The organism is Streptomyces sp. NPDC044106 (assembly GCF_056433985.1).
The window spans coordinates 57,672-169,771 of the sequence record NZ_JBWKFZ010000016.1; the positions used below are offsets into that span (position 1 = coordinate 57,672).

Annotated in this window: 105 protein-coding genes, 2 pseudogenes and 1 riboswitch (2 of these 108 cut by a window edge); of the genes and pseudogenes, 53 read left to right on the plus strand and 54 right to left on the minus strand. The window is 71.7% G+C overall.

Features of this window, described 5'->3' with window-relative positions:
• Window positions 1-165: the final stretch of an XdhC family protein gene (locus tag AC07DI_RS27835; RefSeq protein ID WP_478906724.1), read on the plus strand. 1,008 nt of this gene lie to the left of the window's left edge; only the last 165 of its 1,173 coding nucleotides appear in the window; the start codon falls outside the window, past its left edge; it ends in the stop codon at window positions 163-165.
• 75 nt (window positions 166-240) lie between these two features.
• Here the strand turns inward: AC07DI_RS27835 and AC07DI_RS27840 are convergent, their stop codons facing one another.
• A complete protein-coding gene (locus AC07DI_RS27840; RefSeq protein ID WP_384253074.1) occupies window positions 241-963 on the minus strand; it encodes a dienelactone hydrolase family protein in 723 nt (240 codons plus the stop codon).
• A gap of 233 nt (window positions 964-1,196) precedes the next feature.
• On the opposite strand from AC07DI_RS27840, the gene AC07DI_RS27845 reads away from it, so the two are divergent.
• On the plus strand, window positions 1,197-1,571 hold the full coding sequence (locus tag AC07DI_RS27845; protein ID WP_478906726.1) for a VOC family protein: 375 nt from the start codon (window positions 1,197-1,199) through the stop codon (window positions 1,569-1,571).
• A gap of 38 nt (window positions 1,572-1,609) precedes the next feature.
• Here AC07DI_RS27845 and AC07DI_RS27850 read toward each other — a convergent pair whose 3' ends face one another.
• Window positions 1,610-2,080 (minus strand): GNAT family N-acetyltransferase, encoded by a 471-nt coding sequence (locus tag AC07DI_RS27850; RefSeq protein ID WP_478906728.1) that lies wholly within the window; start codon window positions 2,078-2,080, stop codon window positions 1,610-1,612.
• A 185-nt stretch (window positions 2,081-2,265) separates the two neighbouring features.
• Here AC07DI_RS27850 and AC07DI_RS27855 point away from each other — a divergent pair, with 185 nt between their 5' ends.
• Window positions 2,266-3,162: an MEDS domain-containing protein gene (locus AC07DI_RS27855; protein WP_478906730.1), complete on the plus strand. Its 897-nt coding sequence runs from the start codon at window positions 2,266-2,268 to the stop codon at window positions 3,160-3,162.
• On the plus strand, window positions 3,159-4,139 hold the full coding sequence (locus AC07DI_RS27860; RefSeq protein ID WP_478906732.1) for an anti-sigma factor RsbA family regulatory protein: 981 nt from the start codon (window positions 3,159-3,161) through the stop codon (window positions 4,137-4,139). Before AC07DI_RS27855 ends, AC07DI_RS27860 begins: the two co-directional genes overlap by 4 nt.
• A 76-nt stretch (window positions 4,140-4,215) precedes the next feature.
• Here the strand turns inward: AC07DI_RS27860 and AC07DI_RS27865 are convergent, their stop codons facing one another.
• The 3 genes from AC07DI_RS27865 to AC07DI_RS27875 all read right to left on the minus strand — a co-directional run bounded on the left by AC07DI_RS27865 (window position 4,216) and on the right by AC07DI_RS27875 (window position 9,298).
• Window positions 4,216-5,766 (minus strand): FAD-dependent oxidoreductase, encoded by a 1,551-nt coding sequence (locus tag AC07DI_RS27865; RefSeq protein WP_478906734.1) that lies wholly within the window; start codon window positions 5,764-5,766, stop codon window positions 4,216-4,218.
• 129 nt (window positions 5,767-5,895) lie between these two features.
• Entirely contained in the window at window positions 5,896-7,920 is a 2,025-nt protein-coding gene (locus AC07DI_RS27870) for a CocE/NonD family hydrolase (protein ID WP_478906736.1), read from the minus strand.
• A 64-nt stretch (window positions 7,921-7,984) separates the two neighbouring features.
• Window positions 7,985-9,298, minus strand: coding sequence for an ATP-grasp domain-containing protein (locus AC07DI_RS27875; protein WP_478906738.1), 1,314 nt, complete (start codon window positions 9,296-9,298; stop codon window positions 7,985-7,987).
• Between the two features lie 171 nt (window positions 9,299-9,469).
• On the opposite strand from AC07DI_RS27875, the gene AC07DI_RS27880 reads away from it, so the two are divergent.
• The 6 genes from AC07DI_RS27880 (at window position 9,470) to AC07DI_RS27905 (ending at window position 15,238) form a co-directional block, all read left to right on the plus strand.
• On the plus strand, window positions 9,470-10,438 hold the full coding sequence (locus AC07DI_RS27880; protein ID WP_478906739.1) for a tellurite resistance/C4-dicarboxylate transporter family protein: 969 nt from the start codon (window positions 9,470-9,472) through the stop codon (window positions 10,436-10,438).
• A 671-nt stretch (window positions 10,439-11,109) separates the two neighbouring features.
• On the plus strand, window positions 11,110-11,607 hold the full coding sequence (locus AC07DI_RS27885) for a winged helix-turn-helix transcriptional regulator (RefSeq protein ID WP_478906741.1): 498 nt from the start codon (window positions 11,110-11,112) through the stop codon (window positions 11,605-11,607).
• A gap of 105 nt (window positions 11,608-11,712) precedes the next feature.
• Window positions 11,713-12,249 carry an SRPBCC family protein gene (locus tag AC07DI_RS27890; protein WP_478906743.1) on the plus strand — a complete coding sequence of 179 codons (537 nt, stop codon included), beginning with the start codon at window positions 11,713-11,715 and terminating at the stop codon, window positions 12,247-12,249.
• Window positions 12,249-13,301, plus strand: a complete 1,053-nt coding sequence (locus AC07DI_RS27895) for an LLM class flavin-dependent oxidoreductase (protein ID WP_478906745.1) — start codon at window positions 12,249-12,251, stop codon at window positions 13,299-13,301. Before AC07DI_RS27890 ends, AC07DI_RS27895 begins: the two co-directional genes overlap by 1 nt.
• Window positions 13,302-13,399: 98 nt before the next feature.
• Window positions 13,400-14,560, plus strand: a complete 1,161-nt coding sequence (locus AC07DI_RS27900; RefSeq protein WP_478906899.1) for an oxidoreductase — start codon at window positions 13,400-13,402, stop codon at window positions 14,558-14,560.
• 81 nt (window positions 14,561-14,641) lie between these two features.
• Window positions 14,642-15,238, plus strand: a complete 597-nt coding sequence (locus tag AC07DI_RS27905) for a CGNR zinc finger domain-containing protein (RefSeq protein ID WP_478906747.1) — start codon at window positions 14,642-14,644, stop codon at window positions 15,236-15,238.
• Window positions 15,239-15,280: 42 nt separating this feature from the next.
• On the opposite strand, the gene AC07DI_RS27910 is transcribed toward AC07DI_RS27905, so the two are convergent.
• The 3 genes from AC07DI_RS27910 to AC07DI_RS27920 all read right to left on the minus strand — a co-directional run bounded on the left by AC07DI_RS27910 (window position 15,281) and on the right by AC07DI_RS27920 (window position 16,863).
• Entirely contained in the window at window positions 15,281-15,721 is a 441-nt protein-coding gene (locus tag AC07DI_RS27910; RefSeq protein ID WP_478906749.1) for a nitroreductase family deazaflavin-dependent oxidoreductase, read from the minus strand.
• Window positions 15,722-15,828: 107 nt separating this feature from the next.
• On the minus strand, window positions 15,829-16,236 hold the full coding sequence (locus tag AC07DI_RS27915) for a CoA-binding protein (RefSeq protein ID WP_478906751.1): 408 nt from the start codon (window positions 16,234-16,236) through the stop codon (window positions 15,829-15,831).
• Between the two features lie 51 nt (window positions 16,237-16,287).
• Window positions 16,288-16,863 carry a TerD family protein gene (locus AC07DI_RS27920; RefSeq protein ID WP_384253034.1) on the minus strand — a complete coding sequence of 192 codons (576 nt, stop codon included), beginning with the start codon at window positions 16,861-16,863 and terminating at the stop codon, window positions 16,288-16,290.
• A 150-nt stretch (window positions 16,864-17,013) separates the two neighbouring features.
• Here AC07DI_RS27920 and AC07DI_RS27925 point away from each other — a divergent pair, with 150 nt between their 5' ends.
• Both AC07DI_RS27925 and AC07DI_RS27930 read left to right on the plus strand, forming a co-directional pair.
• Window positions 17,014-17,421 carry a BlaI/MecI/CopY family transcriptional regulator gene (locus tag AC07DI_RS27925; RefSeq protein ID WP_478906753.1) on the plus strand — a complete coding sequence of 136 codons (408 nt, stop codon included), beginning with the start codon at window positions 17,014-17,016 and terminating at the stop codon, window positions 17,419-17,421.
• Between the two features lie 23 nt (window positions 17,422-17,444).
• Entirely contained in the window at window positions 17,445-18,377 is a 933-nt protein-coding gene (locus tag AC07DI_RS27930; protein WP_478906755.1) for a M56 family metallopeptidase, read from the plus strand.
• Window positions 18,378-18,407: 30 nt separating this feature from the next.
• Here AC07DI_RS27930 and AC07DI_RS27935 read toward each other — a convergent pair whose 3' ends face one another.
• Entirely contained in the window at window positions 18,408-18,863 is a 456-nt protein-coding gene (locus tag AC07DI_RS27935) for a tellurite resistance TerB family protein (protein ID WP_384252997.1), read from the minus strand.
• 159 nt (window positions 18,864-19,022) lie between these two features.
• Here AC07DI_RS27935 and AC07DI_RS27940 point away from each other — a divergent pair, with 159 nt between their 5' ends.
• Window positions 19,023-19,682 carry a transcriptional regulator gene (locus AC07DI_RS27940; RefSeq protein ID WP_478906757.1) on the plus strand — a complete coding sequence of 220 codons (660 nt, stop codon included), beginning with the start codon at window positions 19,023-19,025 and terminating at the stop codon, window positions 19,680-19,682.
• Window positions 19,683-19,736: 54 nt separating this feature from the next.
• On the opposite strand, the gene AC07DI_RS27945 is transcribed toward AC07DI_RS27940, so the two are convergent.
• Window positions 19,737-20,414 carry a 4'-phosphopantetheinyl transferase family protein gene (locus tag AC07DI_RS27945; RefSeq protein ID WP_478906901.1) on the minus strand — a complete coding sequence of 226 codons (678 nt, stop codon included), beginning with the start codon at window positions 20,412-20,414 and terminating at the stop codon, window positions 19,737-19,739.
• Between the two features lie 160 nt (window positions 20,415-20,574).
• Here AC07DI_RS27945 and AC07DI_RS27950 point away from each other — a divergent pair, with 160 nt between their 5' ends.
• The 3 genes from AC07DI_RS27950 to AC07DI_RS27960 all read left to right on the plus strand — a co-directional run bounded on the left by AC07DI_RS27950 (window position 20,575) and on the right by AC07DI_RS27960 (window position 25,687).
• Window positions 20,575-21,201: a YigZ family protein gene (locus AC07DI_RS27950; protein ID WP_384252992.1), complete on the plus strand. Its 627-nt coding sequence runs from the start codon at window positions 20,575-20,577 to the stop codon at window positions 21,199-21,201.
• Between the two features lie 143 nt (window positions 21,202-21,344).
• On the plus strand, window positions 21,345-22,523 hold the full coding sequence (locus AC07DI_RS27955) for an exonuclease SbcCD subunit D (protein ID WP_478906760.1): 1,179 nt from the start codon (window positions 21,345-21,347) through the stop codon (window positions 22,521-22,523).
• On the plus strand, window positions 22,520-25,687 hold the full coding sequence (locus AC07DI_RS27960; protein WP_478906762.1) for an AAA family ATPase: 3,168 nt from the start codon (window positions 22,520-22,522) through the stop codon (window positions 25,685-25,687). Before AC07DI_RS27955 ends, AC07DI_RS27960 begins: the two co-directional genes overlap by 4 nt.
• 326 nt (window positions 25,688-26,013) lie before the next feature.
• Here the strand turns inward: AC07DI_RS27960 and AC07DI_RS27965 are convergent, their stop codons facing one another.
• A complete protein-coding gene (locus tag AC07DI_RS27965; protein WP_478906764.1) occupies window positions 26,014-26,451 on the minus strand; it encodes a hypothetical protein in 438 nt (145 codons plus the stop codon).
• Between the two features lie 16 nt (window positions 26,452-26,467).
• Window positions 26,468-27,220, minus strand: a complete 753-nt coding sequence (locus AC07DI_RS27970; RefSeq protein ID WP_478906766.1) for a peptidase inhibitor family I36 protein — start codon at window positions 27,218-27,220, stop codon at window positions 26,468-26,470.
• 416 nt (window positions 27,221-27,636) lie between these two features.
• Between AC07DI_RS27970 and AC07DI_RS27975 the strand changes: the two genes are divergently transcribed.
• The 4 genes and pseudogenes from AC07DI_RS27975 to AC07DI_RS27990 all read left to right on the plus strand — a co-directional run.
• Window positions 27,637-32,076, plus strand: coding sequence for a golvesin C-terminal-like domain-containing protein (locus tag AC07DI_RS27975; RefSeq protein WP_478906768.1), 4,440 nt, complete (start codon window positions 27,637-27,639; stop codon window positions 32,074-32,076).
• Window positions 32,077-32,193: 117 nt separating this feature from the next.
• A complete protein-coding gene (locus AC07DI_RS27980; protein WP_478906770.1) occupies window positions 32,194-32,382 on the plus strand; it encodes a hypothetical protein in 189 nt (62 codons plus the stop codon).
• Window positions 32,383-32,499: 117 nt separating this feature from the next.
• Window positions 32,500-32,628 (plus strand): hypothetical protein, encoded by a 129-nt coding sequence (locus AC07DI_RS27985; protein WP_384252975.1) that lies wholly within the window; start codon window positions 32,500-32,502, stop codon window positions 32,626-32,628.
• Between the two features lie 159 nt (window positions 32,629-32,787).
• A pseudogene (locus AC07DI_RS27990) lies at window positions 32,788-32,892 on the plus strand (SbcC/MukB-like Walker B domain-containing protein); the annotation flags it as partial.
• A gap of 90 nt (window positions 32,893-32,982) precedes the next feature.
• Here the strand turns inward: AC07DI_RS27990 and AC07DI_RS27995 are convergent.
• Both AC07DI_RS27995 and AC07DI_RS28000 read right to left on the minus strand, forming a co-directional pair.
• Window positions 32,983-33,351: an STAS domain-containing protein gene (locus AC07DI_RS27995; protein WP_478906772.1), complete on the minus strand. Its 369-nt coding sequence runs from the start codon at window positions 33,349-33,351 to the stop codon at window positions 32,983-32,985.
• Window positions 33,348-34,742: a PP2C family protein-serine/threonine phosphatase gene (locus tag AC07DI_RS28000; RefSeq protein ID WP_478906774.1), complete on the minus strand. Its 1,395-nt coding sequence runs from the start codon at window positions 34,740-34,742 to the stop codon at window positions 33,348-33,350. The genes AC07DI_RS27995 and AC07DI_RS28000 overlap by 4 nt, the downstream gene beginning before the upstream one ends.
• A gap of 383 nt (window positions 34,743-35,125) precedes the next feature.
• Between AC07DI_RS28000 and AC07DI_RS28005 the strand changes: the two genes are divergently transcribed.
• The gene (locus tag AC07DI_RS28005; protein WP_478906776.1) at window positions 35,126-35,566 is read left to right on the plus strand and encodes an ATP-binding protein; all 441 of its coding nucleotides are present in this window, start codon (window positions 35,126-35,128) and stop codon (window positions 35,564-35,566) included.
• 192 nt (window positions 35,567-35,758) lie between these two features.
• Here the strand turns inward: AC07DI_RS28005 and AC07DI_RS28010 are convergent, their stop codons facing one another.
• Window positions 35,759-36,241, minus strand: a complete 483-nt coding sequence (locus tag AC07DI_RS28010; protein WP_478906778.1) for a hypothetical protein — start codon at window positions 36,239-36,241, stop codon at window positions 35,759-35,761.
• 320 nt (window positions 36,242-36,561) lie between these two features.
• Here AC07DI_RS28010 and AC07DI_RS28015 point away from each other — a divergent pair, with 320 nt between their 5' ends.
• Window positions 36,562-37,962 (plus strand): serine/threonine-protein kinase, encoded by a 1,401-nt coding sequence (locus AC07DI_RS28015; RefSeq protein ID WP_478906780.1) that lies wholly within the window; start codon window positions 36,562-36,564, stop codon window positions 37,960-37,962.
• Between the two features lie 111 nt (window positions 37,963-38,073).
• Here the strand turns inward: AC07DI_RS28015 and AC07DI_RS28020 are convergent, their stop codons facing one another.
• A complete protein-coding gene (locus tag AC07DI_RS28020) occupies window positions 38,074-38,520 on the minus strand; it encodes an Lrp/AsnC family transcriptional regulator (RefSeq protein WP_384252960.1) in 447 nt (148 codons plus the stop codon).
• Between the two features lie 103 nt (window positions 38,521-38,623).
• Window positions 38,624-39,361, minus strand: coding sequence for a S1 family peptidase (locus AC07DI_RS28025; RefSeq protein WP_384252957.1), 738 nt, complete (start codon window positions 39,359-39,361; stop codon window positions 38,624-38,626).
• A 486-nt stretch (window positions 39,362-39,847) separates the two neighbouring features.
• Here AC07DI_RS28025 and AC07DI_RS28030 point away from each other — a divergent pair, with 486 nt between their 5' ends.
• Window positions 39,848-40,336 (plus strand): rhodanese-like domain-containing protein, encoded by a 489-nt coding sequence (locus tag AC07DI_RS28030; protein ID WP_478906783.1) that lies wholly within the window; start codon window positions 39,848-39,850, stop codon window positions 40,334-40,336.
• Window positions 40,337-40,474: 138 nt separating this feature from the next.
• On the opposite strand, the gene AC07DI_RS28035 is transcribed toward AC07DI_RS28030, so the two are convergent.
• Together AC07DI_RS28035 and AC07DI_RS28040 are read right to left on the minus strand one after the other, a co-directional pair.
• Entirely contained in the window at window positions 40,475-42,193 is a 1,719-nt protein-coding gene (locus AC07DI_RS28035; RefSeq protein WP_478906784.1) for a DUF885 domain-containing protein, read from the minus strand.
• A 35-nt stretch (window positions 42,194-42,228) separates the two neighbouring features.
• The gene (locus tag AC07DI_RS28040; RefSeq protein WP_478906786.1) at window positions 42,229-42,741 is read right to left on the minus strand and encodes an Lrp/AsnC family transcriptional regulator; all 513 of its coding nucleotides are present in this window, start codon (window positions 42,739-42,741) and stop codon (window positions 42,229-42,231) included.
• Between the two features lie 60 nt (window positions 42,742-42,801).
• Between AC07DI_RS28040 and AC07DI_RS28045 the strand changes: the two genes are divergently transcribed.
• Window positions 42,802-44,079 (plus strand): trans-sulfuration enzyme family protein, encoded by a 1,278-nt coding sequence (locus tag AC07DI_RS28045; RefSeq protein WP_478906788.1) that lies wholly within the window; start codon window positions 42,802-42,804, stop codon window positions 44,077-44,079.
• Here AC07DI_RS28045 and AC07DI_RS28050 read toward each other — a convergent pair.
• Both AC07DI_RS28050 and AC07DI_RS28055 read right to left on the minus strand, forming a co-directional pair.
• On the minus strand, window positions 44,012-45,499 hold the full coding sequence (locus AC07DI_RS28050) for an N-acetyltransferase family protein (protein ID WP_478906790.1): 1,488 nt from the start codon (window positions 45,497-45,499) through the stop codon (window positions 44,012-44,014). The genes AC07DI_RS28045 and AC07DI_RS28050 overlap by 68 nt on opposite strands.
• A gap of 177 nt (window positions 45,500-45,676) precedes the next feature.
• Window positions 45,677-47,257 carry an alkaline phosphatase D family protein gene (locus AC07DI_RS28055; protein ID WP_478906792.1) on the minus strand — a complete coding sequence of 527 codons (1,581 nt, stop codon included), beginning with the start codon at window positions 47,255-47,257 and terminating at the stop codon, window positions 45,677-45,679.
• Between the two features lie 284 nt (window positions 47,258-47,541).
• Here AC07DI_RS28055 and AC07DI_RS28060 point away from each other — a divergent pair, with 284 nt between their 5' ends.
• Window positions 47,542-47,952 (plus strand): VOC family protein, encoded by a 411-nt coding sequence (locus AC07DI_RS28060; RefSeq protein ID WP_478906794.1) that lies wholly within the window; start codon window positions 47,542-47,544, stop codon window positions 47,950-47,952.
• Here the strand turns inward: AC07DI_RS28060 and pdxR are convergent.
• Window positions 47,910-49,409, minus strand: a complete 1,500-nt coding sequence (pdxR, locus tag AC07DI_RS28065; protein ID WP_478906796.1) for a MocR-like pyridoxine biosynthesis transcription factor PdxR — start codon at window positions 49,407-49,409, stop codon at window positions 47,910-47,912. The two genes, AC07DI_RS28060 and pdxR, sit on opposite strands and share 43 nt — an antisense overlap.
• 140 nt (window positions 49,410-49,549) lie before the next feature.
• Here pdxR and AC07DI_RS28070 point away from each other — a divergent pair.
• Window positions 49,550-50,386: pseudogene (locus AC07DI_RS28070) on the plus strand (DMT family transporter); the annotation flags it as partial.
• Window positions 50,387-50,425: 39 nt separating this feature from the next.
• On the opposite strand, the gene AC07DI_RS28075 reads toward AC07DI_RS28070, so the two are convergent.
• Window positions 50,426-51,256 (minus strand): alpha/beta fold hydrolase, encoded by an 831-nt coding sequence (locus AC07DI_RS28075; RefSeq protein ID WP_478906798.1) that lies wholly within the window; start codon window positions 51,254-51,256, stop codon window positions 50,426-50,428.
• Between the two features lie 147 nt (window positions 51,257-51,403).
• Between AC07DI_RS28075 and sigJ the strand changes: the two genes are divergently transcribed.
• Both sigJ and AC07DI_RS28085 read left to right on the plus strand, forming a co-directional pair.
• Entirely contained in the window at window positions 51,404-52,294 is an 891-nt protein-coding gene (gene sigJ / locus AC07DI_RS28080) for an RNA polymerase sigma factor SigJ (protein WP_478906800.1), read from the plus strand.
• Between the two features lie 308 nt (window positions 52,295-52,602).
• Window positions 52,603-53,349 (plus strand): GntR family transcriptional regulator, encoded by a 747-nt coding sequence (locus AC07DI_RS28085; RefSeq protein ID WP_384252928.1) that lies wholly within the window; start codon window positions 52,603-52,605, stop codon window positions 53,347-53,349.
• A gap of 101 nt (window positions 53,350-53,450) precedes the next feature.
• On the opposite strand, the gene AC07DI_RS28090 is transcribed toward AC07DI_RS28085, so the two are convergent.
• The 3 genes from AC07DI_RS28090 to AC07DI_RS28100 all read right to left on the minus strand — a co-directional run bounded on the left by AC07DI_RS28090 (window position 53,451) and on the right by AC07DI_RS28100 (window position 56,597).
• Window positions 53,451-54,608, minus strand: coding sequence for an ROK family transcriptional regulator (locus AC07DI_RS28090; protein ID WP_384252925.1), 1,158 nt, complete (start codon window positions 54,606-54,608; stop codon window positions 53,451-53,453).
• A 97-nt stretch (window positions 54,609-54,705) separates the two neighbouring features.
• Complete coding sequence (locus AC07DI_RS28095; protein WP_478906803.1) at window positions 54,706-55,368, minus strand: response regulator transcription factor; 663 nt, start codon at window positions 55,366-55,368, stop codon at window positions 54,706-54,708.
• Window positions 55,369-55,382: 14 nt separating this feature from the next.
• A complete protein-coding gene (locus AC07DI_RS28100) occupies window positions 55,383-56,597 on the minus strand; it encodes a sensor histidine kinase (RefSeq protein WP_478906805.1) in 1,215 nt (404 codons plus the stop codon).
• A gap of 130 nt (window positions 56,598-56,727) precedes the next feature.
• Between AC07DI_RS28100 and AC07DI_RS28105 the strand changes: the two genes are divergently transcribed.
• The 3 genes from AC07DI_RS28105 to AC07DI_RS28115 are packed head-to-tail and all read left to right on the plus strand — an operon-like array spanning window position 56,728 to window position 58,922.
• Window positions 56,728-57,660 carry an ABC transporter ATP-binding protein gene (locus AC07DI_RS28105; RefSeq protein ID WP_478906807.1) on the plus strand — a complete coding sequence of 311 codons (933 nt, stop codon included), beginning with the start codon at window positions 56,728-56,730 and terminating at the stop codon, window positions 57,658-57,660.
• Window positions 57,661-57,662: 2 nt separating this feature from the next.
• Window positions 57,663-58,412 carry an ABC transporter permease gene (locus tag AC07DI_RS28110; protein ID WP_478906810.1) on the plus strand — a complete coding sequence of 250 codons (750 nt, stop codon included), beginning with the start codon at window positions 57,663-57,665 and terminating at the stop codon, window positions 58,410-58,412.
• A 60-nt stretch (window positions 58,413-58,472) separates the two neighbouring features.
• On the plus strand, window positions 58,473-58,922 hold the full coding sequence (locus AC07DI_RS28115; RefSeq protein ID WP_478906812.1) for a hypothetical protein: 450 nt from the start codon (window positions 58,473-58,475) through the stop codon (window positions 58,920-58,922).
• 42 nt (window positions 58,923-58,964) lie between these two features.
• On the opposite strand, the gene AC07DI_RS28120 is transcribed toward AC07DI_RS28115, so the two are convergent.
• From AC07DI_RS28120 to AC07DI_RS28140, 5 genes are all read right to left on the minus strand, one after another.
• Window positions 58,965-60,017: an enoyl-CoA hydratase/isomerase family protein gene (locus AC07DI_RS28120; protein WP_478906813.1), complete on the minus strand. Its 1,053-nt coding sequence runs from the start codon at window positions 60,015-60,017 to the stop codon at window positions 58,965-58,967.
• Window positions 60,018-60,034: 17 nt separating this feature from the next.
• A complete protein-coding gene (meaB, locus tag AC07DI_RS28125) occupies window positions 60,035-61,042 on the minus strand; it encodes a methylmalonyl Co-A mutase-associated GTPase MeaB (RefSeq protein WP_384252904.1) in 1,008 nt (335 codons plus the stop codon).
• 18 nt (window positions 61,043-61,060) lie between these two features.
• The gene (scpA, locus tag AC07DI_RS28130) at window positions 61,061-63,262 is read right to left on the minus strand and encodes a methylmalonyl-CoA mutase (RefSeq protein ID WP_384252902.1); all 2,202 of its coding nucleotides are present in this window, start codon (window positions 63,260-63,262) and stop codon (window positions 61,061-61,063) included.
• Entirely contained in the window at window positions 63,262-65,109 is a 1,848-nt protein-coding gene (locus tag AC07DI_RS28135; protein WP_478906815.1) for a methylmalonyl-CoA mutase family protein, read from the minus strand. The genes scpA and AC07DI_RS28135 overlap by 1 nt, the downstream gene beginning before the upstream one ends.
• 151 nt (window positions 65,110-65,260) lie before the next feature.
• Window positions 65,261-66,049, minus strand: a complete 789-nt coding sequence (locus AC07DI_RS28140; RefSeq protein WP_478906817.1) for a GNAT family N-acetyltransferase — start codon at window positions 66,047-66,049, stop codon at window positions 65,261-65,263.
• Between the two features lie 451 nt (window positions 66,050-66,500).
• Between AC07DI_RS28140 and AC07DI_RS28145 the strand changes: the two genes are divergently transcribed.
• Entirely contained in the window at window positions 66,501-66,878 is a 378-nt protein-coding gene (locus AC07DI_RS28145; RefSeq protein ID WP_384252894.1) for an SAV_915 family protein, read from the plus strand.
• Window positions 66,879-66,903: 25 nt separating this feature from the next.
• The gene (gene lysA / locus AC07DI_RS28150) at window positions 66,904-68,382 is read left to right on the plus strand and encodes a diaminopimelate decarboxylase (protein WP_478906819.1); all 1,479 of its coding nucleotides are present in this window, start codon (window positions 66,904-66,906) and stop codon (window positions 68,380-68,382) included.
• A 299-nt stretch (window positions 68,383-68,681) separates the two neighbouring features.
• On the opposite strand, the gene purB is transcribed toward lysA, so the two are convergent.
• Together purB and AC07DI_RS28160 are read right to left on the minus strand one after the other, a co-directional pair.
• Entirely contained in the window at window positions 68,682-70,124 is a 1,443-nt protein-coding gene (purB, locus tag AC07DI_RS28155; RefSeq protein WP_478906821.1) for an adenylosuccinate lyase, read from the minus strand.
• A gap of 98 nt (window positions 70,125-70,222) precedes the next feature.
• Entirely contained in the window at window positions 70,223-71,002 is a 780-nt protein-coding gene (locus AC07DI_RS28160) for an SGNH/GDSL hydrolase family protein (protein WP_384252887.1), read from the minus strand.
• Between the two features lie 159 nt (window positions 71,003-71,161).
• Between AC07DI_RS28160 and AC07DI_RS28165 the strand changes: the two genes are divergently transcribed.
• Window positions 71,162-71,416, plus strand: coding sequence for a holin (locus tag AC07DI_RS28165; protein ID WP_478906823.1), 255 nt, complete (start codon window positions 71,162-71,164; stop codon window positions 71,414-71,416).
• Window positions 71,417-71,437: 21 nt separating this feature from the next.
• On the opposite strand, the gene AC07DI_RS28170 is transcribed toward AC07DI_RS28165, so the two are convergent.
• The 5 genes from AC07DI_RS28170 to AC07DI_RS28190 all read right to left on the minus strand — a co-directional run bounded on the left by AC07DI_RS28170 (window position 71,438) and on the right by AC07DI_RS28190 (window position 78,110).
• Window positions 71,438-72,451: a hemolysin family protein gene (locus AC07DI_RS28170; protein WP_384252882.1), complete on the minus strand. Its 1,014-nt coding sequence runs from the start codon at window positions 72,449-72,451 to the stop codon at window positions 71,438-71,440.
• A complete protein-coding gene (locus AC07DI_RS28175; protein WP_478906825.1) occupies window positions 72,448-73,782 on the minus strand; it encodes a hemolysin family protein in 1,335 nt (444 codons plus the stop codon). The genes AC07DI_RS28170 and AC07DI_RS28175 overlap by 4 nt, the downstream gene beginning before the upstream one ends.
• Before the next feature lie 280 nt (window positions 73,783-74,062).
• Complete coding sequence (locus AC07DI_RS28180; protein WP_478906827.1) at window positions 74,063-74,488, minus strand: GNAT family N-acetyltransferase; 426 nt, start codon at window positions 74,486-74,488, stop codon at window positions 74,063-74,065.
• A 114-nt stretch (window positions 74,489-74,602) separates the two neighbouring features.
• Window positions 74,603-77,167, minus strand: a complete 2,565-nt coding sequence (locus AC07DI_RS28185; protein ID WP_478906829.1) for an ABC transporter permease — start codon at window positions 77,165-77,167, stop codon at window positions 74,603-74,605.
• A 13-nt stretch (window positions 77,168-77,180) separates the two neighbouring features.
• The gene (locus tag AC07DI_RS28190; RefSeq protein ID WP_478906831.1) at window positions 77,181-78,110 is read right to left on the minus strand and encodes an ABC transporter ATP-binding protein; all 930 of its coding nucleotides are present in this window, start codon (window positions 78,108-78,110) and stop codon (window positions 77,181-77,183) included.
• A 164-nt stretch (window positions 78,111-78,274) separates the two neighbouring features.
• Between AC07DI_RS28190 and AC07DI_RS28195 the strand changes: the two genes are divergently transcribed.
• Both AC07DI_RS28195 and AC07DI_RS28200 read left to right on the plus strand, forming a co-directional pair.
• Window positions 78,275-78,523 (plus strand): antitoxin, encoded by a 249-nt coding sequence (locus AC07DI_RS28195; protein ID WP_384252870.1) that lies wholly within the window; start codon window positions 78,275-78,277, stop codon window positions 78,521-78,523.
• 4 nt (window positions 78,524-78,527) lie between these two features.
• On the plus strand, window positions 78,528-78,899 hold the full coding sequence (locus tag AC07DI_RS28200) for a fic family toxin-antitoxin system, toxin component (protein ID WP_384252868.1): 372 nt from the start codon (window positions 78,528-78,530) through the stop codon (window positions 78,897-78,899).
• A 72-nt stretch (window positions 78,900-78,971) separates the two neighbouring features.
• Here the strand turns inward: AC07DI_RS28200 and AC07DI_RS28205 are convergent, their stop codons facing one another.
• On the minus strand, window positions 78,972-79,646 hold the full coding sequence (locus AC07DI_RS28205) for a class I SAM-dependent methyltransferase (protein WP_478906833.1): 675 nt from the start codon (window positions 79,644-79,646) through the stop codon (window positions 78,972-78,974).
• A 116-nt stretch (window positions 79,647-79,762) separates the two neighbouring features.
• Here AC07DI_RS28205 and AC07DI_RS28210 point away from each other — a divergent pair, with 116 nt between their 5' ends.
• Complete coding sequence (locus tag AC07DI_RS28210; protein ID WP_478906834.1) at window positions 79,763-80,518, plus strand: DUF1838 family protein; 756 nt, start codon at window positions 79,763-79,765, stop codon at window positions 80,516-80,518.
• Here AC07DI_RS28210 and bioD read toward each other — a convergent pair.
• Genes bioD through bioB form a run of 3 tightly spaced genes read right to left on the minus strand, consistent with a single transcriptional unit; the run spans window position 80,502 to window position 83,781 of the window.
• Window positions 80,502-81,281: a dethiobiotin synthase gene (gene bioD, locus AC07DI_RS28215; RefSeq protein WP_478906836.1), complete on the minus strand. Its 780-nt coding sequence runs from the start codon at window positions 81,279-81,281 to the stop codon at window positions 80,502-80,504. The genes AC07DI_RS28210 and bioD overlap by 17 nt on opposite strands.
• Window positions 81,282-81,284: 3 nt before the next feature.
• Complete coding sequence (locus AC07DI_RS28220; RefSeq protein ID WP_478906837.1) at window positions 81,285-82,565, minus strand: adenosylmethionine--8-amino-7-oxononanoate transaminase; 1,281 nt, start codon at window positions 82,563-82,565, stop codon at window positions 81,285-81,287.
• Window positions 82,558-83,781, minus strand: a complete 1,224-nt coding sequence (bioB, locus tag AC07DI_RS28225; protein ID WP_478906839.1) for a biotin synthase BioB — start codon at window positions 83,779-83,781, stop codon at window positions 82,558-82,560. Before bioB ends, AC07DI_RS28220 begins: the two co-directional genes overlap by 8 nt.
• 159 nt (window positions 83,782-83,940) lie before the next feature.
• Between bioB and AC07DI_RS28230 the strand changes: the two genes are divergently transcribed.
• Entirely contained in the window at window positions 83,941-85,119 is a 1,179-nt protein-coding gene (locus AC07DI_RS28230) for an 8-amino-7-oxononanoate synthase (protein WP_478906903.1), read from the plus strand.
• Between the two features lie 31 nt (window positions 85,120-85,150).
• Here the strand turns inward: AC07DI_RS28230 and AC07DI_RS28235 are convergent, their stop codons facing one another.
• Window positions 85,151-85,375, minus strand: coding sequence for a DUF397 domain-containing protein (locus AC07DI_RS28235; RefSeq protein WP_384252855.1), 225 nt, complete (start codon window positions 85,373-85,375; stop codon window positions 85,151-85,153).
• Window positions 85,376-85,384: 9 nt separating this feature from the next.
• Window positions 85,385-86,248: a helix-turn-helix domain-containing protein gene (locus tag AC07DI_RS28240; protein ID WP_478906841.1), complete on the minus strand. Its 864-nt coding sequence runs from the start codon at window positions 86,246-86,248 to the stop codon at window positions 85,385-85,387.
• A gap of 273 nt (window positions 86,249-86,521) precedes the next feature.
• Between AC07DI_RS28240 and AC07DI_RS28245 the strand changes: the two genes are divergently transcribed.
• Window positions 86,522-86,974 (plus strand): ATP-binding protein, encoded by a 453-nt coding sequence (locus tag AC07DI_RS28245; RefSeq protein WP_384252850.1) that lies wholly within the window; start codon window positions 86,522-86,524, stop codon window positions 86,972-86,974.
• Between the two features lie 68 nt (window positions 86,975-87,042).
• Here AC07DI_RS28245 and AC07DI_RS28250 read toward each other — a convergent pair whose 3' ends face one another.
• From AC07DI_RS28250 to AC07DI_RS28265, 4 genes are all read right to left on the minus strand, one after another.
• A complete protein-coding gene (locus tag AC07DI_RS28250; RefSeq protein WP_478906844.1) occupies window positions 87,043-87,615 on the minus strand; it encodes a DUF6328 family protein in 573 nt (190 codons plus the stop codon).
• Window positions 87,616-87,702: 87 nt separating this feature from the next.
• Entirely contained in the window at window positions 87,703-88,176 is a 474-nt protein-coding gene (locus AC07DI_RS28255) for a C40 family peptidase (protein ID WP_478906846.1), read from the minus strand.
• Window positions 88,177-88,179: 3 nt separating this feature from the next.
• Window positions 88,180-88,344, minus strand: a riboswitch (cyclic di-AMP (ydaO/yuaA leader).
• Between the two features lie 370 nt (window positions 88,345-88,714).
• On the minus strand, window positions 88,715-89,023 hold the full coding sequence (locus tag AC07DI_RS28260; RefSeq protein ID WP_384252843.1) for a hypothetical protein: 309 nt from the start codon (window positions 89,021-89,023) through the stop codon (window positions 88,715-88,717).
• A gap of 7 nt (window positions 89,024-89,030) precedes the next feature.
• Window positions 89,031-89,666 (minus strand): ATP-dependent Clp protease proteolytic subunit, encoded by a 636-nt coding sequence (locus AC07DI_RS28265; RefSeq protein ID WP_384252841.1) that lies wholly within the window; start codon window positions 89,664-89,666, stop codon window positions 89,031-89,033.
• Between the two features lie 122 nt (window positions 89,667-89,788).
• Here AC07DI_RS28265 and AC07DI_RS28270 point away from each other — a divergent pair, with 122 nt between their 5' ends.
• The 10 genes from AC07DI_RS28270 (at window position 89,789) to AC07DI_RS28315 (ending at window position 97,277) form a co-directional block, all read left to right on the plus strand.
• Window positions 89,789-90,067 (plus strand): type II toxin-antitoxin system Phd/YefM family antitoxin, encoded by a 279-nt coding sequence (locus AC07DI_RS28270; protein ID WP_478906848.1) that lies wholly within the window; start codon window positions 89,789-89,791, stop codon window positions 90,065-90,067.
• A gap of 57 nt (window positions 90,068-90,124) precedes the next feature.
• Window positions 90,125-90,526 carry an SMI1/KNR4 family protein gene (locus tag AC07DI_RS28275; RefSeq protein ID WP_478906850.1) on the plus strand — a complete coding sequence of 134 codons (402 nt, stop codon included), beginning with the start codon at window positions 90,125-90,127 and terminating at the stop codon, window positions 90,524-90,526.
• A 294-nt stretch (window positions 90,527-90,820) separates the two neighbouring features.
• Entirely contained in the window at window positions 90,821-91,123 is a 303-nt protein-coding gene (locus AC07DI_RS28280) for an urease subunit gamma (protein ID WP_384252836.1), read from the plus strand.
• Between the two features lie 49 nt (window positions 91,124-91,172).
• A complete protein-coding gene (locus AC07DI_RS28285) occupies window positions 91,173-91,484 on the plus strand; it encodes an urease subunit beta (protein ID WP_478906904.1) in 312 nt (103 codons plus the stop codon).
• Complete coding sequence (locus tag AC07DI_RS28290) at window positions 91,477-93,198, plus strand: urease subunit alpha (RefSeq protein WP_478906852.1); 1,722 nt, start codon at window positions 91,477-91,479, stop codon at window positions 93,196-93,198. Before AC07DI_RS28285 ends, AC07DI_RS28290 begins: the two co-directional genes overlap by 8 nt.
• Before the next feature lie 30 nt (window positions 93,199-93,228).
• The gene (locus AC07DI_RS28295; RefSeq protein ID WP_478906854.1) at window positions 93,229-93,903 is read left to right on the plus strand and encodes an urease accessory protein UreF; all 675 of its coding nucleotides are present in this window, start codon (window positions 93,229-93,231) and stop codon (window positions 93,901-93,903) included.
• Between the two features lie 127 nt (window positions 93,904-94,030).
• Entirely contained in the window at window positions 94,031-94,714 is a 684-nt protein-coding gene (gene ureG / locus AC07DI_RS28300) for an urease accessory protein UreG (protein ID WP_384252829.1), read from the plus strand.
• 86 nt (window positions 94,715-94,800) lie between these two features.
• Window positions 94,801-95,568, plus strand: a complete 768-nt coding sequence (locus AC07DI_RS28305; protein WP_478906856.1) for an urease accessory protein UreD — start codon at window positions 94,801-94,803, stop codon at window positions 95,566-95,568.
• Between the two features lie 94 nt (window positions 95,569-95,662).
• Window positions 95,663-96,607: an MBL fold metallo-hydrolase gene (locus tag AC07DI_RS28310; RefSeq protein ID WP_384252824.1), complete on the plus strand. Its 945-nt coding sequence runs from the start codon at window positions 95,663-95,665 to the stop codon at window positions 96,605-96,607.
• Window positions 96,608-96,707: 100 nt separating this feature from the next.
• Entirely contained in the window at window positions 96,708-97,277 is a 570-nt protein-coding gene (locus tag AC07DI_RS28315; protein ID WP_389611547.1) for an MmyB family transcriptional regulator, read from the plus strand.
• Between the two features lie 28 nt (window positions 97,278-97,305).
• On the opposite strand, the gene AC07DI_RS28320 is transcribed toward AC07DI_RS28315, so the two are convergent.
• The 3 genes from AC07DI_RS28320 to AC07DI_RS28330 all read right to left on the minus strand — a co-directional run bounded on the left by AC07DI_RS28320 (window position 97,306) and on the right by AC07DI_RS28330 (window position 99,847).
• Window positions 97,306-98,385, minus strand: a complete 1,080-nt coding sequence (locus AC07DI_RS28320; protein WP_478906858.1) for an FUSC family protein — start codon at window positions 98,383-98,385, stop codon at window positions 97,306-97,308.
• A 285-nt stretch (window positions 98,386-98,670) separates the two neighbouring features.
• Window positions 98,671-99,534 carry a SigB/SigF/SigG family RNA polymerase sigma factor gene (locus tag AC07DI_RS28325; protein WP_384252815.1) on the minus strand — a complete coding sequence of 288 codons (864 nt, stop codon included), beginning with the start codon at window positions 99,532-99,534 and terminating at the stop codon, window positions 98,671-98,673.
• 136 nt (window positions 99,535-99,670) lie between these two features.
• Window positions 99,671-99,847: a hypothetical protein gene (locus tag AC07DI_RS28330; RefSeq protein ID WP_384252812.1), complete on the minus strand. Its 177-nt coding sequence runs from the start codon at window positions 99,845-99,847 to the stop codon at window positions 99,671-99,673.
• A 197-nt stretch (window positions 99,848-100,044) separates the two neighbouring features.
• Here AC07DI_RS28330 and AC07DI_RS28335 point away from each other — a divergent pair, with 197 nt between their 5' ends.
• A complete protein-coding gene (locus AC07DI_RS28335) occupies window positions 100,045-104,019 on the plus strand; it encodes a hypothetical protein (protein WP_478906860.1) in 3,975 nt (1,324 codons plus the stop codon).
• Window positions 104,020-104,080: 61 nt separating this feature from the next.
• Here the strand turns inward: AC07DI_RS28335 and AC07DI_RS28340 are convergent, their stop codons facing one another.
• Window positions 104,081-105,409 (minus strand): amidohydrolase family protein, encoded by a 1,329-nt coding sequence (locus AC07DI_RS28340; protein WP_478906906.1) that lies wholly within the window; start codon window positions 105,407-105,409, stop codon window positions 104,081-104,083.
• Between the two features lie 698 nt (window positions 105,410-106,107).
• On the opposite strand from AC07DI_RS28340, the gene AC07DI_RS28345 reads away from it, so the two are divergent.
• The 3 genes from AC07DI_RS28345 (at window position 106,108) to AC07DI_RS28355 (ending at window position 109,197) form a co-directional block, all read left to right on the plus strand.
• Window positions 106,108-106,890, plus strand: coding sequence for a GntR family transcriptional regulator (locus AC07DI_RS28345; protein ID WP_478906862.1), 783 nt, complete (start codon window positions 106,108-106,110; stop codon window positions 106,888-106,890).
• Window positions 106,887-108,482: an MFS transporter gene (locus AC07DI_RS28350; RefSeq protein ID WP_478906864.1), complete on the plus strand. Its 1,596-nt coding sequence runs from the start codon at window positions 106,887-106,889 to the stop codon at window positions 108,480-108,482. The genes AC07DI_RS28345 and AC07DI_RS28350 overlap by 4 nt, the downstream gene beginning before the upstream one ends.
• A gap of 103 nt (window positions 108,483-108,585) precedes the next feature.
• Window positions 108,586-109,197 carry an SUKH-4 family immunity protein gene (locus tag AC07DI_RS28355; RefSeq protein WP_478906866.1) on the plus strand — a complete coding sequence of 204 codons (612 nt, stop codon included), beginning with the start codon at window positions 108,586-108,588 and terminating at the stop codon, window positions 109,195-109,197.
• A gap of 74 nt (window positions 109,198-109,271) precedes the next feature.
• Here AC07DI_RS28355 and AC07DI_RS28360 read toward each other — a convergent pair whose 3' ends face one another.
• Entirely contained in the window at window positions 109,272-111,587 is a 2,316-nt protein-coding gene (locus tag AC07DI_RS28360; protein ID WP_478906868.1) for a glycosyl hydrolase family 18 protein, read from the minus strand.
• 282 nt (window positions 111,588-111,869) lie between these two features.
• Window positions 111,870-112,100, minus strand: the final stretch of a protein-coding gene (locus AC07DI_RS28365; protein WP_478906870.1) for an isopenicillin N synthase family dioxygenase. Its footprint extends 813 nt past the window's final position; 231 of the gene's 1,044 nt are visible here — the last part of the coding sequence; the start codon falls outside the window, past its right edge — the gene reads right to left on this strand; it ends in the stop codon at window positions 111,870-111,872.

The following is a 112,100-nucleotide window of genomic DNA, read 5'->3' on the forward strand; positions in this document are numbered from 1 at the left end:
GGCCTCGACCTCGGGGCCCGCACGCCCGAGGAGACCGCCCTGTCCATCGCGGCGGAGATCGTCGCGACGCGCCAGGGCGGCACAGGCCACCCGTTGACCGGGGCACGGACGCCGATCCACCACGACAGGCCCGGCAACGCGTCGCGGGCCAGAGCGGTGGCCTGACGGTGCCCCGGCCCTGAAGTGGGGCCGGGACACCGCCTACCGCCTACCGTCCGCCGCCGGTGGGCCGGTCCGGTCTCACTTCAGGTGCCGGTCCAGGAACCGGCACCCGTCCTCCAGCTCGAACTCCGGGGTGCCGGTGTGGCCGCCCAGATTGGCGTGCAGCGTCTTCTGCTCGCTGCCGAAGGCGTCGAACAGGTCCAGGGCCCGCTGCCGGGGGTTCCCCTCGTCGTCCCACTGCAGCAGGAACAGCAGCGGAATGGTGACCTGGCGGGCCTCCTCGCGCTGGGCAAGGGGAACGTACCCTCCGGCGAAGAAGCCCGCCGCCGCGATGCGCGGCTCTGTGACCGCCAGGCGGATGCCGAGGGCGGTCCACCCTCCGGAGTACCCGACCGGCCCGCTGATCCCGGGCAGTTCGAGCAGGGCGTCCAGAGTGGTCCGCCATTCCGGGACCGCGTTCTCGACCAGCGGGCCGATCAGGGACTCGAAGATCTCGTCGACCGGCTCGCCGGCCCGCATCGCCCGCCGGAGGTCCGCACGGGCTTGCTCGGCGGCGGGGGAACGCGGACGGTCACCGCACCCGGCGGCGTCGATGGTGGCCACCGCGTACCCGCGCGCCGCCGTGTACCTGGCCCTGGCCACCAGTCGGGGCTCCGCCTTGGGCAGACCGTTGTTGTGGGCCATCAGGACCAGCGGGGCAGGTGCGCGTCCGGGCGTCCACAGGGTGCCGGGGATCTCGCCGAGGGTGAATTCGCGCTCTACGACGCCGTCGTCGAGGCGCTTTTCGGAAGTGAAGTGCATGGTCGTGCCTTTCGGGAGTGCTCACAGCGGCGCTCCCGGACGACCTGCCGTCCGACCGTGACCCCGGAGGGGAGCACCCATGTCGATTCTGCGTTCACGGGTACCACCTCCTCGTTGTCTCGCACGGCCTGGGAAAAAGTAGCAGTGGCCGCCGCGGCCCGCCAACGGGTTTTCGCGAAGGCCCGGACCGGAGCGATACGAGCGCCGGCCGCACGTCCCTGAAAGGAACAGTCATGCAGATCAACGCCCTCATCCTCGACGCCAAGGACCCCGAGCGGCTCGCCGCGTTCTGGTCCGAGCTGCTCGGCAGGCCGATCGTCGGCCGCACCGGACCGTACGTATGGCTCCGCCGTGAGAACGGCCTCGGCATGGGGATCCAGCGGAACGACGCGCCCGATCCCGGCAAGAACCGCATGCACTTCGACCTCGAATCGCCCGATCCCGCCGCCGAGCAACGGCGGGTGGAGACGCTCGGCGGACGCAGGCTTCAGGGGTACGACGACGGCGGGTTCCTGGTGATGGCCGACCCCGAGGGCAACGAGTTCTGCATCATCCCCGAGGGGCCCTTCGAACTCGACGGCGAAGGGCGTGCGGACTACCTCGGCTGACACCTGACAGGGGGCGCGGAGCGTACGGCGTCGGCCGCTCAGACCAGCTCCAGCGCCCCCACCGTCTGACCCCCGCTGGTCTCCCCGGTCGGCCGGAAGCCGAGCGCCAGGTAGAAGCCCTCCGGGCCGTCGCTCCCCGGATGCCAGGTGGTCGTCAGGCGCGTGCCGCCCCGGCGCCGGATCTCGGTGGCCACGGACTCCACCGCGAAGCGCCCGCAGCCCCGCCCCTGCTTCTCGGCCGCGACGTTGAGGCGCCAGAGACCGGAGCGGAAGTCCGTGCCCTGGCCGGTCCCGCTCCACTCGATGTCGAAGAAGGCCATGAGGAAGCCGACGACCTCGTCCCCGTCACAGATGAGCCGGGGCCACGCGACACCGGGATGGACGTACGCCTCGGCCAGCGACTTCACCACCGGTGCCACCAAATGTTCCTGGTCGGGGCGGACCCGCAGGCCGATCGCGGACTCGAAGTTTCCGGGAGTGATTTCCCGCAGACACAGTGACGTAGACATGCCCGCAGCCTACGAAGCGCCGCAAATGGTTTTCCGCCGACCGAAAACCGCCGTGCTCCTCCCCGCACCGGCCTGTCGCCGCTCCCCAACTCCGTTCCGCAGGGCCCCGCGTATGCGTACCGTGTAATCGTCCAGCCACAACGGGTAGCGATGCGGCGGACGTTGTGCGGAGGGGGTACGTGAGGATGGACGCGGCGCCTGCCCTGCGGGCCGTGGGGCAGATGCGGCCGGGGGATCATCTCTTCCTCGGCTACCACACGGACGAGGAACGCGCGGCGGTGCTCGGCGCGTTCCTCGTGGACGGCCTGGCCTGCGGCCAGCGTGGACTGCTCCTGACGTCGGAAGGGGCGTCCTCAAAAGCTCTGCTCGGGGCTCTGCGGCGCGAGGGGTGCGACGTGGCGGGCGCACTGGCCGCGGGCAGACTGAAGGCGCGCTCCCGGCCGGACGCCGCCGGGGGAGGAGCGCGGGGCGTCGCAGAACTGGTGCGCCACGAGACACGGGAGGCATTGGCCGACGGCTTCCTGGGGCTGCGGATCGCCTGCGAGGTGACGCCGGACCCCGGCGCGGGCCGGACCGAGGGGATCCGCGAGACCGAGCGGCTGCTCGACTCGGTCTTCGCGACGCTGCCCGCGCTCGGCCTGTGCCTGTACGACCACCGCCTCGTCGACCCCGGCCAACTGGCCGCGCTCGACGCCCTGCACCACGGCCAAGCGGTCGCCGACGACGTCTGGCAGGACGAACTGCTCCGCATCACAAGGACGTTCACGCCCCCGGGCCTCGCCCTGTGCGGCGAGATCGACGACAGCAACGTCACCGCGGTGGCCCGCGCCCTGCGCGCCGAGACCGAGCGCGCCACCGAGCGGCCGGACGACCCGCACCGCACCCGGCTCGACCTCCGCGGCCTCACCTTCATCGACGTGTGCGCGCTACGGCTGCTGGTCTTCACCGGGTTCGGCCTGTACGCGATGGGCGGCGCCCTGGTCCTGGACGGCGTCGCCCCGCATGTGCGCAGGATCATGCGGGTCACCGGCTGGGACCGCGTCCCCGGCCTGGACATGGGAAAGGGACGCGAGGATTCATGACACGCACCGGCTTCGTCCACCAGGCGCTGTGCTACGCCTCGGACGACGAGTTCCTGTCCGGCACGGTCGGCTTCGTCCGGGACGGTCTCACGGCGGGCGACGCGGTGCTCGCCGTCGTCGGCCGGGACAACATCACGCTGCTGCGGGACGCGCTCGGCAGGGCCGCAGGGGAGGTCGACTTCGTCGACGCCCTGGACTGGTACCACTTCCCGTCGCGCACCCTGGGCCGGTACAACGACTACTGCGCGGACCACGACGAGGGCGGCGCCCGGCGTGTCCGCGTCATCGGCGAGCCGGTCTGGACGGGGCGCACGGCCGTCGAGACCAGGGAGTGGCAGCGGTACGAGTCGCTGATCAACGTGGCGTTCGCGGACTCGGACCACTGGATCGTGTGCCCCTACGACGCCCGCGCCCTCCCCGACGACGTGCTCACCGCTGCCCGCCGCACTCACCCCGAGGTGGCATCCGGCCCCGGTGGCCCGGTCACCGAGGGCGCGTACACGGACCCGGCCGACTTCTACGCCGCGTGCGACGAACTCGCGCGCGCCGCACCCGGCGTGGCCGAACCGTCCGGACCGGCCCGAGCGGTCCCCTTCGCCCGGGGCGAGTCGGTGGCGGTCCGGCTGGCCGTCGCCGAGTACGCCCGGCGCTGCCGGGTCGCCGAGGACCGCGCCCGCGACATGGTCGCCGCCGTGCACGAGGCCGTGGTGAACGCCGTCCGCTTCGGTGGCGGCCGGGGCGTGCTGCGGCTGTGGTGCGACTCCGACTGGATCGTCTGCGAGGTGACCGACGCCGGGAGCGGGCGGCCCGCCGTTCCGGCGCCGGACGCGGCCTACCTGGGGCACCTCCCGCCCGATCCGCGCGCCGCGAGGGGCCATGGCCTGTGGGCCGCACGCCAGTTGAGCGACCTGCTCACCGAACGGCTGGGCGCGGAAGGCACGGTGGTACGGATGCACTTCCGGCGCCGAGAGCACTGACCGGCAACATGTGCACCGCCGCCACACCGCTCGCGCCGCGCCGCCGCGGTGCCGGAGACTTCGCGCGGCAGGATCCTCATGACCCGGGCAGCTCCCTGGGCTCCAGCGGACGGGTCGCCGGGCCCTGCAGAACCGAGCCGTCGGTGGCGAAGCGGGAGCCGTGGCAGGGGCACTCCCACGTCGTCTCCGCCTCGTTGAAGGCGACCAGGCAGCCCAGGTGGGTGCAGCGTGCGGAGACGGCATGCAGCGCGCCGCTCTCGTCCCTGTGCACCGCGCAGCGGCGCCCCTCGACGCGCACCACCGCACCGGACCCCGTGGGGATCTCGTCGACGGAGTCGACATGGGTGGTGCGGAGCCGGTCACCGATGAAGTGCTTCGCGACGTCGGCCTGCTGACGGAGCAGCGCGGGGGCCTCCCGCACGGTGCTCCACAGCCGGCGCGGGTCGTACAGCTCCGTCCAGGGGGACGTCTCCCCGCCGATCAGCCGGGTGAGCAGCTGCCCGGCCAGCACCCCGCCGCTCATGCCCCAGCCGCCGAACCCGGTCGCCACATAGGTGTGCCGGGCGCCGGGGTGGAAGGCGCCGATCATCGGCACGCCGTCGGTGACGTCGTTGTCCTGCGCCGCCCACCGGTAGGCCGTCTCCCCGACCTCGAAGCGCTCACGCATCCAGGCGTCGAGGGCGGTGAAACCGGCGGCGGCGTCGCCCGTCCCCGGGGTGAAGCTGTCGCCCGTGACGATGAGGAGCCGCCCGCCGTCGCCACCGTAGGGCGCGGTGCGCACCGAGCGCTTCCCCTCGTCCTGCGTGATGTACATGCCGCCCGGGTCGCCGCCCGCGGCCAGGGGCGCGGCGACGACGAGTTCACGCCGGGGGGAGAGGCGGGCGAACAGCAGGGCACGGTCGAAGACCGGGTAATGCGTGGCGACGACGACGGACCGTGCGGTGACCGTGCGCCCTGACTCGGTGGTCACCGTGCAGGGTGAGCCCTCGTGCAGGCCGGTCACCCGGGTCCGCTCGTGGATGACGCCGCCGCGTGCGCAGAGGTCGTCGGCGAGCGCGAGCAGGTAGGCGCGGGGATGGAACTGCGCCTGGTCCTCCACGCGCACCGCGCCCGCCACGGGGAAGGGCAAGCCGGTCTCGTCCGTGTACACGGCGGGCAGGCCCGCCTCCCTGGCCGCGGCGGCCTCGGCCCGCAACTGGCCGGTCTCGGAGGCCCGGACGGTGTAGGTGTAGGCGGGCGCGCGCTCAAGGTCGCAGTCGATGCCGAGCTCGGCGCAGACCGCCGCCACGTGCTCCACCGCCTGCTGCTGGGACTCGGCGTAGAGCCGGGCCACCTCGGGGCCGCGGGTGCGGCGCAGCCGCTCGTACACGAGGGAGTGCAGCGCGGTCACCTTGGCGGTGGTGTGGCCGGTGACGCCGGCGGCGATCCGGTCGGCCTCCAGGACGGCGACCGACCGGCCGCCGCGGGCCAGCTCCCACGCCGTGCTGAGCCCCGCGACGCCGCCGCCCACCACGGCGACGTCGACCTCGATGTCGTCGGTCAGGGGCGGGTGGGCCGACGCCGCGGCGGTCTCCATCCAGTACGACTCGGGGCGGCCCGGCAGCGGTCCGGGCTTCTGTGCGCTCATGCGTGCTCCGTGACGGTGGACATGACGGTCTCCATGGTCTTGGCATGGTCTCGGCATCCGGTGGGGGCGAGTCTCCCCCGGGGCGCGCGGCAAACCCGGCCGCCGCGCCGCCGCACGGGGGCGGGCGGGTCACAGCCAGTCACGCGGCAGGGTCTCGTTCCACGTACGGGAGAAGACCCGGCGCCCGCCCTCGTAGCCGTCGAGTGTCGCGTCGACGAAGAAGTTGTCCTCGTCGCACGTCAGCACCGTGCGGGTGCGCACGCTCACCTCCCAGTCACCGCGCTGGAACCGCATTGTCCAGTCCGTCTCACCGCCCACCGAGGTGAAGTCGTCGCCGGTCGCGGTGTACCGCTCGTAGGCCCGGCAGCCGACGTCGAGCCCGATCTCCTCGTAGCGCACGGTGCCGCGGTCCTTGACGATCTCCAGCGCCCAGTCGTATCCGATGAGGTCGCGCTTGACCTCCCATTTCTGCTCCGGCTGGGTGATCCGGGTGGTGGCGAGCGGCCGGGTGCCCTCGGGCTCGTCGAAGGGCCGCTGCGGCACGCCGTCCGGCGCCGAGGCCGGGCGCACCGGCAGCCGCAGCGCGCTGGTCCCCTCGTACACGCTGAGCAGCACGGGCCGGGGCGGGGGCCAGGCCAGCGGCCAGTAGGAGGTGGACAGGGAGAGCCGGATGCGGTGGCCCGGCGGGAACGACTGGGCGACGCCGTTGAGCTGGAGGGTCGCCCGGTAGCGGCGGCCCGGTTCGAGGGGTTCGGGCTCGCCGGTGCCGTCCCTGCGGGTCAGGTTGAGCACGCCGTAGGTGACGCGGGTGGCGCTGCCGTCGGGGGCGATGTCGGAGATGCGGGCCGCGACCGTGGCCACCGGCTCACTGACCGACAGATCGAGTTCCACGGCGGGGGAGCCGAGGATCTCGACGGTCTCCGTCAGCTCCGGCGAGTCGAAGACCAGTGACCCGCCGTCCTCCTCGCGCTGGTCGTAGGGCAGGTCGGGCGGCGCGTTGTACGACGCCCACTTCCCGGCGAACTGGCCGACGGACAGCGGGGACTGCACGGTCATGGCCTCGCCCTGCGGCGCGTCGCCCGCCATGACGATGCGGTGCGGCGCCAGCGGATGGCTGACCTGCTCGATGTGCGGCGAGGGCCACTCCGGCTCGCCGACCCAGCGCCCGGGGCGCTCCTCGTACGCGGTGGAGGGCGGCACGCTCTCCTGCATCCAGGCCCGCAGCATCGGGCCCTCCATCACGCCGTTCTCCTCGCCCTTGAGCCAGTGGTCCCACCAGCGCACGACTTCCTGGAGGTAGCCGATGGCGGGGCCGGGCTCGCCCAGGTGCGGATACTTGTGCGACCAGGGGCCGATCAGACCCTTGCGGGGCACGTCGAGGTTGCCCAGCAGCCGGGTCACGGCGTTGGAGTAGCCGTCCGCCCAGCCGCTGGAGGCGAGGACGGGGCACCGCACGTCCCGGTAGTTCTCGCAGACCGAGGCGTGCCGCCAGTACGCGTCGCGGCGCTGGTGGCGCAGCCACTCCAGGACCCACGGCTTGGCGTGGTCGAGCCGCTCCTGCCACATGTCGCGCCAGCGGTCGCCGACCACCGTCGGATCCGGCGGACAGGTGGCGTAGGCGAACATGGTGCCCGCCTCGGCGAGGTTGTCCGACAGCATGGCGCCGCCCATGTAGTGCATGTCGTCGGCGTAGCGGTCGTCGGTGAACGAGGAGATGACCACGGCGCGCAGGCTCGGCGGCCTGCGGGCCGCCACCTGGAGGGCGGCGAACGCGCCCCAGGAGATGCCCATCATGCCGGTGGCGCCGTCGCACCAGGGCTGCTCCGCCAGCCAGGCGAGCACTTCCTCTGCGTCGGTCTGCTCCTGCTCCACGTACTCGTCGGTGAGCACGCCCTCGGACTCGCCGGTCCCGCGCAGGTCCACGCGGACGCACGCGTACCCGTGCCCCGCGATGTAGGGGTGGTGCATCGAGTCGCGCTCGGAACTCAGATCGCGTTTGCGGTACGGGATGTACTCCAGGACGGCCGGCACCGGGTCGTCGTCCGAGGACGTGGGACGCCAGATGCGGGCCGAGAGCCGGATACCGTCGGACATGGGGATGACGACGTGTTCTTCTTCTTTCGTCGCGTACGGGAGATGGTCCACGTAGCGCATGGAGCGGTGCCGTCCTCTCGGTTGCTTCCCCGCCGGGCAGGCGGGTTCCGTTTCCGTCCTTCGGTCAGTCGTTGGTGACGTCGCGGCCGCCGGGCTCGGTGTCGTCGAAGTCGAGTCCGAGCGCGGCCACGCACTGGTCGTACTTGCGGCGCAGGTCCTCTTCACTGTCGCCGCCGGTGTCGACGTGCGCCAGCTCGAAGCTGTAGCTGTCCTGGTGGGTGGCTTCGGACAGCTTCCGGCCCTCCTCGACACCTACCTCGATGCGCACCCCGGGGATCTCGCGCTCGATCCGGTCGATCTCCTCGCGCGAGGGCACGCTGTGCGCCACGCCGTCGGCGAACCACCGGTAGTACCACTTGGCCGACGCCTCGTACGGCCCCTCGCGGTAGGGCAGCGCGGGGTCCTCGTCGAAGGCGAGGCTGACCATGCAGTGGTGGTTGGGGACGCCGTCGACGTACGCGAAGAGCTCCGCGTGCGCCTGCGAGTGCCGGGGATTGATCTCCAGGAGATTCACGGCGTCGGTGCTCGGATCGTAGAAGTACTCGATGCTGAACGTCGCCGCGTCCATGCCGATCTGCCGTATCACCCGCTTCGACACGTCGCGAAGGCGCTGCTGCACCGGCTCCGGCAGGGCCGACGGGTACTGGTGGCGCAGGAAGCACGAGGAGTCCGGGTAGTTGATGGAGTCGAGGACGCCGTAGACGACGACCGCGCCCCGGTGGACGTACCCCTCCACGGCGACCTGGACGCCCGAGAGCGCCTCCTCCGCGAGACACACCTCACCGCCGACGCCCTCCATCTCGGGAGGCAGGTCCACCTGCTTGAGGATGTACTCGAAGGGGCGGCCGACCCGGCTGATCCCCTCCTTGATGCGGGCGACGGCCTCGCGGAACTCCTCCTGGTTCTTGACGCTGTAGGCCAGCTCGGAGGAATACGACAGCGCGGGCTTGAGCCACATCGGGAAGCGCACGCCCTCCGGCGGACGCGGATCGTCCGTGTCGAGATCGACCCGGCCGAAGCGCGGGTGCTCGTCGATGACCTTCTGCTGCTCCAGCCTGCTCCAGTACTTGTGCTCGCACTTCACGACCGATTCCAGGCTGGTGTGGTGCGTGCCGTACCGGTCGCCCAGGATCGCCACGAGCGTGCTGACGGGGAAGTCCCAGTAGCCGACGATCGCGTCGATGCTGCCGTCGAAGGCGTCGAGGATCCCCTGCGCCTTCTCCAGGAGCGCCGGTACCGAGACCTCACCGCCCTGCAGCTCCTCGACGGTGAGCAGCTGGTGGAAGCGGTACTCCTCGGCGCGGGGTATCTCGCCCAGGGCCGGCAGATTGGCGTCGTCCAGACCGATCACGAAGATGTTCTTGCGATGTGCAGCCACAATGCTCCTTCAGCTCGTCGTCGCGGCCGTGTACCCGCAGGTCGAACAGGCACACGTCCACGGAATCGGAGGCGGAGCGGACGGCGGGACCGACGGCGGGGCCATCCCTCGCGGCACGCGGTCGGCACCGCTCGACCGGCGGGCCCGGGCCCGGTCGCCGATGCTGGGGCCATGACCCAGGGCCCCGGAACGCCAACGACGCGTGAGGCGTGCTTCGCCGCCTGGTGGACGGCGCTGCCGCCGGCGGCCGGATCCGCGGTGATGGCCACCGGGATCATCTCCGTCGGCCTGTACCTCCTCGGACACGAGACGCTCTCGCGCGCGGCGCTGGCACTGGCCGCGGTCGCCTGGCTCGGCCTCGCCGCGGACTTCGCCCTCCGGCTGGTGGACCAGCGTGCCCGCTGGCGGACGGAGGCGGACACTCCAGCAGCGCTCACCGCGGTCGCGGCGACCTGCGTGCTCGGCACCCGCCTGGCCCTCCTCGGCCCGGCGCCACTCGCCCTGCCCTTTTTGCTGGTCGCGGCCGTCCTCTGGCTGGTCCTGCTGCCCGCCGTGGTACGTCACTGGGGGCACCGCATGCCGGGCGCGGTCTTCGTCGTCGGCGTCGCCACTCAGGGGATCGCGGTCCTGTCCGCCACCCTCGCCGCCGTGCTGCCCGCACGCCCGCTCTTCCCCGTCGCGCTCGTGTTCCTCTGCCTGGGGCTCGTGCTGTACGTGGCGGCCCTCGCCCGGTTCGACCTCGCGAACGTCCGCACAGGGGCGGGCGACCAGTGGGTGGCGGGCGGCGTCCTCGCGATCTCCGCGCTCGCCGGTGCGAAGCTCGTCGCCGCGCCGCAGTCCGCCGGCGCCTGGCACGACGTGCTGCGCACGGTGACGCTGATCCTGCTCGCCCTGGATCTCGCCTGGTACGTGGTCCTGCTCGTCGCAGAGGCGCGCTGGCCCCGGCCGCGCTACGACGTGCGGCGCTGGGCCACGGTCTTCCCGATGGGCATGACGGCGGTCGCCGCTCTCTCGACGAGCGCCGCGGCCGAGGTGCCCTGGCTGCGGGAGCTCGGCCGGGTACTCCTGTGGGTCGCGGTGGCGGTCTGGCTGTGGGTGTGCGTGGGTGCGGTCAGGTCGGCGACGGGCCGGGCGAGGTGAGGACCGGCGCAGGCCGCCTGCACCTCGAACAGCTTGCTCGCGGTCCGGGCCTCGGACCGGCAGCCGTCGCGGATTGCGGCCCTCGTACGCTGCCACCAGCGTGTCAGGAGCGGTCGATCGCGGTGGGATGATCGCGCGGTGAGTGATGCGAGAGGGTTGGCCGCGGAGGCCGTTGAGTCACATGTTCGGGCGTTCTTCGAAGGGCACTCCGTGGAGGTCGTCGACTGCGACCTCGGGCCGGACCGGCGAGAGGTGGCGCCGGGTCTGGCAGCCCCGTAACGACAGCCGAGATCGAGTTCCGCAGGCGTCACGGGAATGAGGCGCTGGAGCAGCTCTTCGATGAGGCGGAGATCATCATCACCGATCCTTTCAGGGCGTCGGTTGCCTGAGAGCCTGTGTCATGTCCCCGGTCGGATCAGTGGGCGTCGTCTGGTGCGTGCGATCGCAAGGCGCCGGGAAGTCCTCGTAGCGGAGCTACTAGGGCTTTTCGGCAACGCGGCGAGCGTGCGTGCCAGGCGGCGACCACCCGGCCGGGGATATGACACAGGCTCTGAGTTCCCGCAGCCTCGGGGCGGGGCCTGCGGGACGAGCGCCCGTGGCTCCGCTCCTTCCTGCTGGGTCTCAAGGTGAGACCCTCGAAAACCGGCGCCGTCACTCCGTATCCTTGCGTCATGAGGCGGACTTCCTTTGCGAACTGGCCGTGCTCCATCGCCCGCACGATGGACCTGCTCGGCGACTGGTGGACCCCACTCGTCCTGCGCGAGGCGTTCTACGGCATCAAGCGCTTCGACGCCTTCCAGCGGGAGCTCGGCATCGCGAGGAACACCCTCACCGACCGGCTGCGCAGGCTCGTCGACGAGGGACTCCTGGAGAAGCGGGCGTACCAGCGGGATCCGGTGCGCCACGACTACGTCCTGACGGAGAAGGGCCGCGACTTCTTCGGGGTCCTCGCCGCCATGAACAGCTGGGGCGATCGCTGGCTGAGCGGCGAGGAGGGCGCCCCGGTCGTCTTCCACCACGACCGCTGCGGCCACGACAGCCACGCCGAGGTCGTGTGTGCCGACTGCAAGGAACCGATGACGGCCGCGAACACGAGCCCCCGCCTCGGCCCCGGCTACCCGCCCCGGCTCGCCGAGCGCCCGGACGTCCGGGCGCGGTTCAACCGCTGACGGTACGAAAAAGGCCCGCCGCATGAGCGGCGCACGTCGACTCTTGACGAGTGAGTCTATCTACGCAACTCTCGTGGTCACAGCCAACATGAAGGGCGGTCGACCATGGAGTGGACAGGCGCGCGTTACGCGGACGGGCCGACGGTGGAGGTGCGCGAACGGATCGCCGCTTCGCCGGAACGGGTGTGGGAACTGGTCTCCGACATCGGCCTGATGCCCGCGCTGAGCGGCGAGTTGCGGTCGGTCGCCTGGCTGGACGGGGCGACGGGGCCCGCGCTCGGTGCGCGGTTCACCGGGCGCAGCCGCCACGAGTCGCTGGGGGAGTGGGAGACCACGTCGTACGTCGTGGCGTGCGAGGCGCCGCGGGTGTTCGCCTGGGCGGTCGGCGACGCCGAACGGCCCAGCGCGCTCTGGCGGTTCGGCCTGGAAGCCCTGGAGGACGGCGGCACGCTCCTGACGCAGTGGATGCGGCTCGGCCCCGGCCGCTCCGGTCTCTCCCTCGCGATCGAGCGGATGCCGGAGAAGGAGCAGAAGATCGTGTTCGTACGGCTGCGGGAGTTCGAGCGGAACATGGCCGCCACGGTCGACGCGGTCAAGGCGCTGGCCGAGGGCGCCGCAACCGTGGAAGGGGTGCGCGCGTGATGCGTACGTCGACGACAGTCGAGGCGTCCGGGGCGAACTGGGGGGAGACCGTCGACTTCGTCACCGAGGCCGAGAAGCTCGGCATGGACATCTGCTGGGTGGCGGAGGCCTGGGGCTCCGAGGCGCCGTCCCCGCTCGGATACCTCGCGGCCCGCACCGAACGGATGCTGCTGGGCTCCGGCATCATCCAGCTCGCCACCCGCAGCCCCGTCGCCATCGCCCGGGCGGCCCTCACGCTCTCGCAGCTCTCCGAAGGCCGCTTCCTCCTGGGCCTCGGCCCCTCGGGGCCGCAGGTCATCGAAGGACTGCACGGCGTGCCGTTCGCGCGCCCGCTGGCCCGGATGCGGGAGACCGTGGAGATCGTCCGGCAGGCCGCTTCGGGGGAGAAGATCGCGTACGAGGGGCGGGAGTTCACCGTGCCGCTGCCGGGCGGCGAAGCCCGGCCCATGCGCCTGTCGCTGCGCGCCGAACACGACCTGCCGATCTACCTCGCGACCCTCTCCCCGAAGATGCTCCGCCTGACAGGAGAGGTGGCGGACGGCTGGCTCGGCACCAGCTTCGTGCCGGAAGGGGCCAAGGAGGCGTACTTCGACCATCTGGACGAGGGCCTCGCGGCGTCCGGCCGCACCCGGGCCGACCTCGACATCTGCCAGGGCGCCGAGGTGGCGTTCGCGGACGACGAGGACGCCCTGCGCACGATGGTCGCCGGACGGAAGAAGGAACTCGCCTTCAGCCTCGGCGGGATGGGCTCCGCCACGACCAACTTCTACAACAGCGCCTACAGCAGGCAGGGCTGGGCCGACGTTGCCGCCGAGGTCCGTGAGCGCTGGCAGGCGGGCGACCGTGACGGCGCGGCCCGCCTCGTCACCGACGAGATGGTCCTCGCGACCACGCTGATCGGCACCGAGGAGATGGTGCGCGAGCGGCTGCGGGTCTGGCGCGCCGCCGGCGTGGACACGGTGCGCTTCTATCCGGCGGGCGACACGCTCGACGCGCGGCTCACCACGCTGGGCCGGGCGATCGACCTCGTACGCGAGCTGGATCGCGAGTGATCCGGTTCACCCTCGCCGACAGAGGCAAAAGGGTTACGCTTCTTTCATAGTTCTCGTACTCAAGAGCGGAGGAACCTGCCGTGGAGACTGTGGAGACCGTGGAGCCCGGGCGGCACCCTTCCGGAGATGCCCGGAGCGTCGTCCGGGACGAAGAGGCGTCGCGCGCCGCACGCCTGCTGGGCCGGCCCTTCACCCTCGGCGCCCTGACGCTGCGCAACCGCATCGCGATGGCCGCCGTGACCCGGCGCTTCTCCCCGGACGGCGTGCCCGGCGAGGACGTCGCCGCGTACTACGCGCGGCGCGCGGCCGGGGGCGCCGGCTTGATCGTCACGGAGGGGACGTACGTACGGCGGGACGCGGCCGCCGCGTACGACCGCGTGCCGCACTTCCACGGCGAGCGGGCGCTGGCCGGCTGGGCGCGGGTGGTCGAGCGGGTGCATGGGGCGGGCGGCCGGATCATGCCGCAGCTCTGGCACACCGGGGTCCTGCGGACCGGCTCGGGCCCGCGGCGCGGCGTTCCCGCGGAGGGTCCTTCCGGCATCGACCTCGACGGGCGCGCGCACGGCAGAGCCATGACCCTGGACGACATCGACGCGGTCGTCCGCGCCTTCGCCGAGGCGGCGGCCGACGCCGAGCGCATCGGCTTCGACGGCGTCGAACTGCACGGCGCCCACGGCTACTTGATCGACGACTTCCTGTGGCGCGGCACCAACACCCGCACCGACGCCTACGGCGGCGACCCCGCCTCCCGCGCCCGGTTCGCCGCCGAGATCGTCGCCGCGGTACGGACCGCGGTCTCACCCGGCTTCCCGGTCCTGTTCCGTCTCTCGCAGTGGAAGACCGACCAATACGACGCGCGGATCGCCGAACACCCGCGGGAGCTTGAGGAGTTGCTCACCCCGCTGGCCGCGGCGGGAGTGGACGCCTTCCACGCCTCGACTCGCCGCTACTGGCTCCCGGAGTTCGAGGGCAGTGCCCTGAACCTCGCGGGCTGGACGAAGAGGCTCACCGGCAAGCCCTCGGTAACCGTCGGCTCGGTCGGCCTCGACCAGCAGTTCGCGGGCGCCCCCGGGCGTACGCAGCGGTCCGCGGTCACCGGCATCGCCCCGCTCCTCGACCGTCTGGAGCGGGACGAGTTCGACCTCGTCGCCGTCGCCCGTGCGCTGGTCGCCGACCCCGAATGGCCCGCGAAGGCCCTCAGTGGCCGTCTCGACGAAGCGGTTGCCTACGACGCCGCGCTGCTGAGCGCCCTGGTGTGAGCCGGGGCTCCCCGCGGTGAGGGCGTCCGTCGGCGTGAAAGAGTGAAGGGTGCCCGCACGTATTCCGGAGAGTGATCCACGATGACCTGGTCGGCGACCGCGAGGTACCGCCTGGAGTCCGCGCCCGGCGGCCTCGGACTCGTCCAGGACCTGCTCAACACGGTCTCCGCGGGGGCGCCCCCGCACCCCGACCTGCTCGACGACGAGGCGGACGCGCGGAACTGGGTGGACCAGGCAGTGGCGGAGTGGGCGGCCGTCACCGGAAGGCAGGCGCCGCAGGTGGCGCTGGACGCCGAGGGGCTCCGTGAACTCCGCGCCGTGCGTGAGGGGCTGTTGAGGGCCACCTCACGGGCGGCACGGGGCGAGGCCGGAGCCCCGCCGCGGGAGCCGGTCCCTGAGCACTCCGCCGGGGCGGCGCTGCGACTCTGCGAGGACGGTGTCGTACGCCTCGAACCCCGCGGCAGCGGCCTGCGCCACCTTGTCGCGCTGCTCCTCGCGGAGGTGTACGAAGGGCAGCGGGCGGACACCGCGCGGCGCCTGAAGCCCTGCCGCAACCCGCTCTGCCGCGTCACCTTCTTCGACCGGTCCCGCAACAACAGCGGCGTCTGGCACGACGTCAAGACCTGCGGCAACGCGGCCAACCTGCGGGCCTACCGCGCCCGGCAGCGGGAGCGATAGGCCCAGAAGTCAGACGCGACCCGGATCAGGACGCGACCCGAATCAGGACTCGACCGGGGTCAGGACGAAGAGCGGGATCTCGCGGGACGTCTTCTTCTGGTACTCGGCGTACTCCGGCCACGCCGCGACCGCACGCTCCCACCAGATCTCCCGCTCCTCGCCGGAGGCGACCCGCGCGCGGTAGTCCTTCTTCACCGGGCCGTCCTGCAGCTCCACATGCGGATGGGCCACCAGGTTGTGGTACCAGGACGGGTTCGCGGGGTCGCCGCCCTTCGACGCCACCACGGCATACTCCCCGTCGTGCTCGACGCGCATCAGGGGGTTCTTGCGGAGCTTGCCGCTCTTGGCGCCCACCGACGTCAGCAGGACGACCGGCTTGCCCTGCATGGTCGTCCCCTGCGTCCCGCCGGAGCGCTCGTACTCGTCGACCTGCTTGCTCGCCCAGTCCCACGTACCGGGCTCGTACTCACCAGTCAGAGGCATACCTCTCCCAACGACGGACCGGCACGGATTGTTTCCTGCCGGTGGCGGACTCACGGATGCGCTTCCGACGTTACGTGAGCGTGCGGTTCCTGATCGCGGGACAGGCTCTAACCCAGCCGCGGGATCTCGATGGCCGGGCAGCGGTCCATGACCATGTCCAGGCCTGCCGCCCGGGTCCTGTCGTACGCCGCCTCGTCGACCACACCGAGCTGGAACCACACCGCACGGGCGCCCGCGGCGACCGCCTCGTCGGCGACCTGGCCCGCCAGTGCGCTGTTGACGAACACGTCCACCACATCGACCGGAAACGGCACGGCGGACAGGGACGGATATCCCTGTTCGCCGTGGACCGTCTCGGCCTTGGGATGGACCGGCACGACGCGCTTGCCGAAGCGCCGCAGGACGTCCGCGACACCGTAGGCGGCCCGGTCCCGGTTGTTCGACAGGCCCACCAAGGCCCAGGTGTCGCCGAACTCCGTCAGGATCCTGCGCACCGTTTCCTGGTCGCCGTACATGACCTGCCTCCTTCGGGGTCGCGGCCGGATGCCGTCAGAGCCGCACGCGCGTCAGACGTTCACGCCGAAGTCCGTCGCGATGCCGCGCAGCCCACTGGCGTAACCCTGGCCGACCGCGCGGAATTTCCACTCCGTCCCGTGCCGGTAGAGCTCGCCGAAGACCATGGCGGTCTCCGTCGAGGCGTCCTCGGAGAGGTCGTAGCGCGCGATCTCCGCGCCGTCCGCCTGGTTCACCACGCGGATGAACGCGTTGCGGACCTGGCCGAAGCTCTGGCCGCGGTTCTCGGCGTCATGGATCGAGACCGGGAAGACGATCTTCGAGATCTCGGCGGGCACCTGCGCGAGGTTCACCTTGACGGCCTCGTCGTCGCCCTCGCCCTCACCGGTGAGGTTGTCACCGGTGTGCTCGACCGAGCCGTCGGGGCTTGTCAGGTTGTTGTAGAAGACGAAGTGCTGGTCGGAGACGACCTTGCCCGAGGCGTCGCAGAGCAGCGCGCTGGCGTCGAGGTCGTAGTCGGTGCCGGTCGTGGTGCGCACATCCCATCCCAGGCCGACCAGTACGGCGGTGAGGCCGGGGGCCTCCTTGCTGAGCGAGACGTTGCCGCCCTTGGCCAGGGAAACTCCCACGATGTCCTCCTGAGGTCCGAGTTCTGGATACTGGCGTTCTGGCTCCCCGAAATCTACAGGAATGTAGAAGTGGGCCGTGCGGCGGTGCCCCGTTACGATAAGGCGCTCCCCGCCCGTCGTGGAGCACACAGAGCTGGAGGATTTGCGGGCATGACGCACCACGACGAGCGCGACGAGCGGCCGCCGCGGCTGCGCCGGCGCGCACAGGGCGAGCTGGAGTCGCAGGTGCTCGCCGCGCTGCACGCCGCGCGCGGACCCGTCAGCGCCGCCTGGGTGCAGCAGCGGATCGGCGGAGACCTCGCGTACACGACCGTCATGACGATCCTCACCCGCCTCCTCGCGAAGGACGTGGTCACCCGCGAGCGCGCGGGACGGTCCTTCGCCTGGCTGCCCGCTTCGGACGAGGCCGGACTCGCGGCCTTCCGGATGCGCAAGGTGCTCGACGGCGAGAGCGACCGCGAGGCCGTGCTGGCCAGCTTCGTCACCACGCTCACGCCCGACGACGAGCAGCTCCTGCGTGAGCTGCTCGGGCAGGCGGGCGCAGAGGCCGACGACTGACGCCCGATAGGGGTTCTTCGCTGATGGGCGTCTTCGTCTTCCTGCCGCTCGTGCTGCCGCTGACCGCGTGGCCGATCGCGCGCCTCGCCGAGCAGCACCTCCACCCGCGCACCGCGACCAGGCTGCTCACCGCCGTCGCCGGCGTGATGGCCCTGTGCAGCACGCTCTGCCTGGCGCTCCTGATGGTCGTCGGCACCGCCCAGCTGCCCGGCAACCCGCTGCCCGACGGCTGGTCCGATCCCGAGGTGCGCGCGGCAGTCCCCTACGACGAGGTCGCGGGGAGAGCCGCGATCCCCGCCCTGCTCGCGGTCTGCGCGGCGTGCGCGCACACGCTCTGGCGCCACGCGCGCGTACGGGTGCGGGGGCGCCGCGCCCTCGAAGGGCTGCCGGGCACCTCGGTGGCGGTCCTCGCCGACGAGGCGTCGTACGCCTACGCCCTGCCCTCGCGGACCGGCGGCCGCGTCGTGGTCACCACCGGCATGCTGGCCCGGCTCGCTGCCCCGGAGCGCCGCGCGCTCTTCGCCCACGAGCGGGCCCATCTGTCCGCCCGGCACCACCGGCACCTGATCGTCACGCAGTTGGCGGCCCGCGCCAATCCCTTCCTGCGGCCCCTGCGCACCTCCGTCGCGTACGCGGCGGAGCGCTGGGCGGACGAGTCGGCGGCCCGCGCGGTGCGGGACCGGCGGGTCGTCGCCCGCGCGATCGGCAAGGCGGCCCTGGTCTCCCGGGGCGTGCCCGCGCCGACGCTCGCCGGACTCGCGGCGCCCGGGCCCGTCCCGCGGCGCGTCGCGGCGCTCCTCGCCCCGGCGCCCGCGGCCCGGACCCGTCCGTCCGTGTTCACGGCGGTCGGACTCGCCCTGTGGTCGGCGGCCTTCGGCACCGCCGTCTCCGCGATGTCCTCGGCGAACGCCGCCGTCACGATGGTCATCATCCTCCGCGCGGCCACACCGCTCTGAGCGGGTGGCCGCGGGGCCGGTGGGCGCGCCCTACAGGTCGAACTCGTGCGGCGGCAGGTCGAGCGCGAAGCACGCCTCCCGCACGACCCCCTGCTCGTCCTTGTCGAAGTCGCCGTCCGCGCCGCCGATGACGATGCCGATCTGAATGACCGCGCGGGCCTCCGCGGGCTTCTTCTTCGCCTTCGCCACCTCCTGGAGGACGCTCACCTTGCCGAAGGCGAAATCGGCGGTCAGCTTGTCCACGTACTCGTCGAAGCGGCGGCGCAGATCGTCCGCGGGGAAGTTCTGCAGGACCTCGTTCGTGCCGATGAGCTGGGCCACGCGCTGGCGCTCGGACGGGTCCACGGTGCCGTCGGCGGCAGCCACCAGGGCGCACATCGCCATGCTCGCGTCGCGGAAGGCGCCGCTCTTGAGGTCGTTCTTCTTCGCCATCAGCTGGGTCTGCATCGTCGATGCGGATTCCTTGACGCGGTCCCACAGAGCCATGGGGAACTCCATAAACGTATCGATGTGTCAGGGGTGTCGGGCGGGGGGCCGGTACGCTGCGCGCAGGTCCGGACCCCGCCCGTTTCTACAGCAGAGTAGAAACTAGCAGCCCGGCCGAATGGTTCCCGCCCAGTTCCCGCCCAGCGGAAGGTGCGTGCGATGACGCCGACGGCACATGAACTCCTGCGGTCCGCGGCCGACCGCCTCGCCCCGGACCCCGGCACGAACCCACTGGTCCCGCGCATCGCCGACGGCTCGGCCCCGGTGCGGACGATCGCCCTCCTCGCGCTGGAGCAACGGCACGTCATCCCCGCCGACCGGCGTTCCTTCCAGCACCTGTCCCGGCGCGCGGCCGAATCCAAGGACCTGGAGTCCGCCGCCTTCTTCGACACCCTCGCCGACGGTGAGAGCCTCGCGGCGGAACGGCTCACCCCGTTGCTCGACGCCTGCGCGGTGGGCGCGGACGAGGCGGCGACGTACGCGCCCCGGGCGGGTTGCCAGGCATACCCGGCGTATGTGGCATGGCTCGCCCTGAACGGCGAACCGGTCGACGTCGTCCTCGCGCTCACCGCGAACTTCGCCGTGTGGGGCCGCAGTTGCGAGACCATCGCCCGCGCGCTGCGCGAGCGCTACGACTTCGCCGACGAGGCCTGCGGCTTCTTCGACCTCTTCGCGGAACCGGCGCCCGACCTGGACCGGCAGGCGCTCGCCGCGGTGCAGGCGGGCCTCGACCGCAACCGCGTGACGACGGCGCACCTGCGCTTCGGCCGGCTGCTGGGACGCTACGAGGAGATGTTCTGGGAGACACTCGCGGCCTGACCTCGCCGTGTGCGCTGCCTCTGGGGCAGGCCTCCGCGGTCCCTCCCGGCGCCCCTACCCGACCGGCAGCGCGGAAGGCACCGGCAGGACGATGGCCGTGGCGGCGATTTTGTCGCGTACGGTCCACCGACCGGAGAACCCCCGCAGTCCGACGCCCCCGACCACGGGCCCCTCGACCAGGAGCCGTGCGGTGAACGTCCCGTCCGGGGTCAGTTCCACATGGGCGTCCTCGAAGCCGAGCCAGCGGCCGGTCAGCGGGAACCACGTCTTGTAGACGGACTCCTTGGCGCTGAACAGCAGCCTGTCCCAGGGCGTGGCGGGGTGCCTGACGCCGAGCGCGGCGAGTGCCGCACGCTCCGTCTCGTCGGCCACCAGGTTCAGGACCTCGGGGTCCCGCAGCGGCTCGCCCGGCTCCGCGTCGATGCCGACCGAGGTCACCTCACCCGCGCGGGCCACGACCGCCGCGCGGTACCCGGCACAGTGCGTCATGCTGCCGACGACACCGGCGGGCCAGCCCGGCGCCCCGCGCTGGCCCGGCAGGATCGGCGCGGGCGGCACACCGATTCGGGCGAGCGCGGTGCGGGCGCAGTGCCGCACGGTGGTGAACTCGTTGCGCCGCTTGGCCACCGCGTTCGCCACGACTGCCTGCTCCTCGGGGAAGAGGACCGCGTCGGCCGGATCGTCGTGCGTTTCGACGACGGTGACGGGCAGACCGGCGAGCAGGGTGGCCAAGGGCCCGGCGGAGCCCCGGCCTTGGCGCGGGGGCAGCGAAGGAGACGTCACGAGAGATCACGGTACCGGGCGGCTCGCGCAGGCGTGCCCGCTGTGGCCTACGCCACCCCACCGGCCTCCCGCGTGCGGCCCGCCGCCGACGAGCGCCTACGCTGGCGTGATGCAGGACGAGTACCGCACAGTGGCCCGCGAGGGCGTGCACGAGACCGAGATCAACCGCTCGCGCTTCCTGTGCGCCCTCGCGCCCGCGGCCACCGAGCGGGAGGCCCAGGACTTCGTCGCACGCGTCCGCAAGGAGCACCCGACCGCCAGCCACAACTGCTACGCCTACGTCATCGGGGCCGACGCCGCCGTGCAGAAGGCGAGCGACGACGGCGAGCCCGGCGGCACCGCGGGCGTCCCGATGCTGCAGATGCTGACGCGCCGCGACATGCGCTACGTCGCCGCCGTCGTGACCCGCTACTACGGAGGTGTCAAGCTCGGCGCGGGCGGTCTCATCCGCGCCTACGGAGGAGCGGTCGGTGAGGCCCTCGACGCTCTTGGCACCGTCACCCGCCGCCGCTTCCGCCTCGCCACCGTCACGGTCGACCACCAGCGCGCGGGCAAGGTCCAGAACGATCTGCGGACGGCGGGCCGTGAGGTGCGCGACGTCCGCTACGGCGACGCGGTCACGATCGAGATCGGCCTGCCCGACGCCGACGTGGAGGCCTTCCGGGGATGGCTGGCCGACGCCACCGCGGGCAGCGCGGTGTTCGAGCTCGGGGGAGAGGCGTACGGGGACGCGTGAGACGCGGGTGCCGGGGCGTCGCGGAAGCGGCTACCGGTACGTACCGGTAGCGAGTGCCGGAATGTCCCGGAATATCCCGGAAAAGGAGCGGTTGCGGGAGTGGCCGCCCGTGATGTCCGACCCGCCCGTTAGTCTCGTGGTCCATGAGGCTGCTGCACACGTCCGACTGGCATCTGGGGCGATCGTTCCACCGCGTGAACATGCTCGACGCCCAGGCCGCGTTCATCGGGCACCTGGTGGCGACCGTGCGCGAGCGCGCCGTGGACGCCGTGGTGGTGGCCGGTGACGTGTACGACAGGGCGGTGCCGCCGCTCGCGGCCGTCGAGCTCTTCGACGACGCCCTGCACCGGCTCGCGGACCTCGGCGTACCGACGGTCATGATCTCCGGGAACCACGACTCGGCACGCCGCCTCGGAGTCGGCGCGGGCCTCATCGACCGCGCCGGCATCCACCTGCGCACCGACCCCGCCGCCTGCGCGGACCCGGTGATCCTCGCCGACGCCCACGGGGACGTGGCGTTCTACGGCCTGCCCTACCTCGAACCCGCCCTGGTCAAGGACGAGTTCGGGGTGGACAAGGCGGGGCACGAGGCGGTCCTCGGGGCCGCCATGGACCGGGTGCGCGCCGACCTCGCCACCCGCGCGCGCGGCACCCGCTCCGTCGTCCTCGCCCACGCCTTCGTCACCGGTGGCCGGGCCAGCGACAGCGAGCGTGACATCACCGTCGGCGGTGTCTCGGCCGTGCCGTCCGGCGTCTTCGACGGCGTCGACTACGCGGCACTCGGTCACCTGCACGGCAGCCAGACCCTCGGCGCGCGCGTGCGCTACTCCGGGTCCCCGCTGCCGTACTCCTTCTCCGAGGCCGACCACCGCAAGAGCATGTGGCTCATCGACCTCGGCCCCCAGGGGGACATCGACGCCGAGCGCGTCGACTGCCCGGTGCCGCGCCCGCTGGCCCGCATCAGAGGCACCCTCGACGACCTGCTCGACGATGCCGGCCTCGCCCGCCACGCGGAGGCATGGGTCGAGGCCACCCTCACCGACGCGGTACGCCCCGACGATCCGATGGCGCGGCTCTGTGAGCGCTTCCCGCACACCCTCAGCCTCGTCTTCGACCCGGACCGGGCCCCCGACGACCCGGACGTCTCGTACGCCCAGCGGCTCCAGGGCCGCAGCGATCAGCAGATCGCCGTGGACTTCGTGACCCATGTGCGCGGCGCGGGCCCCGATGAAGAGGAGCAGGAAGTGCTGCGTTCGGCGTTCGACGCGGTCCGTGCCGACTCCGCCTTCGTCGAAGAGGGCCTCCGCGAGGTCGCCCGATGAGACTCCACCGGCTCCGTATCACCGCCTTCGGGCCCTTCGGCACCACCCAGGACATCGACTTCGACGACCTGAGCGCCGCCGGGCTGTTCCTGCTGCACGGCCCGACGGGCGCGGGCAAGACCTCCGTCCTGGACGCCGTGTGCTACGCCCTCTACGGCTCGGTGCCGGGGGCCCGGCAGGGCAGCGGCGGCCAGGGCATGTCGCTGCGCAGCGACCACGCCCAGCCGGGCACTCGTACGGAGGTGTGCCTCGAACTCACCGTCGCCGGACGACGCCTGGAGATCACCCGCCAGCCTCCGTGGGCGCGCCCCAAGAAGCGCGGCACCGGCACCACCACGGACAAGGCGCAGAGCTGGCTGCGCGAGTACGACACCGGGGCGGTCCGGGACGCGACCGCGGGCACCACGGGCACGGATGCGGCTACGGGCGCGGGTGGCTGGAAGGACCTCAGCCGCTCCCACCAGGAGATCGGGGAGGAGATCAACCAGCTGCTCGGCATGAGCAAGGAGCAGTTCTGCCAGGTCGTGCTGCTGCCTCAGGGCGACTTCGCCCGGTTCCTGCGTGCGGACGCTGAGGCGCGCGGCAAGGTGCTCGGACGGCTCTTCGACACGTGGCGGTTCGCCGCCGTCGAGCAGCGTCTCGCCGAGCAGCGACGCGCCACCGAGGCCGAGGTCAAGGACGGGGACGCGGCACTCCTCGCCGACGCGCACCGCATGCAGCAGGCCGCGGGCGACGACAGCCAGGGAGCCGAACTGCCCCTGCCCGACGCCGCCCCCGGCGACCCGGGCCTGGCGGACGCCGTCCTCACCTGGGCCGCCGTCGCCCGGGCGAGCGCCCGCGAACGCCTCACCGTCGCGCGCTGCGCCCTCTCCACGGCCGAATCCGCCCAGGCCGCCGCGGAGCGCCGACTCGCTGACGTACGCGAACTCGACCGGTTGCAGGGCCGGTTCGCCGAGGCCCGCGAACGCGCCGCGCGGCTGAACGAGCGCGAGGACGAACAGCGCGAGCTCGACCGGCGTCTGGAACGGGCCCGCAAGGCCGAGACGGTGGCGCCCGCGCTCGGCCTGCGCGACACGGCCGAGGCGGAGCACCGCCACGCCACGGAAGCCGAGACGCGCGCGCGTGGCCGGCTGCCCGAGACGTTCGCCGCCTCCGGCGCGGCCGGTCTCGCCGCCGCCGCACGCACGGCGGCCGAGGAGCTGGGGGCCCTCGCGTCGGCCCGGCGCGCCGAGCGGCGGATCGCCGACATCACCGCCGAACGCGCGACCCTCGACCGCCAGGAGCGCGCGGACGACGAGCTGCTCCAGGACGCGACGGCCTGGCTCGACGGCTGGGAGGCGGCCCGGGCCGCGCTCCAGGAGCGCATCGAGTCCGCCCAGGAAGCCGCGACCCGCGCCGAGCGTCTTGCGGGCCGCCTCGAACCGGCCCGGACCCGGCTGGACGCGGCCCGCCGCCGCGACCGCCTGGCCCAGGACGCGGCGGCGGCACAGGAAGACGCCCTCGCCGCCCGCGAGTCCGCCACCGCGGCCCACGAACACTGGCTCGCCCTCAAGGAGCAGCGCCTCACGGGCATCGCCGCCGAACTGGCCGCGCACCTGACCGACGGCGAGCCGTGCGCGGTGTGCGGGGCGAAGGACCACCCGGCGCCCGCGCGGAAGGTCGCCGGGCACGTGGACCGCCAGGCAGAGGAGGCGGCGCTCGCCGCCCACCGTCGCGCGGTCGATGCCCGCGAGGAGGCCGAGCGTGCCCTCGGGGACGTACGCGCATCCCTCGCCGCGGCGACGGCAGCCGCACGCGGCGGCCCGGCAGCGGAACCGGAACCGGACGGGGCGCCCGCAGCCACGGAGACCGCTGCCGCCGCCGACTCCGCGACCGGCACCGCGACCGGCACCGCCGAGGACCCCACCACCGACGAACTCGCCGCCGCCGTCGACGCGTTGCGGCAGGCGCACACCGAGGCCCGCGACCAAGCCTCCGGCCTGCACGCCGCCAGGGAAGCGCTGGCGCGGGCGGAGAGTGAGTACGACCGCAGGCTCGCCGGGCAGCAGGAAGCCGCCCGTCGCGTCGCGTCCCGGGCCACCCTGCGCGATGCCCTGGAGCGTGAACAGGGCGCCCTGGAAGAGGAGTTGACCCGCGCGCGCGGCGCCAGCGGCAGCGTCGCGGACCGTGCCGCCCAGCTGGAGCGGCAGGCGGCGCTGCTCACCGAGGCCGCGGACGCCGCACGCGCCGCCGCCGACACCGCCGAGCGGCTCAAGGACGCGGACGCGCGCCTCGCCGACGCGGCCTACCGCGCGGGCTTCGACACGCCGGAGGCCGCGGCCGCCGCACTGCTCGACGACGCCACATACCGCGAGATCCAGCACCGCATCGACGCCTGGCGCAACGAGGACGCCGCGGTGCGTTCCGTGCTCGCCGAACCGGACACGGCCGCCGCCGCCCAGCAGCCCCCCGCCGACCTGCCCGCCGCGCGCGCGGCAGCGGAGGCGGCGGGCCTGCGCCTGCGGGCCGCCGCCTCCGCACGGGACGCGGCCGACCGGCGCTGCGCCGAACTGGACCGCCTCTCCGCCCGCTCACTCAGAGCGATGCGCGCACTGGCGCCCGTGCGGGCCGCCTACGACAGGGTGGCCAGGCTCGCCGGCCTCGCCGCGGGCACATCGGCGGACAACGAACGCCGGATGCGCCTGGAGTCGTACGTGCTCGCCGCCCGCCTCGAGCAGGTCGCCGCCGCGGCGACCGTCCGGCTGCGGAGCATGTCCTCGGGCCGCTACACCCTCGTGCACTCCGACGACCGCACCGGACGCGGCCGTTCGGGCCTCGGCCTGCACGTGGTGGACGCCTGGACGGGCCGCGAGCGCGACACGTCGACCCTGTCGGGCGGCGAGACGTTCTTCGCCTCGCTCGCCCTGGCGCTCGGCCTCGCCGACGTGGTCACCGACGAGGCGGGCGGCGTCCGGCTCGACACGCTCTTCATCGACGAGGGCTTCGGCAGCCTGGACGAACAGACCCTGGACGAGGTCCTGGACGTCCTGGACTCCCTGCGCGAAAGGGACCGCAGCGTAGGCATCGTCAGCCACGTCGGTGACTTGCGGAGACGGGTGCACGCGCAGTTGGAGGTGGTGAAGGGGCGCGCCGGGTCGACCGTGCGACACCGGGGCGGAGGGTGAGGTCTCAGATCCTCGCTACCGGATCATGCCCTGTCACCCCCGACTACTCCGCGACCGTCCTTGAGATTCTGTCCTCCGTCTGTCCCCCGGAGAGCCCTCTGTCCCCCGGAGGGCTTCAGGACCAGCTGCTGCGTCTACTTGATCCGCCAGTGTGACGTCCGTGCAGGTAGGCCCTCATGAAGGTTTTGCTTGACTATCGCCAAGAGTTCGCGGCGGAGACGGCAAGGCCCGCCATCGTCCACCAGGACTGACACCTCGTACGGTCCGGGGCACGGCGCACCGGGCGCGCCGTGCCCCGACTCCGCATCAGCTCAGAACTCCTCGGCTCAGAACTCCTCGTTGGTGACGAGGGCGTTGCCGAAGACGTCGTACACCGAGACGTAGCCCTCCTTGGAGTCCTTCCAGTCGTCGAAGGCCGCGGCGAGCGCGCGTGCGGTGGCCATGGGCTCCTTGACCGGCGTCGTCCCACCGTTGATGTCGGTGGAGATGTAGGCGTTGCCGGTTCTGCCGTCCCACTCGCCGATGACGCGCCGTACGCGGGACGCCGCCTTCTTCTGCTCCTGGGTGCCGTTGGCCTCGACCCACGCGCGGAAGTCGTCGGCGTTCTTCCGCGACTGCTTCTTGTCGGCGTCGGGCGGCAGGGTCTCCTGCTCGGTGGCGGTGCCCTGGGCCGTCGTGTCGGTCCACTCGCAGCCACTCGTGAGGCCGATGGCGACGCACGCGCCGAGGGCGAGCGCCGCGGATCGGATCAGCCGGGGGCGCATCACGCGCTCCTCCCTCTCAGAACTTGATCGCGTCGGCCTTGTCGTTCCAGTTACCACCGTAAGCGTAGGAAATCTTCGCAAAGTTCGGGTACCGGGTGTATCCGGCCCCGAGGAAGAGGTGCGGGTCGGGCATGCCGGTGCGGAAGTCGTACAGCTCCACACCGCGCTGGGGGCGGTTGACGTACGCGGAGGACGCCTTGTCCCGGAAGCTCGGGCTGTACTGGTCCAGGTGGCGGGTCTTCGCGGTGTCGTACGTCGGCCACTGCAGGCGACGGCCCTTGAAGTCCGCGTCCTGCCACAGGCACACCCAGCTCTTGGGGCAGTCCTGCCAGCTGCTGCGCAGGGCGGTGGCGGCCAGCGAGGCCTTCGGCGCGCTCTGGTCGGCCGCGCCCTCGCGCGCCTGCGGAGTCGGCGCGTGCTCGGCGAGGTAGGCGTCGGCCTCGGCCTGGTCGTCGAAGCACTCCATCGTGCCGTCCTGCGAGACCTCGGCGCAGACCTGCGCGCCGCCGAGGTCGTCGGACCGGGAGTCGATCTTCTCGCCGTGGTAGTACATCTCGACCTTCGGCGCGTTCTCCACCTCCTGGTGGACCTGCGCCTCCTCTTCGGCGGTCGCGGTGCCGGAGACGGCGCCAGGCACCTCGGGGAGGGAGCCGTCGGCGAAGGCCGGAGCGGCGGTGATGCCTGCGGTCGCGAGGGCGAGGGCGGCGGCGGTGGCGGCCATGGTGGTGCGGGCGCTGATGTGCACGGGTGTTCCCCAGAAAGACGTCATGTTCGAGCGGATCCACGGAGCTCCGGGTTCTCCGGGGCTCCGTGGATCCGATCAAGGAACGTAATGCGTGGAGCGCGCAGCGATCTAGCGGATGAATCCGCTTAAAGCCGACAAGTGCCACCCACCCCATCTGTGGCGTTAAGCATGGTTGTACGGCGAGGGATAACGGCCCCATCAAGATCGACTCACGGCACGGTCAAGCGCGCCGTGACGCGGCGTCACGCGGTGACGAGTCCTCATATGTCCGTCGTGGCACCCGGTTTACGGCCACCCTTATCCACGCCTTACGATGATCAATCCCATTTCCCCCACACCTCACAGCTTGACCGGCAACGCACCGACATCACGGGAGAAGACCCGTAACACACCATCGGTGCTGCTTTGCCATGCGCCAACTGTGAGAGGAAGAGCATGAGTTGACATCGCACATACGGAGACCGGCACGCGCCGGGATCGCGGGCCTCGCGGCCGCCGCGGTCCTGGCCGGGCTGATCCAGACCGGCACGGCCCACGCCGCGCCCGACGGCACGACCGTCACTTCCCAGCCGAAGTCGGCCGGAGACGGACCCGGTTCGGGTGCCGTCGCCGACCCCGACGAGAAGCTCGGCAAGGACTGGGACACCTCGAAGGACCGGGCCGTCACCGCCGCCGCCGACTCCGAGGGGCTGCGCATCCTCGCCGCCGCGTCGGACGAGGCGTACGCGTGGAAGACCGCCGCCGTCCTCAACGAGCCCGGAATGCCCGCCGATTCGTGGATCGGCAACCAGTGCGTCATGGACGACTCCCATGTCGCCGCCGTGTACGCGCCTCGCGCGTTCACCAACAAGCCGGACCTGATGCAGGGCGGCGCGTTCACCGCGATCGTGAACACGAGGACGGGGGACGTGACGAAGCTGCCGTTCACCGGCACCCTCGCCTACTTCGACCCCACCTGTAACACCACCACGCACACCGCGGCCTTCACCCAGTACCGCGACATGAACGACGTGTCGCAGGTCAAGACGCAGGTGATCACGGTGGACACGGCGGGCAGGGCCATCGCCAAGACCGGTGAGCTGCGCGGCCAGGTGTCGTCGGCGGCGCCCGTGAAGGACGGTGTGGTCGCCGGTCTTGGCCGCGACCTCGTCCACGTCGACGGCAAGGGCGAGATCCGCAAGGTCGCCGAGGGCGACAGCGTCCCCTTCGACATCCGCCCCATGGGCGGCGACCGCGTCGGCTTCGTGGACCGCAAGGGCACGAAGACGGCGCAGGCGAAGGTGTACGACGGGCACGGCGAGCCCCGCACCATCGCCACCGGCCGCCTCGGCGACCTCGGCCTCGAACCCGGCGCGCGGGGCCGCACCTTCCTGACCGGCGAGGCCAAGGACGTACGACTGCGGGACAGCGGGGTCACCCGGGTCGACGCGCCCGCCGACACCGACCTCTCCTCGCACGGCCGGCTCGCCGTCGAGCCCGTTCTCACCCCCGGCGTCCGCGCCGGACTGACACGCATCAAGGGCGCGGGCAAGGGCTTCGACAAGGCGAACGAGCCCCAGGCGGGCGTGCGTGCGCGCTCCGGCCGGGCCCCGGGCACCGCGGACGACGAGACCACCATCACGGTGACGTCGACCGCGACGACCACCGGCGAGAAGGTCGAGCAGCGGGTCGAGTCGGCGCAGCCGCGCACCACCGCGGGACTCTCCCCCGCCCTGACCGGCGACAGCAGGCCGCGCACGCTGACCCGCGCCTCGGCCGTCAAGACCGCGGCCGCGTCCGCGCCCGTCTCGCACGATCCCGTCGACACCGACCGCTGGTGCTCCGTCTCGCGCAACGACATGAGCGCCCAGGCGTTGCAGCCGACGCCGAACCAGGTGGAGTGGGCGGTGGACATGGCCGTACGCGGTGAGCTGCGCGCCAAGTGGATCCGCCAGGGCGACTACCGGGGCCAGGCGGGGCTCGGCACGATCGACCCGCAGGGCCTGTTCCCGCTGCCGAAGCTGAACGGGGGCGGCCGGATCCCGGCGAGCGTGCTCCTCGGCATCCTGGCACAGGAGTCCAACCTGTGGCAGGCCGAGTCCGGCGCGATCCCCGGCCAGATGGGCAATCCGCTCGCCGCCGTGGACGGCTACTACGGTCACAAGGCGAAGGACACGCTCCTCGGCTACTGGCGCATCAACTGGGACAAGTCCGACTGCGGTTACGGCGTCGGCCAGGTCACCGACGGCATGCGCCTGAAGGGTCACGAGAAGAAGGACGAGACGAGCCTCGACCCGAAGCTGCAGAAGGTCATCGCGGTCGACTACGCGACCAACATCGCCGCCTCCATGAAGATCCTCGCCGACAAGTGGAACGAGGTGCACAAGGACGGGCAGAAGATCACGGTCAACAACGACGATCCGTCCCGCATGGAGAACTGGTTCACCGCCGCCTGGAACTACAACCTCGGCTTCAACCCCAAGTCGGAGTCGGGCAAGAACGGCGGACACTGGGGCCTCGGCTGGTACAACAACCCGGCCAACCCCATGTACAAGAAGGGTGCCTGGGACCACCCGTTCATGGATGTCAGCCTCAACGCGAACAACATCCGTGACGCGGCGCACCCGCAGGACTGGCCGTACGAGGAGAAGGTGATGGGCTGGTCCGCCTGGTCCATCGACACCGGCTTCTCCTACGGCACGGACGGCAAGCAGGACTGGAAGGGCGAGTCCGGCTTCAACACCGCCGGGTTCAGTCCCGCGTGGTGGGCGAGCATCGCCGACCGTTCCCGCGTCAGCCCGCCGCTGGACACGTTCTGCAACAAGAAGAACAACTGCGACCCGGCCAACCCGGTCGACTGCCCGGACGAGGCCTGCTACCGGCAGTTCTGGTGGACGCAGGAGAAGGCGGTGTGGAAGCCCGACTGCGACCAGACGTGCGGGCACGAGAGCATCAAGTACGTCACGCTGCGCTCCGAGCCGGGCCGCGGCTACCGGCTGAAGAACGGCGACCCGGTGTGCGGGGGCGCCCCCGCGGGCTCCGACGTCGTCGCCTCCGTACCCAACGGAACGCCGACCTGGTCCACTTGCGGCAAGGCGTCCTCGACGGGCTCGTTCCAGTTCACCTTCCATCCTGACTGGGACAAGCACTACGAGGCCAAGGCCGATCTGCACTCCATCGGCGGCGGCCACGGCGGCCACTTCTGGTACACCCACACCCGTAACGAGGACCACCTCGGCGGCGACGGCAACCGGATGACGATCGAGGGCGAGTGGACGGCGGGCAAGAAGTACGACCTCGCCGCCGTCTACGCCTACGTCCCCGACACCGGGGCGCAGACCAGGCACGCGACGTACGTCGTCAGCGGCGCGTCCGGCGGCCCCTACGAGCGGGTCGTCGACCAGAACGCGAACAACGGCAAGTGGGTGCCGCTGGGCGCCTACAAGTTCACGGGCACGCCGAAGGTGAAGCTCACGAACTACACGAAGACGGGCACCGCGGACCGCGACATCGCCTGGAACTCCGTGGCGTTCAAGCCGATCAAGGGCAAGTTCGTGCACCGCTCGCTGACCGCCGCGGCGATCTTCGACCCGAACCAGGAGCTGAACTCCAACTGGCCGGTGTCGACCGAGATCAACTCGCCGGTGCAGTCGATGAAGGCGCTCTACGACTGGGGTCTCGGCCTCGCCGACCACGGTCCGCTGTGGAACAACCCGGAGGGCGCCGACGCCGTCGGCATGTCCGCCAAGGCGCGCTGCCCTTCGGCGAAGGCCGTCGGCGAGTGCACGGGCCAGAAGACGTGGGACGCGGCCGACAAGTGGGCCAAGGAGATCAAGGCGGGAGGCTGGAAGCCGCGCGCCGACGGCTCCGCCCCCACGCACTCCATCCCGCGATGGATGGCCATGTCCAACGAGCGGCCCGACCCGGCCGAGCCCGCGTCCAAGGCGTACGCGGACCCGAACAGCTACAAGATCAAGTCTGATGTGAACGTGACGTTCGTGGTCGGCGAGGACGGGAAGATCGTCGACGGCAGCGTGGGGTCCGACTACCGCGCCCGCGTCGGCAACGCCCACCTGCCGCACTTCGTCACGGACATCATGCAGGCGATCGAGGCGGACTACGGCATCCCGGCGCCGGACATCGACTACACCACACAGGACGCGCTCGAGTACGGCAACGTCCACACGTCCCACCCCTACAAGGACGGTGACACCCCTGGTCAGGCGTACTTCCCGCACTTCCGCGGCGCACGTCTGGACGACGCCAAGCAGTGCGTCGACTTCCGCGGGGTCGGCGGCGGTGTGCACGGCTACCGGGCGATGATCGGCCACAAGTCCGTCAACGACAACGTCAAGGCGTGGGTGGACCAGGTCAACAACGACCTGGAGACCAACCACACCGTGCGGCGGTTCGCCGGGGACGTCTACTCGATGTTCTTCAAGAACACCGGGAAGTGGAACAACAACATGTTCGGCTCCATGATCGGCAACGCCCCGCCGATCTGGCAGGACATCGCCGCGGCCTTCTGCGCCGACGGCTCCGTGAAGCCGACCCACCTGCAGAAGAACAGGGACGCCAACCCGTCCGACGGCATCGTCTTCCAGTCGTACATGCCGGACCTCTATCTGTACGTGGATGACCGGCTGACCGACAACCTCGGCCGGAAGTCGAACCACCGCATCAGCGGCGGCGACTGGCGGAACTTCTCCAACTTCCCCGCCACCGCGCCGAACGGCAACGCCTACGCCTCCTGCTCCGCCTACCACCGGGGCAGCGGCGGCAATCCGTGGGGCGTGGACGCCCCCGTTCCGTTGCTCGGGGACGGGCCGGGGAACCGTCCCGGCAGTGTGGTGCACTGTGACGAGCCGGCGAACAAGTTCACCGAGAACCTCACCCGGTGACCCGGAGTGGGTGAGTGAGCGCATGACCACCGACTGATCCGATGCACGAAGAGGGGAGACGGACCGGCCCGCACCGGCCGGCCCGTCCCCCCTCCGCACGTCTAGGGAGAAATCCTCATGGGCTTTCTGTACTTGGCCTTCTTCGCCGCGTTCCTCTACCTGGTGCCCGTGGCCCTGCTCTGCCGGAAGGTCGCGATCAGGACAACGGCGAAGATGGGCTGGACCATGGCTTTCCTGTTGATCATCTTCCCCGTCATCCTGCTGGTCATCGGCGGCGTGGTGGACGCCAAGGGAGCCGCGTCGTAGGCATCTGCCGCATCACGCGCAGAGGGAGCGCGGCATGCGCGTTCCTGGACCCGAGCCGAGAGCGGACGGCGGGGTGGGAGCCATCGCGGAGGCCGGGGGCCTGCACACCTACCAGCTGTGGCTGCACCAGGAGTACGGGCCCGTCGCGCGCGGCCCTGGCGGCGGCTGCTCCTGGAGGTGCTCGCCGGGCGGCCTTCCCACGAGCGGCACTTCGGGGAGTTCGTCTCGCTCGTGGAGGAGCCGTAGTACACGATGACGGGGGGACCAGGCACAGAACGCTGCTTGAGCGCGTTGTCCCCCGCACGTCCCCCCATCATGAGCAAGAGCCCCGAAACGACCAAAGGGGCTCTTTTCTTCCCTGTTTTGCCTGATCAGATGGGTCGCGCTCACAGTTGTCGAACTCGCGACCGCCTCTTCATCGACGAGGGCTTCGGCAGCCTGGACGAACAGACCCTGGACGAGGTCCTGGGGCGCGCCGGGTCGAGCGTACGACAGTGGGGCGGAGGGTGAGGTCGCAGATCCCCGCTACCGGATCGTGCCCTGTCACCCCCGCATGGAGCAGCGGCATCGGACACGTGTCCAGGAATACCCTCGGCCATTTCAGGCCGTCGTGCGGTTGTCCTGCTGTGTGGAGATCGCGGCTTCGACGCTGGCGTGGGCCGACAGGATGGTGTCCATCCCGGTGACGTTGAGCAAGCGGCTCAATCGGTCGGGGATCGCTGCCAGAGCCAGGGAGCCGTCGGCCTCCTTGGCGCAGCGCCAGATACCGATCAGGGCGCCCAGGCCTGAGGAGTCGCAGAAGGTGACGCCTGCCAGGTCGGCGATCAGGTTGGGGTGTCCGTCCGCGATGAGTTCGAGGGCGCGGGCTCGCACGGCGGGTGCGGCGGCGATGTCGAACTCGCCGGACAGCGTGATCACGGCCCGAGCGCCGTCGGTGTGCGGAACATCGATGTGGAAGGGAACGGTCATGGGTGTCGGTTCTCCTGTCCGACGGAGACGTCGGCGGTCGGGGCGGCGCTGTGAGCGGTGGTGGTGATGCCGGTGGGAGCGGTGTCCGCGGTGGGTACGGAGAGAGCCAGCAGGGCCACGTCGTCACGTTCGGTGTCGGGAAGGGTGTCCAGGAGTGCGACGGTGTCCTCGATCAGCGTGCCGGCGCTGACCGGCGTCGGCCGCTGGGCCAGGAAGTCGGTCAGGCCAGTGTCAGCGAGCATGTGGCCGTCGGCGGTGCGGGCCTCGGTCAGTCCGTCGGTGTACAACAGCAGTCCCTCGCCGGGTGCCAGGCGCAGGGTGCGTGAGGCGAAGGCAGCTTCGGCGAACGCGCCGACCAGCATGCCGCCCTTGGCCCGAACCGCCTTCGCCTGTACGCCGCCGCTCTCGGCGGGACTGAGATGGTAGGCGGGTGGGTGGCCACCGGTGGCCAGGGTGACCGTGAAACCGCCGTCCCGGGCGGGATCGAGCAGGCCGAAGACGGCGGTGCAGAAGCGGGTGCCGACCGCCGCGTCCAGCAGCAGCGCGGTGTTCAGGGCTTTGAGTGCGGCGGTGGGGTCCGCGTCAACGAGAGCTGCGGCCCGCAGCGTGTAGCGGGTCAGTGAGGTGACCGAGGCGGCTTCGGCACCCTTGCCGCAGACATCTCCGAGGAAGAACGCCCACCGGCCACCGCCGACGGGAAAGACGTCGTAGAAGTCGCCGCCCACTTCCTGCGGAGAGGCGGTCTTGTAATGGCAGGCCAACTCCAGGCCCGGCACCGCGGGCAACGCGGGAGGCACCAGGGTGCGCTGCAAAGTGGAGGCGAACGTGGCGATGGCCGCCTTGTCCCGCTCCGCACGCCGCCGGGCCTCGGCCTCCGCCTGGCGCTTGTCCTCCTCTACTTTGCGGCGCTCCTGCTCGGCGCGCACCACGTGCAGAGCCGACAGCCGCAGCTCCAGCTGGTCGCGCACCACTGCGGCCAGGTCCGCCAGCGTGGCTGCGTCAGCCTCGTCCAGTGCGCGGGGACGGGTGTCGAGGACGTTGACCGTACCCAGCCGGTACCCATCGGCTGTGATGATCGGAGCGGCGGCGTAGAACCGCACCCCCATCGGGCCGGCTACCAGCGGGTTGGAGCAGGCGACCGGGTCCAGCAGGGTGTCGGGGATGACGGTGGTGTCATCGGTGAGCACTGCCGATGCGCACAGGCCCGGGTCGCGGCCGATCTCGGTGACGCCTTCCAAGCCGTGGGTGGCTTTGAACCAGATCCGGTCCTCGTCCACGATCGTCACCGTCGCCACCGGCACCTCGAACAGCCGTGCGGCCAGCGCCGCGACCCGGTCGTAGGCGCCGTCCGGAGGGGTGTCGAGGATGTCGTAACGGCGCACTGCCGCCATCCGCGCCGCCTCGGCCGACGTGGCCGCAGGAGCGTTCGCTGTTATGGCAGGCGGGCTCGCTTGTTCCGGCATGTTCCTCGTCTCGTCATCCCCCCCAGGAGGCGCCGACCGAACGGTCAGCACCCCGAGAACCCTACCGAACACCCCTGGGCACCTGATTCCTCTGCTGCTTCCCAGGCCACACTGCGAGACCCTGTCATGCCTCACGTCAGCGGGAGAGTGGAGAGAGCTCACTGTCGACGCCGCCCTCGCTCTGCTCAGGTCCTGAGAGGCGTCCAACGCCGCCTGGTCCGCGCAATAGCCGGAAGACAGACATGGTGGCTCCGAGATCGGAAACCCGTACAACAGCCCTTCGGAGCCTCACGAGCAAAAGGGAGACGGCCATGGACGCCTACCGGAAACATCTACAAGGCGACGTCAGCCCGAGCAGCTTGGCCATCCAAGAGACATGGACTTTCGAGGGCGAACTGAGCGATGTGACCGAAGCGCGCGAGTGCGCAGCCACCCTTCTTCGCCGCCTGCAACTGGTGAAGCCACCGACCTCACCGGAGGCGTACGACGATGTGCTTCTGGTGATCACCGAGCTGACCTCGAACGCCTTCACCTATGCGCCCGGCCCCTTCAGCCTCCGTATGTGCGCAGTGGCCGACACTGTCGAGATCGCCCTCACTGATACCAACCCCACAGCTCCGAAGCCCCGTCCGCCCGATCTCACCGGTCGGGGCGGCATTGGATGGCACCTGATCAACACCCTGGCCGAGCAGACCGTCACCGTGCCGAACAGCGAGGGCAAGACCGTGCATGTCTTCCTCCCCTGGCGATGATGACTGCTAGACCAGATCCGTCAGACAGGGGAGAGGGCCCGGTTGAGAACCGTACTCGCAGACGCGTGTGGGCGAGACAGGCTGCTTGAGAGCCCCCTGCTGCCGTCAGCCGAACGTGACTCCTAAGGCTGGACGGAGTGCTCACGCCGGGCCGCGCAGGCGCGCCAGGGTGGGCGATCCATCAGCTAGCCATCAAGACTCCAGCTTCCCCTTGTTCCCCCGCTGCGAGAAGAACGATCCCGGACCGCCATACCAGCCCTCCTTTGGGGCTTCGACGACCTCGTCACGAAGAACCCAGATCTTGTTGCGTGAGTTCTCCATCGCCTGCGGAGCGTGGGCGAGCACGGACTCCAGCAGCCACACCTTCGATCCGATCAGCTCATATTCAGGCTTCGCCACCCGCCCCGAAGCGGCCTTCGCCGCCTGCGAGACCGCGATCTGCGTCTTCCTCGGCAAGAGCTCCGTGCATGTGCGGTCCGGGCCGGGCAGCGGCAGTGTTTCCCTGACCAAGGGCTCGGCATCGGTGTCCGCGGCGGCAATGCACGCGGCCGGCGTGGTGCGGGTGGACAACGTGTTCATGGGCACGGCCACCATCACTCCCGTGGCGAACAAGCCGACGTCCGTCACCCTGAACGGCGGCAATATCAAGGGCACGAGCTTCCCTGCCTTTGTCACGCCCAGCACCTCCGCGCCTGGCAAGGCCGACGTGGGCGTGGAGGCAGGGCGGGCAGTTGCCTGATCAGAACTGAGAAGTCTCGGGTGGCGCACGGGCGGTGGACGCCAGTCGCTCGGCGGCGCCCGGGTCGGGTCGTCCGCACGTAGCGAGGCGGTGGCTGGCTTGAAGAGCGCATCTGCTCGCGTGGACAGACGCTCGTAGAAGGCCGTCCGGTACGTGGTCGTTCCGTGATCCCCTTGCAGGCCGGGGCAAGAAGTCGCCTGATTCATGGAGTTGGGCCAGTAGCCGTCCTGCGAGGTCGCCCGGATATATTCCGTCCGTGGACGGCGATCACGGGCAACTCCTCGCGGACAGATACCGGCTGACTGATGTGCTCGGTCAAGGCGGGATGGGCGCGGTCTGGCGTGCCTACGACGAGCAGTTGGGGCGGGACGTGGCCGTGAAAGAGCTGCGCCTGCCTGAGCACCTGGGGGCCGAGGAGCGGGCCAATTGGATTGCCCGGCTGGAACGCGAGGCGCGGGCGGCCGCGCGGCTGAAGCATCCAGGCATCGTGACCGTCTACGACCGGATCGCCGGTGCGGACGGGCGGCCGTGGATCGTCATGGAGTTGGTGACTGGGGGGTCACTGGACGACCTGTTGCGCCAGCAGGGTCCCCTGGCACCGCAGCACGCTGTCGACATCGGGCGACAGGTGGCCGCCGCGCTGAGCGCCGCGCACCAGAGAGGCATCACCCATCGGGACATCAAGCCCGCCAACATCCTGATCGAGGACGGGCGGGCCGTCCTGACGGACTTCGGGATTGCGGCCCTGGAGGGCGACGCCACCCTCACGGCCACCGGAATGATCATGGGCACACCCGCGTTCATGGCCCCGGAGCAGGTGCGGGGTCTTCCGGCCACCGCCGCGTCCGACCTCTGGTCACTGGGGGCCACTCTCTACACCGCCGTGGAGGGGCGCCCGCCCTTCGCGGGGACGGCCCCGAGCGCCGTGCTGGTCGCCGTCGTGACCGAGGAACCTGCCCCTGCCGTGCAGGCTGGGCCCCTCGCTCCCGTGCTGGAAGGCCTGCTCCGCAAAGAACCGGCTGGGCGTCTGACCGTGCAGCAGCTGCAGGCCCAGCTGGATCAGGTGGCCGCCGCGCCGCCGACCCCTCACACGCCGACCGCAGACGTGTCCCATTGGCCCACGGCCCCCGCGCACCCACCCGCCATACCGTCGGCAGGTCCGGCGGGTCGGCCCGCGGCGCCTGCGGGACCGCCCGTCGTAGGCCGCCGTCGGGTAGCCCGTCGGGTCGCGTGGATCAGCGCGGCAGTGCTGGCCGCGGTGGCGTCCGCGCTACTGATCCCCAGTCAGGGGGATAACGATGCTTACCGGGAGAATCTTCAGGCAGCCGAAGCCATGGGCCATCCGCCGGACTACACCGTGAAATCCAAAACCCGTGTCGACGGGGACCGGGCGCGAATCGTCTACCTGGGAGGTCCCGTTACTGGCGCACCGAGCTCAGGACAAAAGGATGTGATCGGGCGCTGGCTGAAGGCGGTCCCGGGCGTCTCAACGGTCGGGATGCCCGGAGTGGACGCCACATGCATGACCGCGGAATCCGGCTGCATCTTGGCCGTCGACCTCAAGGACGACTACACCGAACCATCCGTCCTCTTCGCCCAGATCCACAAGGAGGACGGCAAGTTGGCCCTCCAGGTCACGGTCGGCCCCTTCGACTGAGTAATCGCCCACCGACAGCTGACATTTACACCAGCTTGTTGCCTCAGTTTGGTTGTGAAGGGGTGCGCCGGGGCGGCCGTGCGGCAGCGGGTGCGGTCTGAACCGCCGAGGTCAGCGTCCCAGTGGGCGGCGCGGCAGGGGCGAGGAGTAGACGACGCTCGTCGTCACCGAACCCAGCGCGCCGATCCTCCCCGAGACCTCCTCCAGGTGCTGCATCGAGCGTGCGGTGACCTTGATGACGAAGCAGTCGTCGCCCGTGACGTGGTGTGCCTCAAGGATCTCGGGGGTTGCGTCGAGCAGGTCGTGGAAGGGCTTGTAGTTGCCGTTGGGGTACCTCAGCCGGACGAAGGCGAGGATGGGGAGCCCCAGGCGTTCCGGGTCGACCACGGCCGCGTACCCCTGGATGACGCCCGCCTCCTCCAGGCGCCGCACGCGCTCGGTGACGGCGCTCGCGGACATCGAGACGGCGCGCGCCAGTTCGGCGTAGCTGGCGCGGCCCTCGCGCTGGAGGACTTCGAGTATGCGCCAGTCGGTGGCGTCCGTGGAATAACCGGTCATAGCGGAGAGATAACAGGGAAATCCCCGGCCGATCAAGAGGGGGCCGGGGACTCCGTGCGGGGCAGATGCGGGGCGGAGCGACGCTGCCGGGGCGAACGATGTGTCAGACGCCCGCGATGCTCTGGATCCAGGAGCGGTACGCCGTCACGTTCGTGTACGCGGTGGTGGTCTGGCGGTCACTGGTGGAGGCGACGCCGACCTGCACGCCGTTGCCCATCATCGGACCGCCCGAGTCGCCGCCCGCGGTGATGCCGTTGCCGCGCCGGGCGCAGATGGCCTGTCCCTGGTAGGCGTCGCGGCAGCCGCCCGTCACGACGACGTCGGCGACCTTCAGGAGTCGGGACTGGCAGTTGATCTCCTGGCCGCACTGGGAGGTCGCACCCCAGCCGTACACCTGCACGGTCTGGCCCACGGTGACGGAGCCGGGGGTGCCCAGGCGCGCGTAGGTGCCCGGCACGGAGCGGTCGAGGCGGACGAGGGCGAGGTCCGCGCTCGGGTGGGTCTGCACGCCGACTCCGTTGGCCGTGGTGCCGCCGGACGTCTGGTCGAGGCTGCCGATGCGGAACGAGAGGCCCCCGCCGCTGACGCAGTGCTTCGCGGTGAGGATCCAGGTCGGGGCGATGATCGTGGAGCTGCACGTCTGCTGGCCGTTGGAGAAGAGCCTGGCCGCCCAGGGCGCGTTGCTCGCGTAGCCGCCGCCGATGATCGGCCGGGAGGAATCGACGGACGCCATGGTGGGCGCGTCCGCGCGCGCCGCACTCTGGGCCGCCGCCGTGGGGGCCAGCCCCAGCACGGCGAGTGCGGTGGCTGCGAGCGCGGGGACGAGTCTGGATATTCGCACGTTCGTCTCCATTGTGTGGGGATGGAACGTCCTGGATGAGGACGGCACTGCATAGGTATGCAGTAGCTGCGCGGGCAGGGGGCGGGTATCCCCTGTCGCGAGCATGCCATTTCTGGCTGGGGGAGAATCTGGCAGAGGAGGCGTCGGCGGCGCAAGAGGTCGGGAGCCGCTGTCCGGATGGCGTCACTCCGGAAGGTGTGCGGGCCTGGCGCGGGGTGGCGGGTCGGGCCCGTAGGGGCCGGTGCTGGCCGCAGGGGATGCCTGTGTGATCTTGCGGCTTCCTGCATGGCGAATCTTGTTTCGGTTCGAACCATTCCCAAAGGGGAGAAGTGAGCCCCAGAGGAACTTCCCTTTGGGGCTGATCTGTTGTCCCGCGGAGGTATACGGCGCCTCTTCCTTCCATCGCCGGGGATTCGACGGCGTGGACGTCGAGACGCCGGGGATCGTCCCTTCAGGCTGCCGGTCGCCGCCCGTAGGTTTCTGGCCATGAACAACACGAACCCCCAGCTGATCGACAACCCCGTCCTGCGGGTCCCGCCGGCCTCCCCGGCCGCGGCCGCCGCGTACTTCGGGGCGAGCCTCGCCTTCCACGCCGACGTCTCCGATGTGGCGTCCGCGCTCGCCGCCGACGGCGATCCGGGCTTCGTCGTGGTCGACACCCGCTCCACCGCGTCCTGGGACCAGGGGCACATCCCGGGCGCGGTCCACCTGCCCACCGCCCTGATCCCCGAGCAGGCCGAGGCGCTGCTCGACAAGTCGGTGCCCGTGGTCACCTACTGCTGGGGTCCCGGCTGCAACGGCGCGACCCGCGCGGCGCTCGCCTTGGCCCAACTCGGCTTCCACGTCAAGGAAATGCTGGGCGGGTTCGAGTACTGGGCGCGCGAGGGCTTCGAGTTCCAGACGTGGGAGGGGCGCGAGCGGCGCGACCCGGACGAGCTGACGGCGCCGGTCGACGGGGCGCCCTGCGGCTGCTGAGAGGCCGGAGCGAGGGGCGGAAGGTCGCTTGCGTCGTTGACTTCGGTCATTGACCTCGATCGCTGACTGCGATCGGGCAGGCGGCGGGGCGGTGGGCGAGGCGTGCCGCGCTGCCATCCGCCCCACCGCCCCGGATCGTCACAGCTTCGACAGCTCGTCCACCAGGTCGTCGAGGCCCAGCGAGCCCTGCGAGAGCGCGGCCATGTGCCACGCCTTGGCGTCGAACGCGGCGCCGTGCCGCCGCCGCGCGTTCTCCCGGCCGAGCAGCCACGCTCGCTCGCCCAGCTTGTAGCCGATGGCCTGGCCGGGGATGGTCAGGTAACGCGTCATCTCGCTGGCCACGTACTCCGTGGGCCTGCTGCAGTGCGCGTCGTAGAACTCCTGGGCGAGATCCGGCGTCCAGCGCTCACCCGGGTGGAAGGGCGAGTGCGCCGGGATCTCCAGTTCCAGATGCATGCCGATGTCCACGATGACCCGCAGCGCGCGCATCATCTGGGCGTCGAGATAACCGAGCCTGCGCTCCGGATCGGTGAGGAAGCCGAGTTCGTCCATGAGCCGCTCCGCGTACAGCGCCCACCCCTCGACGTTGGCGCTGACCAGGCCGACGGTCGCCTGGTAGCGGGAGAGGTTCGCCGCGACGTGCGCCCACTGGGCGAGCTGCAGGTGATGGCCGGGCACACCCTCGTGGTACCAGGTGGAGACGAGGTCGTAGACCGGGAAGCGGGTGTCGCCCATCGTCGGCAGCCAGGTGCGTCCGGGACGCGAGAAGTCCTCGGAGGGGCCCGTGTAGTAGGGGGCGGCCGCGCTGCCGGGCGGGGCGATGTGGGACTCCACCTTCCGCACCCGTTCGGCGAGTTCGAAGTGGGAGCCGTCGAGGGCGTCGATCGCCTCGTCCATCAGCTCCTGCAACCAGACCCGGACCTCGTCCACACCTTCGATGTGGGCCCCGTGCTCGTCCAGATGGGCCAGCGCCACCCAGGGGGTGGCCGCGCCAGGCAGGACCCTCTCGGCCTCGGTCCGCATCTCGGCGAGCAGCCGGTGGAACTCCGACCAGCCGTACGCGTACGCCTCGTCCAGGTCCAGGTCGGCGCCGTTGCACTCGCGGGAGAGGAGGGCATAGCGGTCGCGGCCCACGATGTCGGCGGCGCCCTCGACAGCGGGTGCGTAGACGTCCCGCATCCAGTCGCGCAGCGCGACCACGGACGCGGTGGCCTCCAGCGCGGCGGCGTCCAGGTCGGCGCGCAGCGAGTCGGGACCGGCCGACGCGAAGTCCTCGAACCAGCCGCGCCCGCTCGCGCCGCCGCCGGCCTCGCCCACCCACTCGGTGAGCTGCCCGATGAAGGTGGCCGTCGGGCGCGGTGCGCCGAACAGCTCGCGCTCCAGGCCGAGTTCGAGCGATGCGCGGTAGCCGTCGAGCGCGGCGGGTACGGCGCGCAGCCGCTCGGCGATCGCCGCCCAGTCCTCCTCCGTCTCCACCGGGGTCACGTTGAAGATGCCCCGCACCTGATGCGGAAGCGTGTGCATGTTGCCGACGGCGCGCAATCCTTCGCCGGCCTCGTGGACGGCAAGCTGCGCGGTGAGCCGCTCCCGCAGCAGCCGTCCGCAGCGACGTTCTATCTCACTGTCCGCGCCGGGCCGCTGCTCCGCCTCGTCCAGCCGCGTCAAAGTCGTGCGCGCCAGGCGGGCGACGGCTTCCTGGCCGGCGGGGGAGGCGTCGGGGAGCCTGCTGTGGCTCTCCTTGACACCAAGGTAGGTGCCGGTGATGGGGTCGAGGGCGACGAGCTCGTCCACGTAGGCGTCGGCCACGGCGCGGGGGAGCGGGCCGGTGTTCGGCTGCGGGTTCTTCGTGTCTGACATGCGGACATCGTCGTACGTTCGAGGGGCCGGCGTCATCATAATTTGGCGGACGGATCCTGCGGGCTCTCGGTCGCGGCGTCGGGCGGCAGCAACGGACCGCACGCCCACTGCTGGAAGATCAACCGTGTCTCCACGCGCGCCACTTCCCGCCGTGCGGTGAACTCGTCGAGAACGAGCCGCTGAAGATCTGCGGGCCCCGCCACCGCCACGTGCACCAAGAAGTCCTCGGGCCCCGTGAGGTGGAACAGGGACAGCGACTCGGGGAGCGCCCTGACGCGCTCCACGAAGGGGCCCACCAGATCCCTGCGGTGCGGCCGGACCTGCACGGAGAGGAGCGCTTGAAGTCCACGGCCGAGCTTCGCAGGGTCGAGCCGCAGCTGATGTCCGAGAATCACTCCCGAACGCCGCAGCCGCGTCACGCGGTCCAGACACGTGGACGGCGCGACACCGACCTGGGCCGCGAGATCGCGGTAAGTGGTCCGGGCGTCGTTCTGCAGCAGGCGCAGTATATGGAGGTCCACCGGGTCCAGTGTGACGGAATCGGCCATCGGCCGAACGTAGCACGGCCCTCTGACACCGCTCCCCGGCGGATGTTCAGCCTGTCGGGCATGGCAGCGAACACCGGGAAAGCCCCGCACAAGACCGCAGTCGGCACCCCGTCCGCGCAGCGCGCCCTGGCCACCGAGGCCGTGCACGCGGGGCGGGACGATCTGGCCGGGCTCGGCCTGCACGCCCCGCCGATCGACCTCTCCACGACCTACCCCTCACGGGACAGCAGGGCCGAGGCCGCCCGCATCGACGCCTTCGCCGCCGACGGGACCGTCGACGAGGGACCGCCGGTCTACGCCCGCCTCGGCAACCCCACCGTCGCCCGTTTCGAGACGGCCCTGGCCCGGCTCGAAGGGACCGAGAGCGCGGTCGCGTTCGCGAGCGGCATGGCGGCGCTGACCGCGGTCCTCCTGATGCGGGGCGCCGCCCGCCTCCGCCACGTCGTGGCCGTCAGGCCGCTGTACGGCTGCAGCGACCACCTGCTCACCGCGGGCCTGGTCGGCACCGACGTGACCTGGGTGGACCCGGACGGCATCGCCGACGCCATCCGCCCGGAGACCGGCCTGGTGATGGTCGAGACGCCCGCCAATCCCACCCTCGCCGAACTCGACCTGACGGAGGTCGCCGGCGCCTGCGGCGCGGTCCCGCTGCTCGCCGACAACACCTTCGCGACGCCCGTACTGCAGCGGCCCGCCGAGAGCGGTGCCCGCCTGGTGCTGCACAGCGCCACGAAGTACCTGGGCGGACACGGCGACGTCCTCGGCGGAGTCGTCGCGTGCGACGAGGAGTTCGCCAGGGGGCTGCGCCAGGTGCGGTTCGCCACGGGTGGGGTGCTGCATCCGCTCGCCGGGTATCTGCTGCTGCGCGGTCTCGCGACGCTGCCGGTCCGGGTGCGCGCCGCCTCGGCCACCGCGGCGGAACTGGCGGGCCGCCTGGCCGGCGACCCGCGGGTGGCCCGCGTGCACTACCCGCGCCTGGGCGGCGCCATGGTCGCCTTCGAAGTGCACGGCGACCCGCACGAGGTGATTGCCGGAGTACGGCTGATCACCCCGGCGGTGAGTCTCGGCAGTGTCGACTCGCTCATCCAGCACCCGGCGTCCATCAGCCACCGCGTGGTGGACGCCGACGACCGGCGCTCGTCCGGCGTGAGCGACCGTCTGCTGCGCATGTCCTGCGGCCTGGAGGACGTCGAGGACCTGTGGCGCGACCTGGACCAGGCGCTCGGACCGGTCCAGGCCGTCGCCCACGCCGTGCCCGTCCCGTCGGCGGTCAGCCCCGGTGCTGCCCGACACGGCCGTCGGGACGCCGTGCGTGGTCGTACGGCAGCAGCGAACTGACCGGCGTCGCCTCCAGGCGGGCGGTGATCACCAGCGTGCCCTCCTCGATCTGGTAGTCGAGCGGCAGGCCGAGCCCGCGCATCGCGGCCACCATCCCGGTGTTGGACGCCTGCGTCACCGCGTACACGCTTTCGCAGCCGGCCTCGACCGCCATCGTCACCAGGCGGCAAAGGAGCTGGCTCCCGATGCCGCGGCGCTGCCAGTCGTCCTCGACGAGGAGCGCGACCTCGGTCTCGTCGCCGTCCCAGAGGAGATGGCCGATGCCGATGATCCGGTCGGACGCGGTCCGCACCGCGAGTGTGCGGCCGAACCGCGGGCTGAGCAGGTGGTTGAGGTAGCGGTCGGCGTCGTGCACCGGGCCGTGGTAGCGCATGTCGAGGGTGCGCGGGGAGCAGCGCTCGTGCATGGCCTTGGCGGCCTCGATGTCGGCCGTGCCTGCGCGCCGCACGGTGATGGAGTTGCCCTCCGGGAGCGTCAGGACGTCCTGGCTGCGCGGGATGCGCGGGCCGAGCCGGGTGTCGAGCTCCACCAGGGCCCGCGCGCGGGCGAACTCCGTGGGGGTGAACGGCAGGTAGGGCCGCTCCACGGTGATGGTCTCACCGTCGGGCCCGTTCAGGCGCAGCACCGTGCCTTCGAGTACGCCGTCGACCGGGGCGGCCTCCTTGGCGGCGGCCCCGTCCCCGCGGGGACCGGGCTGCGCGTCGGCTGAGCGCGACGCGGCTGGGCGCGACGCGGCGGGCAGCGAGCGGATGGTGCAGCGGCCAAGCAACTGCCGCAAGGCAAGCGGGAGTTCGGCCGCGTCGAGCGCGGTGCGGGTGGCCAGGCCGAGGATGCGGGTGGGCGCGTCCACCAGGTCGTGGGCGTCGGCGCGCTCGATCCAGGTGCCCGCGCCGCCCGCCCGGGCGATCGACCGGGTGATCTCGGTGCCGGACAGCTCCGCGGGAGCGCGCAGCAGGAACTCGTCGACGGTTCCCTCGGCCAGCGGGTGTGCCTGGAGGCTGAGGATGTCCACGCCGCGCTCGGCGAACGTCACGCACAGCGCGGCCAGCGACCCCGGCTCGTCCCGCACGGTCGTCCGCATCCGCCACAGGGTGGTCGCGCCCGGCTCCGGGGCGGGGTCCGGGTCGGCGGTCGTCGGGGGCCCGGCCTGCTCCGCGTCGGCGGGCGGCCGGGCGCCGGTATCGTCCGCTGTCGGTGGGGCGTGGTTGTGGCGCCGGGCCCACCAGGTGTGGAAGCCGACCGTGGCGACGAGCACCACGGCCGATACGGCCAGGAGGACCGGCCCGTCCGGCCCGTGCCCCACCATGTTCGCCACCGCGTCGGCCACCGCCACGGCCGTGAACAGCGCCGCCAGCTCCACCACGTCGCGCCGCCACTGATGGACGGGGCGGCCGTGTTTGGTCCGTGTCACGTCAGACATCTCAGCTCTCATACGGACACTGTGCTGGACCGGTGTTGCGTGATCGCGAACGCCCTGTGACCGATGGGTAAAGAGGCCATCTGACCCTTTTGGCGGCGTTTTCACCCGCGCTGCCGTGAGTGCCGCCACCGCCCCCGCCACTGCCTCCCGGCCACTGTCCCGGGCTACTCTCCCGAGCTACTGTCCCACCCGGCCCGGCCGCAGCACCTGGGTGAACAGCACGCCGCCGCCCTCCTGTCGCAGTCGCACCGTCAGCTCGCCGCTGCCGCCGTCGATGTCGACCTCGCCGAAGTACTGCGGGGTCTCGGCGGGTGAGGTGTTCGCCCGGTTCGGGGCCTTGATGAACTTCTGCTCGGGGCCGAACGTCCCGTCGAGCTTCGTCGCGGCGAAGCCGCCGGCGGCCAGCGGCCCGGAGACGAACTCCCAGAAGGGTGCGAAGTCCTTGAAGGCCGCCCGCGACGGGTCGTAGTGCTGCGCGGAGGTGTAGTGCACGTCGGCGGTGAGCCACAGGGTGCCGGTGATCTTGCGGTGCTTGATGTGCCGCAGAAGTTCGGCGATCTGCAGCTCGCGGCCGAGCGGGGCCCCGGGGTCGCCCTGCGCCACGGCCTCGAAGTTGGCCCGGCCGTCCGGTACGACGAGGCCGAGCGGCATGTCGGAGGCGATGACCTTCCAGACGGCCCGCGACCGGGACAACTCGCGCTTGAGCCAGGCCAGCTGCCGGGCGCCGAGGATGCCGGTGGTGTCGTCGGGCTGCCTGCCCGGCGAGTTGGCGTTGCGGTAGGTGCGCATGTCCAGGACGAACACGTCGAGGAGCGGGCCGTGCCGCAGCACCCGGTACACCCGTCCTTCCTCGTCGCCCGGCGCCAGTGTGGACACGGGAAAGTACTCGCTGAACGCGCGCAGCGAGCGCCCGGCCAGGGCGTCCACGTTCTTCTCCGTGTACCGCGCGTCGTCCAGGATCTGGCCCGGGTACCAGTTGTTGTGCACCTCGTGGTCGTCCCACTGGACGATGGACGGCACCTGCGCGTTGAACCGCCGCAGGTTCTCGTCGAGCAGGTTGTAGCGGAACGCGCCCCGGAACTCCGCGAGGGACTCGGCGACCTTGGACTTCTCCTCAGTCGTGATGTTCCGCCACACGGAGCCGTCGGGCAGCGTGACGCTCGGCAGGATGGGGCTGTCGGCGTAGATGTTGTCGCCGCTGCACAGGAAGAAGTCCGGGTCCCGGCGGCGCATCTCGTCGAAGACGCGGTAGCCGCCGCGGTCGGGGTTGATGCCCCAGCCCTGGCCCGCGATGTCGCCCGACCACAGGAAGCGCACGTCCTCCTTGCGGGCCTTCGGTGTGGTGCGGAAGGTGCCGCAGACCGGCTCGCCCGTCCGCCGGGGGTCGTCGGGGTCGGCGAGCAGTACCCGGTAGTGGATCTGCTCACCGGCGGGCAGTCCGCGCAGTCGCGTCGTTCCCGTGAAGTCGGTGCCGGGGCCGAGCAGCGGTCCTTGCCAGCGCCGCGGGTTGCGGAACGACTCGGTGGCCGACGTCTCCACGACCATCCGGGCCGGCCGGTCGGACCGTACCCACACCAGTCCCGCGTGCGCGCTCACGTCCCCCGCCTGCACGCCCCAGTCGGCCTTCGGGCGTCCCGAGAGGGCGAGTGAGGGCGCCGCCCCGGCCAGTGCGGGCACGGCGAGCGCCGCAGGCACGGCGAGCGATCCGCGCAGCACGCTGCGGCGACGGGGTGACGGGCTCGGCTGACGTTGCGACATGAATGCGCCTCCAGTTGACGGGTGCGACCAGTCTGCGGGCGCCCGGCCGGTAGCGCGCCACAACACCCACGCGAACCACAAGTGAACAACTCCCGGCGGGAGCAGGGAACCGCCGCGCCGAACCCGTCTCCGCCGGACCGGGCGCGGCACCCGCCTACGTCCTCGGCCGTACGTCGCCGGGCCGCCCGCCCGAGGACCGACGACCGATGGCCACAAGATCCACGCCTGCCTACGCTCGGACGCAGCGCACGCCGGCCGGTGTGCCGTACCGAAGGGGGAGCCCCGTGCCGGTCAACGGCCAGAGCCATGTCCGCATCGCCCGTCCGTCCCGTGATCTGGCGGCGGCCGAGCGGTTCTGGACCGGCGGACTCGGGTTGAGTGTCTTGTACCGGGCCGAGAGCGGCGGCGCCCCGGGGAAGCACGACCTGCTCATGGTCGGGTGGCCCGACGCCTCCTGGCACCTCGAACTCGTCCAGGAGGCGGGCTCGCCCGTCCGCCCGCGCCCCACCGAAGAGGACCTGCTCGTCGTCTACCTCGACGAAGAGATCCCCGACGAGCTGGTGTCGCGGATCGAGGAGCACGGCGGGAAGCAGGTCATGTCGCCCAACCCCTACTGGAACGAATGGGGGGTCACCGTAGAGGACCCCGACGGCTACCGGCTGGTGCTCTGCACGCGCGCGTGGTCCAGCTCCTGAACCGCCCGAGCCAGCAGCCGTACGCCCTCGCGGATCCGTGGCGGTGCCACGTGCGCGTAGCCCAGTACGAGGTGCACTGCGTCGTCAGGCGCCGCCGTTCGGCCGGACGTCGCTTCCGGGGGGCGGGGGACGGCGTAGTCGCTCAGCGGGCGGACCGCGACACCGGCCGCCCCGGCGCGTGCCAGGAAGGCCTCCTGCGGCCCCCAGCGGCCGGGCAGCCGGGCGATGACGTGCAGGCCGGCCGCGATCCCCGTGACCCGCACGCCCGGGAAGTGCTCGTCGAGAGCGGCCGCCAGGACGTCCCGGCGTTCTCGGTAGGCACGCTGGCAGCGGCGCAACTGCCGGTCGTAGTCGCCCCGTTCGATGAAGTGCGCCAGGAGCTCCTGGTCGAGGGCCGGGTTGCCCAGGTCCATCACGCGTTTGCGTTCGACGACCTCCTCGGCGAGGTCCTCCGGTACAAGGAGCCAGCCGAGGCGCAGCCCCGGGGCGAGCGATTTGCTCACCGAACCGGTGTACGCGACGTGCTCGGGGTCGAGTCCCTGGAGCGCGCCCACCGGGGCGCGGTCGTAGCGGAAGTCCCCGTCGTAGTCGTCCTCGACGAGCAGGCCGCCGACGGACCGTGCCCAGTCCAGGAGTTCGGCGCGGCGCTTCGCCGAGTAGGCGATGCCCGACGGGAACTGGTGCGCGGGCGTCGTGACGACCGCGCGCACACCCCGCTCCCGTAGCGCCATAGGGCTCACGCCTTCGTCATCCACAGGTATGCCCACCGGGGAGACTCCCGCGGCGGCGAGCAGCGTCGCGTGCTCGGGACTGCCGGGGTCCTCCACCCCGATCGCGGTGTGCCCGCGCGCGCGGAGGGCGAGGGCCAGCAGCGTCATCGCCTGGGCCACCCCGGAGCAGACGATCACGCGCTCCGGTTCCGCGACCACGCCGCGGCGCCGCGCCAGCAGGCCGGCCAGGGCGGTACGCAGCCTCGGCAGCCCGCGCGGATCGGGGTAGCCCAGCATGTGGTGGGGCAGCTGGGCGAGCACCTGGCGGTGGGCGGTGGCCCACGCGGAGCGGGGGAACAGCGACAGGTCGGGGACGCCGGGAAGGAAGTCCACGCGCGCGTGCCCGGCCCGCGGCGCGCGGTCACGCACCGCGGGCGCCGCGGCCCGCGCCGCGTCCCCCACCCAGGTCCCCGAGCCCCGGTCGCTGCGCAGGTAGCCCTCCGCGGCCAACTGCTCGTACGCCTCCGTGATCAGGCCGCGCGAGACGCCCAGATCGGCGGCGAGCTCGCGCGTGGAGGGCAGCCGCGTGCCCGCCGTGAGCCGCCCCGACCTGACGGCCTCGCGCAGGGCCGAACGGAGGCTGCGGCCACGGTTGCGCGCGGGGGCGGAGGCGGCCGGCAGGAGCAGTTCCCAGGCGGCGCTCCACCGCGCGCGGTCGTCGGCGCTCTGGCTGGGCAGGGGACACACCCTCTTCGGTATCGGCGGGTATCGGCGGGGGGCTGCGGAGCGTTCGGTCGAGCACGGCGCGGGGCGCCCGGAAAGTGGTCCCCGAACAGGCCGTGAAAGTGGACCTTAATGGGGGCCGCCCGGTTTCCTAGCGTCGGGGCATGAACACGAACTCCTCCCGCGGGGCGCTCCTCGCGGGCCTCGCCTGCCTCCTCGTCGGCGGCTCCTTCACCGCCAACAGCCTGCTCGGCGAGTATCCCTACAGCGGCGGCCAGTTCATCAGGTACGGCCTGGCCTGCCTGATTCTCCTGCCCTGGCTCGGCAAGGAGGGCACCGGCGCGCTGCGCGGGCTCCGCGGGCCTCAGTGGGGGCGCCTGGCGCTGCTCGCAGCCGTGGGGATGGTCGGCTTCAACCTGGCGATCCTCGCCGCGGAACAATCAGCGGAACCTGCCGTACCGGGTGTCTTCGTAGGATGCGCCCCCGTAATCGTCGCCCTCCTGGTGCCGCTCCTGGAACGGCGCACTCCGCAAAGGGGCGTCCTGCACGGCGCGCTCCTCGTGGCCGCCGGGGCGTTCGTCGTGCAGGGCTGGGGCCGCACGGACGTACCCGGACTCCTCTACTCGGTCGGCGCGCTCGCCGGAGAGGTCGGCTTCGCGGTGCTCGCCGTGCCCGTGCTGCGCCCCCTCGGCCCCCGGCTCCTGGCGGCCACCGTGTGCGCCGTGGCCGCCGCCGAATCGGCCGTCCTCGGGCTCGTCCTTGACGGCGGCGGCTTCGTGCGGTCGCCCGACCGCACCGAGGGAGCCGCCCTGCTGTGGCAGGCGGTGATCGTCACCGTCGTCGGTTTCGTGCTCTGGTACACCGGGCTCCAGCGCATCGGCGCCGAACGCGCCACCCTGTTCTCCGGCCTCATCCCGGTCGCCGCGGCCTGCACCGCTCCGCTGGTGGGGACGGGCTCCTACGGCGTGCCCCAGGCCGCGGGCAGCGCGCTGGTCGGCGCGGGCGTGGCGCTGGGGTCGGGAGTCTTCGCGGGGCGCCCGTCAGCGGCAGGTGTCGAGAATGACGCGGGCGACGAGCGCCGGGTCGTCGTGCATCGGGACGTGGCCGCAGCCGGGGAGGCGGACCAGGCGCGCCCCGGGGATGGTGTGCTTGGCGCGTATCCCCTGGCGGCGCAGGAGCAGCCGGTCCCGCGTGCCCCAGGCGACGGTGACCGGCAGGCCCGGCACATCGACCTGGGGGAGGACGTGCCGCCCGGCCACCAGCATGGCCTCGAAGGCCGAGGCGTTGCGCAGCGCGAGCGTCTCGGCGACGACGGCCTGCGGTGAACGGCGCCAGGGACGGGCGTAGATGGTGCTCGTGAGCGCCGTGCGCCCGGCCGCGCTCCCGGACAGCCGCTCGATCGCCGGCACCGGCAGCAGACGCGCGCCCTGCCGCATCGCGAGGAGCGTGGCGAACGCGTACCGGCGCTCCGCGGACGTCCAGAAGCCGGCGGGGGAGAGCGCGGTGACGGAGCGGACCAGCTTCTCGCGGCCCAGTTCGAGGGCGAGCAGCCCGCCGAGGGAGTTGCCCGCCACGTGCGGACGCTTCACCTCCAGCGCTTCGCACATCGCGGCCAGCGCCAGGACGACCGTGGCGAGGTCGTGCCCCAGACCGTCCGGCAGCGCGGGCGACCGCCCGAAGCCGGGCAGGTCGACGGCGATCACATCGTGCTCGGCGGCCAGGATTTCGAACACGGGGTCCCAGGCCTGCCGGTGGTGGCCGATGCCGTGCAGCAGCAGCAACGGCTCGCCCGTGCCCGCCCGTTCGTAGGAGACCGTCACGGTGCGCGCGCCGTCGGGCGACGCGACGCTGAAGGACACCTCTGCGGCCATGACTGCTCCTGTCCACGCCGTCGGGCGACGGCCTCTCGGGTGCGTTAGACACGTTGTCAGCAACAATTACCGCTCAGTAGCCCGCAGTTCAAGAGGCGGGCCGCGGCCGGCCTGGACACGTGCTGTCCGGTGGGCTGGGATGGGAGGGTGGCTACCGACAGCGTGACCGACGTCTTCGAAGAGCACCGTTCAGTCCTGATGGGCGTCGCCTACCGCATGCTCGGCCGCGTGGTCGACGCCGAGGACGTCGTCCAGGAGGCCTGGCTCCGCTGGTCGGCGTCCGACCACGGCCAAGTGCGCGAACCGCGCGCCTACTTGGTGCGCGTCACCACCCGGCTCGCCATCGACCGCCTGCGCCACCTGCAGTCCCGCCGCGAGGCGTACGTCGGGCCGTGGCTCCCCGAGCCCTGTGTCACCGAGTTCGGTCCTACGGTCCCCGACACCGCCGAGCGGGCCGTGCTCGCCGACTCCGTCTCCCTCGCGGTCCTGGTGGTCCTGGAGTCCCTCTCGCCCCTGGAGCGCGCCGTCTTCGTGCTCCGCGAGGCCTTCGGGTTCCCGTTCTCCGAGATCGCGCTCACGCTCGACCGCAGCGAGGCCGCCGTGCGCCAGCTCGCCGGGCGGGCCCGCAAGCACGTCGACGCGGGCCGGCCCCGCTACAAGGTGGACCCGGCCGAGCGGCGCGACCTGACCGAGCGGTTCCTGGCCGCGGCGACCGAGGGCGACCTGGACGGGCTGATGTCCCTGCTCGCGCCGGACGTACGGCTGGTCGGCGACGCCGGCGGCAAGAGCAAGGCCCCCCTGCGCGTCCTGGAGAGCGCCGACAAGGTGGGCCGCTTCCTCAGCAGTACCGCCGCCGGCGTGATCCGGACCGCGGGCGAGGTCGAGATCCGCTTCGGCGAGCTCAACGGCGCCGCGTCCGCGCACATCTTCCTCGACGGCAAGCTCGACAGTGTCTTCCAGCTGGACGTCGCCGAGGGCCTCGTCCAGAAGATCTACATCATCCGCAACCCGGACAAGCTCGTCGGACTCCGTCGGTAGAGTTCCGGCCGCATCTCGCGCGCGGTGGCGCGTTCACGCGGTGCGGAGCCCCCGTCCGGCAGGGCGGGGGCTCCGTCGTGCGGATGCATGTCGGCCGTTGCCGCACACGTGGCCGGTTACGCCCGCTTGGCCTCGTGCGAACTTCGCATGAATGCTCTGTGGCACCGACCCTGTGCAGCCTGTAACGGATGGAGGATTGGTCTTGACCAAGGGTGGGTGCGGCTTTATGGTCGCAGAGATAGTGCAGGAACCTTTAATAAACAAGGGCGCTTAAACGCCGCCGGTCAACGGCGATTGCGGAGGACAGGGTGGGGACCACGCAGCTCGAAACGGTGCCGGAGCCGAAGTACTGGCATCTGAAGACCGTGCTCAGTGAGGCGCTCGACTCCGAATTCGCCGTGGGAGAGATCCTGCCGAACGAGCGCGATCTCGCCGCCCGGTTCGGAGTCGCCCGCGCCACGCTCCGCCAGGCACTGGAGCAACTCGAACTCGAAGGCAGACTGCAGCGCCGCCGCGGAGTGGGCACGACCGTGGCTCCGCCGCGGATGGGCGTGGCCGTCGGATCCGCCCAGGGCACGTGGCCGGGCGCGGTCGGCGACGCCTGGCAGCCCGCGGACTGCGCTCCGGCGGCGCCGCCCGCGCCGGTGGCCCACATGCTGGAGACCGGCACGGACGAGCAGGTCCACGTGGTGCGCCGCACCCGCGTCTCGCAGGGGCAGCCCGTCGCCGCCGAGCTGCTGTACGTCCCCATGACTTCGGTCGCCGAGCTGACCGGCATGGACGCGCCTTCCGGTGCGGCACGCGCGCGCGTGGTCCTGCGCGAGCTGGCCCGGCTCGACCTGGAAGGGCAGGACCGGGCCGTCGAGCTCGGCTCGGCCCGCGCCGACGACGCCAGGGCCCTCGACCGGCTCCCCGGCGCACCCGTGCTTCTCGTGACGACCCGCTTCTTCGCCGAGGGACGCACGGCCGCGGTCTCCGTGGCCACCTACCGCGCCGACACCTGCAAACTCACCTTCGGCGACTCCGGCGGTGTGGAGATCCACCACGAGTCGTAGCGCCGCGCTCTCCGACACCACGGGCCGACACAGGTCCGGCACGCGCCCGGCACCTGACGTGCCGGGCGCGACGCATGTCCCGCCCCGGCCCGAACGTCACCTCACTGCCGCGCGGTCACGGTCCCCTCGACGGCGAACAACTGCTCCTCGACATGGTCGAGCGCCAGCCGCAACGCCCCGGTCGACACCGCCGCCTCGCCGAGCACCGACAGCGCGACCCGCGGCGGCCGCAGGCAGTAGCGGGCCAGCTCCTGGTGGAGCGGCTCCAGGACTCCGTCCAGGCCCGCCGCCCAGCCGCCCACGACGACCAGTTCGGGATCGAGGGCCAGGACCAGGGCGGCCACGTCGTGCACGAGCCGCTGGATGAACCGCTCCACGGCCGCCTGCGCCCGCGCGTCACCCTCCCGCGCATGGGCGAAGACCTCGGCGACGGCCTGCTCGTCCAAGGGGTGCAGCGGCCGGCCGGTGGTGGAGAGCAGCGTCTCCGGAGTGACCTCCCGGCCCAGCAGATGCAGCGCGCCGATCTCGCCCGCCGCGCCGCCGTACCCCCGGTGCAGCCGCCCGCCGATCAGCGAACCGGCCCCCGGACTCAGCCCCGCGAGGACGAAGACCACGTCGTCGGTGCCGGCCGCGGCGCCCTTCCAGTGCTCGGCCACGGCGGCCGCGTTCGCGTCGTTCTCGACCAGCACCGGGCACTTGAACGAACGGCGCAGCCGCTCGCCCAGCTGGAGCCCCGTCCACTCGGGCAGCGCCGTGCTCAGCCGCACCGTGCCGTCCGCCTCCAGAATGCCGGGGCTCCCCACCCCGACGGCGCGCAGCGAACTGCGGGCGATCCCGGCACGGCGCAGCAGATCGGCGACCACGGTGCGCAGGCGTTCGAGCCGGTCGTCCGCGGAGGCCTCTTCGGAGACACTCTTCGACGCCGTGCCGAGCACCGTGCCGTCCAGATCCGAGAGAGTGGCGGCCACCCGGTGCGGACCGATCTCCAGGCCGAGCAGATGACCCGCCTCCGCCCGGAAGCGGAACTTCCGTGCGGGCCGCCCCTGACGGCGCGCGGCGCCGTCCTCGGCCGCGGACTCCACCACGAGCCCGGCCTCGATGAGCCCTTCGACGACCCCCTCGACGGTCGGCCGGGAGAGCCCGGTCACGCGGGTGATCTCCGTCAGCGTCGCCAAGTCCGCGGCGCGCAGCGCGTGCAGCACCACCGCGGAGTTGATACGTCGCAACAGAGAGGGGTCCCCGCCGGTCAGCCGCCCCAACGTCCGTCCTCCCAGCTCGTGCGCATGATGGCCGGATCGTACTCGCCGCGCGGTGCTGCGGCGAGTGCCGGGCCCGTATTCCCCCTGCGTACGGCCGTCATCCCGGCGACACGAAGCCCGACTCGTACGCGACGATGACCGCCTGCGTCCTGTCGCGCGCCCCGAGCTTGGCCAGTACGGAGCTGACATGCGACTTGACGGTCTCCGTGCCGACCACCAGACGGGACGCGAGCTCCGCGTTGGAAAGGCCGCGCGCCATCAGCCGCAGCACCTCGGCCTCGCGCTCGGTCAGCGCCGCCCGGTCGAGCGCGGCCCGCGCCCCGGCGTCGCCGCGCCGCTTGCCGTGCTCGCCCGCGAGTTGCCGCACCGCCGCGGGGAAGAGGAGCGACTCGCCCTCGGCGACCAGCCGCACGGCGTGCACGATCTCCGCCGGCCTGGCCCGCTTCAACAGGAACCCGTCGGCGCCGGCGCGCAGCGCCTCGTACACGTACTCGTCGTTCTCGAAGGTCGTCACCACCAGGATCTTCGGCGGGTCCGCAACCGTGCGCAGCACCGCGCGCGTCGCCTCGATCCCGTCGAGGAGCGGCATCCGGACGTCCATCGCGACCACGTCGGGACGCAGTTCACGGACGAGCGGGATCACCGCGGCGCCGTCCGCCGCCTCACCGACGACACGGATGTCGGGCTGCGCCTCGAGGACGGCGCGCAGACCCGCGCGTACGAGGGGCTCGTCGTCGACGAGGAGCACTGTGACCGGCATCCGGTCAGCGTAGATCACCCGAGGGGCAGCTCGACGTGCACCTGCCACTCACCGTCGGCCGGTCCCGTGGTGGCCCGCCCGCCGAGCAGCGTGGCCCGCTCCCGGATGCCCCGCAGACCGCTGCCGCCGCGCCCCGTCGATCCGGCCGCGACCGGCAGGGCGTTGCGTACGTCCATGACCAGGCGGGCCTCGTCGACGGCGATCCGCAGCCGCACGGGCACCGGGCCGCAGTGCCGCAGGACGTTGGTCAGCGACTCCTGAAGCATGCGGTAGCCCTCCCGCGAGACAGGGCCCGGCAGCCGGTCCAGGGGGCCCGAGATCTCCGCGTCGACCTTCGTGCCCGATGCGCGGGCCGAGTCGAGGAGGCGCTCGGCGTCCGCGAGGGTCGGCCTGCCGCTCGCGGGCCGCCCGTCCTCGCGCAACACCCCAAGGACCCGCTCCAAATCCTCCAGGGCGGCCCGGCCCGTCTCCTCCACGGCCTCCAGGGCGCGGTCGGTGAACTCCGGATCGGCCGCGGCCCTGGCGGCGCCCGCCTGGACGACGGCGACGGTCAGCGCGTGCCCGATGGAGTCGTGCAACTCCCGGGCGATGCGGTTGCGTTCGAGGAGCTGCTCGGTGCGTTCCTCCAGGGCGGTGAGGCGTTCGGCGGGGGAGGGGCCGAGGAGGCGCAGGGCCGCCCGGGCCATCAGACGGCCCGCCGCCACGATCATCGCGCACTGCGCCAGGACGAGGAGAAGACACAGCGGCAGCGCCGCCCAGCCGTGGAGGGGAACCGGCAGGAACAGTCCGTCGGTCTCCGAAGGCTCGTCCGTCGCGCCCAGCGAGGCGAAGACCGAGCCGATGAGCTGTCCCGTGAGCAGAACCATCGCGCAGCCGGCCTCCAGCCGGAGCACGAGCCAGAGGGCGGTCCTGGCCCGGTCGCGCCACGACGCGGACGGCGTCACGGAAATGCCGTGGCCGATCTCATCGCCGTCCGATCGCGCGTGCGGGCCCGAAAACAGCATCATCCGTGCCTGCAGCCCCTCCGCCCGTCGCATGGCGGGCACCAGTGCGGCCAGCACCATCAGAGGAAGGGGATCTGCCAGGATGAGCAGCCAGTCGGTGCGCGAGGGGCTCGCGAGCCCGGGATAGACCGAGGCACAGACCCACGCGACTCCCGAACCGATGAGGAGGTGCAGCCATCGCGTGTAGGTGACCACTCGCACCAGAGGTCTCAGGAAGCCGGGCATGGCGCCATCGTGCCAGGCACCCCGCTGCCGACGGCTCCCCCGGGCGAGGGAGAACAACCCCCCGCGCGGGGGAGAACAACCCCCTGGGCGGGGGAAGACCCAAGGCGCCGCCGCCCGCGACGCTGACCCCATGACCAGCATCGACGTCCAAGACCTGACCAAGGAGTACGGCACGACCCGCGCCGTGGACGCCCTCACGTTCAGCGTCCGCCCCGGCCGCGTCACCGGCTTCCTCGGCCCCAACGGCGCCGGCAAGTCGACCACCATGCGCCTCGTCCTCGGCCTTGACCGCCCCACCTCGGGGACGGCCACGGTGGGCGGTCACCCCTACGCCGGCCTCGAAGAACCCCTGCGCCACGTCGGGGCGCTCCTCGACGCCCTGGCGGCCCACGGTTCGCGTACCGCCCGCAACCACCTCCTGGCGCTCGCCGTCAGCAACCGCCTCCCGGCGCGCCGGGTCGACGAGGTCATCGAGGAGACCGGGCTCGCCCCGGTCGGGGACAACCGGATCAAGACGTACTCGCTGGGCATGCGCCAGCGCCTCGGCATCGCGGCCGCCCTCCTCGGCGACCCCGAAGTCGTGTTGCTGGACGAGCCCTCCAACGGTCTCGACCCCGAAGGCATCATCTGGATCCGCGAGTTGATGCGGCGCCTGGCCCGCGAGGGCCGCACGGTCCTCGTCTCCAGCCACCTCATGAACGAGACGGCCACCTTCGCCGACCACCTCGTGGTCCTCGGCCGCGGCAGGCTCCTCGCCGACACCTCGATGCGGGAGTTCATCGCGGGGCACAGCCGCGCCCGGGTCCGGGTGCGCACGACGGACCCGGACCGGCTCCGCGGCGTCCTGGCGGGGAAGGGCTACGCACTCGGCGAGGCGGTGGACGGCCGGTGGACCGTGGACGGGGCGAGGGCCGAGGAGGTCGGCGCCATCGCCGCGGGCGCCGGGATCCCGGTCCTCGAACTCGCCGACGAGCAGGCCTCCCTGGAGCAGGCCTACCTCGCCCTGACCGCCGACGTGACCCCGTACGCGGCCGCCGTGCCCGCATCCCGCCAGGAGGCCTGACCATGTCGAACGCCGCCGTACTGCCACCCGTCGTGCACGCCGAGTGGATCAAAATCAGGTCGCTTCGGTCGAGCCTGGTCTCGCTCGTCGCCGTCTTCACGGTGACCGTCGCCATCACCGCGCTCGTCTTCGCGACGGTGGGCCGGGCCGAGGCGGACAACGCCGACGCCGAGCCGGTCTTCGGCGCCTTCTACGCCCTCAACTTCGGCCAGATCGCCGCCATCTGCTTCGGCACGACCGCGGTCTCGTCCGAGTACACGAACGGCGCCCTGCGGATTTCGCTCGCCGCAGTGCCCCGTCGCGGACGCTTCTACGCCGCGAAGATGGCGGTCGTCGGCTCCCTGGCCCTGCTCGTCGGGGTCGCCACCAGCTTCGGCACGTTTCTGACCGGCCAGGCCTTCCTGGGTGAGTACGCGATCGGGCTCGGCCACCCCGGGGCCGTGCGAGCCTGCGTCGGCGGGGGCCTCTACCTGGCGTTGATGACCCTGCTCGCCGCGGGACTGACGGCCGTACTGCGCAGCGGAGTCGCCGTGCTGAGCGTTCTGATCCCCTTCACCCTGATCGTCTCCTTCGTGGTCGGCGACGTATCGAGCGGTGTGGCGGGCTTCCTGCCCGATCAGGCGGGCCGGCAGGTGCTGCACGAGACCCCGACCGGGACCCTCGGCCCGTGGACCGGGCTCGCAGTCTGCGCGGCCTGGGCGGTCGCCGCGCTCATCGCCGGATGGTGGGCGCTGCGGCGCCGCGACGCGTGACGGGCGCGGGCCGCGGGCACGCGTGACGCTTTGTCAGTGGTGCCCGCTTTACTGGAGACCATGAGCACCGCACAGCATCTCGCCGCGATCGACCTGCTGCGCTCCAGGGAGTTCCCCGCGGAGCACGACAGGTCGCGGTGCGGCAGTGAGGGTCCCGGCTACCACATCGCCGAGTTACTGACGAGCGAGGCCTTCTGGGAGGACGACGGCACGCTCCGGGAGGAGACCGAGGAGCAGTACGAGGCGGAGCGCGACGGCCTGAGCGTGCTTCTCGCCGACCGCTGGGGGCCGCCACAGCGGTTCAGCCTGGCGAGTCTCTTCGAGCGCGCCCTGGACCCCGGCCGCACCGGCGAGGAGATACCGGAGCCCTGGGCCCGGTTGAGTTCGTCCGTGCCGGACCTGCACCTGTGGCATGCGGACGGCCGCTGGATAGCGCTCGGCGTCGCCCAGTGGGACCGGGAGCTGCCCTTCCAGCTCCTCGCCGTGGTCACGGAGATCGACCCGCCGTGAGGCCCCGTGCGGGGAGACGGGCTCTCGGTCCGCCCGCACGGGTCAGTCGAGGTGAAGTCCGCCCCCGTCGACCGGTTCGAAGAAGCGCGCCACGTCCGCTTCGGTCACCCGCTCCAGCTCCGCGGGCGACCAGCGCGGCATGCGGTCCTTGTCGACCACCTGGGCACGGACGCCCTCCACCAGGTCGGGCGAGGCCAGTGCGGCGCAGGAGACGCGGTACTCCTGCTCCAGGACGGCCTCCAGGCAGGGGAGTTCACGGGCCCGGCGCAGCGCCGCGAGCGTGACCTTCAGGGAGGTGGGGGACTTCGCCAGGATCGTCTCGGCGGCCTGCTTCGCGTGCCGGTCCCCGGACGCGTGGAGACGGTCGACGATCTCCTCCACGGTGTCCGCGGCGTAACAGTGGTCGATCCACTCCCGGTGCGCGGCCAGTTCGCCCCCGGGGGCCTCGGCCGTGAACTCCCGCACAGCGTCGGCCGCTTCGGTGCCCGCGAGCGCCGCGGTGAACTCCGGCAGCCGCCCGGACGGTACGAAGTGGTCGGCGAGCCCGCACAGCAGCGCGTCGCCCGCCCCCACCGCCGACCCCGTCAGCGCCAGGTGGGTGCCGAGCTCGCCCGGGGTGCGGGTGAGCAGATGGGTGCCGCCCACGTCGGGCACGAAGCCGATGCCGGTCTCCGGCATCGCCACCCGGGAGCGTTCGGTGACCACCCGCACGCTGCCGTGCGCCGACACGCCCACGCCGCCGCCCATCACGATGCCGTCCATGACGGCGACGTACGGCTTGGGGAAGCGGGCGATACGGGCGTTGAGGCGGTACTCGGCGTGCCAGAAGGCGGCGGCCGTGGCCGCCCGGCCCGCGCGGACGTCGTCGTGGACGGAACGGATGTCCCCGCCCGCGCAGAGCCCGCGCTCCCCGGCGCCGGTGAGCACCACCGTCGCCACCGCGTCGTCGTGCTCCCACTCGCCGAGGGCGTCGTCCATGATCCGGACCATCGCGTGGTTCAGGGCGTTGATGGCCCGGGGCCGGTTCAGGACGATGCGCCCGGCGCGGCCTTCGCGGCGCAGCAGGACGGGGGCGTCGTCAGGGGCGGTGCTCATGGTGCGGGTGGCTCCGTTCACGTGAGGCGCGTCGCGGGGCGCTCGCCCTGGAACGCGTCGAGGATCTGCTCGGCGGCCGATGTGGCCGTCAACGTACCCTCCCGCACCCGCTGCTCCAGCTCGGGGGTGACGCCTCGCACGGCCGGGTCGTCCCGCAGCCTGCCCAGGAGTTCGTCCCGCACCATCGACCACGTCCAGTCGATCTGCTGGTCGCGGCGCTTGGCGGCGAGCCTGCCGGATGAGTCGAGCAGCGTGCGATGCTGCTCGATCCGGTCCCACAGGGTGTCCAGGCCGCTGGACTCGCGGGCGCTGCACGTGAGGACGGGGGGCGTCCACGCGGCGTCGGAGGGGTGCATCAGGCGCAGGGCACCCGCCAGTTCGCGTGCCGCCGAGCGCGCGTCCCGCTCGTGCGGGCCGTCCGCCTTGTTCACGGCGATCACGTCCGCGAGCTCCAGGACGCCCTTCTTGATGCCCTGCAGCTGGTCGCCGGTGCGGGCGAGAGTGAGCAGCAGGAACGTGTCGACCATGTTCGAGACCGCGGTCTCCGACTGCCCGACCCCGACGGTCTCCACGAGAACCACGTCGTACCCCGCGGCCTCCATGACCACGATCGACTCCCGGGTCGCCTTGGCGACCCCGCCGAGCGTCCCGGCGGACGGGGACGGGCGGACGAAGGCGGCGGGATCCAGCGACAGCCGCTCCATCCTGGTCTTGTCGCCCAGGATCGAGCCGCCCGTGCGCGTGGACGACGGGTCGACGGCGAGCACCGCGACCCGGTGCCCCAGCGAGGTGAGCATCGTGCCGAGCGCGTCGATGAACGTGGACTTGCCCACGCCCGGCACACCGCTGATGCCGACCCGCCGCGCCCGCCCGCTGTGCGGAAGCAGCTCGGTCAGCAACTCCTGCGCCAGCGCCCGGTGCTGCGGCCGGGTCGACTCGACGAGGGTGATGGCGCGCGCGACATACGCGCGCTTCCCGTCGAGGACGCCCTTCACATACGTGTCGATGTCGATCGTCACAGGCATGAGTCGGCGCTCACCGGCTCACAGCGCGTGGCCGAGATCGGCCGCGAGTCGGTTCACCAGGTCGTACGCCGCGTCCGGGATCACCGTGCCGGGCGGGAAGACCGCCGTGGCGCCCGCCTCGTGGAGGGCGTCGACGTCCTGCGGCGGAATCACCCCGCCCACCACGATCATGATGTCGTCGCGGCCCTCGGCGGCCAGCTCCTCGCGCAGCGCCGGTACCAGGGTCAGGTGTCCGGCGGCCAGCGAGGAGACGCCCACGATGTGCACGTCCGCCTCGACCGCCTGGCGCGCGACCTCCGCCGGGGTCTGGAACAGCGGGCCGACGTCGACGTCGAAGCCCAGGTCGGCGAAGGCACTGGCGATGACCTTCTGGCCGCGGTCGTGGCCGTCCTGGCCCATCTTGGCGACCAGGATGCGCGGCCTGCGCCCCTCGGCCTCGTCGAAGGCGTCGACGAGCGTACGCGTGCGCTCGACGGACGGGGAATGGCCTGCTTCGGTGCGGTACACACCGGAGATCGTACGGATCTGGCCCGCGTGCCGCCCGTACACGCGCTCCAGTGCGTCGGAGATCTCACCGACCGTGGCCTTCGCGCGGGCGGCGTCCACCGCGAGCGCGAGCAGGTTCCCTTCGAGGCCCTGTCCCGGCCCGCGCTCGGCCGCCGCGGTGAGGGCGCGCAACGCGTCCCGGCAGGCCGCCTCGTCGCGCTCCTCGCGCAGCCGCTTCAGCTTGGCGATCTGCTGGGCGCGCACCGAGGAGTTGTCGACCGCGCGGACCTCGATCTGCTCGTCCGTCTCCACCCGGTACTTGTTGACGCCGATGACCGGCTGGCGCCCGGAGTCGATGCGGGCCTGCGTGCGGGCCGCGGCCTCCTCGACGCGCAGCTTCGGGATGCCCGCGTCGATGGCCTGGGCCATGCCGCCCGCCGCCTCGACCTCCTCGATGTGCTGCCAGGCACGGCGTGCCAGGTCGTACGTCAGCTTCTCGACGTACGCGCTGCCGCCCCACGGGTCGATGGTCCGGGTCGTCCCCGACTCCTGCTGGAGCAGGAGCTGGGTGTTGCGGGCGATGCGCGCGGAGAAGTCGGTCGGCAGGGCGAGCGCCTCGTCCAGGGCGTTCGTGTGCAGCGACTGCGTGTGGCCCTGCGTCGCCGCCATCGCCTCGACACAGGTGCGCGTGACGTTGTTGAAGACGTCCTGCGCGGTCAGCGACCAGCCCGACGTCTGCGAATGGGTGCGCAGCGAAAGGGACTTGGGGTTCTTCGGATCGAACTGCTTGACCAGCTTCGCCCAGAGCAGGCGCGCCGCGCGGAGCTTGGCGACCTCCATGAAGAAGTTCATGCCGATCGCCCAGAAGAACGAGAGCCGCGGCGCGAACGCGTCCACGTCCAGGCCCACCTCCTGGCCGGCGCGCAGGTACTCCACGCCGTCGGCGAGCGTGTACGCGAGCTCCAGATCGGCCGTCGCGCCCGCTTCCTGGATGTGGTAGCCGGAGATGGAGATGGAGTTGTAGCGCGGCATCTTCTGCGAGGTGTACGCGAAGATGTCCGAGATGATCCGCATCGAGGGCTTCGGCGGATAGATGTAGGTGTTGCGGACCATGAACTCTTTGAGAATGTCGTTCTGGATGGTCCCGGCGAGCTTCTCGGGCGGCACACCCTGCTCGCCGGCCGCCACGATGTACAGCGCCAGTACGGGCAGTACGGCGCCGTTCATCGTCATCGACACCGTCATCCTGTCCAGCGGGATGCCGTCGAAGAGCTGGCGCATGTCATAGATGGAGTCGATGGCGACGCCCGCCATGCCGACGTCGCCCGTCACACGCGGATGGTCGCTGTCGTACCCGCGGTGCGTGGGCAGGTCGAAGGCGACCGAGAGGCCCTTCTGGCCCGCCGCGAGATTGCGGCGGTAGAAGGCGTTGGACTCCTCGGCGGTGGAGAAACCCGCGTACTGCCGGATGGTCCAGGGCTGGTTCACGTACATCGTCGGGTACGGGCCGCGCAGGTACGGCGCGACGCCCGGGTACGTCCCGAGGAAGTCGAGGCCCTCCACATCGGCGCCGGTGTACAGCGGCTTGACCGCGATGCCCTCGGGCGTCTCCCACAGCAGGTCGCTCTCGGACCGGCCGGTGGACTCCTTCACGGCCGTACGCCACTGCTCGTGCGAGCCCGCGGCACCCGCGCCGGGGCCCAGGTCGACGGAGGAGAAATCGGGGATCCGCATTACGCCACTCCCATGCGGTCGAGGGTGGAGGAGAGCACGGCGACGGCGTCGCAGCCCGCGAAGACGTACGCGTCGACACCGGCGTACTCCCCGCGCCCGGCGAGGAAGACGCGCTCGGCGCCCGCCGACGCGAGGGCCCGCGCGAGCGTCTCGGCCTGTTCGGCGTAGAGCGCGTCGCTGGAGCACAGGCACGCGACGCTCGCGCCGCTGGCCCGGAAGGCCTCGGCGGCCGTCGCGGCGTCCACCGTCGCGGGATCGTGCACGGCCTCGATGCCGCCGGCCTGGAAGAGGTTCGCGGCGAAGGCGGCCCGCGCGGTGTGCGCGGCGGCGGGACCGAGCGCGGCGAGGAACACCCGCGGCCGGGCGCCGGTCCGTTCCAGGTGCGCGTCCGAGCGGGCGCGCAGCTCCTCGTACGCCTCGTCGCGACGCACCCGCGGCAGACCGCCGGACGGCGCGACCGGTGCGGCGTCGCGCTCCACGGGACGCTCGGAGAGCTCAGGGAACTCGCTGACGCCGGTGATCGGTTCGCGGCGCGAGCCGAGCTTCTTGCTGCGCTCGGCCCAGGTGGCCGAGAGGCGCTCGCCGATCAGCCCGGACCGCAGGGCCGCCGCCTGGCCGCCCGCCCGCTCGATCTCCTGGAAGAACTCCCAGCCCGCCCGCGCGAGTTCGTCGGTGAGACGCTCCACGTACCAGGAGCCGCCCGCCGGGTCGATCACGCGCGCGAGGTGGGACTCCTCGATGAGGATCGTCGAGGTGTTGCGGGCGATCCGGCGCGCGAACGCGTCGGGCAGGCCCAACGAGTGGTCGAACGGCAGGACGGTGACGGAGTCCGCGCCGCCGACGCCCGCCCCCAGGCAGGCCACCGTGGTGCGCAGCATGTTCACCCACGGGTCACGCCGGGTCATCATCACCGACGACGTCACCGCGTGCTGACGCTGCGCGCCCGCCGCGGGGGCCCCGCACACCTCGGCCACCCGGGCCCAGAGGCGCCGTGCCGCGCGCAGCTTGGCGATGGTCAGGAACTGGTCCGCGGTCGCCGCGTAGCGGAACTCCAGCTGTGCGCAGGCCTCTTCGACACGGAGTCCGGCCGCGGTCAGCTCGCGCAGGTGGGCGACGCCCGTGGCGAGCGAGGCGCCCAGCTCCTGCGCCGCCGAGCCACCGGCCTCGTGGTAGGGCAGCGCGTCCACCGCGAGCGCGCGCAGACCGGGGTACCGCCGGGTGCACAGCCGCGCGAGTTCCACGGCGTCGGCCGGGTCCAACGTTTCACCGGTGCGGGCCTCGTGGGCCAGGACGTCCGCGCCGAAGGTGCCGCGGGCCGACTCGTCGGGGACGCCCGCGGCCTCGTACAGGGCAAGGAGCGCGCGGGCGGCCGGGGCGAATTCCGCGCCCGCGTCGAGCGCGATGGGGGCCAGGTCGAGATAGACGCCCTTCAGCGCCGGGGCCAGCGCGGAGACCGGGACGCCGCCCGCGCCCACGCCGAGCCACACCGACGTGACGCCGTTCTCGAGGTCCCCGAGCACGGCCTCGTTGGTCCGGGCGGGGTCGGTGCTCGCGTGGCGCTGCCGGACGTCCCAGCCCGTGGCCGCGTTGCCGCCGGGCGTACCACCCCGTACGAAGGGGGCGAAGCCGGGATGTCCGACATCGGGCGCGGCGTCGCGTGCGGTGTACAGCGGGCGGGTGATGAGCCCGTCCTCGAGAGCGGTGGACAGTGCTTCCTCGGCGGCCGTCCCCGATACGTCCTTACCCGATTTGCGGAGCACGCCTTCCACCAGGCGGTGCCACTGCTCATGGGTCGCATCAGGGAATTCGGCGGCCAGTGAAAGCCCGTCGTCAGGCAGGACCGTCATGCCCCGATGCTAGGGCGCAATGCCTGGCACGCGGTGCCATCAAGGGCTGTGACCTTGCCCTCTTCTGATCACCCTTGATCTCGAACGAGCAGGCGACTATTGATTGCCGCGGGCACCGAGCCGGATCGCCGCACGGTGGTCCCTGAGCTCGTCAGGCCGAGACGCGGGACGCGTGCCGGGGCGGGGCGACGGGTTTGCCCGTGACGTACTGGACGTACTCGCGCTGCAACCGGAACCCCGCCGTCCAGGCCAGCAGCCGGCTGGGGCGGTTGTCGCGGGAGCAGGACCAGCTCGCGGTGCGGCCGCGCGCGCCGATGTCCGCACACAGCGCCGTCACGCAGGCCAGCGCGAGACGCTCGCGGCGGCGCTCGGGCGCGGTGACCACCGCCACGTCCTCGTACGCGGCGCCGGTGAAGTAGCTGCAGGCCACGGCGGCGACCTGACCGTCGCGGTCGACCGCGGCCCAGCCGTGCCCGGAGGCGGCCAGGCCCTCGGGACCGCCCCAACTGTCATGGATCCAGGACGAGCCGGTGTCGAGGGCGGCGAGCGCGGGAGCGTCGTCGGGCGTCAGCCTGCGGACGGTCACGCCCCGGGGCGGGTGGGGCGGGGCGGCCTCCTCGCGCTTCACGTACACCATCCGCTCGGCCGGTACGAGCCGGTCGAAGGCGGCGCCGAGCACCGGCAGGAAGCGTGCGGGAGTCTCGACATGGCTGTGCGCGAAGGGGGAAAGCAGGTCCGGCGCGACGCTGCCCGGGTCACCGCTCAGGAGCACATGGCCCGCGCACGAGACCGCCACGGCCCGCGGGTCGAGCGCGCGGTCGGCCCACCACCGCCCCGTGCCGAAGGCCGCGACGTGCTCGGGCAGGGAGCCGGGGCCGGGCGTCCCGGCAGGGAACCAGCGGGGCACCGCGGGCAGGCGGTGCGGGGGCAGCTCAATCATCAGGGGGTTCCTCCGGAGTGAGACCTTCGAGTGAAACGGGTGCGCCGGCCGGCAGGGCCGTGACCGGCGGCCGGCTGCGTCTGCGCGCCGGTTCCCGTTCCCTCGGACATCCAACTGTCCCGCGCCCCTCGGCTCAAGAGCCCCCCGTCAAGTCGTGCCCGACCCGAACGAGTGGGGGCCCATGCGTCGGCATCGCGTCAGAGGACGGCGTCGTTGCGTCAACGTCGCGTCATGAAGGGTCGGTTGGCACCCTGTGCCGGGCATAACGTCACCGTGTGCCGCAGATTTCCGCTCGGCCCGCGGCGCGCCCCGCCCCGACCGCACCGCTTCTCACCGGCTCCACCGACCCCGGGCCGCCCGCGCCCGCACAGTTCCCCCGATGGCCCCACTTGTCTCCACCTGTCTCCATCTGTCTCCATCTGTCTCCATCTGTCTCCACTGGAGGAACCTCATGGCAGAGATCCCCTACGGCGAGGACCCCGAACCCGGTGAACCCGGCCCGGCCGGACCCCTGTTCGTCCCCGTCCGGCCGGGACCCGCGGGCTGTGTGGCCCGCCTGTTCCGCACACCCGTCGGCGGACGCACCGCCGTCGCCTTCACCACCCCGCAACGCCTGAGCGCCGCGCTCGGCTCCCGTCAGCCGTGGGTCAGGCTCTCCGAACCCGCGCTGCGGGCCCTCGCCGCGCCGCTCGGCGTCACCGCGGTCACCGTCGACCCGAAACTCGCCGCGCACCCTGTCGGCTCGCCGCAGTTCCACTCCGACGAGCGGTACAGCCCCGTCCGGCGGGACAAAGCCCTGGCGGGCGCCATGACCCGGTGGACCGGCTGAGACCTCGGCCAAGAGAGAAGCTGTCATGACCACACTGCGCGTACCCCGGCTCCCGGTACCGTCCCCGTCTCCGTCCACCTCGCCCTCGCCGTCCCCCGCCCCCTCCCCCTCCCCGTCTCCGCCGCCGGTCCCGGCCCCGGCCTCGACCACCGGGCCGGTACCGGTACCGGCGTCCGCCGCGCCGACCGGCCGCGTCGCCCGGCCCGACGAGGAGCTGTCCGTCTGGCCCCTGTCCACCACCCGGCTCGCCCACGGTGACCTCGCCGTCGGCGGGGTGCGGCTCGCCGAGGTCGCCGAGCGCTTCGGCACCCCCGCCTACCTCGTCGACGAAGACGACGTACGCGCCCGCTGCCGCAGGTACCTGCGCGCCTTCCCGGACGGCGAGGTCCTCTACGCCGCCAAGGCGTTCCTCTGCCGCGCCATGGCGCACTGGATGGACGAGGAGGGGCTCGGCCTGGACGTGTGCTCGGCCGGTGAGCTGGAGCTCGCCGTCACGACGGGTTTCCCCGCGGACCGCATCGTGCTGCACGGCAACGCGAAGAGCCCCCACGACCTGCGGGCCGCCCTCCGGCTCGGGGTGGGCCGGATCGTCATCGACAGCGCGTCGGAGATCGCCCGCCTGGCCGCGGCCGTGCCGCCGGGCAGCCGGCAGAAGGTGCTGGTCAGGGTGGTGCCGGGGATCGCGGCGGGCGGGCACGCCAAGATCCGGACGGGCACCGACGACCAGAAGTTCGGCCTCTCCATCACGGACGGCTCCGCACACCACGCCATCGCCCGCATCCTCGGCCAGCCGACGCTCGAACTGGTGGGCCTGCACTGCCACCTGGGCTCGCAGATCACCACGGAGAAGCCCTTCCTCGCCGCGGTGCGCCGCATGGTCGGGCTGATGGCGCGGATCGAGGACCAGCACGGCGTCACCCTTCCCGAACTGGACCTCGGGGGCGGCCACGGTGTCGCCTACCGCCCCGGCGACGAGGCGCTCGACATCGCCACGCTCGCGCAGAAGGTACGGGCCGAGCTGGTCGAGAGCTGCGCGGTGGCGGGCCTGGCGGTGCCGCGCCTGATCGTCGAGCCGGGGCGGGCCATCGCGGGCCCCGCCGGGGTGGCCCTCTACCGGGTCCTCGCGGTCAAGCGGACCAGCGGCAGGACGTTCGTCGCCGTGGACGGCGGGATGAGCGACAACCCGCGCCCGGCGCTCTACGGCGTGCGGTACGTGCCCCGCATGATCGGGCGGCGCTCCACGGCCGAGCCCGCACCGGTGACCGTCGTCGGCCGGCACTGCGAGGCGGGCGACATCCTCGCAGCGGACGTCCCGCTGCCGGGCGACGTACGGCCCGGGGACCTGCTCGCCGTCCCGGTCGCCGGGGCGTACCACCTGTCGATGGCCTCCGGCTACAACCTCGTCGGCCGGCCGCCCGTGGTCGCCGTGTCCGGCGGGCACGCCAGGCTGCTCGTCCGGCGTGAATCGCTGGAGGACTTCCGCAGCCGGGACGTGGGTCTGTAAGAGCCTGGCTTTGCACGCGACGCGCGAAGGCCCCGGGCGTCCTGCCCGGGGCCTTCGCGTCGTACGTGGTGACCGTCTGCGCGGTGCGGCTACGCGGTGACCGTCAGAGCCTGTGTCATATCCCCGGCCGGGTGGGCGTCGTCTGGCACGCACGCTCGCCGCGTTGCCGAAAAGCCCTAGTAGCTCCTCCCCCAGGCCTGAACGGCCCGGGGGGACCCCCACCGAGGACTTCCCGGCGCCTTGCGATCGCACGCACCAGACGACGCCCACTGATCCGACCGGGGATATGACACAGGCTCTCAGAGGATCGCGCCCGGCGTGTAGGCCGCGGCCTCCGGGTGCTCCTTCAGGAGCGCCTCGATCTGTGCGACGACTGTGCCGACCTGGTCGCTCGCGGCGCCGGTGAAGGACAGCTTGTCGGCCATCAGCTCGTCCAGCTGTGCGCGGTCCAGCGGGATGCGGGAGTCCGCGGCGAGCTTGTCGAGCAGCTCGTTGCGCTCGGCGCCCTGCTCCCGCATCGCGAGCGCGGAGGCGACCGCGTTCTCCTTGATGGCCTCGTGGGCCTCCTCGCGGCCGACGCCCGCGCGCACCGAGGCCATCAGGACCTTGGTGGTGGCGAGGAAGGGGAGGTAGCGGTCCAGCTCGCGCGCCACGACGGCGGGGAACGCCCCGAACTCGTCGAGCACGGTCAGGAAGGTCTCCAGGAGACCGTCGAGCGCGAAGAACGCGTCGGGCAGCGCGACCCGGCGTACGACGGAGCAGGAGACGTCGCCCTCGTTCCACTGGTCGCCCGCCAGCTCGCCGGTCATCGAGGCGTAGCCGCGCAGGATCACGGTGAGGCCGTTGACGCGCTCGCAGGAGCGGGTGTTCATCTTGTGCGGCATCGCGGACGAGCCGACCTGGCCCGGCTTGAAGCCCTCGGTGACCAGTTCGTGGCCGGCCATCAGGCGGATCGTCTTGGCCAGCGACGAGGGCGCCGAGGCGACCTGCACCAGGGCCGTCACGACCTCGTAGTCGAGCGAGCGCGGGTAGACCTGGCCGACCGAGGTGAACGCGCGGTCGAAGCCGAGGTGCCCGGCGATGCGCTGTTCGAGGTCGGTCAGCTTGTCGGCGTCGCCGCCGAGCAGGTCCAGCATGTCCTGGGCGGTGCCGACCGGGCCCTTGATGCCGCGCAGCGGGTAGCGGCCGAGCAGATCGTCCAGGCGACGGTAGGCGACGAGCAGCTCGTCGGCGCCGGTCGCGAAGCGCTTGCCCAGCGTCGTCGCCTGCGCGGCGACGTTGTGGGAGCGGCCCGCCATGACCAGCTCGGCGTACTCGCCGGCGAGCTTGCCGAGCCGGGCGAGGACCGCGACGGTGCGGGAGCGGATCAGTTCCAGGGAGAGCCGGATCTGCAGCTGCTCGACGTTCTCGGTGAGGTCGCGGGAGGTCATGCCCTTGTGGACGTGCTCGTGCCCGGCGAGGGCGTTGAACTCCTCGATGCGGGCCTTCACGTCGTGGCGCGTGACCTTCTCGCGTTCGGCGATGGAGGCCAGGTCGACCTGGTCGAGCACGCGCTCGTAGTCGGCGATGGCGGCGTCGGGGACCTCGATCCCGAGGTCCTTCTGCGCGCGCAGCACGGCGAGCCAGAGCTGACGCTCCAGCCTCACCTTCTGCTCGGGCGACCAGAGGGTGGCGAGCTCGGCGGAGGCATAACGTCCGGCGAGGACGTTCGGGATACGGGGCTTTGCGGGCGCGGCAGTCACGTGACGTGATTCTACTGGGCGTTCCTGCAGGCCAGCGCCACGCCCCCGTTCGTCGGAAGCTACGAGAGCGGACGCCGGGTGCCGCTACGCCGGGTGCCCTACGAGGACGGGCCCTCGTAGGGCAGCAGGTCGGGGCGCTTGGGCGCGCGGCCGTCGCCGGAGGAGCGGCCGGTGAGGCGGCGGCCTATCCACGGGCCGAGGTGCTGCCGGGCGAAGCGGACGTCGGCGACGCGGCGCATGGCCCAGCCCGGCGGAACGACGGTGGGCAGCGGGCTCTGCCAGTCGTCCTCGGGGTCGTGGCCGAGCGCCTGCCACACGGCCTCGGCGATCCTGCGGTGACCCTCGGCCGTGGGGTGCAGCCGGTCCACGTCCCACAGGCGCTGGTCGCCGAGGACGGCGGCGCCGTAGAGGTCCACGACGAGGGCGTCGTGCCGGGCCGCCAGGTCGTCGACGTACGAGAAGAGCTCCTCCATGCGCGGGCGGAACCGCTCCATCACCGGGCCGTTCCGTCCGGGGCTGCGCATCAGGACGAGCTGCTTGCAGGACGGGGCGAGGCGCTCGACGGCTTCTTCGAGCAGCCCGCGCACGCGGCCCATGTCGCACTTGGGCCGCAGTGTGTCGTTGAGCCCGCCCACCAGGGTGACCACGTCGGCCTGCATCGCGGCGGCGACGCCCACCTGCTCGTCGACGATCTGGCCGATGAGCTTGCCGCGCACCGCGAGGTTCGCGTAGCGGAAGCCGGGCGTGTGCGCCGCCATCCGGGCCGCCAGGAGGTCGGCCCAGCCGCGGTAGGTGCCGTCGGGCAGCAGGTCCGACATGCCCTCGGTGAAGGAGTCGCCCACCGCGACGAGACTGGTGTAGTTGGCATTCATCTGCATGGCGGGAGCGATGCTATCCCGCCGGGGCCGATGGCGCCCGGCGTCACCGGTTTGCGGGCTCGGCTCGCCGGTGACTTCCGTGCTGCGGCGGATCTGGGCACTGTGCGGCGGCAGCGGTATGCCATAGGCACGCCGTCGTCACGAGAGAGTGGGCCCGCCATGTGGACCGCAGCATTCTGGAAGGCCACCGCGGAACGCGCGATCCGCACCTTCGCGCAGGCACTGGCCGCCGTACTGGTGGCGGGGGCGACCAGCCTCCTGGACGTCGAGTGGGACGCCGCCTTGGCCACGGCGGGGATGGCCGCGGCCCTGGCGGTCCTGACGGCTGTCGGGGCCTCGGAGGCCGGGGCGCGCGGCCCCGGCCTCACCGAACAGCCCACCCCGACGGCGGGCGCGGGCGGTCCGGCTCGGTGACGGCCCGCCCGCTCCTCGCCGTCACACCGGCTGGCCGAACAGCTCCCGCAGCACGTCCTCCATCGTGACCATGCCGGCGAGCCGGCCGTCCGCGCCGAGCACCGCGGCCACGTGGGTACGGCTGCCGCGCATGGCGGTCAGCACATCGTCCAGCGGGGTGGCCTCGCGCACCTGGGCGATCTTGCGCATCTCCGGGACCCGGAACGGCAGATCGCGCGGCGCCCGGTCCAGGGCGTCCTTGACATGCAGGTAGCCGACGATACGCCGGCCGTCGTCGACCACGGGGAAGCGGGAGAAGCCGGAGTCGGCCGAGAGCTGCTCCAGCTTCTCCGGGGTGACGCCCACGCGCGCGTAGACCACGTCCTCCAGCGGCAGGACGACGTCCCTGACCGGACGGCGGCCCAGTTCCAGCGCGTCGTGCAGCCGTTCCTGCGCGCGGTCGTCGATCAGGCCCGCGTCCCCGGAGTCTTTGACCATGCGGGCGAGGTCGGCGTCGGAGAAGCTCGCCGACACCTCGTCCTTCGTCTCGACGCGCAACAGCTTCAGGAGGCCGTTGGCGAACGCGTTGATCGCGAAGATCACCGGGCGCAGCGCCCGCGCGAGCGCGACCAGCGGCGGGCCGAGGAGCAGCGCCGAGCGCACCGGCTCGGCGAGCGCGATGTTCTTCGGGATCATCTCGCCGAGGAGCATGTGCAGATAGGTCGCCACGATCAGCGCGATGACGAACGAGATCGGATGGACCAGGCCGTCCGGCACACCGACCGCGTCGAACACCGGCTCCAGCAGGTGCGCGATGGCCGGCTCGGCGACGATGCCGAGGACGAGGGTGCACAGCGTGATGCCCAGCTGCGCGGCGGCGAGCAGCGCCGACACGTGCTGCAGGCCCCACATCACGCTCTTGGCGCGCCGGTCCCCGTCGTCGGCGTACGGCTCTATCTGACTGCGGCGTACGGAGATGAGGGCGAACTCGGCGCCCACGAAGAAGGCGTTGACTACGAGCGTCGCCAGGGCGATCAGCAACTGGATGGCGGTCATCGGGCATCGTCCTCGTGGTCGGCGGCGGCCGGTGGGGCGTGCAGCAGGACGCGGGCGGCGCGGCGTCCCGAGGCGTCGACGACGTCGAGCCGCCAGCCGCCCACCTCGACGCCGTCACCGACGGCGGGGATGCGTCCCAACTCCGTCGCGACGAGGCCGGCGAGCGTCTCGTACGGCCCGTCGGGCACCCGCAGGCCGACCCGCGCGAGCTGGTCGGTGCGTGCCGCGCCGTCGGCGGAGTAGAGGGTCCTGCCCTCCTCGTCGGTGCCGGCCGGGTCGATGTCGGACGTCTCGTGCGGGTCGTGCTCGTCCCGCACCTCGCCGACGACCTCCTCGACGATGTCCTCCAGGGTGGCGACGCCCGCGGTACCGCCGTACTCGTCGATGACCACGGCCATGGTGCGCTTGCCGGAGAGCCGGTCAAGGAGCCGGTCGACGGTCAGCGTCTCCGGTACGAGCAGGGGCTCACGCATCCGCTCCGCGACGGACACCCGGTGCCTGCGCTCGGCGGGTACGGCGAGCATGTCCTTGATGTGGGCGACGCCGACGACCGTGTCGAGGTTGCCGCGGTACACGGGGAAGCGGGAGAGGCCGGTGGCGCGCGTGGCGTTCGCGACGTCCTCGCAGGTGGCGTGCACGTCGAGGGCCATGACCTGGACGCGGGGCGTCATCACGTTCTCCGCGGTGAGGTCGGCGAGGTTCAGCGTGCGCACGAACAGCTCGGCGGTGTCCGCCTCGAGGGCGCCCTCCCTGGCGGAGTGGCGGGCAAGCGCGACCAGCTCCTTGGGCCCGCGGGCGGAGGCGAGCTCCTCCGTGGGCTCCAGGCCGAAGCGGCGTACGGAGTGGTTCGCGGTGTTGTTCAGATGGGCGATGAACGGCCGGAACATGGCGCTGAACAGGCGCTGGGGCGTGGCCACCCGCTTGGCGACGGTGAGCGGCGAGGAGATCGCCCAGTTCTTGGGGACCAGTTCACCGATCACCATCAGGAAGACCGTCGAAAGGGCCGTTCCCAGGGCCAGGGCGATGGAGGTGGCCGCCGACCGGGGGACGCCGAGGTCGCGCAGCGGGCCCGCGATGAGCTTGGCGATGGAGGGCTCGGAGAGCATGCCGACGACGAGGTTGGTGACGGTGATGCCGAGCTGGGCGCCGGAGAGCTGGAAGGTGAGGTTCTTGACGGCTTTGAGGGCGCCGGCGGCGCCGCGCTCACCGCGCTCGACGGCCTGTTCGAGTTCGCTGCGCTCGACCGTCGTGAGGGAGAACTCCGCGGCGACGAACACGCCGCACGCCAGGCAGAGCAGCAGCGCCACGAGGAGCAGGAGCACTTCGGTCATCGGGTCACCTCCGTCCCATGATCGGGCAGGGGCGGGAGGAATGCGCGATGTCGGGTACTGGGAGGCTCGCCCATGGGCGGACGCTCACACCTTTCAGTCGGATACGAGTAGTGGGTCCATGGTAAAGGATCAGCAAAGCCGCTTGTGCCCCTGTCGGGTCGAAGGGCCCGGAGGGATGCGAGGACCGGACGCCCTGGCGTGCAGTTCAGTGCACTAGTAGCCAGGAGACGCCGATTCAGTCCGAGAGCGGTCCGTCAGGGAGCGGCCCGTCAGGCAGCGGTCACTCCGTGAGCGGCTTGACCCAGCGGCTCCACTGCGGTTCGGGGGCGTAGCCCGCGGCGCGCCAGGTGTGCTGGGCGAGGTCGTTGCGGTCGAGGACCATCGCGTCGCCGCGGCGCCCGCCGAGCCGTACGAACCGTTCCTCCGCGGCGGCGAGCAGTGCCGAGCCCACGCCGCGGCGGCGGTGCTCCGGATGCACGGCGAGCCGGTAGAGGTGACAGCGCCAGCCGTCGAAACCGGCGATGACGGTGCCCGCGAGCCGGCCGCCGCGCTCGGCGAGGAGCAGCGCCTCCGGATCGCGGGCGACGAGCCGTTCCACCCCGGAGCGGTCGTCGCTGATGCTCGTGCCCTCCGCCGCGGTCTTCCAGAAGGCGAGCACCGCGTCGAGGTCCTCGGGCCCCGCGGCCCGTATACGAAGATCGTCCATGGCTGTATCCCATCACCGGTCCGCGCCCCGGCGCATGGAAATTTCACCATGCGGGCCGCGGGGGAGCGGTCGCCGTCAGACGCCGACCAGCTCCTCGATGGCGGGGCCGGTCCCTCACTCGTGCGCGATCGCAGCCAGGACGTTCATGCGTGACGCGCGGAGCGCCGGCAGCAGCGCCGCCGCGAGGCCGACGACGACCGAGCCGATCACCACCGCGACGATGGTCGTCCAGGGGAACGCCAGCTCCTTCATCCCCTGCATCGCGAGCACCTGCTGGACGGCGACGCCCCAGACCAGGCCGAGCGCGAGCCCGAGCAGCGCCCCGAACACCGCGATCACCACCGATTCCAGGCGGATCATCCGGCGCAGCTGGCGCCGGCCGAGACCGATGGCGCGCAGCAGCCCGATCTCCCGGGTGCGCTCCACGACCGACAGGGCGAGGGTGTTGACCACGCCGAGCACCGCGATGACGATCGCCAGTCCGAGGAGCGCGTAGACGAGGTAGAGCATCACGGCGATCTGCTGCCGGATCAGCTCCTTGTAGTCGGCCTGGTCGCGCACCTGTACCTGCGGATACGGGTCGAGCGTCCGGTCCAGGCGCGCCCGCAGGGTGTCCACGTCCGTGCCGGAGGCCGCGTTGACGTACAGCGCGGAGTCCTGGCCGCCCGGCACGTACTTCTCGACCGTGCCCAACCCGAGGAAGAGCCCGCCCTCCACGCCGAACCCCTCGGCCGAGTCCTGGTCGGTGAGCGCGCCGACCGTCAGCTTCGCCTTGCGTTCGCCGGGGAACGTCGCCGCCAGCGTGTCACCGAGACGCACCTTGTGCTTCTTCGCGTAGTCCTTGTCCATGCCGATCCGGCCGTCCGCGAGCGCAGTGCGTGAACTGCCCTGCGCGTACGTGACCTTGGCGACGTCGTCGAGCCGCGGACCGTAGCCCGCGGCGGTGGACTCGACGTGTTTGCCGTCGGGCATCGCCAGCTTGAGGGGCGTGAAGCGCTGGCGCACCACGAGGCCCGCGCCTTCGGTGCCCCCGACCTTCTCGGTGATCTCCGACGAGAACGGCACGAAGTTGCTGTTCTGCACGACGAAGTCCGCGCCGAGCGTCTTGTCTATCTGCCGGTCGAACGACTTGGTCATGGACGCGCTGGCCACCGAGAGGCCGCCGACCAGCGCGAGCCCCACCATCAGCGCGGCGGCCGTGGCGCCAGTACGACGCGGATTGCGCAGCGCGTTGCGCTGGCTCATCCGGCCGATCGAGCCGAAGACGGCCGGGAACGCGCCGCCGAGGACCCGGATCACCGGGCGGACCAGGAGGGGCCCCGCGATGACCGTGGCGATCAGGGTCAGGACGATGCCGAGCCCGAGCAGGGACGCGGCCGACGAGGTCTTCGACGCGTTCGCGCAGCCCACCAGCGCGGCGGCGCCGGCCGCCCCGACGAGCGCGCCCGCGACGGCCCGCACCTTCAACGGCCGCCCCACCCCGGCGATCTCGGCGTCGGCGAGCGCCGCCATCGGCGAGACGTGCGCGGCCCGCCGGGCGGGGAGGTACGCCGCGACGAAGGTGACGCCGACCCCGACGACGTACGAGGCGACGGGAGTGGCCCACCCGACGACCATCTCCGTGGACTTCAGGTTCATCCCGAGCAGGCCCATCAGCTTGATCAGACCGAGGGCGAGACCTATGCCTGCGGCGAGCCCCAGCGTCGAGCCGGCCAGGCCGAGCAGCAGCGCCTCGATGAGCACGGAGCGGCGCACCTGCTTGCGGTCGGCGCCGAGCGCGCGCAGCAGCCCCAGTTCGCGGGTGCGCTGCGCGATGAGCATCGAGAAGGTGTTGACGATCAGGAAGATGCCGACGAGCACGGCGACTCCGGCGAAGCCCAGCATCACGTACTTGATGACGTCCAGGAAGCCGCCGAGCTCGGACGCGGCGGACTCGGCCTGCTCGTCGGCGGTCTTCAGGTCGTAGCCCGAGCCCAGTTGGGCGGCGATCCGGTGTTTGAGCGTCGTATCGGCGACACCGTCGGCGGCCGTCACCGAGATGCTCGTCGCCCGGTCCGTCGAGCCGAGCAGTTCGCGCTGGGCGGTCGGGGTGTCCAGGAAGACGAGGGCGGCGCCGGGATTCGTCGTGGTGAACGTGGCGATGCCGACGATCTCGACCTTGAAGGAGCCCGGGCGCGCGAGAACGGTGAGGGTGTCGCCGATCTCCACGTCCTTCTTGTCGGCCGTGTCCGCGTCGAGCAGTGCCTGACCGGCGCCGCGCGGGGCATGGCCGGAGGTGAGCTCCACGGGGCTGCGGTCGGTGGGGTACCAGTTGGTGGCGATGGTGGGGGCGCCGGTCGTCGGGCCCACGGATTCGTTGTCGCGGTCGACGACGGTGATGTTCTCCACGGCCGCGTCGATGTGCGCGTCCCTGACGCCGGGGACCGCGGCCACCCGCTCCCTGAGGCGCGCGGGCACCGTCGACGTCTGCCCGGAGGGCACCGCCTCGTCGAGGTCGTCCTTCGCCTCGACCGTCACATCGGCCGAAGTCGAGGCGAACAGCCGGTCGAAGGTGCGGGTCACGGTGTCCGAGAAGATCAGGCTGCCCGCGACGAACGCCACCGAGAGGATGACGGCGAGCGCGGAGAGCATGAGCCTGCCCTTGTGCGCGAGGAAGCTCCTGAGTGTCGCCTTCAGCACCGCGGCCCCCGGCTCAGCTCTGTTCCGACGGACTGTCGGAAGTATCGGATGGGTCGGGCGTGTGGGACGTGTCGGACGCTTGGAACCTGTCGGACGGAGTGTCGGGCGGGCTGCCGGACGGACCCTTGGCGGGTACAGGGGTGGACGCGGGAGTACCGGGATGCACCGCGTGCAGCGTGTCGAACCGCTTCATGCGTTCCAGGACCGTCTCCGCCGTCGGGCGCTCCATGTCGTCCACGATCCGTCCGTCGCCGAGGAAGAGGACCAGGTCGGAGTGGGCGGCGGCCCCGGGATCGTGGGTCACCATCACCACCGTCTGGCCGAGCTGGTCCACCGCGTCCCGGAGGAAGCCGAGGACTTCGAGGCCGGCCCGCGAGTCGAGGTTGCCCGTCGGCTCGTCGGCGAAGATCAGCTCGGGCTTCGCGGCGAGGGCCCGCGCGCAGGCCACCCGCTGCTGCTGCCCGCCGGACAGCTGTGAGGGGCGGTGCTTCAGCCGGTCCCGCAGCCCCAGTGTGTCGATCACGTGCTCCAGCCAGTCGCGGTCGGGCCGCTGGCCCGCGATGTCCATCGGGAGCGTCATGTTCTCCAGGGCGTTGAGCGTGGGGATGAGGTTGAAGGACTGGAACATGAAGCCGATGCGGTCCCGCCGCAGCCGGGTCAGCTCGCGCTCCTTGAGGCCGGTGATCTCCGTGTCGCCGAGCCACACCTGCCCCGCGGAGACGCTGTCGAGCCCGGCCAGGCAGTGCATCAGGGTGGACTTCCCCGAGCCGGAGGGGCCCATGACGGCCGTGAAGCGCTCGCGCGCGATGTCCACGTCCACCGAGTCGAGGGCGAGGACGGTCGTCTCGCCAGAGCCGTACGCCTTGGTGAGACCGCGGGCGCGCGCGGCGGCCCCGGCGGGCCCCGAGCGGCCCGTGAACGGTGCCGAAGCAGGTGCGGACAAGTCGGCCTCCTGGGTTGTGGCCGTTCCAACTCCCCTGACCCCGCAGAGAGTAGTGGGGTCAGCTGGGTGTCCGGTATCCCTCCGAGGTCGGGTCCCGGATACGTATGTAAGGGGCAAGGTCCTGCGCCCTTGTCGTGCTAGCACCCGAGCGCTAGCTTGACGGTATGGCGAAGACCCAGTTGAACGTGCGGGTGGACGAGGACACCGCGAGGGCCGCGCGTGAGCGCGCCCTGGCCCGGGGCATGAGCGTCAACCGCTACATCGAAGAGCTGGTCAAACAGGACTCCGGCGAAGTGGGGCACACCTTCGTGGAGGCCGCGGCCGACTTCATGAAGCAGTACGAATCCGTCTTCGCCGACGAGTTCGGCGTCGAGCGCGAGGGCAGCCGCCCGGTGCGTGAAGGTCGTCGCTGAGCCCTTGAACCTCAGAATCGACCTCGCCTGGCTCCTGATGGTCGCCGAACACAAGACGCCCGGTGACCCCCAGGTGACCGATTGGGGCGCGCTCGTCGCCGCCGTCGCCAGACACGAGGCGGAGATATTCGGACTGCCCGTCTACGAGACGCCGCACGACCGCGCGGCGGCCCTCCTCCAGGTCCTGCTCCACATCCCCGCACTGGAGCGCTCCAACGCGCTCTTCGCCTGCTCCGTCGCGTACGCCTACCTCGTCTCCAGCGGCCTGAAGGTCGTCACCTCGCCCGAGCAGGTGCGTGAGCTCGCCCGCCTGGTGAAGGAGGACGGCGCGAACGTGCACGCCATCGCGGACGAGCTGCGCCAGTGGAGTCTGTGAGAGCGGCCGATGGGTTCTGCCCCGGGAGCGGGTCAGCGCACGTGACTCGTCCGGACCGGGTGCGTCCGGACGTCAGGGTGCGCTGTCCGGGCGCAGTGCCGTGCCGATCACGCAGTACGAGGTGGGCAGGCGCGGCCCCTTCTCGGGCACGAGGACATGACGGTGGTCGCTGATCCCGAACCCCGCCGCGCGCAGCGCGCCCAGCGTGTCCCGCCCCACGTGACAGCCGCCGAACAGCGGCGGCCACACCGTGCGGTCCAGGACGCGCTGCGTGGTGGCCATCAGCGCCCCCGGCGCCCGGCCGTGCTCGAAGAAGCGCAGCTCACCGCCGGGCCGCAGCACCCGGCGCAGCTCGCCGAGTGCCCGCGGCACATCGCGTACGCTGCACAGCACGAGCGAGACGACGGCCGCGTCGAACGCCTCGCTCTTGACGGGCAGCGCTTCGGCGGCGCCCGGTACGACATCGACGGGCACGTCCGCGCGCAGGGCCGCCGACACCGCGAGGCGGCGCAGAATCCGCTCCGGTTCGATCGCCACGACCTCGCAGACGGCGCGGGGGTAGTGCGCGAAGTTGAGACCGTTGCCCGCACCGACCTCGATGACCCGCCCGGAGAGCCCGGTGAGGAGTTCCCGGCGATGGCGGCCGAGCACGGGTTCGAGGGCCACGCTCTGACGGGCGTAGAAGCGGGCGAAGACGGGGTGGCGCACGGCGTCCCTGGGCACGGATGCGGTGGAGCGAGGCGGCATGGGTCCTCCTCGACGGAGCGGGCGGATACCGCCATGGTGCGGTATTCCGGCCATTTCCGGGCCCGGTCGTCGGGCGCCCGCCCCGACCGCGGCGGCGGGCGCGCAGAGTACTTCCCATGACGAGTACGACCACACCCGCAGAACTGCTCCGCTCCTTCGCCCGTACCCGGGCCTCACTGGATGGTGAGGAGGTCACCTACTGGTGGACGGGAGACGTGTACTCCTGGGCCCCCGACGAGCCCTACCAGCGCCTCTTCGGCTTCGAGGGGCTCAACGTCTCCCGCCTCGTCCAGGACGCCGAGAACGGCCCGGACGCCTACCAACTGCTCACCCGCGAGGCCGCGTTCTACCTGGACCCCGTCACCCGCGAGATCCTCGAGACCTGGCAGGACCTGCCGGTGGTGCACGTCTGGAACGACCCGGCGAACCAGAAGTGGCGGCCCTTCCCGATCCCGACGACCGACCTCGGCGGCCAGGTCTGTTTCAGCCTGGAGATCCCGCTCGCCTACCCTTCGCCGCTGCCGGTGGCCCAGTACCCGGTCCACTCGTCCGGCGACACGTACAAGGCACTCGAACTCTTCCAGTTCTTCGTCGACCGCGCCGATCTGGCAGGACCGGCGCCCAGTGTGCCCGCCACCATGTCGTGGACGCGGATGTCGCCGTGGCTCCCGTGGATGGCCCGCGGGCAGCGCCCCGGCGGCCTGACCTACCACTGCCGGGGCCGCAAACTCGGCTCGCACGCCGAGGTCCCCGAGCGCACCCGTGCCTATGTCGCAGGGCACCACCCGGAGTTCGCTCATGCGCCGGAGAAGTGGAGCGAGCCGAACGAGACCAGCTGGACGTACTTCCGCAAGCTCAACCCACCGAAGTAGCTGTTCGCCCCGGTGCGGGCCGCTTCTCCCTCCGCCCCCACGCCGCAGGCGCCTCCCGCTCCCTGAACGCCGCCGCGTCCCATGTGCCGCCCAGCTCCGGGCCCAGCCAACTGCCCGCCGCCGCACGGAAGCCGGGCCCGTCGAGCAGGCCGGAGCCTGCCGGTACCGCGCCGATGAGGTCCGCGCCCGCCGACTCGGGCAGGTCCACGAGATTGCACCGGGAAGCGAGGTCGGGCGCCGTGGGCCAGCTGCCGACGACGACGCCCAGCTGGGTGAGCCCGCGGGCCCGCAGCGCCTCCCCGGTGAGCGTCGCCGAGTTGAGGGTGCCGAGGCCCGCCGTGACGACCACAAGGACCGGCGCGCCGAGCAGTCGGGCGGTGTCCGCGAGAGTTCCGCCCTCGTCGTCGAGGCGTACGAGCAGACCGCCCGCGCCCTCGACGAGCACCAGATCGTGCTCCGTCGCCAGCTTGGCCGCGGCCTCGGCCACGTCCGCCGGCCGTACGGGCGGCAGCCCGGCCCGGCGCGCGGCGGTGTTCGGCGCCAACGGCTCGGGGAACCGGGCGAGTTCGAGCGTGGTGATGCCGTCGCCCGCGAGCCGCGTCACCTCCCGCACGTCACCCGGCTCGTCCGGCGCGACCCCGGTCTGCGTGCCCTTGAGCACGGCGACACTGCGCCCCGCCGCGAGCGCGAGGGCGGCCACCGCGGCCGTCGTCACCGTCTTGCCGATCTCCGTGCCCGTCCCGGACACCACGATCACTGCCATATGTCATCCCTCCTTCGCCGCGGCGCACACGGCGCGCGCGATCCGTGCCACGTCGTCGTCGCCCGTGACGAACGGCGGCATCGTGTAGATCAGGTCGCGGAACGGCCGCACCCACACGCCCTCGCGGACCGCCGCCCGCGTCGCCGCCGCCATGTCCACCGGGTGGTCCAGCTGGACGACCCCGATGGCGCCGAGGACCCGGACCTCCCGTACGGAAGGAAGACCGGCCGCCTCGGCCAGACCGTCCCGCAGGCCGGATTCGACGCGCTTGACCTCGGTCTGCCAGTCCTGCCCGAGCAGCAGGTCGATGGAGGCGCCCGCCACCGCGGCGGCCAGCGGATTGCCCATGAACGTCGGCCCGTGCGCCAGGACGGGCACCTCGCCCCGCGAGATGCCGTCCGCGACCCGCGGCGTGCACAGCGTCGCCGCCAGCGTCAGATAGCCGCCGGTCAGCGCCTTGCCCAGGCACATCACATCGGGCGTGACACCCGCGTGATCGGCCGCGAACAGCGCTCCGGTGCGGCCGAAGCCCGTCGCGATCTCGTCGAATACGAGCAGCACGTCGTGCGCGTCGCACGCCTCGCGCAGCACCCGCAGGTAGTCGGGGGAGTGGAAGCGCATGCCGCCCGCGCCCTGCACCACGGGCTCGACGATCACGGCCGCCAGCTCATGGGCGTGGCGCTCGACGATGTCGTGCAGGTGCGTCGCGTACGTCTCCTCGTACGCGGCGGGCGGCGCGTCGGCGAACACCTGGCGCGGCAGGACGCCCTGCCACAGGTCGTGCATGCCGCCGTCGGGGTCGCAGACGGCCATCGGCTGCCAGGTGTCCCCGTGGTAGCCGCCGCGCCAGGTCAGTACCCGCTGCTTCGCCGGGCGGCCCAGCGAGCGCCAGTACTGCAGGCACATCTTGAGGGCGACCTCGACCGAGACGGAGCCCGAGTCGGCGAGGAAGACATGTTCGAGACCCTTGGGTGACATGTCGACAAGGCGCTTCGCGAGCCGGACGGCGGGCTCGTGCGTGAGCCCGCCGAACATGACGTGGCTCATGCGGTCGAGCTGGCCGCGCACCGCGTCGTTGAGGACGGGGTGGTTGTAGCCGTGGATCGCCGACCACCACGACGACATGCCGTCGACCAGCTCGGGGCCGCCGTCCGCGATGCGCAGTCGGACGCCGCTCGCCGACTCGACGACCAGGGGCTCCTGGCGGCCCGGCATCGGCCCGTAGGGGTGCCAGACGTGCTGCCGGTCGAGCGCGAGCAGTTCGGCAGTGGAGAGGTCAGGCATTGGGCGCGAGATCCGTTCCCGCGCCCCGGCGGCGTACCGCCACCAGGTCCGTGCGTGCCTCGCCGGGCTCGGCCACCGGAGCGGCGGCGGACTCCGGAGTCCCGCACGGCCCGCAGCCGCCGCCCTCGTGCGAGCCGCAGCCGCCCTCGGTGTGCGAGCCGCAGCCGCTCCCGGCATGCGAGCCGCAGGCCCCCGCGGCGGCCGCCGCGTCCGCGCGGTGCTTGGGCAGCGTCACCTGATCCGTGCCCTCGACCTCGAAACCGGCGTCCGCGATCATCTCCAGGTCCGCCTTGCCCGCCTGGCCCTCGCTGGTCAGGTAGTCGCCCAGGAAGATGGAGTTGGCGAGGTTGAGGGCGAGCGGCTGCATCGAGCGCAGATGGACCTCGCGGCCGCCCGCGATGCGCACCTCGACGTCCGGGCAGACGAAGCGGACCATCGCGAGGATGCGCAGGCAGCGCTGCGGGGTGAGGTTCCACTCCTTGGCCAGCGGCGTGCCCTCGAAGGGGATCAGGAAATTGACCGGCACCGAGTCCGCGTCCAGCTCGCGCAGCGCGTACACGACGTCGACGAGGTCATCGTCGCTCTCGCCCATGCCCGCGATCAGCCCCGAGCAGGCCGAAAGACCCGCCGCGTGCGCCTTCTGGACGGTGTCGACGCGGTCGGCGTAGGTGTGGGTCTTCGTGATGTCCGCGTAGGTCGCCTCGGACGTGTTGAGATTGTGGTTGTACGCGTCCGCGCCGGCGCCCCGCAGCCGCTCCGCCTGGCCGTCCGAGAGCAGGCCGAGGCAGGCGCAGACCTCGACGCTCTCGTTCTGCTCCTTGACCGCAGCGATGGTCTGCGCCACCCGGTCCACGTCACGGTCGGTCGGGCCGCGGCCGCTCGCCACCAGGCAGACCCGCTTGGCGCCGCCCGCGACCCCGGCCGCCGCGGCCCGCGAGGCCTCGTCGGGCTTCAGCCACGTGTACTTGAGGATCTCTGCCTTGGAACCGAGGCGCTGCGAACAGTACGAGCAGTCCTCCGGGCACAGGCCCGACTTGAGGTTGACCAGATAGTTGAGTTTCACCCGTCGCCCGAACCAGTGCCGCCGCACCCTCCCGGCGGCGGCCACTACGTCGAGGAGATCGTCGTCGGAGGTGGCCAGTACGGCCAGCGCCTCTTCGCGGGTCGGCAGCTCGCGCCGAAGCCCCTTGTCCACCAGCGTGTTCAGCAGGTCCATGGCGCTGATCCTTACGCACAGCAGGGTTCCCGGCCAAGGAGGATCCGCACAACAGAACCGGTTTGAGGTGTGGGTATTGCCACACCCTGGCCAGGTGGCAGGACGGCTAGGGTCTGTGCAATGTCTACAAACAGGCACCCCGTGACGGGCGCGTCCCCCATGCCGAGCGACCCGTCGGACGGTACGCCGGGCACCGCATCCGGCACGGCGTTCGGCTGGCTCGACGAGCAGGCGCGGCTGCGGGCCGACGCCGGTCTCGTCCGCACCCTGCGCCCGCGCCCCGCCGACCCGGGCCTCCTTCTCGACCTGGCGGGAAACGACTACCTCGGCCTGACCAGGCACCCGGAGATCACCGAGGGCGCGGCCGCCGCGGCCCGGCGCTGGGGCGGCGGCGCCACCGGGTCCCGGCTCGTCACGGGCTCCACGGAACTGCACGCCGAACTGGAGCGGGAACTCGCCGAATTCTGCGGCTTCGAGGCGGCCCTCGTCTTCTCCTCCGGCTACGCGGCGAACCTCGCCGCCGTCACCGCCCTCGCCCCGCACGGTTCGCTGATCGTCTCCGACGCGGGCAACCACGCGTCGCTCATCGACGGTTGCCGGCTCGCGCGCGCGGCGACGCAGGTGGTCCCGCACGCCGACCCCGAGGCGGTGCGCAAGACGCTCGACGCCCACGGCGGCCCCGCCGTCATGGTGTCCGACTCGGTGTTCTCGGTGGACGGCGACATGGCTCCACTGGCCGAACTGGCCGCTGTCTGCCGCGAGTTCGGGGCGGGACTCATCGTCGACGACGCGCACGGGCTCGGTGTCCTCGGCGACGGCGGCCGGGGCGCCCCGCACGCCGCGGGGCTCGCGGGCGCGGACGACACCGTGGTCACCCTCACCCTCTCCAAGTCCCTCGGCAGCCAGGGCGGCGCCGTGCTCGGCCCCGCCCGGGTCATCGAGCACCTGGTGAACGCGGCCCGCACCTTCATCTTCGACACGGGCCTCGCCCCCGCCTCCGTCGGCGCGGCGCTCGCGGCCCTGCGCCTGCTGCGCCGCGAACCCGAGCGCGCCGCCCGCGCCCGCGAGGTCGCGGCCGAGCTGCATCGCCGCCTCACGGCGGAAGGTCTTTCGGCGGTACGTCCCGACGCCGCCGTCGTCTCCGTGCGCGCGCCTTCGCCCGAGCAGGCCGTCCGATGGGCCGCCGACTGCCGGGCCGAGGGTCTGGCAGTCGGCTGTTTCCGTCCGCCGTCGGTGCCGGACGGCATCTCACGGCTGCGGCTGACCGCCCGCGCGGACCTCTCCGACGCACAGATCGCCGGTGCCCTACGGGTGATCAGCCGCTGTGCACCCAGGTGACGCGTTCCGGGCCCGTCGAGGGGCGGTTCGCTCACCGGAGGCTGTTGACGAACGTCTCCCAGGGGCCGGGGGAGAAGAGCAGGGCGGGCCCTGCGGTGTTCTTCGAGTCACGCACGGCTCGCAGGCCGGTCAGCGGACCCGAGTCGAGTGTGGCCGTCTCGACACAGTTGTTCATTCCGTTGCTGTAGTCGCTGCGCTGCCACTGCGCACCTTGAAGCATCGTGCTGGAAGGTACGTACCGAGGCATTGCGGTCATGGTGCCTCCTTACGCGCCGTCGCCTAGCCCGGCGATGAATTCCGTTGAGTCCTCGGGTGAAAGCGCCTGTACCTGAAGGGAGTCGAAGGTCTCCGTGTAGGCCTGGAGGTCTTCTTTCCGTTCGAGGTAGAGGCTACTCGTCAAATGGTCGAGAACAACCACATCCAGATCAGCAATGTCCGGAAATGAAAAGATAACGAAAGAACCGATCAGGCCCGCATGCTCACCGGCGGCGTACGGCAACACCTGAAGCCGGACATGAGGCAGAAGGGACACCTCTCGCAACCGCGCCAACTGCCCCGCGTGAACCCGCGCCCCGCCCACCGGGCGCCGCAGCACCGCCTCGTCCAGGACCACGCTCAGCCGCAGCGGCGGATCCGCGCGCAACACGTCCTGGCGGGCCAGGCGCACCTCCACCAGCGCGTCGACCCGCTCCTCCGGCAGCCCGCCGAGCGCGGCCCGGGTGACCGCGCGGGCGTACTCCGGGGTCTGCAAAAGACCGGGGACCACACTGGTTTCGAGGGTGCGCACCCAACACGCCTGCGACTCGAGGCTGATGAAGTCGCGATAGGTGGCGGGCAGCAGGTCGCGATACGCCTTCCACCAGTGATGACGTCCCGTGCCGGGGTCGTCGGCGCCCGCGAACGCGACGAGCAGCTCACTGCGCCGGGAGTCCCGCACCCGGTACGTGGCGAGCAGCAGCCGCACGTCGGAGGCCTTCACGCCGCTGCGGCCCGTCTCGATCCGGCTCACTTTCGACTGGTGCCAGCCGAGCCGGGCCGCGGCCTGGCTGCTGGTGAGTCCCGCCTCGCCGCGCAGCGCGCGCAGTTCGGCACCGAGCTGGCGGCGACGCACCGCGGGGCCGTACTGCATGCCCGTCTCCTTCCGGCGGAGCCGTCGGATTCTCCCGGCGGCAGGGCGGGGCAGTAGGCGAGAGTAGAGGAACCGCGAGGCGTTCGCCCAAATACGTTCGGCAGTAGCAGAGTTCACCGCTTCGAGCGACAGATATATGCACATCTCGGTGGATCGCCGGGCGTGACCGGCCAAGGAGTGGCAGTCTGGCGCGAAGCACCAGTCCGGGACGGTCGTCGAGTCATCCGCCGAGAGTCGGCAGGCCGGTCCCGGTGGGAAAGGGACAGCGTCGCCATGGCAGACCACCAGGAAGCCTCCGTCACCCTGCCGAGTGATCCTGCCTCGGTCCCCGCCGCCCGGAAATACGTCTCGCGCGTGCTCAGCGAATGGGGCCTGCCCGGTGACGCCGAGGTGACCGACACGATCCGGCTCATCGTCTCCGAACTCGCCACCAACGCCGTGCAGCACACTCTCGGCCAGTCGCCCACCTTCACCGTGGACATCGAACTGGACCAGGACGAGCAACTGCGGATCGGCGTCACCGACAGTCACCCGCGCTACCCGAGACGACTGCCCGCGGCGGTCCAGCAGGACAACGGCCGCGGCATGGTCATCATCCGCTGGCTGACCGCGGAGTGCGGCGGCAGGCTCTCGGTCAGCCCCACCGACGAAGGGGGCAAGACCGTGTGGATCGCGCTGCCCTGGCGAGCGCCTGTCCAGCGCAAACACCGCGACGCCGCCCACTGACCGCCCGGCGGCTGCGTACCGTCCGCGTCCGCGTCGTCCGCATCGCCCGCGCTGCCGTGGCTGTCACGTCACCGGCACCGCTCTCGGCGCATCGGGCCCGGTGCTCCTCCGCGAGCCGTTCCTGACGTCACGGCGGGCCTGGCCGGCGCCGTCTCGCCCTCATGAGCAGCGGGGCGTCGTACGAGGCGCGGCAGCACGCCCCACAGTCCGATACAGACCAGCAGCGTCCCGACGCCCGCGGCGGCCCCCGCGACCCGTCCCACCGTCACATCGACGACGAGCAGTACGGAGCCGGTGAGCGCCAGTACCAGCACGCCCAGGCCGACCCCGGCGAGCCGGGACGACACCCGCACGACGAGCGGCTTGGCGCGCTGCTGGAACAGCGACCGGTGCAGCGCCGCGGGGGCCGTGAACAGCGCCGCCGCGAGCACCGCGAGCAGCAGCGTCGTGACGTAGGTGCCGCGCTGCACGGCGTCCAGGGCCGGGAACCGCGAGGTGAAGGCGAGGGAGAGCAGAAAGGCGAACAGAATTTGCACGCCGGTCTGCGTCACCCTCAACTCCTGGAGCAGCTCCGCGAAGTTGCGGTCGGCGCGCTCCAGCGGCGTTTCGTTGCGGGCGGTACAGGAATGCTCGTCAGCCATCCGGTACGGATATCCCGGCCGGCGCGTTCCAAGCACCGGTACCGGTACCGGGCGACGCGAGGCATGCGCCGGTCGGCCGCGGCAGGGTCAGCGGACCCTCCCGTACCAGACGTTCTGGGACCAGATCTTCTCCAGGCGCACGAGGGTTCCGGTCTTCGGGGCGTGCCAGATGCGGTTGTTACCCGCGTAGATCCCGACGTGGTAGACGTTCCGCCCGGAGTGGAAGAACACCAGGTCGCCGCGGGTCCGCTGCGACCTGGAGACGTGCTTGGTCTTGTTGTACTGCCCGGCGGCGGTACGCGGCAGCTTCTTGCCCGTTCGCTTGAACGAGTAGAGCGTCAGGCCCGAGCAGTCGAAGCGGTTGGGCCCCACCGCTCCGTAACGGTACGGGGAGCCCTTCTTCGAAGCCGCGATCTGGAGCGCCTTGGTCCCATGGGTCGCTGCCTCGGCCTCCGAGGTGAGCCCGGGGGCCACGACGGTGCCGCCCACGACGGCGAGCGTGAGGACCGATGCGGCACCGGTCCTGCTGAGCAGCGACGGAACATGATTCAGCGCGGTCATGCGCAACCCTTCGTCAGCCGCCTGTGAAGGATGACCTGTCGGGTTCGGGCAGGCGAAGATGCCCGGCCGCGTCGTGCTCTGCGGCTTCACCCCAAGGGCGTCGTCCCGGACTTTCCGGGCGGGCCCGTCGTGCTGGGTCCTCCACTCCTGCCGTTGCAACCAATGTCGACCGGTCATCCGGGTGGCGGCAGGACTCGGCGTCCGCCCGGACCGCCCCGCCGCTGTGGCGGGGGCTTGTCGTCGGAAGGGATCTTGACCCGAAACAGGTCCGAAAACCGAGCCGAAACGGCCTTTTGTGAGGCTCCTCACGACTGACCTGTTCAGGTGGACACGGTCGAAATCGGTACCGGGACCCGCGGTCTGACGACGGCTCGACCAGCAGTGGAACGCGAAATTCCGAAGTTGCCGTAGCCGCCGGGCGCAAGTGGAGACCGCGTGGCAAAGGATGTTCGAATACGCCGTCCGGGGTAGCCCGACTGGTCCGTTTCGAAGCGGGCCGGGACGTGCCGGTGGCAGAAGGCGGGCGGCTGACGGGGGTTCAGGCGTCCGGGAGGGGTGGCACGGCGACCCGTCCGGCCCGCCGTTCGCCGTCGAGGACGCGCAAGGCCCGGGCGAGCGTGGGCGCGTGCACCTCACTCTCCCCCCGCCGGTGCATGAGGGCGAGTGCGTCCCGCAGGGCGGTCGCCCGGCCGACCAGCGCCTGGGCGGCGCGGAGTCCGCCATAGGTGTGTTCGGCGCGGGCCGGATTGATCCGGCCGAGCAGGTCGACGACTTCGAGGTAGCGGTCGATCAACTCCGCCTCGGCGCGTGTCAGGGCGGGCAGGGGCGGGAGTTCGGGCGGCAGCATCGGCGGTTCACCTCGGGTCCGGTGCGGTGAGCGAGGTCTTGCGGCTGGGAATGATCCGGTCCACGAGCCCGTACTCCACGGCCGCTCGGGCGTCGAGGATCTTGTCCCGCTCGATGTCCGCGGTGATGCGTTCCGGGCTCTGCCCCGTGTGCCGTACGAGCAGTTCCTCCAACAGCGCCCGGATGCGCAGCACTTCGGCCGCCTGGATCGCGAGGTCGCTCGCCTGCCCCTGGACCGGTTCGGAGAGGGCGGGCTGATGAATCAGCACGCGCGCACCGGGCAGCGCGGACCGCTTGCCGGGCGTGCCGGCGGCGAGCAGGACGGCGGCCGTCGACGCGGCCTGACCCAGACAGGTCGTCTCCACGTCGCAGCTGACGAACCGCATCGTGTCGTAGATCGCGGTCATCGCGCTGAACGAGCCGCCGGGGGAGTTGATGTACAGCGAGATGTCGCGGTCGGGCGCCTGGTATTCGAGGTGCATGAGCTGCGCCATCACATCGTTCGCCGACGTGGCGTCGATGGGGGTGCCGAGGAAGACGATGCGCTCTTCGAGGAGCTTGGAGTACGGGTCCATGGTCCGCGTCCCCGAGCTGGTGCGTTCGGTGAACTCGGGCAGGACGTAACGGGCAGAAGGACGGTTCATGGCACGCCTCTCTTCCGCTGGTCGCGGCACGACCAGCCTCCGTACAAAATGTACAGGACGTACGGAGCGTGGTGGAGCGCTCGGACTCGGAGCCCGGGAAACGCGGCGTCTAAGCTGGAGGCATGGCCTACGAGATTCCGGTGACGCAAGCCCGCGCAGAGCTCGCCGAGCTGATCAACCGCGTCGTGTACGGCGGCGAGCGGGTCGTCGTCACCCGGCACGGCAAGCCGCTCGTGGCGCTCGTCTCCGCCGAGGATCTGGAACGCCTCGAAGGGCTCGCCGACGCCGCGCAGGAGCGAACGGTCAGTACGGTCACCTCGGTCGGCTCCGTGTCACCCGCGCCCTCGGAGCGCCGACGGTTCGGCATCGCGGCCGAGCACCGCGGACCCGGCGCGACGTAGCCGAGTGGCACGGGGCGGGCGGCGCCAGGCGGGCGGTGCCCTTGGTAAAACTGCTTCATGACTTCGAACGACGACCAGATCGCGCAGGTTGAGCAGCACCTCGGGGTCCGCTTTCCGCAGGACTACCGGGACTTCCTGAGCGTCGAGGGGCGTCTGAGCCAGTTCGTTCCTCCCGCCGGCGACTTCCTGGTGATCGACGCGCCGGCCGAGCTCATCGGCATCAATGAGGCCGGCGAGTTCCAGCAGCGCTTTCCTGGCGCCGTCGTCATCGGTGGTGACGGAAGCCGCGAACTGCTTGCCTATGACTTCCGTCAGGACACTCCGCCTCTGGTGACGCTCGATGTCTCCGCGGAGGACTGGTCGTCCGCCATCCACCAGGCGCCGTCCCTCTCCGCCCTGCTCGAGCAGTTCCCCCGGACCGGATGGGTGTGGGACGAGACCGAGTCCTCCCACTCCTGACCACCGAACTGACGGAATGTGTGTCAGAACCCGGAGGGACCCGCGCGCCCCGAAACCGCCTCAAGGCATTGATCGGTATGGCGCAGCCCAGCTGATGGTCATGGATCAGTCAATGGCTGGTTAACCTCGTTGAAACTCCTCTCAACTACCTTCCCTGGGCACGCCACCAGCGGATTCTCTATCCGGGGTGCGCAAGATCGCGCACCTTCGCTGTGTGTTACATCTATATCCGTCGCGGTGGCCGCGGCAGCCGGACCCCGTACGGTCCGGAGTGAGAACTTTGAGGTGGGACGCGTGCAACTGACCCCGCACGAGCAGGAGAGACTGCTCATCCATGTGGCCGCGGACGTGGCCGAGAAACGAAGGGCGCGGGGGCTGCTGCTCAACCACCCCGAGGCCATCGCCCTCATCACCTCGCACATCCTCGAAGGGGCCCGCGACGGCCGCACCGTCGCCGAGCTCATGTCGTCAGGGCGGAAGGTCCTCACCCGTGACGACGTCATGCCGGGCATCCCGGAGATGATCCACGACGTCCAGGTCGAGGCCACCTTCCCGGACGGCACCAAGCTCGTCACTGTCCACGAGCCGATCGTCTGACGGGAGTTCGCGCCTCATGCATGCCGCAACGCACGGCACGGGCCGGGGGATGGTTCCCGGAGAGATCCTCTTCGCGGAGGACCCCGTCCCCTTCAACGAAGGGCGCGAGGTCACCCGCCTCACCGTCCTCAACGCCGCCGACCGCCCCGTCCAGGTCGGCTCCCACTACCACTTCGCCGAGGCCAACCCGGGTCTGGACTTCGACCGCGGCGCCGCGCACGGACTGCGGCTCAACGTCGCCGCGGGAACCGCCGTGCGCTTCGAGCCCGGAATCCCCGTCGACGTCGAACTCGTCCCGCTGGCCGGCAAGCGCGTCGTGCCCGGTCTGCGCGGCGAAACCGGAGGTGCCCTCGATGCCTGAGCTGTCCCGTGCCGCGTACGCCGATCTCTTCGGCCCCACCACCGGTGACCGGATACGACTCGCCGACACCGACCTCCTGATCGAGATCGAGGAGGACCGCTCGGGCGGTCCGGGACGCTCCGGCGACGAGTCGGTGTTCGGCGGCGGCAAGGTCATCCGCGAGTCGATGGGCCAGTCCCGCACCACCCGCGCCGAGGGCGCCCCGGACACCGTCATCACCGGCGCCGTGGTCATCGACCACTGGGGCATCGTCAAGGCGGACATCGGCATCCGCGACGGCCGGATCACCGGCATCGGCAAGTCCGGCAACCCGGACACGATGGACAACGTCCACCCCGACCTCGTCATCGGCCCGGAGACCGAGGTCATCGCGGGCAACGGCAAGATCCTCACCGCGGGCGGCATCGACACCCACATCCACTTCATCTCGCCGACCATCGTCGACGAGGCGCTGGCTTCGGGTGTCACCACCCTCTTCGGCGGCGGCACAGGACCCGCCGAGGGCAGCAAGGCGACCACCATCACCCCCGGCGCCTGGCACCTCGCCCGGATGTTCGCGGCGCTCGAATCCAGCCCGGTCAACATCGGGTTCCTCGGCAAGGGCAACACCGTCAACGCCGAATCGATGCACGCCCAGCTCCGTGCCGGCGCCGTCAGCTTCAAGATCCACGAGGACTGGGGCGCGACGCCCGCCACCATCGACGCCTGCCTGAACGTCTGCGAGGAGACCGGCGCGCAGCTCGCCGTCCACACCGACACGTTGAACGAGGCGGGCTTCATCGACGCGACGTTCGACGCGGTCGCGGGCCGTACCCTGCACGCCTTCCACGTGGAGGGCGCGGGCGGCGGACACGCCCCCGACATGATCACGGCGGTCTCGCTCCCCAACATGCTGCCGAGCTCCACCAACCCGACCCGGCCGCACACCGTCAACACCGTCGAGGAGCACCTCGACATGCTGATGGTCTGCCACCACCTCAACCCGGCCGTCCCCGAGGACCTCGCCTTCGCCGAGTCCCGCATCCGGCCCACCACGATCGGGGCGGAGGACATCCTGCACGACCTCGGCGCCATCTCGATCATGTCCTCGGACTCCCAGGCCATGGGGCGCATCGGCGAGGTCATCATGCGGACCTGGCAGACCGCGCACGTGATGAAGCGGCGCCGCGGCTTCCTGCCCGGGGACACCCGCGCCGACAACCGCCGCGCGCGCCGTTATGTCGCCAAGTACACGATCAACGCGGCCGTAGCCCAGGGCATCGACCACGAGATCGGCTCGGTCGAGCCGGGCAAGCTCGCCGACCTGGTGCTGTGGGAACCGGCGTTCTTCGGCGTCAAGCCGCAGCTCGTCATCAAGGGCGGCCAGATCGCGTACGCGCAGATGGGTGACGCAAACGCCTCCATCCCGACCCCGCAGCCGGTCCTGCCGCGCCGCATGTACGGAGCCCATGGCAAGGCGCCGGGCCTCAACTCGATCAACTTCGTGACGCAGTCGGCACTGGACGACGGCCTCCCGGAACGCCTCGGCCTGGACAAGCCGTTCACCGCGATCCGCTCCACCCGCGGCCGCAGCAAGGCCGACATGCGCGAGAACGACGCGCTGCCCCGGGTCGAGGTCGCCCCCGACAGCTTCGCCGTCACCATCGACGGTGAGCTCGTCGAACCGTCACCCGCCGCCGAACTGCCGCTCGCCCAGCGGTACTTCCTCTTCTGACGGCCCCGAAGCGTTCAGGCGACGATTCCCATGTCACGAGCAGCACTCCTCGTCCTGGCCGACGGCCGCTTCCCCGCCGGGGGGCACGCACACTCCGGCGGGGCCGAGGCGGCCGTCAAGGCAGGCCGCATCACCGGCGCCCCGAGCCTGGAAGCGTTCTGCAGGGGGCGGCTCCACACCTCCGGGCTCGTCTCGGCGGCCCTGGCCGCGGCGGCCGCCCTCGGCGTCGACCCGGAAGCCCTGGACGAGGCCGCGGACGCCCGCACGCCCTCGCCCGCCCTGCGGACGGCGGCGCGGCGGCTCGGCCGGCAGATGATGCGGGCCGCCCGCGCCACCTGGCCGCACCCCGAACTCGACGCACTGGCCCGGCGGTATCCCAAGGGGGCCCACCAGCCCGTCGTCCTCGGGCTGACCGCCCGCGCCGCCGGGCTCGGGCCCAAGGATGCCGCGTACTGCTCGGCGTACGAAGGAGTCAGCGGCCCGGCGACGGCGACCGTGCGGCTGCTCAGCCTCGACCCCTTCGACGCCACGGCGGTCCTGGCCCGGCTCGCCCCTGACCTCGACCTCGTGGCCCAGCAGGCGGCCGACGCGGCGATACGCGCACTTCAGGAGGGGGTCGACGCGCTGCCCGCTGCGTCGGCGCCGCTCCTGGAGATCAGCGCGGAGGTCCATGCCGCATGGCCCGTGCGGTTGTTCGCCTCGTAGCCGCCGTCGTGACCGACCGTCCGACCATCCCAGGGGCCACGCCCCACACGCCGCCGATCTGAACGGCCCCGTCCGCGAACACCGGACGGGCCGACGTTCCCGACCGAGCCGAACCATTGGAGTTCCCATGCACCTCGACCACTCCCACGACGGCCCCGCCGCCGTCAGCGCCGACGCCCACCGCCCCGACGGGACCCGCCGCGCCCTGCGCATCGGCCTCGGCGGGCCGGTCGGCTCGGGGAAGACGGCAACGGTCGCCGCCCTCTGCCGCGAGCTGCGCGACACGCTCTCCCTCGCCGTCGTCACGAACGACATCTACACCCGTGAGGATGCCGAGTTCCTGCTGCGCGAGGCCGTCCTGCCGCCCGAGCGCATCACCGCCGTGGAGACCGGCGCCTGCCCGCACACCGCGATCCGCGACGACATCTCCGCCAACCTGGAGGCCGTGGAGGACCTGGAGGACGAGGTCGGCCCGCTCGACCTGATCCTGGTCGAGTCCGGCGGCGACAACCTCACGGCCACCTTCTCCAAGGGTCTCGTCGACGCCCAGATCTTCGTCATCGACGTCGCGGGCGGCGACGACATCCCGCGCAAGGGCGGCCCCGGCGTCTCCACGGCCGACCTGCTCGTCGTCAACAAGACCGACCTCGCCCCGCACGTCGGCTCCGACCTCGCCCGGATGGCCGCCGACGCCAAGGCGCAGCGCGCCGAACTCCCCGTGATCTTCCAGTCGCTGCGGACGGGCGACGGCGTCGGCCCCGTCGCCGCCTGGGTGCGCGAGCAGTACGCCGCATGGACCGCGTCGGCGTGACGGTGGAATTCGCCCTCCGGGGCGCACGGGAAGAAGCGGGGCAGGCACCGACGGCGGCGAGGGTGCCCGGATCTGTCGTCGGGACCGTGACCGGGGCCGGTGGCGCGGGTATTCGTGCCACCGCCCGCGTCGAGGCGCGGGCCGACGACGGCGGCCGTACCTCGCTGCCCGTCCTCGACGGCGAGGGCCCGCTCGCCCTGCGCCGCACCCGCTCCACCGGCGCCGCGGCGCACGTCACGCTCGTGGGCGCGATGAGCGGCCCGCTCGGCGGCGACCACCTCACCGTCGAGGCCGCCGCCCACCCGGGCTCGGCGCTGCACATCGCCTCGGCGGCGGCCACCATCGCCCTGCCGGGCCAGACCGAGGCGACGGCACGCTACGACGTCAGGCTCACGGTGGGCGAGGACGCCGAACTGCACTGGCTGCCCGAGCAGTTGATTTCCGTGCTCGGCAGCGACCTGCGCGTCACCACGCGGGCCGATCTCGCCCCGGGCGCCCGTCTCGTGCTGCGCGAGGAGCAGGTCCTCGGCCGCACCGGCGAGGCCCCGGGCCGCCTCACCAGCCGCCTCACCGTCCGCCGCGCGGGCCGGATCCTCCTGGACCAGGAGCTGGCCTGCGGTCCTGGCGCGCCCGGCGGCTGGGACGGCCCCGCGGTGCTGGCCGGACATCGCGCGGTCGGCCAACTGGTCGTCGTACGGCCGGAATTCGAGCGGCGCAAGCCCGATGCCGCGCCGCTGGGGGAGTGGGCCGCACTCACCCCGCTCGCGGGCCCCGGCGTCCTGGTGACCGCCGTCGCGCCGGATGCCCTCCTGGTCCGCAAGGCGATGGACGGGGCGCTGCGGCAGCTGGGCTGAATGCCGTGCCCGTGGCGGGGGCGCGGGGCGCGGAACAGATCGCTGTGTGCCACGCGACGTGCGAAGGAGTGTCCGAATCGGACAGAATGCGGCCATGAACCTCCCTACCCAGCTCACCGCGGTGACCGGCACCGACGAGCTCTTTCTGTGGACTCCCGAGGGCACGGGCCGTTGGGGCTACGCGAACTGTCTGTGGGTCATATCGGGGCCCGACGCGGCACTCATCGACACCCCCTATGACGGGCCGATGACCGAGGCGATGATCGCCGCGGCCGGGCCACGGCTCGGCGACCGTACGGTGGGGACCGTGGTCAACACCCATGCGAACGGTGACCACACCTTCGGCAACTTCCTGTTCCCCGACGCGGAGATCATCGCCACCCGTGCGGGCCTCGAACACCTCCATCACGAGCCGACCCCGCAGGAGATGGACGCACTCGTCCACCGTTCGCCGGCCGACGGACCCCTGGGCCAGTACCTGCGGGAGCACTTCGGCGTCTTCGACTTCGCTTCGGCGCGGCTGGCGGCCCCCACCAAGACCTTCTCCGGCCGGTACGCGTTCACCGTGGGCGACGCGGAGGTGGAGCTGTACGAGGTCGGGCCCGCCCACCACGTCGGCGACCTGGTGGCCCGCATCGGGGATGTGGTCTGCACCGGCGACGTCTTCTTCCACGGTGACCACCCTCCGCACTGGGCGGGCCCGCTGCAGAACATCATCAACGCGTGCGAGCTCGTCCTCGGTTTCGACCCGCGGGTCATCATCCCCGGGCACGGACGGCCGACCGACCAGGCCGGTCTCGAGGACCACCTGGTCTACCTCCGCACGGTGCAGCGTGAGGTGCGGCTGCGTCACGAGGCGGGCATGACCGCGGAGAAGGCGATGGAGGACTTGGTCCAACGCGGGTTCTATTCCCACCTGGGGATGACGGAGCGTCTCATGATCGTGATCTCGGTCGAGTACAGCCATCTCGACGGCGGATCCACACCTCCCACCGTCATGGAACTCGCGGGCCGGGCAGCGGCCTGGGCGTACCGGTAAGCCCCCCTTGTGCCGGGGTCCCGGAAGCCTGGCTTCCGTTGCTGGCTAGGCTTGGCACACGAGTTGTGACGCGCTGAGACCTATGAGTGACGCGACAGGGATGGGATGGCAAGTGCAACTGGGCAGGCGGGACTTAGAAGGACGAGCGCCGATATACGAGGCCTGGCGGACCGTCGTCGAAGGGGTCACGGGCGCGATGGCTTACATCGCCGACAGGCACTGGGACGTCGTGGCCTGCAACGCCGAGTTCCGGGCCCTCTTCCCCGACGGCCGGGCGCCGGCGAACATCATGCGATGGATGCTGCTGGACGACCGGGCCCGTGAGGGGACGCTGCTGAACTGGGCCGAGGACTGGGCGTGGGGAGCCTGCCCGGCCGTCCGGCGGGCCGTGACGAACGACCCGGCCGACCCCGAACTGGTCAACCTGGCCCACGACGTCCGGCACGATCCCGTCGCGGGTCCCATCTACCTGGCGACCGCGGCGGCGCACGCCCTGCACCCCGACGGCGCCGTGCGCCGGATCAACCACGCGGTGAGGGGGCCGGGCTGGGTGATCGCGACCGCCGCCAACCCGCTCCCCGAGATCGCCGCCCAGTTCGTGATGATGCAGTACCGGCCGGGACCGACCCGCCCCCACCAGCCCCCACCCCTGCGAAAGCGCGCCGGCTGACGGACGACGGGGGTACAGAGACAGGCTTTCAGTCGTCGGCCGTGTCCTTGAGTACGTCGCAGGCGTTCTGGAACTCCTCCATCAGACGGGTGGCCTCGACGACGAGGACCCCGTACGGGCGGGAGGCGTTGGCCAGCGGCAGCTCGTACTCCTGCGCCGCGGTGAGCACCTCCTGCAGCTGCTCCTGAGCGGCGGTGGCCAGTTTGCGCATCTCCTCGGCCTGGTCGGTGAGGACGTCGCTGTCGAGCTGCGTGGCGACATGAGCCATGTCACGCAGTCGCAGGGCGAAGTCCGCGTACGACTGGAGGAAGGGTGCGTAGTTGTAGGTGTCCTCCGTCTCGCGCCACCGGCTGAGACTGCGGGTGAGTGAGGACAACTGATAGCCCGCACGCTCCATGGCGTCCAGCGCCTGGCGGTAGCGGCTGAAGCTGAGGTAGGCCCGGTGCGCGGGCAGCAGCCGACGAGGGTTGAACGGCACGCTGTTCTCCGCCGTGTCAAGACCGGCGCGCGCCTGTCCGACGGCGTTCAGGACCCGTTCCCCCGACGTGCGCCACTGCTCGGCACGCTCTGCGTCGACCTCCCCGCTGCACAGGCCGTCGGCCATGTCGGCCAGCAGGGTCTTCATCTCGGCGGCCAGGACGTGCAGGCCCTGCTCCGCGCTGCGGTAGCGCAGCGGGGGAGCGACGCACATGTTCACGAGCAGCCCGATGCCGCAGCCGACGGCGACGAGAAGGATGATCTGCCCGAGCTGGAGGGCCCTGTCGGCGTTCGTGGTGGCCGTCGTATAGGTGGAGAAGGCGAAGAACGCCGCCGTGGCGACCTGGGACCGCTGCTCGCCCAGGGCGGGCCACTGGCCCACCACCAGCGCGATCACCGCGACCATGACAAACGCGAACAGGTCGGGCCCTGCCGTGAAACCGATGGCCGACTGCACCGCCACCCCGACGATGACCGCGGCGATGTAGCGCAGCGTCTGCCACAACGACTTGTAGATCGTGATGTTCATGGTCAGCGTCGCGGAGAACGGCGCGAACGCCGGTGACGTCGCGTGCAGCAGATCGTGCGCGACCCACCACGCCAGCGTCGCCGCCAGCACACTCTTGCCCACCAGCAGGCTCGTGCTGCGCTCATGCCCGGACGAACTCCACGCGCGTGTCACCCACGCCCAACCGCTCCGCACCCGACCCACCACGCGCTCTGTTCTTCCTCTCCATACCGGGCCCAGCCAGTCAAGGGCCGGAACAGGACAGGTAACCACAGCGAGGACGGTGAAACGGGGAGGAGCCGACCTGCCGGTTTTTCGCGGCACCGACTTTGACCAGCACAGACGCTGCCCCCGTGCGTCATTGCGCACGGGGGCAGCGGCGGGCTGATAAAGGGGGGAGGGCCTTGCTTACTCGCTCGTCAGCAGGCCGGCGCGGAGCTTGGCCACCACGCGGCTGATGAGGCGCGAGACGTGCATCTGCGAGCAGCCCAGCGCGTCGGCGATCTGCTGCTGGGTCTGCTCCTCGACGAAGCGCAGGTGGATCAGGGTGCGGTCCCGCTCGTCGAGGTCCGCGATGAGGGGGGCGAGGGAGTGGAAGTTCTCGACGAGTTCGAAGGAGTACTCGTCGACCCCGATGAAGTCGGCCAGCGCCGTGTCGGACTCGTCGTCGGCGCTGTTGACGGCCGCGTCCAGGGAGACCGCGTTGTAGCCGTTGGACGCCTTCTGCGCCTCCGTGACCTCGGCGGGCTCCAGCTGCATCAGCTCCGCGAGCTCCGCCGTGGACGGCATGCGGCCCAGCCGGGTGCGCAGCTCCTCCGTGGCCTTGGAAAGCTCGATGCGCGCCTCCTGCAGTCGGCGCGGCACATGCACGGCCCAGGACGTGTCGCGGAAGAACCGCTTGATCTCGCCCGTGATGTACGGAACGGCGAAGGACGTGAACTCGACCTCACGCGTCAGTTCGAACCGGTCGATCGCCTTGATCAGGCCGATGGTGCCGACCTGGACGATGTCCTCCATCTCCTGCTGCCCACGGTGCTTGAACCGCGAGGCCGCGTACTGCACGAGTGAGAGGTTCACCTCGATCAGGCAATTGCGCACGTACTGGTATTCGCTCGTGCCCTCTTCGAGCTGGGTCAGGCGGTCGAACAACCGCTTGCCGACCTCACGCGCGTCCCTCGGCGCGATGGAAGAAGGATCCGTGTACGCGCGCTCCACGAGGTCTGTCTCGGTCTGAGTCCCCTGGGCCTGATCCTGCGCCGCCACGGTGATCATTGAGTCCCACCCTTTCGCATTCGGACTTGTTGCTGGCCTCCCCGTAGCGGCGCGGTTACCCGTGAAACCGAGAGGTATACCTGCAACTTGCAGTGACTTTTTCGGCGCCGCCAGATCCGCTGTCGCGGACTGCTCCTCAGCGGGCCGGGCGGCGCACGAGAATCGCGAGCGTCTGGCGCGCGTCCCGGCGCCGCTCCGGGCTGCGCGAGAAGACCGAGGTGGCGGCGGTGACGGCCACGCACCCGGTGTAGAGGACGCCGGCGGCGCCGGCGAGCTGGGTGCCGGTGAAGAGCAGTGCGGGGAGCGTGGACATGGGCTGCGTACCTCCTGGGGTGAGCCACCGGCGCTCGTCTTCGCCGAGTGGTCGTGGCCCCGTTCTCCGCCGTCCGGCGGGTTTCCGGCGATTCCGTGCCGTGCGGGATCATGCCCAGTAGCCTGGCCAGTCCACGTCTACGGGCCTTTCCGGGGGGTTTACGGGCGCCGAGCCCCGGACGGGGGAGGAGGGCGGAATTGACCACCGCTCGGTCGGATCTTCAGGAGTTCCAGGGTGCGCTGCAGCGCCTGTGGGAGGCGGCGGGCAAGCCTCCGTACAGTGCGCTTCTGCGGCTCGATGACCGGGAGTTCGGCGTTCAGACGGTCAGTTCCCAGAGCCTGAGCGACTGGTTCACCGGCAAGAGCGCCCCGTCCGAGCAGCGAACGAAGTACGCCCACGCTCTGATACGTCACCTGGCCGCCCGCGCACCGCGATGGGGCCCCGAGGGCAGGCAGCAGCTGGGCATACGTCAGATGGAGTCGCTGCTGGCGAGGGCGCAGGCCGAGCGGAGACGGAACCGCGGCGGGCGCCCGCGCACGGCGGCCCGGCCCGAGGGACGCGCCCCGACGCGTGCCCCGATGCGTGCCCCTGTGCGGACGGAGAACGACCCGGCTCCGGCGGGACCGGACGGCGCGGGCCGGCAGGACGTATCGCGGGAGCGCCTCGCGGTGGCCGGGCGCGGGGTCGGCCACGCGGGCGAGCCCGGCGACTACTTCGTCGGCCGGACCACCGCCCTCACGTCGCTCGTCTCCTGGCTGAACCAGGAGCACGACCGCAAGGCCCGGGTGGTCACCGGCTCGCCGGGCATGGGCAAGTCCGCCCTGCTGGGCCGGCTGCTCGCTCTCACCGATCCGGCGACCGCTGCGCCGGAAACCACGACCGCGGACACGGCCGACGAACGGGCCCCAGACGTGACCGACGACACGGCCGACCCCGACGCCGACCCCACCGCCGTCCTGCGGCCCCGGCCGGTCACCGTGGTCCTCGACGCACACCACACCACCCTCGACGCGCTCACCGGCGACCTGGCCGAGGCCGTCTCGGGCCGGCGCGAGACATCCCCCGACGCCCTCCTGCGGCACCTGCGGACACGGACCGAACCGGTCACGATCCTGGTCGACGCGCTGGACGAGGCGGGGCCCGCGGGCGGTGGCCAGGAGGCCGTCCGCATCGCACACGAACTCCTGCGGCCGCTGTCCGCGATGCGCGGCGTACGTCTCGTCGTCGGCACGCGCCGCCCCCTGGTCGAAGCCCTGGGCCCCGCCGTGACCGTGCTCGACCTGGACGAGGAGCGGTGGGCCGACCCGCAGGACATCGCCGACTACGCCGCCCGTCTCCTCCTCGACCGCGCCGACCCGGACAGCCGCTCGCCCTACCGCGACCGCCCCGGGCTCGCCCGGACGGTCGCCGACGGAATCGCCGCACGGGCCGGCCGCTGCTTCCTGGTGGCGCGGATGACGGCCCGCTACCTGGTCGATGGCCAGCTGGCCATCGACACCGAACGGCCGGGCTGGCGGGACGAGTTGCCGTCCGACGTCGGACAGGCCTTCGCCGCGTACCTGCGTCGCTTCGGGCCGGACGAGCAGCGGGTGCGGCGCCTCCTCACCGCCCTCGCCTATGCCCAGGGCGCAGGCCTGCCCGAGTCCCTGTGGGCGCCGGTCGCCGAGGAACTCTCCGGCAGGCCGTGCCCACATGAGGACATCGACTGGGCCCGACGGGAGCACGCGTCCGCCTACGTCTACGCCACGGCGACCGCGTCGGGACCGGTCTTCCGGCTCTTCCACGAAGCTCTCGCGGAATACCTGCGCGGCTCCCGCGGGGACCGCGCGGCTCACGTGAGGATCACCGGGGCGCTGCGTCGTCTCGTGCCCGCTCCCGCACAGGGCCCCGCCCGCGACTGGCCCGGCGCCGATCCCTACATCCTGCGCCACCTCGCCGCACACGCCGTCGCGGCCGGGCAACTGGACGACCTCCTGGGGGACGCCGAGTACCTCGTGCACGCCGACCCGCGCGGCCTCACCCCGCATCTGCACCGCGCGGACACCGCGTCGGGCCGGCTCGTGGCGGCGGTCTACCGCACCTCCGTCCACCTCCACGCGGACGCCTCACCCGGCCCGCGCCGCCAGATCCTCGCCCTCGACGCCGCACGCGCGGGCGCCACCTCCCTGCAACGGCAACTCAACGAACGTATTCCGGCAGGAAATTGGGTCCCCCGGTGGGCCACCGGAGCCGACATCTCTCCCACGCTGCGCCACACCTTCACCGAGCACGCCGACATGGCGGACGCCGTGGCGTGCACCGTTCTCGACGGGCGTCCCGTCGCGGTGACGGGAGGCCGTGACGGCACGGTGCTGGTGTGGGACCTGGCCTCGGCGAACCTCGTCCACCCGCCCCTGACCGGGCACACCGACCGGGTGCAGGCCGTCGCCTGTACGGACCTCGACGGCAGGCCCGTCGCCGTGTCCGCGGGCCGGGACCTGACGCTGCGGGTCTGGGACCTCGCCTCCGGCGGACTCCTCGGCGCACCCATGACGGGGAACAGGGACTGGGTGCAGGCGATGGCGTGCGTGGACTGGGACGGCAGCCCCCTCGCGGTGACCGGGGGCTACGACGGAACCGTACTGGTGTGGGATCTGGCGACCGGTGCGCTGATCGACCCGCCCCTGACGGGGCATACGGGTCCGGTCAACGCCGTGGCGTGCATGACGCTCGACGGCACGCCCGTCGCGGTGACCGCCGGCACCGACATGACGGTACGCACCTGGAACCTGGCCACCGGCACACCGTTGGGCCCACCCCTGCAGGGGAAGCCCGAGAGCGTCGATGCCGTGGCGTGCACGTTCCTTGACGCCCGGCCCGTCGCCGTGGCCTGCGCGGGCGGCACCCTGCAGGTGTGGGACCTGGCCACCCACGCCCCGCTGGGCGATCCCGTGACGGTGCACGAGTACAGGGCGGACGCGGTGGCGTGCTCGACGCTCGACGGCATGCCCGTCGCGGTGGTCGCCAGTGCGTACGACGGGCGGGCGCAGATATGGGACCTGACGACCCGGAGCCTGCTCGGCCGACCCGTGACCGGGCATACGCGCCAGGTGCACGCGGTGGCTTGCGCGGTGCTCGACGGGCGTCCCGTCGGTGTGACCGGCGGCGACGACAGGACGGTGCGGGTCTGGGATCTCGCGGTCGCCCCGCCGGCCGGCCGACTCGCAGGTGGCGACAGCGGCACGGTGAAAGCGGTCGCGTGCACCGTTCTGAACGACAGACACGTCGCGGTCTCCGGCGATGACCACGGCGTGGTGCGGGTCCGGGACGTGGCCACCGGCGAGCCGGTCGGACCGCCCGTGACCGACGGGATGACCGACGTTCAGTCCGTGGCGTGCATGGATCTCGACGGCAGGCCGGTCGTCGTGACCGGCGGCACGGAGCGGCGGGGCTTCGCCGAAGAGGGGCATATACGGGTGCGGGATCTGGCCTCCGGCGCACCTCTCGGCCCGCCCGTGCCTGTACGAGGTTTCACGGTGGACGCGGTGACGTGTACCCGCCTCGACGGAGTGCCCGTCGCCGTGACCTGCGCGGGGGGCGGGATAAGCATGTTCGGCTTGGTTTCCGGCAGACAGGTCGGCCCGGCCGCCGACCGGATCGGCGCGAGCCGCATCCCCTATGAGTTCTTGCAGAGGATGGATTGCACGGACATCGACGGCAGACCGGTCATCGTGACCGGTGGCGGCGGAGAAACGGTACGGGTGCGGGACCTGGCATCCGGCGCGCTGGTCGGCCGGACCTGGGGCGGCCCCGAGGGCTCGGTGAGCAAGTACTCGATAACCGCGCTGGTCTGCACGACCCGCGCCGGTCGGCCCGTGGCCGTCACCGGAAGCAGCGGTGGCACAGTACGGCTTTGGTACCTGACGGGTCGCGTCCTGCGCGGCCGGACGCTGGGCGCGGACATCGGCCGTGTGCAGGCGATGGCGTGCGCCGATGTCGAGGGCACGCCGGTCGTCGCGGCGGTCGGCGGGCACGAGACGGTGCACGTCTGGGACTTGGCACGGTGCGAGCTCATGGGCCGCATCGGCGCGAAGGGCGTCCGCTGCGTCACGGTCACCACGGACGGGCACATCGTCCTCGGCATGGGCCGCGATGTCGCGGTGTTCACGTGGCGGCCCCGGCCCGCGCATTGAGCGCCGTACCCGCCCCGACGGCCTGGACGGGGCAGCCGGGACAGGGCCGGTCGGGATGGGATCAGGGGTGCGGCCGCCGCGGGTGGCGGGCGGTGCCGTCGGGGTCCGGGTCCACCCGGACGATGCGGGCGCGCCGCACGACCTTCGGCCCCACCTCGGCTGCCTCGCGAACCAGCGCGCGCCCGTCCCACGTGGTCGGCCATCCCTGCCACAGCCGCAGCTTTCCGTCCACGAAGACCGCGCTGATCTGGTCGCGGTCGGCCAGCCGGACCAGCTCCCACGTCAGATCGTAGGACGGGGTGAGTTCGGGCACTTGGAGGTCGACGAGCAGGAAGTCGGCCGCCTTGCCGACGGCGATCTCGCCCGTCACCTTGCCGAGGCCGACGGCGTCGGCGCTCAGGGCGGTGGCGTGGGCGAGCCACACGTTGCCCGCGCCGCACGAGGAGTCGCCGGACGGCAGGCCGTGGGCCAGTCGCTGGGCGCTCTCCGCGGCGTCGACCAGACGGAAACCGCCGCCGCGGGTGCCGTCCGTGCCGGTGCCGAAACGGATGCCCATGGCCTGCCACATCAGGGCGTGCGCGACGGCGTTGCCCTTCCAGGCGCTGGCCACCGGGTTGTAGCTGACCGCGGCGCCGGTGTCGGCGAGCATGCGCATCTCGTCCGGGGTGAGCAGGGTGGCGTGGGCGCCGAGGGTGTGGGCGTTGAGGGCGCCGATGTGATGCAGGTAGGACAACGGGCGGCGGCCCACGCTCTTGAGCGAGCGTTCGACGGCGGCCAGGTGCTCGTTGACGTGGACCTGGAAGACGGCGTCGGCGTCCGCGCACAGCTCGGCGGTCCTCTTCAGCACCTCTGCGGTGGCGTCCTCGGGAACGGGTATCGCCAGCGAAGGATGGATCAGCCGGGAAGTCCGGAAGCGCTCCAGGTGCTCTTTGCCGCCCTTGCCGTCGGAGACGACCTTCGACAGTACGCAGCGCAGCCCGGCCTCCTCGGCGGCCTTGGCGATGACGCCCACGTCGACGGGCGCGCGGGTCCCGGCGTCGGCGGCGGTGGTGAACCCGCCGCGCAGCGCCTCCAGGGCGGCGAGCTTCGCCGAGAGGTGAGCGCTCTCCTCGTCCAGAGCGTGTTCCAGCGGCTCCCAGACGGTCTTGAAGATCTCCGAGGGTTGCCCGAACGCCTGCGCCTTGCCGAAGCTCTGTGTCAGGTGGTGGTGGGCGTCCACGAAGCCCGGCATGAGCAGGTGGCCCTTCAGCCGCACCGTGCGGGCGCCCCGGTGCGCGTCGGTGAGCTCGCGGACAGGACCGACGGCCCGGAACGCACCGTCCTGGACGAGCACCGCGCGGTCCTTGACCGGTCCGCCGGGCAGCAGGACGACGTCCGGTACGAGCAGCAGCCGCTCGGCGCGGAAATCCTCCGGGCCGAAGGAGCCGTGACTGTCATGACTGCCGTGAGCGCCGTGAGGGCCGTGAGTGCTGTTGTCGCTGTGATTGCTGTGGCTGCCTCTGTCGGCGGCGGACGCCTGCGTCGTCCCGGCGGCGCCGAGCAGCCCGCCGGTCCCGGCGACACCGGCCCCGACGACGAAGCCGCGACGCCCCACGCCGCGAGCCCGGCCCTGCCGTTCCACACCACGCGGCCCTCGGCTCTCACGTCCCGTGTCCGCGTCCGTGTCTGTGTTTCGCCCGCCGATGCCGTGCCCGTCGCCCTCGCCCGACGACCCGTCCTGCCACGCCTGCTGCACCACCGCACGCTCCTTCGTGTTCGCACAGGGAAAGCCCGGCCGCGCGGGGCGGCCGGGCCGGGGCGCCGACCCTAGGCGAGCCCGGAGAGCGGAACAAGAGTTTCGACAGACGGAAACGGAGGGCGCGCCTCGGACGGGCACGCCGACCGGCCCCAGTCGTCCGCACCGTCGCGGTTGCCAGGTGGCACAACGGCTTCGCATACCCTGCCGCGCCGCACGTCACGGGCGTTGTCGCAGGTCAGCGTAGGTGGCGTAACGTGCAGGAAACGTGCGCGCCCTAGGTTGAGCGGGTGCCGAACGGGCACGGCCCACGGTCGATGGCCCCCCCCGGCTCCGACGCGTAGGGAGGCCCCATGAACGCCACACCCACCGACCCCGCGCCCCCGGGCAGCCCCGTACCGAGGAGCGGGCGGCGGACCCGGGCGGACCGGGCCCGGCAGGTCGCCGAAGTGCTGCGCCGCCAGATCGCCTCCGGGGCGTTCGTGACGGGTGTGCTGCCGGACGAGCGGGTGCTGATCGCCGACTTCGCGGTGTCCCGCAACACCGTCCGCGAGGCGCTGGGCGTGCTGCGCGACGAAGGGGTGGTCGAGCGGCGCCAGGGCGTGGGCACGGTGATCGTACGCCGACCCTACGAACACACTTTGGACCGGCTGACCGGCCTGGCCGAGACGCTGCGTACGCACGGCGAGGTGATCAATCAGGTACGGGTCGCGGACGTGGTGCGCCCGCCCGGCGAGGTGGCGCGCAAGCTGCGCGTACCCGACGGCGGACGGGTGGTCCACATCGAACGGCTGCGGCTGCTGGACGGCGTACCGCTGTCCCTGGACCTGACCTATCTGACGGCGGACATCGGGGAGCCGCTGCTCGCCGCCGACCTGGCGGGACAGGACCTGTTCGGACTCATCGAGGAGTCCACCGGCGGCCCGCTCGGCTCGGCGAGCGTCACCGTGCACGCGGTCGGCGGCGATCCGCACACGTGCGCCCTGCTCGACATCCCGGCCGGTTCCGCCCTGTTCACCGTCGAGCGGCTGACCAGAATGCCCGACGGGCGCCCGGTCGACCTGGAATTCCTGCGCATCCGCGGCGACCGGCTGGCGTTCCGCGCCGAACTCGTCCGCACAGGAGGCGAACGGTGAACCAGGACCCCAGGACCACGGACAGGACGGCACTCGGCCCCCGGGACCTGCCCGACCAGGACCCCGGGCTCGGGTTCCAGGACCCCGGCGACCAGGACCACCCCGGCGAAGCTCAAGGCCCCGGTCCGCTGACCGTCGCGGTGATGTGTCTGTGCGTCACCTTGGTGGTGGGCATGGTCTCCGCCGTGAACCTCGCCATCCCCGCGCTGTCGCGCAGCGCGCTGCGCCCGTCGGCCGAGGCGGTGATGTGGGTCGTCGACGGTTACGTGCTGTTCTTCGCCTGCCTGCTCATTCCGGGCGGCGCGCTCGCCGACCGGCTCGGCCGCAAGCGGGTGCTGACCGCGGGCATGGGCCTGTTCACCGCCGGTTGCGTGCTGTGTGCCGTGGCGCCCGGCATCGGCGCGGTGATCGCGGGCCGGGTGGTCAGCGGCGTCGGCGCCGCCGCGGTGCTGCCGACGACGCTGGCCCTGATGGTGGGCGGCGCGTCGGCGCACCGCAGGCCGCGGCTGGTGGCGGTGTGGGCGTCGATGACGGGCCTGGCAGCCGTGCTTGGCAACGTCGGCGGGGGCGCGGCGCTGCAGACCGGTTCGTGGCGGGCGCTGTTCTGGTGTGTGGTGCCGTTGGCGCTGGCGGCACTCGTCCTGGTGGTGGCGTTCTCCCCGGCGCCGCCGCGGCACGACCGGCCGGTGTCGATGGTCTCCGCGGGTCTGCTGACGGCCGGTTTCCTCGCGCTGCTGTCGGGCATCGTCTCCGGCCCGCAGGCAGGCTGGGGCAGCGCGCGGGTGCTGGGCGGGTTCGGCGCGGCGGCGGTGCTGCTGGCGGCCTGGACCGGCTCGGAGCTGCGGCGCGCGCATCCGATGCTGGACCCCCGGCTGTTCACCGTGCCGGTGGTGCGGGCAGGGGCGGTCGGCATGGCGCTGGTGTTCGTCGGGATGTTCGGCCTGTTCTACGTCAACGGGCAGTACCTGCAATACGCCAAGGGCTACTCCCCACTGGGGGCGGGGCTGCGGTTGCTGCCGATGGCGGGCGCACTGCTGCTCGCGCCGCGCTGCGCCGTGGCCCTGGAGGGGCGTACCGGTCCGCGGACGACGCTCGGGTTCGGTCTCGCGGTACTAGCGGCCGGTCTGGGCACGGTCTCGCTGGTCGGCCCGGACACTCCGTACGGCCTGTACGCGCTCGGGGCGACGCTCACCGCGGCGGGGTGCGGCCTGACCACACCGCTCCTGTCGCACGGCATGATGTCCGCGCTCCCGGCGCACCGGGCCGGGGTGGGCTCGGGTCTGCAGAGCCTGGCGCGGGAGCTGGGCAGCGCGCTGGGCGTGGCGGTCAGCGGCAGTGTGGTGACCGCGGTGTTCACCACGGGGCTCCCCGCGTCGCTGCGCGGGCCCGACGCGCCGACCACCGTCCCCGCCGCCGAACAGCGCCTGGCCGACCAGGGACTGACCGCACCGGAACTGCGGCACGCCGTCGTCACGGACTTCACCGCCTCCCTCGACACCGCGATGCGGGTGCTCGCCGTACTGGTGGTGGCGGTCGGCGCGCTGGTGGTCGCCTGGTACCCGCGCCGCGCGCCGGAGATGAGGTCGAAGTGAAAGTCGCCGTAAGTGCCTCGATCTGCGAGGCTGCCCCGGTGACCGATTCGGTCACCCAGAGTCCCGCGGCGCCCGTGTCGCCGCCGAGTTCGGAGTTCCGGCAGTGCTTTTCGACGTCACCCGCAGCGAGCTGACCGCCATCTTCGGCGAGGACCGGCTCGCGGACCTGCCCGCCACCGCCTTCCCGCCCTCCGTCGCGGACACCGAGGGCGCCCGCCTGCTGCGGACCGTCGGCGTCCCCACCGGAACGTTGTCGCTGCGCGAGTCCGACGAGGACGACGGCCGGCTGCCGCTGGTCCAGGACGTCGTAGACGTCGAGGGCGTCCCGCAGGACGCGGGCGCATGGCCCGTCATCGGCTGGCTGCTCAACGCCCACCTCGCCCTCGACCCCGCTTCCGGCAAGGTGTACGCCTTCGACGCCGACGAGGAGACCGTGCGGGAACTCCACACGGACGTCTCCTCACTCATACAGGTCACCGCCCGGTTCCAGCGTCTGCTGGAGGAGTTCACCTTCGACGGCGACGGTGACGGCGATGAGGAGGCCGCATTCGAGTGCCTGGAGCGCGAGGTGGAGCGCATCCGCCGGGAGACGAGCAGCATCGACCCGCTGCCCTTCCGGGACGACGACACCGTCTGGTCGGTGGTCGGCGAGGAGGTCGCCATGGGCCAGCGCTTCAGCGGGAACAGCCCGGGAGCGCGTTCGCTCTACGGGTGACCGCGCGATGTCGAGGCGGCCCCGCCGACCCGCCACCCCGGACGAGCGGGTGACGGGCGGCGTTCACAGCGGTCCTACTTCAGGCCGCGGTCCAGAGTGTTGAACAGGGTGCTGTCCGAGGTGTCTCCGGACATCTCCCAGATCATCCCGCCGAGCAGGCCCTTGGCCTTGATGTACTGGGTCTTCTTCCCGATGGACCAGGCGTCGTCGAACGACCACCACTGGCCGTTCGCCCCGGTGTAGCCGTACGTCGAGATGGACTGTTCGTCGTGGTAGACGGTGAGGTTCGGGAAAGCGGCGACGAGGTTGTCGTAGCCGCGGGTGCCCGCCTCCTCCTGGAACTGCCCCGGCGCGGCGCCGTTCGCGCTCTGCCACTCGCCGTGCGCGCCGCCGTCGGCGACCTGCTGCCAGCCGCGCCCGTAGAACGGGAAGCCGATGGTCAGCTTGCGCGGCTTGACGCCCTGATCGGTGTACGCCTTCACGGCGTCGTCGACGCTGAAGTCGTTGGCGTACGGACTCTGCGCGTCCTTGTACAGATTGGCCTGGTGGCCGGTGCGGTTGGGTTCCCAGGAGTTGTCGCTGCCGGCGCCGTGGAAGTCGTACCCCTGGACGTTGCCGAAGTCCAGGTGCTTGAAGACCTCCTTGAGGTCCCAGCCGTCGTTGATCTTCTTGGGGTCGGCCGGGGTGAAGGCGGTGAGCAGCCGGTGGCTGCCGCCGAGCGCGTCGAGCTGCTTGCGGAACTCGGCGATCAGCGCGGTGTTGTTGGCCTTGTCGTCCGTGCTCCAGTGGTTTCCCGGGTGACCGTCCGGCGAGCCCGGCCACTCCCAGTCCAGGTCGAAGCCGTCGAAGATCCCGGCGGCGACGCCGTCACCGCCCGCGCCGTTGTACGCGGGCAGATTGCCCTTGATGTACATGTCGATGCAGGACTTGACGAACTTCTGCCGCGAGGCGTCCGTCTTGGCGACGTCGGAGAAGTACTTGGAGTAGGTCCAACCGCCGAGCGAGACGACCACCTTGAGGTTCGGGTGCTTGGCCTTGAGCTTCTTCAGCTGGTTGAAGTTGCCGCGCAGCTTGCCCCAGCCGTCGTCGGCGACACCGTCCACGGACTGCCCGGCGGGGAAGGCCCGGCCGTAGTCGGCCTCGGCGTCACCGGCCCCGTCGCCCTGATTCGGGTCCTGGGGGTTCTGGGTGGTGCCCTTGGTGACGCCGTTGAGGCAGGTGAGGTTCTTGGGGTCGACGTTGGCGAAGGCGTAGTTGATGACGTCGAGCTTGCCTGCGGCACCGGACGTCTCCAGGTCCCGCACGAAGTACTGTCGGCCGTAGATGCCCCACTGCACGAAGTAGCCGACCTTGGCGTAACCGCCCTGGCCGACCGCCTCCTTGGTGGTGACGGACAGGGCGTTGCTCGCGGGCGACGCGTTGTCGGCGGCGTCCCGCGCCCGGACGGTGAAGGAGTACTCCGTGTCGGGCGTGAGGCCGGTCACGGTGCTGGTGAGGGTGTCGGCGGGCAGGCTCTCCACGAGTGCCGTGCCGCGGTAGACGTCGTACGCGGCGACGCGCTGGTTGTCGGTGGCCGCGTCCCAGGCGAGTTTCACGGTGCTCGAAGTGATGTCGCCGGCGCGGAGGTTGCGGGGCGCGGTGGGCGGCACGGTGTCGGTCGCCGGGTCCACGGTGGTCGCGGTGACGGGAGCGCCGGCCTCACCGGTGTTGCCGCGCGAGTCCTTGGCCCGGACGCTGAACTGGTAGGCGGTCGCCGGTTGCAGGTCGCGGACCGTGGCCTGGGTGGTGGCACTGGCTGCCACGACGGTGGTGCCGCGCAGCACCTCGTACGAGGCGACGGGGAAGTCGCCCTGTGCGGCCGCCGCCCATTTGAGGCTCACCGTACGGGCGGTGGCGTCGGCGACGCTCAGCCCCGTGGGGGCCTTCGGCGGTACGGCCGCGGTGCCGTCACACTTGTCGCCGTTGATGAGGCAACCGGTCGGGGGCTTGAGCTGGCCGCTGCCGCGGAAGGTGTAGCTGTACGGCTCGGTGTCACGGCCCGCCGGGACGCGGGCGTTGTAGTACGCGGGCGTCACGACCACGTGTTTGCCCTTGACCTCGGCGGTGCCGTGGGTGTGGTCGCTGATGGTGACGCCGTCGGGTAGGTCGAACTCCAGGGACCAGGTGTCGACGGCGGTGTCGCCGCTGTTCTTCACCACGAACTTGCCGGTCCAGGACGAGCCGCTGCCCTCGCTGACGAAGGTGGCGGTGAGTCTGGCGGCCGCGCTGGCGGGGGCCGCGAACGAGGTGAGTCCGGCCAGCGCCAGTGCGAGCACGGCGAGTACCGCGACGAGACGCCGGGGGGCGGCCAGGGCCGGGTGGGCTCTGGCTGTGGATCTGAGTGGGGACACGGCTCTCCTTGGGGGGAGGTGAGGCGTCCGTCCGTGCCGGGCCTGCCGGGTGTACGAGAACAGGGGTGGATGCGGGATCGGGTCCGATGGGACGGGGGCGGACGCGCTTGCCTGTGGTACAGACCTATTAGGGAACCACCGCCCGTGAGCATGTCAACGCGGGCGGAGAGGGCTCGGGCCGTACCAATGCACGGCCCTGAACCCTTCGTCCGCGCTCTGGCGTCCGGAAAGGACTGGACCAACTCGCCGAGATTTTACGCCGGCTTGACCCGAGCCCATGGGTTACGCGTACGTAGCTGCCATCATCCTTCGGTACCAACGCCCCGGTGTCGTGAAGGGCATGTCCGGTCCCGTCGACGCGGAGCCCCGGAAACGCGTGAGCGGCTCGACCCGGGTGTCGTGGTTCGGCATGAAGAAGTACGGAAGGGACAAGCGTGAGCGCCCGTCGCCCTGGGGCGGGTTGACGACCCGGTGCAGGGTCGACGCCCAATGGCCGCCGGTCCAGAACCGCAT

Coding starts and splice junctions, on each gene's coding strand:
- AC07DI_RS27840 (WP_384253074.1), bottom strand. CDS start 963: ATGCACTTCACTTCCGAAAAGCGCCTCGACGACGGCGTCGTAGAGCGC.
- AC07DI_RS27845 (WP_478906726.1), top strand. CDS start 1,197: ATGCAGATCAACGCCCTCATCCTCGACGCCAAGGACCCCGAGCGGCTC.
- AC07DI_RS27850 (WP_478906728.1), bottom strand. CDS start 2,080: ATGTCTACGTCACTGTGTCTGCGGGAAATCACTCCCGGAAACTTCGAG.
- AC07DI_RS27855 (WP_478906730.1), top strand. CDS start 2,266: ATGGACGCGGCGCCTGCCCTGCGGGCCGTGGGGCAGATGCGGCCGGGG.
- AC07DI_RS27860 (WP_478906732.1), top strand. CDS start 3,159: ATGACACGCACCGGCTTCGTCCACCAGGCGCTGTGCTACGCCTCGGAC.
- AC07DI_RS27865 (WP_478906734.1), bottom strand. CDS start 5,766: ATGAGCGCACAGAAGCCCGGACCGCTGCCGGGCCGCCCCGAGTCGTAC.
- AC07DI_RS27870 (WP_478906736.1), bottom strand. CDS start 7,920: ATGCGCTACGTGGACCATCTCCCGTACGCGACGAAAGAAGAAGAACAC.
- AC07DI_RS27880 (WP_478906739.1), top strand. CDS start 9,470: ATGACCCAGGGCCCCGGAACGCCAACGACGCGTGAGGCGTGCTTCGCC.
- AC07DI_RS27885 (WP_478906741.1), top strand. CDS start 11,110: ATGAGGCGGACTTCCTTTGCGAACTGGCCGTGCTCCATCGCCCGCACG.
- AC07DI_RS27890 (WP_478906743.1), top strand. CDS start 11,713: ATGGAGTGGACAGGCGCGCGTTACGCGGACGGGCCGACGGTGGAGGTG.
- AC07DI_RS27895 (WP_478906745.1), top strand. CDS start 12,249: ATGCGTACGTCGACGACAGTCGAGGCGTCCGGGGCGAACTGGGGGGAG.
- AC07DI_RS27905 (WP_478906747.1), top strand. CDS start 14,642: ATGACCTGGTCGGCGACCGCGAGGTACCGCCTGGAGTCCGCGCCCGGC.
- AC07DI_RS27910 (WP_478906749.1), bottom strand. CDS start 15,721: ATGCCTCTGACTGGTGAGTACGAGCCCGGTACGTGGGACTGGGCGAGC.
- AC07DI_RS27915 (WP_478906751.1), bottom strand. CDS start 16,236: ATGTACGGCGACCAGGAAACGGTGCGCAGGATCCTGACGGAGTTCGGC.
- AC07DI_RS27925 (WP_478906753.1), top strand. CDS start 17,014: ATGACGCACCACGACGAGCGCGACGAGCGGCCGCCGCGGCTGCGCCGG.
- AC07DI_RS27930 (WP_478906755.1), top strand. CDS start 17,445: ATGGGCGTCTTCGTCTTCCTGCCGCTCGTGCTGCCGCTGACCGCGTGG.
- AC07DI_RS27935 (WP_384252997.1), bottom strand. CDS start 18,863: ATGGCTCTGTGGGACCGCGTCAAGGAATCCGCATCGACGATGCAGACC.
- AC07DI_RS27940 (WP_478906757.1), top strand. CDS start 19,023: ATGACGCCGACGGCACATGAACTCCTGCGGTCCGCGGCCGACCGCCTC.
- AC07DI_RS27950 (WP_384252992.1), top strand. CDS start 20,575: ATGCAGGACGAGTACCGCACAGTGGCCCGCGAGGGCGTGCACGAGACC.
- AC07DI_RS27955 (WP_478906760.1), top strand. CDS start 21,345: ATGAGGCTGCTGCACACGTCCGACTGGCATCTGGGGCGATCGTTCCAC.
- AC07DI_RS27960 (WP_478906762.1), top strand. CDS start 22,520: ATGAGACTCCACCGGCTCCGTATCACCGCCTTCGGGCCCTTCGGCACC.
- AC07DI_RS27965 (WP_478906764.1), bottom strand. CDS start 26,451: ATGCGCCCCCGGCTGATCCGATCCGCGGCGCTCGCCCTCGGCGCGTGC.
- AC07DI_RS27970 (WP_478906766.1), bottom strand. CDS start 27,220: ATGACGTCTTTCTGGGGAACACCCGTGCACATCAGCGCCCGCACCACC.
- AC07DI_RS27980 (WP_478906770.1), top strand. CDS start 32,194: ATGGGCTTTCTGTACTTGGCCTTCTTCGCCGCGTTCCTCTACCTGGTG.
- AC07DI_RS27995 (WP_478906772.1), bottom strand. CDS start 33,351: ATGACCGTTCCCTTCCACATCGATGTTCCGCACACCGACGGCGCTCGG.
- AC07DI_RS28000 (WP_478906774.1), bottom strand. CDS start 34,742: ATGGCGGCAGTGCGCCGTTACGACATCCTCGACACCCCTCCGGACGGC.
- AC07DI_RS28005 (WP_478906776.1), top strand. CDS start 35,126: ATGGACGCCTACCGGAAACATCTACAAGGCGACGTCAGCCCGAGCAGC.
- AC07DI_RS28020 (WP_384252960.1), bottom strand. CDS start 38,520: ATGACCGGTTATTCCACGGACGCCACCGACTGGCGCATACTCGAAGTC.
- AC07DI_RS28030 (WP_478906783.1), top strand. CDS start 39,848: ATGAACAACACGAACCCCCAGCTGATCGACAACCCCGTCCTGCGGGTC.
- AC07DI_RS28035 (WP_478906784.1), bottom strand. CDS start 42,193: ATGTCAGACACGAAGAACCCGCAGCCGAACACCGGCCCGCTCCCCCGC.
- AC07DI_RS28040 (WP_478906786.1), bottom strand. CDS start 42,741: ATGGCCGATTCCGTCACACTGGACCCGGTGGACCTCCATATACTGCGC.
- AC07DI_RS28045 (WP_478906788.1), top strand. CDS start 42,802: ATGGCAGCGAACACCGGGAAAGCCCCGCACAAGACCGCAGTCGGCACC.
- AC07DI_RS28050 (WP_478906790.1), bottom strand. CDS start 45,499: ATGTCTGACGTGACACGGACCAAACACGGCCGCCCCGTCCATCAGTGG.
- AC07DI_RS28055 (WP_478906792.1), bottom strand. CDS start 47,257: ATGTCGCAACGTCAGCCGAGCCCGTCACCCCGTCGCCGCAGCGTGCTG.
- AC07DI_RS28075 (WP_478906798.1), bottom strand. CDS start 51,256: ATGGCCGCAGAGGTGTCCTTCAGCGTCGCGTCGCCCGACGGCGCGCGC.
- AC07DI_RS28095 (WP_478906803.1), bottom strand. CDS start 55,368: ATGCCGGTCACAGTGCTCCTCGTCGACGACGAGCCCCTCGTACGCGCG.
- AC07DI_RS28100 (WP_478906805.1), bottom strand. CDS start 56,597: ATGCCCGGCTTCCTGAGACCTCTGGTGCGAGTGGTCACCTACACGCGA.
- AC07DI_RS28105 (WP_478906807.1), top strand. CDS start 56,728: ATGACCAGCATCGACGTCCAAGACCTGACCAAGGAGTACGGCACGACC.
- AC07DI_RS28110 (WP_478906810.1), top strand. CDS start 57,663: ATGTCGAACGCCGCCGTACTGCCACCCGTCGTGCACGCCGAGTGGATC.
- AC07DI_RS28115 (WP_478906812.1), top strand. CDS start 58,473: ATGAGCACCGCACAGCATCTCGCCGCGATCGACCTGCTGCGCTCCAGG.
- AC07DI_RS28120 (WP_478906813.1), bottom strand. CDS start 60,017: ATGAGCACCGCCCCTGACGACGCCCCCGTCCTGCTGCGCCGCGAAGGC.
- meaB (WP_384252904.1), bottom strand. CDS start 61,042: ATGCCTGTGACGATCGACATCGACACGTATGTGAAGGGCGTCCTCGAC.
- scpA (WP_384252902.1), bottom strand. CDS start 63,262: ATGCGGATCCCCGATTTCTCCTCCGTCGACCTGGGCCCCGGCGCGGGT.
- AC07DI_RS28135 (WP_478906815.1), bottom strand. CDS start 65,109: ATGACGGTCCTGCCTGACGACGGGCTTTCACTGGCCGCCGAATTCCCT.
- AC07DI_RS28140 (WP_478906817.1), bottom strand. CDS start 66,049: ATGATTGAGCTGCCCCCGCACCGCCTGCCCGCGGTGCCCCGCTGGTTC.
- AC07DI_RS28145 (WP_384252894.1), top strand. CDS start 66,501: ATGGCAGAGATCCCCTACGGCGAGGACCCCGAACCCGGTGAACCCGGC.
- lysA (WP_478906819.1), top strand. CDS start 66,904: ATGACCACACTGCGCGTACCCCGGCTCCCGGTACCGTCCCCGTCTCCG.
- AC07DI_RS28160 (WP_384252887.1), bottom strand. CDS start 71,002: ATGCAGATGAATGCCAACTACACCAGTCTCGTCGCGGTGGGCGACTCC.
- AC07DI_RS28165 (WP_478906823.1), top strand. CDS start 71,162: ATGTGGACCGCAGCATTCTGGAAGGCCACCGCGGAACGCGCGATCCGC.
- AC07DI_RS28170 (WP_384252882.1), bottom strand. CDS start 72,451: ATGACCGCCATCCAGTTGCTGATCGCCCTGGCGACGCTCGTAGTCAAC.
- AC07DI_RS28175 (WP_478906825.1), bottom strand. CDS start 73,782: ATGACCGAAGTGCTCCTGCTCCTCGTGGCGCTGCTGCTCTGCCTGGCG.
- AC07DI_RS28180 (WP_478906827.1), bottom strand. CDS start 74,488: ATGGACGATCTTCGTATACGGGCCGCGGGGCCCGAGGACCTCGACGCG.
- AC07DI_RS28195 (WP_384252870.1), top strand. CDS start 78,275: ATGGCGAAGACCCAGTTGAACGTGCGGGTGGACGAGGACACCGCGAGG.
- AC07DI_RS28205 (WP_478906833.1), bottom strand. CDS start 79,646: ATGCCGCCTCGCTCCACCGCATCCGTGCCCAGGGACGCCGTGCGCCAC.
- AC07DI_RS28210 (WP_478906834.1), top strand. CDS start 79,763: ATGACGAGTACGACCACACCCGCAGAACTGCTCCGCTCCTTCGCCCGT.
- bioD (WP_478906836.1), bottom strand. CDS start 81,281: ATGGCAGTGATCGTGGTGTCCGGGACGGGCACGGAGATCGGCAAGACG.
- AC07DI_RS28220 (WP_478906837.1), bottom strand. CDS start 82,565: ATGCCTGACCTCTCCACTGCCGAACTGCTCGCGCTCGACCGGCAGCAC.
- bioB (WP_478906839.1), bottom strand. CDS start 83,781: ATGGACCTGCTGAACACGCTGGTGGACAAGGGGCTTCGGCGCGAGCTG.
- AC07DI_RS28230 (WP_478906903.1), top strand. CDS start 83,941: ATGCCGAGCGACCCGTCGGACGGTACGCCGGGCACCGCATCCGGCACG.
- AC07DI_RS28235 (WP_384252855.1), bottom strand. CDS start 85,375: ATGACCGCAATGCCTCGGTACGTACCTTCCAGCACGATGCTTCAAGGT.
- AC07DI_RS28240 (WP_478906841.1), bottom strand. CDS start 86,248: ATGCAGTACGGCCCCGCGGTGCGTCGCCGCCAGCTCGGTGCCGAACTG.
- AC07DI_RS28245 (WP_384252850.1), top strand. CDS start 86,522: ATGGCAGACCACCAGGAAGCCTCCGTCACCCTGCCGAGTGATCCTGCC.
- AC07DI_RS28250 (WP_478906844.1), bottom strand. CDS start 87,615: ATGGCTGACGAGCATTCCTGTACCGCCCGCAACGAAACGCCGCTGGAG.
- AC07DI_RS28255 (WP_478906846.1), bottom strand. CDS start 88,176: ATGACCGCGCTGAATCATGTTCCGTCGCTGCTCAGCAGGACCGGTGCC.
- AC07DI_RS28260 (WP_384252843.1), bottom strand. CDS start 89,023: ATGCTGCCGCCCGAACTCCCGCCCCTGCCCGCCCTGACACGCGCCGAG.
- AC07DI_RS28265 (WP_384252841.1), bottom strand. CDS start 89,666: ATGAACCGTCCTTCTGCCCGTTACGTCCTGCCCGAGTTCACCGAACGC.
- AC07DI_RS28270 (WP_478906848.1), top strand. CDS start 89,789: ATGGCCTACGAGATTCCGGTGACGCAAGCCCGCGCAGAGCTCGCCGAG.
- AC07DI_RS28275 (WP_478906850.1), top strand. CDS start 90,125: ATGACTTCGAACGACGACCAGATCGCGCAGGTTGAGCAGCACCTCGGG.
- AC07DI_RS28285 (WP_478906904.1), top strand. CDS start 91,173: ATGGTTCCCGGAGAGATCCTCTTCGCGGAGGACCCCGTCCCCTTCAAC.
- AC07DI_RS28290 (WP_478906852.1), top strand. CDS start 91,477: ATGCCTGAGCTGTCCCGTGCCGCGTACGCCGATCTCTTCGGCCCCACC.
- AC07DI_RS28295 (WP_478906854.1), top strand. CDS start 93,229: ATGTCACGAGCAGCACTCCTCGTCCTGGCCGACGGCCGCTTCCCCGCC.
- ureG (WP_384252829.1), top strand. CDS start 94,031: ATGCACCTCGACCACTCCCACGACGGCCCCGCCGCCGTCAGCGCCGAC.
- AC07DI_RS28310 (WP_384252824.1), top strand. CDS start 95,663: ATGAACCTCCCTACCCAGCTCACCGCGGTGACCGGCACCGACGAGCTC.
- AC07DI_RS28315 (WP_389611547.1), top strand. CDS start 96,708: ATGGGATGGCAAGTGCAACTGGGCAGGCGGGACTTAGAAGGACGAGCG.
- AC07DI_RS28325 (WP_384252815.1), bottom strand. CDS start 99,534: ATGATCACCGTGGCGGCGCAGGATCAGGCCCAGGGGACTCAGACCGAG.
- AC07DI_RS28330 (WP_384252812.1), bottom strand. CDS start 99,847: ATGTCCACGCTCCCCGCACTGCTCTTCACCGGCACCCAGCTCGCCGGC.
- AC07DI_RS28345 (WP_478906862.1), top strand. CDS start 106,108: ATGAACGCCACACCCACCGACCCCGCGCCCCCGGGCAGCCCCGTACCG.